The sequence below is a fragment of the Floccifex porci genome, assembly GCF_009696175.1.
GTDB classification, from domain to species: domain Bacteria; phylum Bacillota_I; class Bacilli_A; order Erysipelotrichales; family Erysipelotrichaceae; genus Floccifex; species Floccifex porci.
Genome location: NZ_VUMM01000004.1, coordinates 1 through 105352 on the forward strand (window position 1 = coordinate 1; position 105352 = coordinate 105352).

Genomic DNA, 105352 nt, shown 5'->3' on the forward strand with positions numbered 1-105352 from the left:
TACATGATGTGCAACGATTTATATAGCGACCGACGTAATGAATAATAAAAAACTCATCTATACAATTAAGTATAAATGAGTAAATTAGAATAAATATTAATGAGTCCAAACTTTTGGGTTCACTTCAAAACGTGCTCTTTTATTATTGAAAATATCTATAATAAAAGCAGTAGTTATTCTACTGCTTTTAAAGATTCAACCATTTCAACTTTTTTTAACTTCTTTCTCATAAATAGATTGATGATCATATTAAAGGCGATGGTCATAATAAAACTGATTATAAAACTGGATGGTTTTATCGTTCTACCAAACATAATGTCATCCATTTCTGCCAGATTCATAATTAAATGATGTAAACCAATTCCCAGAATCAATCCGGCAATAGCTCCAATAACTGTTAAAATTGTACTTTCACGATTCACATAAGCACTGACTTCATGAGGAAGGAAACCTAATACTTTAATTGTTGCGATTTCTCGAATACGCTCAGAAATATTTACATTGCTTAGATTATAGAGAACAACAAAGGCTAAAGCTGCTGCACATCCAACCAACAGTATAACGATCATTGTTAGACTGGAAACAATGGATTGAAAATTTTCTTCTAGACTGGAGTAGAAAGTGACACTTTTCACATTGTCTATTTTCATTAATGTATTTCCAAGTTTCTTTTCAAAGGTATCAGACTGATCCTTTGTTTTTAACAGACAAACATAGGAAGTAGCAGCCTTTGATTTCCAGGATCGATATGTCTTTCGAGATACAAATATATGGTGTCCCACATAATTTTCATATATACCTGTTATTTTACAGCTTAATTCTTTACCATCCGTATCTTTAAAATGAAGGGTATCTCCAACAGAAAGCCCAACTTTATCGGCTATTTTTTGTGATATGATGATAGAATCTTCTTTCATCTCTAAATTTTTATTTGAACGTGCATCCTTGAAGGTAATATACTTTCCAATCTTGTCAAAATCATCAAGAATATGAATGGTTGTACTCATATCTTTATCATCAATGTTAACCGTACCTGCCATCTGTTCTTCTTTTAAATACGACTGGATGCCATTTATTTTATCTATTTCTTTCGTTGAAGGGCCACTAAGCTTAATAGAAGCATTGTACTGGTAAATCACATTATATTGCTGATGAACAATATCCGAAATACTATCGTTAATTCCAAATCCAGCTACCAGTAAAGCGGAACATCCTGCTATTCCGATAATGGTCATATAGAAACGTTTTTTATATCGGAATAAATTACGAGCGGTTACCTTATGTAAAAAGGCTAGATGATTCCAGATAAAGGATATTTTCTCAAGGAAAATCTTTTTACCGGCTTTGGCAGCTTTAGGTCTCATTAATTGACTTGGAACTTCTTTTAATTCCGATTGGATGGAATAATAAGTCGCAAGTAAAGTAACACCTATCATTGAAACAGAAGCCAGTAAAATCAGACCCGGCTGAAATTTAAAACAGATTTTCTCAAGATTGTACATCATATTCCATGCACTGTAGATGACTTTTGGAAAAATATACATCCCAATCGAACAGCCCAGAATGGAACCAAGAATACCGGCACTTAATGCATAGAACATATATTTGCTGGCAATCTGTCTTTTTGAATAACCCAGTGCTTTCAGAGTACCGATTTCATTTCGCTGTTCATCCACCATACGTGTCATAGTGGTCATACAAACCAGAGCAGCAACCAGGAAGAAGAAGACAGGAAAGACTTTCGCAATTCCGTCCATACGATCGGCACAGGCACCATAATCGCGATAAGAATAATGAGAATTTCGATCCAGTACGATCCATTCTCCTTTTATTGAATCGATCTGTTCCTGATTTTTCTGGATTTCTTTTTCATACTTATCTTTTGTTTCTTCCAGCTCTTTTTTGCCATTTTCCAGTTCCTGTTTTGCCTGGTTCAGTTCACTTTGGGCCTGCTGAAGCTGTGCCAATCCACTTTCATATTGTGCCTGTCCACTTACCAGCTGATTATAAGAAGCATCCAGCTGGGCTTTGGCATCTAATAATAATTCTTTATTCTTTAACAATTCTTCTTTTTGTGCACTTCCCTGATGAATCTGCTCAATGGTCTGATCAATCAAAGCAATATTGGCATTGCATTCATCAATCTGGGCCTGAATACTTTCTTTTGTATAAGAAGATAACAGTTCAACCAGACTAGCCAGCTGTTCTCTTTGTGCAATAATCGCATCACTGGCCAGTCCATTTTCAATTAACCAGTCGATTGCCTGTAATGTGGTATTGTAGAAATCGATATAATCCAGTTGTTTATTTAAAGACTGAAGCTGACTGATGGCATTTTGAAGCTGTACTTTATTGGCTTCTAATGTTGGCAAAGAAGCTTCTCCCTGTTCAATTTGAGCCAAAGCATTTTCAACCTGTTCTAAATCGGAATAAACATGAGCATTTTCATTATATTTTGCCCATCCTGCATCCAATTGTGCTTTTGAATCCGCTAATGTTTTAGAAGAAGCATTGATTTGTGCCTGACCATCGTCAATCTGAGCCTGGGCATCGTTTAATTTTTTCTGAGCCGCATCCATTTCTTCATATAACTGATCTTTTGCTTCATTCAATTCATTCTGAAGTTTTTGAATACGAGCTTCAATTTGAACAGGGCCTAATTTTTCAATTTTTTTAAGTACCGGTTCAATTAAATCAAAATATTCATCACTATAGGTATTTAAGTCTTTACTTCCCTGAACGGATACATCGATTTCTGTATAATAATCCAGAAGGAAATCGGAATCCATAATATAAATGAAATTATTTACAGAACCAGAACCAATGGAAGAACTTCCTAGTTCATAAGATAAATAATTTGGGTTGTAACATGTACCTACAATTTTATAAGAATCATATTTAAGTGAATCTTTTATATTTTCATCTCCCTGTGAATACAAAGTAATCGTATCTCCGATTGAAAATCCACCATACAGTTCAGTCGTCGCACTATCAGCCTGTACAAGACATTCTTTTTCATTTTCAGGCATACGACCATCAATCAGTCGAATCTGGTTTAATTCCTGATCTTTTTGATAAGATAAAACTTTTATGACCAGTTCACTGGCTTCTTTCTGGCACAAAGCATCGATTGAATATCCAGCCTGAACTGATTGGACATTATCCAAATCTTCAATTTCTTTAATATCTTCATCATATAGTCCTAAAGTAGAATACACTTGTATATCCTGAACATGGTATTTATCGAAATACTGGTCTGCACTGTATTTCATATCGGGAGCACTGGCTTTAATACCAGCAAAAAAAGCAGTACCAATGGCAACAATCATCATTATCGATAAGAAACGACCGAAAGAATGTCGAATCTCCATTAAAATATTCTTTAAAAATGTTTTTGGCATTAATATTCGATCCGATCTACATCCATTGGATTTTCATTGATGGAAATACTATCAATTTTTCCACTCTTTACTTTAATAACTTTATCACCCATTGGACACAATGCTAAATTATGAGTGATTACGATGACTGTTTTCTGTTGCTCCTTACATGCTTTCTGTAATACTTTTAATACCTGTTTTCCAGTTTGATAATCTAATGCACCCGTTGGCTCATCGCAAAGCAGAAGCTTTGGATTTTTTGCTAAAGCTCTGGCAATGGCAACACGCTGCTGTTCTCCACCAGATAACTGAGAAGGAAAGTTATGAATTCTTTCACTTAAACCAACAGAGGCAATGGTTTTATCAATATCCAGTGTATTTTTACAGATTTGACAAGCCAGTTCCACATTTTCTCTTAGTGTTAAATTTTGAACAAGATTGTAAAACTGAAATACAAATCCAACATCATATCTTCTATATAATGTCAATTCTTTATCGTTATACTGACTGATTTCTTTTCCATCAACAATAATTTGTCCTTCTGTAACTTTATCCATTCCCCCCAGTAAGTTTAGAATCGTACTTTTACCAGCACCCGATTCTCCACAGATAATGACAAATTCTCCTTGAGAAATCGTAAAAGAAACACTATCCAGAGCATGAATCTGCACTTCTCCCATAGTATATGTTTTTCTTACATTTTTAAATTGTATAAAGTTCTCCATATCAATATTATATCCTAAAAATATATGTAATTCTATTTAAAAGAGTGTACAATAATTAAATGGAGGAATGATATGAAAATTAAAGTAATTGTAGATAGCGGGTCTTGTTTGAGTCAGCAGCAAGCCCAAAGAGCCGGACTAGAATTTCTTCCCCTTCAGGTAATGATTGAAGATAAAACGTATCTGGATGGAATTGATTTAATGACAGAGTCATTATATGACGATTTAGATAATGGATTTATGCCACAAACCAGTTTGCCACCACTGGCAATGATCAAAGATTTATTTGATCGACTGGAAAAAGAACAGGTCAGCGATGTGATTCTGATTACTTTATCCAGTGGATTGTCCAGCACCAATGCAACGATACAGGCAATTTCAAAGGAATATCAGATAAATGTTCATACTTTTGATATTTATTCTACATTGGCAGTGGAACAGTATCTGGCATTGAGTGCCATTCGTCTGGTAAAACAAGGTGTTGAAATCGATGAAATTATGAATCGTTTAAAAGAGAGCATGGAACATTCCAAAGGATATCTGATGCCAGAAAATTTAAATCATTTAGCTAAAGGAGGACGTTTATCTTCAGGAGCCGCCAAGCTGGCAGGAATGTTAAAGATCGTTCCTATTTTAGAAGTGTCAAAAGATACCCAGGGGAAAGTCGGAAAAGATGGAGAAAAAGTCAGAACGATGACAAAGGCCATTGGCAAAGTATGCAAATCTATGATCCAGGATATTAAAGATGGAGAATACGAAGTATATGTCCTGGATTCAAGGAGTGAAAAGTATGCACAGATGGCTGAAGATTTATTCAAAGATGAAGGCATTGAAGTGCATCGTATGTCTATAGGAGCTGTTATTGCTTCTCATACAGGAAATGGAGCCATTGGGATTCAATATATTAAGAAAGTGAAAGGACATTAATTATGAGAGTAGCATTTGTAACCGATACAGGAACAGGGAAAAGCTGTGAACAATGGGAAAAAGAAGGAATTTTTTGTCTTCCGCTGCAACTGGAATGTGAGGGTATTTCCTATGATGAATACCAGACAATTACCCATGAACAGGTGATTCAAAAATTACATGAAAAAAAGATATTCCGTACTTCTTTACCAAAATTAGGTTATATTCAGGATTTATTTGAAACATTAAAGGAACAAGGCTATGATACAATTTTTGCCATTCCCATCTGCAGAGGATTATCGGGTTGTTATGATGCACTGGAAATGATAGCCAATCAGCTGGATCTGACTTTTATAGGAGTGGATTGTTATGTGACGGCAGTAGTCCAGACTCGAATGATTCAGGTGGCAAAACAGATGATCGAACAAGGTCATTCTTTAGAAGAAACGAAAGAATCCGTTCAGACCATTGCGGATTCTGCGGATACGATTCTGATGTTTAAAGATTTGCAGCATATGAAAAGAGGAGGACGACTGACACCTGCTGCAGCTGCATTAGCAGGTCTGTTAAAAATTGTTCCAATCTGTCATATTAATAAAGAAACAGGCGGAAAAGTGGATACTTTGGATAAAGTACGTACATGGAAAAAAGCGCAGGATAAAGTAATAGATTATATCATAAAAAAAGGTATGGATGCTTCTTATACATTTATTATTGCTCATGTAGATTGTTTAGAAGAAGCTAAAGAATATAAAAAACGGATCGAAGAAAGAATTTCTGATGTTCAGATTCAGATTATTGATCTGGTAACTGCTGTGGGGATTCATACAGGATTGGGCTGTTTAGCTTTACAGGTGTTTAAAAATATAAAATAGAAAGAGAAATCTTTCTGTTTTTTTTGTGGAATTAGCGAGGAAACTCGGTCCTTCAGGGCCGAGATGAATCGCCTTTTTTTGGAAACTGTAATCCATTATCAAGTACTATATGATATAATATATAAATAGAAAGACACGTCAAAAGGCTTACATAACCAGAAAAGAAGGAGTCATCCCATGACAAAGATTAAGAGGGGCTTCCAAATCTGCCTGTATCCCAACGATGCTCAGAAACAGCAGATTGCTGTTTCGTTTGGCTGTTCAAGATGGCTTTGGAACAACTTGCTGGCGATGTAGAAAGAACGGCACGACAATGAGCCTTCTGCTCCATATCTGAGTGCATTTTCCATGAACTAGCTTATCAAACAGCTCAAGAGAGAATATCCATGGCTAAAAGATGCGGATTCAACCGCCCTGACTGGAACAACTGAGAATCTGCATAAGGCTTATACCCGTTTCTTTAAAGGACAGACCCGTTTTCCAAAGTTCAAGTCAAAGAAACATGAGCAAAGTTACATTTCCAAATGCGTCAACAATAACATTGTTATCATCACATCCGCATTCCAAAGCCGGGTTCCGTATACTTTAAAGCTTGAAAACTCCCTCATGGACGAATCTGTTCCATTACCATCAGACAGAAAGCATCAGGAAAATACGAAGCATCTGTTCTTTGCGAATATGAAGAAGTTGATCTTCCAAAGACAGGCAAATCAATCGGCATTGATGTCGGGCTCAAAGATTTTGCAATTCTTTCTGATGGCACGAAGATCAACATGCCTCGCTTTGACAAGGAATCCGAAAAACGTCTTCGTTATTGGCAAAGACTTGCTTCAAGAATGTTTCTGTGGGTTAAAGAGGCAATGAAAAAGAATAAGAATCTGCGGTTGACTGATTTCAGGAACTACCAGAAAGCAAGGCAGATGTGTGCAAAGATATACGAATATATTGCCAATCAGAGAAAAAACTATCTGTATAAGCTGAGTACATGGCTTGTAAAGACATATGATGTGATTGTGATTGAAGACCTGAAAGCCAAGGGAATGATGCACAATCATCATCTGTCAAGAGCCGTTGCGAATGTTTCCTGGAACATGTTTGTAAACATGCTTGCCTACAAATGTCTGTCTTATGGCAAGAAAATGATTCGTGTTAATCCGAAATACACAAGCCAGACATGCAATGTATGTGCAGCGTCAACAATCGCATGGGTTATAACGCATATGGATAGTTGAAGGTCAGAGAATGGAACTGTCCTGAGTGTGGCACTTACCTTGATCGAGACGTCAACGCTGCAATCAATATCAAAGAAACAGGTTTGGCTGTAGGCTTAGCCTGAATGGATACAAGAAAAGGCTTTGAACGAGCCATGGTAAACAGTTGAGCCTCTGGCTGTAAAGTATGCAGCTAAGTTTGACGTTCCCAGAAGCCCTGTCCCTTTAGGGACGGGTAGTTCACGGAGGGTTATGAAAGAATATATATATAAAAGAAAAAGTGTACGAAATTATAAAAAAGAAAGAGTAAAAGAATTGGATGTGATTGAATCGTTTCTTTCAGAAATTGTTCCATTGGATGCATCTATTCAAACGAAAATTAAAATTGTAGAAAAAGATCAGATACACACAATTTTACCTTTTAAAACATTAAATTGTATTGAAATTACTTCTGAAAAAACAATTCAGGGAAGAATGAATGCTGGATTTATGGGAGCACAACTGGAACTGTATCTATATTCATTGGGTCTGGGAGCCTGCTGGATGGGAATGGCTTCTTCTAAAGAAGAAAATTATTGTATATCATTATGTTTTGGATATCCAAATACATCTTCTTATCGTGAAGTATTGCAGTTTAAAAGAAAAGAATGGTCTGATTTTAGCGATCAGCTGGATGAAAACTTAAAACCAGCTTACTATGCGCCAAGCTCTATGAATTCCCAGCCTTGGTATTTTACCCATGAAACCAATAAAGTACATCTATGGTATATACCTAAATCCGGAATGTTTCATTCTTTAAAGTGTACACCGGATAAAAACAATCAGATTGATTTAGGTATCTGTTTAGCTTATTTATATGTAAGCCATAAAAATATGAAAATTTCAAAAGAAAAGAATAAAAAACATCTGAATTATTTATATATATGTACAATACAATTTAAGGAGGAAGAAAAATGAGTCAGAAATATAAAGGGATTTTATATATAATTATTTCCGCTTTCTTTTTTGCTCTAATGGGTGTATTTGTGAAATGTTCAGGAGATATTCCTTCAATTGAAAAAAGTTTTTTTCGAAATCTGATCGCCTGTCTTTTTGCACTTGTTTTACTGATTCGATCAAAGGAAAAGATCATCTATAAAAAAGAAAATCTTCCTTTATTAGTATTAAGAAGTACATTGGGTACCATTGGGATCTTATGTAATTTTTATGCCGTAGATCATCTGATCTTATCCGATGCATCTATGTTGAATAAATTATCTCCCTTTTTTGTAGTTTTATTTTCTTATCTGTTTTTAAAAGAAAAAGCATCCCTTTTTGAAATGGGATGTGTAACGATTGCTTTTGCGGGAAGTTTGTTTATTATTCGACCCTCTCTGGATTTTGTATCCATTTTACCAGCAATCATTGGACTGATAGGGGCCATTGGGGCAGGAAGTGCCTATACTTGTGTAAGAGCGTTATCTTTACGAAAAGAAAAAGGAACGAAGATTGTCTTTTTCTTTAGTGCTTTTTCCTGTCTGGTAACTCTTCCTTATCTGATATTTAATTATTATCCCATTTCTTTAAAACAATTTATCCTTTTACTATGTGCTGGACTTTGTGCAGCAGGGGGACAATTTTCAATTACCGCTGCCTATGCCAATGCTCCTGCAAAAGATATATCCGCTTTTGATTATTCACAGGTTTTATTTTCTACTCTGTTCAGCTATATGATTTTTCATCAGATTCCCACTTCTTCTTCATGGATCGGATATCTGATTATTATCACAACTGGTATTTTATTATTTTTAAAACAAAGAAAAAAATAAAGTGGTTCAAAACCACTTTATTCCATTTTTGATACTTTATTAAAAATGAAGAAACCAATTAGAAACAATACAGATATAGCCGCTACTCCAATATTCTGATGACCTGTAATCTGTGTAATGAAACCAATTAAGAAAGTTCCTAAGAAACTGGCTCCTTTTCCACAGACATCAAACAATCCAAAATATTCTCCACTGGAAGCATCTGGAATGATCTTGGCAAAATAGGAACGAGATAAAGATTGAATTCCTCCCTGGAAACATCCAACCGCAAATGCCAGTAACCAGAATTCCCATTGTTTATCCAGTTGAATCGCAAATACGGCAATACAGAAATAAGCCAGGATTGCGATTTTGATCAGTTTTTCACTTGATCCTTTTTTAGATAATTTTGCGAAAATCAGACTGGCAGGAAAGGCAACAATCTGTGTCATTAACAAAGCCAGTAATAAACCGGTTGTATCCAGTCCTAAACTGGTCCCATAAGCAGTGGACATATCAATAATGGTATAAACACCATCAATATAGAAAAAGAAAGCCAGTAAGAATAAAAAGATTTTTTTATCTTTTTTTGCATTCTTTAATGAATGATACAAACGCCCAAATGTCTGTTTCAGTACATGATCCTGTTTTTCAATATAAGATTTCTGTTTATAAGAAATGGCAATTGGAATGGTAAAAGCAATCCACCATACTGCATTTAAGATAAAAGCAATCATCATAGAAGTCGATATACTGAAACCAATTTTTTCTCCAATTAAAACCAATCCTAAGCTGATGATAAAAGGAACACAGCTTCCAATATATCCAAGTGCATATCCAATAGAAGAAACATTATCCATTCTTTCATCCGTTGTTACATCATTTAACATAGAATCATAGAATACTAAAGATAAGCTGTAAAAGACTTTGGCACATACAAATAACAACAGGAAGTATTTCCAGTTACCAGGAATCCAGAAAGCGGCCAATCCTAAAGCACCTAATAATGCGGAAATAAAGAAATACCGTTTTTTCTTATCTTTATAGTCGGCAAGTGTTCCAAAAATTGGACCTGCAAAAACAACAATGATGGTGGCAATGCTTGTGGCATAGGACCAGTAGGTTAAATAATCGCTTTCAGCGATTCCTGCAGCCGATGAGATAGAATTAAAATAAATAGGAATAATGGTTGTACATAATAATATAAATGCAGAATTTCCTATATCATACACGATCCATTTCAATTCCAGAGATGTGAGTTTATCTTTCATATTAAACCTCTTTTCTTACAGAATAATGATAACATGAAAACAATGTAAACATGTAAATATTTTGAGAATAAAAGTAAAATATATTCTTAATACTTGATTTTTTTGTAAAAAAGCGTTAAAAAGAATTATCAATAGGAGTTAAAAATGAAGTATAAAATCGGATTTGATATAGGAAGTACAACGATTAAAGCCGTTGTTTTAGATGAGTACAATCACATTTGTTATAAAAGTTATGAACGACATATGGCTCAGGTACGCCAGAAAGCACTGGATAAATTAAGAGAATTAAAGTGTTATACCAAAGAGCCTTTTCAGTTTGCCATTAGTGGGTCGGGAGCTTTGGGTTTATGTGAACAGGGAAATATTCCTTTTGTTCAGGAAGTATTTGCTTCGGCTCAAGGAGTGCATACTTTCTTTCCAGAAACCGATGTGGCTATTGAATTAGGTGGAGAAGATGCGAAAATTCTGTTTTTTAAAGGAAGCATTGAACAAAGAATGAATTCTACATGTGCTGGAGGAACAGGGGCCTTTATTGATCAGATGGCTTCTTTACTGGATATGGATCTATCTCAGATGAATGAAGCTTCTTTGCACTTTCATCGTTTATATCCAATTGCTTCTCGCTGTGGAGTGTTTGCGAAAACAGACATTCAGCCATTGATCAATCAGGGAGTGGATAAAGCTGATCTTTGCGCCAGTATTTTTCAGGCCGTTGTGGATCAGACCATTACTTCTTTAGCACAGGGAAGAAAAATTGAAGGAAATCTGTTATTTCTGGGAGGACCGCTTTATTTCTTAGAAGGATTAAGGAATCGATTTAAAGAAACTTTAAAGATGGAAGAGGATCAGATTACCTGTCCAGAAACAGCCATTCATTTTGTGGCTTTAGGAGCGGCATTATGTGCTAAAGAATCATTCACGTTTGAACAGCTGGAACAGAAATTACTGGATCTTGTGAATCAGCCCATCACTTTAGAAGAATCTTCCCCTTTATTTGAAAGTGAACAGGATTATGAAGATTTTATGAAAAGACATCGTTCTCATGATGTTCAACATGCTTCTTTAAAAGAATATAAAGGAAAAGCTTATTTAGGAATTGATTCAGGATCCACTACAACCAAACTGGTTTTATTAAGTGAGGATCATAAAATTCTATATGATTCGTATTCATCCAATAAAGGAAATCCGCTGGATGTTGTTTTAAAAGAATTGAAAACAATATATCAAATCAATCCGGACATCTGCATTGGGGGAAGCTATGCAACTGGATATGGAGAAGAACTGATGGTCCATGCCTTCCATCTGGATGGTGGAATCGTTGAAACAATGGCTCACTATACAGCGGCAAAAGCGTTTAATCCAGATGTGGATTATATACTGGATATTGGAGGACAGGACATTAAATGTTTTAAGATCCGAGATGGACATATTGATGACATTGTATTAAATGAAGCCTGTTCTTCAGGATGTGGTTCCTTTATTGAAACTTTTGCCAAATCACTGGGATATGATGCCAAAGAATTTGCGAAGATTGGATTGCAGGCAAAACATCCAGTTGATTTAGGAACTCGATGTACCGTATTTATGAATTCGGGAGTCAAGCAGGCACAGAAAAATGGAGCGAGCATGGCAGATATTTCTGCCGGATTGTGCCGTTCGGTTGTAAAAAACGCATTATATAAAGTCATCCGTGCTAAAAATAAAGAGAATATTGGTAAAAATATAGTGGTTCAGGGTGGAACGTTTCAGAATGATTCGGTTTTAAGAAGTTTTGAAATGGAACTTCAAAGAGAGGTTATTCGTCCAAGCATTGCTCATTTGATGGGGGCTTATGGAGCAGCTTTATATGCACAGGATCTGCATCCGGAAAACAGTTCTCTTTTAACATACGATCAGTGTTGTCAATTTACTCATGAATCTAAATCGATTGCCTGCCAGGGGTGTACAAATCATTGTTCTTTGACTGTAAATACTTTCTTTGATGGGACGGTATTAGTTGCAGGAAATAAATGTGACAAAATGATCAAAACAAAGAAAAACAATCTGAATTTACCCGATCTATATAAAGATAAAATGGAATTGATCCATCAATATATAGATAAATATAAACATGAAAAGAAAATAGGAATGCCTCTTGTATTAAATAATTACGATTTGCTGCCTTTTTGGTCTGCCTTTTTTGATGCTTTAGATTATGAAGTAATCTGGTCTAGTCCATCAACGAAAAAAATGTATCATCAGGGACAGCAATCTATTCCAAGCGATACAGCCTGTTTTCCAGCAAAAGTGGTCCATGGACACATTGAACAGTTAATTGGCAAAGTGGATACGATTTTCTATCCTTGTATGACATACAACATAAATGAAAAACAGTCCGACAATCATTATAACTGTCCATTGGTTGCGTATTATCCAGAAGTGATTGCAGGGAACATGGACTTAAAAAACACAAAAATTATTTATCCGTATTTAAGCTTTGATGATGTGAAAACATTTGTGAATGCACTGATTCTTCATTTTAAAAAAGCAGGTATTTCTTTTACCAGAAAACAGGTTTTACAGGCATTAGATAAAGGAAAGGAAGAATATTTACATTTTAAGGATCAGCTTGTTCAAAAACATATGCAGGCTGTAGCCTTTGCCAGAGACAATCACTATCCGATTATTGTATTATGCGGAAGACCGTATCATTTAGATCCGCTGATCAATCATCAGATGAATCAGCTGTTAACACAGTTAGGATTTGTTGTAGTGAGTGAAGAAAGCGTTCCAAGACTGCAAAGACAGAAAGTCAATGTATTAAACCAGTGGACATACCATGCCCGCTTATATCAGGCAGCGCGTTATGTCTGTGAGAACGAAGATATGAATTTAGTACAGCTTGTCAGCTTTGGATGTGGAATTGATGCCATTACAACCGATGAAGTAAGAGATATATTACGTAAAAAAGATAAATTCTATACACAAATCAAAATTGATGAAATTGATAATTTAGGAGCAGCTCGGATTCGGCTTCGTTCTTTAAAAGAAGCCATTGCACAAAAGGAGGGAAGATAAATGGCTTATGCGAAATTCAAAAAAGAAATGCGTGAAGATCATTTAATTTTAGCTCCCAATATGCTTCCTATTCATTTTAAATTATTGACACCTATATTAAAGATGAGTGGATACAATGTAAAAATTTTGACCAATGCTTCCGATTCCGTAAGAGAAGAAGGGTTAGCTCATGTTCATAATGATACGTGTTATCCGGCTTTACTGGTAATCGGTCAGCTGATCGATGCTTTGAAAAGTGGTCAATATGACTTAGATCATGTATGTCTGGCTATGACACAAACTGGTGGAGGATGTAGAGCCAGCAATTACATTTCTTTATTGCGAAAAGCTTTGGAGATGGAAGGATGGGAAGAAAGGATTCCCTGTCTTTCAATTAATTTTTCAGGATTGGAAGAAGACAGTGGACTGGAAATCACTCTTCCTATGATTTTGCATGTCATCTATGGCTTACTTTACGGAGATGCATTGATGTGGCTAAAAAATCAGGTGAAGCCATATGAATTGCATAAAGGAGATACCGATCAGGCTATAGATGAAATCGTTGATGAATTGATTCATTTATTTGAAAATGGAGGATATCAAAAATCAAAAGTCATTTATCAGAAAATGATTCGACGTTTAAAACAGGTTGAGCAAGATCGTTCTGTACAAAAAATCCGAGTGGGAATCGTAGGAGAAATTTATATGAAATATTCTCCTTTAGGAAATAACAATCTGGAAGATTATCTGATTGAAGAAGGTTTTGAACCGGTTCTTTCAGGGGTGATGGACTTTATGCTGTACTGTCTTGAAAATGGATTGATCGATTATGAATATTATCATATGCACAAGAATACAAGATGGATCTATTCCATTGGGAAAGATGTAATTATGCGTATGCAGAAAACATTTCGAAATGCGATTCGAAAAGATGGAACATTTTTAGAACCGGATGATTTTGAAGAAGTCATTCGTAATGGAAAACCATTTATCAATCCAGGTGTAAAAATGGGAGAAGGATGGCTTTTAACAAGTGAAGTCGTAACTTTGATCAAATCTGGAGTCAATAATGTGATCAGTGCTCAGCCTTTTGGCTGTTTGCCAAATCATATAGTGGCCAAAGGTATGGTTCATAAAATAAAAGAACAATATCCAAATGCCAATGTTGTAGCCATCGATTATGATCCAAGCGCTTCTAAAGTAAATCAGGAAAATCGAATCCGTCTGATGATGGCCAATGCGAAATTAATGAGTGAAATAAGCGAAAAGTAATATTTCACTCTTTACTTTTATAAAGGATTATGATAAATTTATTGAGCAAGTTTGCGCTTGCTCTCTGTTTCTTTTTATAAGAAACCAAAAGTCCAAAGGGAGGTGTACACATGAAAAAATATGAAATCATGTACATTGTTAAAGCATCTTTAGATGAAGCTCAATTTGAAAAAGTTAAAACTCGTTTACATTCAACTATTACAGATAACGGGGGAAGCATTGACTCATTTGATGATTGGGGAATCAAAGATTTTGCTTATGAAATCAATCACATGAAAAAAGGACACTATGTAGTTATTAATGCAACTGCAAATAACGAAGGAATTTTTGAATTTCAGCGTTTAGCTCGTATCAATAACGATGTTGTTCGTATTATGGTTGTAAAAACAGAAAGTGAAAAATAATTATGATTAACCGTGTCGTACTAGTAGGTCGTTTGACTCGAGATCCTGAATTAAGAAAAACACCTTCAGGAGCGAGTGTATGTTCTTATACTTTAGCGGTTAGCCGTAATCGTAGTGCTCAACCTGGACAGCCGGAAGCCGATTTTATCAGCTGTGTTACATGGAATCGTCAGGCCGAAACTATGGCTCAATATTTGCATAAAGGTTCTTTATTAGGTATTGAAGGTCGTATACAGACTCGCAGTTATGATAATCAGCAGGGTGTGCGTGTATATGTTACGGAAGTGATTACCGATTCAGTTCAATTTTTGGAACCTAAATCAGCCGGTAATTCACAGCCTCGCAATATGCAGAACGCAAATCCTTATGGTTCAGCCAGTTCTTATTCACAACCAGATTATGTAGATGATGCATTTGGCTCATTTGATTCGAATGATACACTGGATATCGCCAGTGATGATTTACCATTCTAGAAAGGATTATAACAATGGCATTTAAAAAACAACGCATGGGGCGTAAAAAAGTTTGTTACTTTACAAAAAATAAAATTAAAGAAATTGACTACAAAGATGTAGAATTATTAAAACGTTTTATTAATGCAAATGGAAAAATTATTCCTAGACGTGTAACAGGTACTCGTGCTAAATATCAAAGAATGTTAGCAACAGCTATCAAACGTGCTCGTCAAATGGCATTATTACCATATGTAGTTGACTAAGACTTCACTGAAGTCTTTTTTTTTTTGCCTTTTTGTGATATAAAAAAGGATATGAATACTAAAGAATTGACTCGTGGTGCAATGATGTGTGCTATATATGGCGCTTTATTGTTTATTAATCAGCAGACTGCTTTAAGCATTGAAACCATTGTTCCCTGGATTTTTGTTTTTCCAATTTTAATTTATACAGTAAATTCAAATATCAAGATGAGTGCCTTAGTTGCGATAGCTATGGGCTTGTTAACTGTATTTTTAGGAGGATTTACAACCTGGTTTTACAGCTGGACATCTATCTTTATGGGATGGATCTATGGAATTGGAGTTTCTAAAAAGTGGAGCAATGTATTGAATTTAGCCATAGCTATGATCATAAATATAATAAGTATGGCTCTGATTGTTCTGGTATGGACTCAATTATTTGGCATGGATCTGAGTGAAGATTTTGCACTGCTGCATAAATTTATACCTTCTATTGATTTTAGAGTGTTTGCCTGTCTGTTTATTGTTCTTATGGGAGGACTGCAGGCATTATGCATTCATACAATTGCCTTATTGATTTTTATAAAAATGCACATTGAAACAAGACCAATGAAACCAATATATAAAGTTTCAAGTCCTCATTGGGTGGCTTATGTTTCAATGTTTATATGGTATATCTATTTTTTTGGACAACATATGGTAGAATTAAATAAAATGATGATTGATATTATTCAGTTGGCATGGTTTGCGGATTATGCTCTGCTGGTATATTTTGGAATTGTTTATTTACTGGATGCCTGTGTAAGGAATCATAAACAGAAATTGTCTTTTTTTGTAATATTATTGGGTTTTTTTCCCCCTATTAATATAATATGGGTTATATTAGGTGAATTGGATTGTCTTTTACAATTAAGAGAAACAAAATCAGAGGTAAAAAATGAAGAAATTTGAAAAGTGGGCTAAGATTTTTATTCTGTCAGCCCTGTTTGCAGCAGCAATTATTTTATTTATGCTGTTTAAAAAACAATGGATCGAAGCAATTATGCTGATTGTAATCGTAATTTTAATGACCATTCCATTTGTGAATTTATGGAGAGATTTAAAAGAACATGGAATGAAAACGGAATTTGATATTTCCCGTGTTTTAGGAAAAGAAGCAAAAGATGCTTTAAGTTTTGGAAACATTGGAATGATTACTTATGATGTCGATTACGTTGTAACGTGGTGTTCGCCGTTTTTTGCAGAACGTGGCATGGATCTGGTTAATAAAAAAGTGACATCGTGGATTGAAAACATCCGCACTTTATTTGATGAAGAAGTAGATGTAGTGATTGGGAAATATAAAGATTCTGTATTTGAAATTACTCGTAAAGAAGACAATCGATTGCTTTATGTAAAAGATATTACCGAATTTTATGAACTGCGTCAGAAGTATATCAATCAGGATGTAGTTGTAGGTCTGATGCAGATGGATAATTATCTGGAATATCAGCAATACGAAAATGAAGAAATCATAGCCAATATCAATACGCATTTAAGAGCTCCTTTAGTATCATGGGCTAAAGAAAATGGGATGTTTATCCGACGTATTCGTTCGGATCGTTTTATTGTAATCTTAAATCAGGAAATTTTAAAGAAAGTTCGTGCCCAGAATTTCAGCATTCTACAAACGATACGAGATAAATCTATGGCATTGAACACATCAATAACATTGTCTCTGGCTTTTGCCTATGGAACCAGTGAATATCCAAAACTGGATGATATGCTAAACGAATTGATTGAGTTGTGTCAAAGTCGAGGAGGAGATCAGGTGGCCATTCGAAGAATGGGTGAACCGGTTCAGTATATTGGAGGAAATTCGGAAAGTGGATCGGCTCGATCAAAAGTCAGAGCTCGTATTATGTCTCAATCCATACAGCAGGCGATACTGGATTCAAAAGCGGTATTTATTGCCGGACATTATATGTCGGATTTTGATTGTATGGGAGCTGCTCTCAGTATTTCAAACTGGGCTACAGCTTTAAATAAAAATGCATATATCGTTTTAAAATCCATTCCAAGAGATGCCCAGCTTCAAATGACAATGGATCATTATTCACAGTCTTTAAACGAAAGACATATTTTTATTACTCCAGATCAGGCAATGGAGAGAATGAATTATAATGAAGACTTATTAATTTTGGTTGATCATGCCATTCCTTCTATCAGTTCAGCAAGTTCGTTTATTGAAAGCTGTAAACGAATCATTGTGATCGATCATCATAGAAGAAATGAATTTTTTGCCAAGAATACTATGTTAAGTTATGTAGAAAGTACAGCTAGTTCTTCATGTGAATTAATTGTGGAACTGTTACAGGACATTCCCAACCATATTCCTATTTATGAATCGGAAGCGACGATTATGTATTTAGGTATTCTGGTAGATACCAATCGCTTTAAAATGCATACCGATGCTCGTACATTTGAAGCATGCGGTGCACTGCGTGCCTGGGGAGCCAATGGTCAGGTTGCAGAAAAAGCTCTAAAAGAAGATTATTCTCATTTTATGCTGAAACAACAAATGATCTTACAGGCAAAACCGTATTTGAATCAGTTTATGATTACTTGCGGGGATACACGTATTATCGACCGTACGATTATGGCTCAGGTATCGGATGCACTTGTTCTGATCAAAGGAATCAAAGCTTCTTTTACAATTGCCTATACTTCAAAAGAACCAAATACAGTAAGTGTCAGTGCAAGAGGAGATGGAAGTACTAACGTTCAGAAGATCATGGAAAAAATGAATGGTGGAGGTCATTTCAGTGCGGCTGCTCTGGAAAGAAAGAACTGCACCGTTTCACAGATAAAAGAAGAATTATGTGATGTAATCAGGGAGGTATATGATGAAAGTAATATTGCTTAAAGATGTAAAAAAATTAGGAAATAAAGATCAGGTATTAGAAGTGAGCGATGGATATGCACGCAATTATCTGATTAAAAATAGATTGGCAGTTGCCTATACAAAAGGTTCAGAAAAAGTGCTTGAAAAACAGATGGAAGTAAAAGCACAGGAAGAAGAAAAATTAAAAGAAGAAGCGATTCAGTTATCGAAACAGCTGGAGTCCATCAAACTGGAGTTCAGCTTAAATACGGGGAAGGAAGGACAGGTATTTGGTTCCATTTCTTCTAAACAGATTGTTGAAAGTTTATCAAAAAAAGGAATTAAAGTGGATAAAAGAAAAATTAAAATGGAAGAATCCATTTGTTCATTGGGAACTACAAAAGTGAAAGTGGATCTGTATCATGGACTGGTATGGGGAGAAATCAAAGTTCACGTATCAAGTAAGGGGTAATTATGGCAAGAGAACTTCCAAACAGCCAGCCGATGGAGCAGGCTTTACTGGGTTCAATATTAATTTATCCAAGTGTCATGCAGGATTGTCAGGATATGGATCTGAGTGAGGATGAATTTTTCTTACCTTCACATCAGAAAATATTTCAGAGTATGTTAGAAATCTATCAGACCAGTAAAATTGTAGATTTAAATACACTGATCACAAGATTGAATGATAAAAACGATCTGGAAAGTGCAGGAGGGGCGGATTATATTATTCGTCTGGCGGATAGTGCCATTTCAGCAGCCAATACAAGAAATTATATTGAAACCATTAAGAATAAAGCCCAGCTGCGTCAGCTGATCTATACAGCTGATCGCATCAGTCAGGATTGTTATGAATCCAGTTTAGATATCGATACTTTACTGGATGATGCGGAACGATCCATAATGGATGTAACCCGTCATAGACGCGGAGAAGAATTTGAATCCAGCCAATTGATTGTTTCTCGAGTGATCGATGAATTGAAAGAACTTCGTCTGCACAAAGGGGTAACTGGAATTCAGACAGGGTTTACGGATTTAGATCGAATGACCAATGGGTTTCAAAGAGGAGATCTGATTATTCTGGCGGCTCGTCCAGCAATGGGAAAATCTGCTCTGGCTTTAAATTTTGCCAATCAGGCTGCTAAACGAAATGATGGAGCGGTTGCGATATTTTCTCTTGAAATGCCTTCTGATAGTCTTATGAAACGTTTAATGAGTTGTGAATCACAGGTTTTTTCAAATAAATTAAGAGATGGAAATTTAAATAACGAAGAAATGAATCGTTTAAATAATGCAGGGACTCGTTTGGGTGAAAGAAAAATATATATTGATGATACCAGCAGTATTAAAGTCAGTCAGATTTTTTCAAAATGTAGAAAACTAAAAGCAGAAAATGGTTCTTTATCTTTGATTGTGATTGATTATCTTCAGCTGATTACGGGTTCTCGTGCAGATTCCAGACAGCAGGAAGTGTCTGAAATTTCTCGTAATTTAAAAATTCTGGCAAAAGAGCTGGAATGTCCTGTAATTGCTTTATCGCAGTTATCTCGTAAAGTCGAAGAAAGATCCGATCATAAACCACAGTTATCAGATCTGCGTGAATCAGGTTCTATTGAACAGGATGCCGATATCGTAATGTTCTTGTATCGTGAAGCTTATTATGACAAAGATAAAGAAAAGCAGGAAGAAACTGAAGTTATCGATTTAAGCATTGCCAAGCACCGTAATGGAAGCATTGGGGAGATTCAGCTGGCTTTTGAAAAATCCATTTCCAGATTTACAAATTTAGCCAATTCTTCAGGAGATAACATTTATGAAGGTTGATTTAATCTGTAGTGGTTCTAAGGGAAACTGCTGTCTGATCCGTAATCAGGATACACAGATTGTAATCGATTGTGGTTCGACAAAAAAATATTTAATGGATCATTTTAAACTGGCGGGTGCAAAAATTAAAGATACCAATGCTTTACTGATTACGCATGCTCATTCCGATCATATTTCACAGATCAAACTTTTTGAAGGCTTACCTGTATACACCTATTGCGATCTGGATGTGGATCATAAAAGTATTCAGCCCTTTGAAGTCTTTTCGATTGGATCTTTTACAATAAGAGTTATTCCTGTATCTCATGATGCCTATCATACTGTTGGTTTTGTGATTCAAAGTGGAAATGAAAAGCTGGTCTATATTACAGATACAGGCTATATATCAAACAAAATTGCTCCCTATTTAAAAGGAGCTACTTATTATATATTTGAAAGCAATCACGATATGGATTGTCTGATGAAATCCAAGCGGCCATTGTTTTTAAAACAGAGAATTTCTTCGGACATTGGACATATGAACAATGTGGATGCCAGCCGCTGGCTGACTTCACTTGTCAGCAATCAGACAAAAGAAGTGGTACTGGCTCATATTTCCAGTGACTGTAATAAAACGGAACTGGCAAAACAGACACTTATTGATACATGTATAGAAAGAAATGTACCTGTAACTTTTCGTATCCAGGCAATGGAGCAAAGAAGCTGGTATTCGTTTGGTGAAAATTGATTTCTGTATTTAGATTTGATAAAATTCTTGCATATGAAAGCAAATAATTTTACAGGAGCCTTATTGGCCAGTTTACTTTTGTTTACCTTTATTGGGTATTTATTAGATCATCATTTTCATACAACACCTTTGTTTATATGTATAGGTATGGCATATGCGATATTTGGCTGTTTTTACTTATTGATGAAAAAGACGAGGGATCCAGAATGAATCGATTCCAGAAAAGAATTGAAACAATTTCTTTATTTGTCACCATTCCGGTTTCAATTACAGGGTGGATCCTATTTGATTTTAATGTCTTTGCTGGTATCTGGATTGGATGCATGTGTGCTTTGATTGGATTTCGTATGATTGTTAAAATGACAAAAAGTTTAAATCCAGATGAACAAAAGGCAAAGAAACAAGGGGTATTTTCTTATACGATGCGCTATTTTTTCTATGGAATGATTTTATTTATATGTGCATATAAGGGGATTCCCGTATTATCGGTTTTGGCTGGAATAATGTGTCATAAGGCATCATTATTAATATATACAGCAATAGAAAAGGAGGATGCATAATGGAAAATCAAATCAGTGAATTAGTCTTGCACATTGGCTCTTTTGATTTAGAGCTTCCGCAATCAATTTTAGTTTGGTTTGGTTTATGCATTGGGTTTACAATTTTCTTTATTGTGGCTGGAAAAAAGATCGAAAAAGCCGATCCATCAAAAGCCCCTAAAGGAATTGTATACATATCAGAGGAGTGTTATAACCTGGTAATGTGGATTGTAAAAGGAAACTTAAAAGAAACAACTATGCACTATTTACCTGTATTTGGAACACTGACTCTGATGATGGCAGCTTCCAATTTAATTGGTTTACTGGGTCTGCAGAATCCAACCAGCAATGTCAGCTTTAATGCAACATTAGCTGTTTGTGCATTTATTATGATTCAATACCATGGAATTAAAAAAGCGGGAGTTATAGCTCGACTAAAAGAGTTATGTGAGCCAATGTTTTTCTTGTTTCCATTAAATGTGATTGGTGAAATTGCCATTCCATTGTCTTTGACAATGCGTTTATTTGGAAATATTCTAGCGGGAACGATTATCACAATGCTTGTATACACTTTAATTAAGCTTTTATTGCCAGTTGGAGTGATTGGGTTGATCGCAACACCATTCTTACACGCATATTTTGATATCTTCTCAGGTTTAATTCAAACGTACATATTCTTTACGCTTGCTTCGTTCTTCTTAGGACAGCAGGTTGCAGGTGAAGAATAAAAAAAAGGAGGAAAAAATTATGTTTAATGAATTTTTCGTAAAAGGTATGGCATGTTTAGGAGCCGGTATCGCTATGATTGCTGGTCTTGGGCCTGGTATTGGACAGGGAATTGCTGCCAGTAAAGGTGCTGAAGGGGTTAGCCGTAATCCAGATGCAGCTTCAAAAATTCAATCAATCATGGTTTTAGGGATTGCCTTAGCTGAAACAACAGGTATTTATGCATTGGTTATTGCTATCCTTTTAATTTTCGTTAAAGGATAAAATGAGGATAATCGGTTATGATAAATTTTAATATTGATAACTATTTGCGTATTTCATTAACCGATGTTGTTTTAGTTCTGATTTCTACATGTTTGATTATTATTATCGCAAAACATTTTTTCTGGGATAAGCTGGTTGCTTTTATGCAGAAAAGACAGGCAATTATTCAGGAAAATATTGATGCTTCCAATCAATTGAAAATGGAAGCGTTAAATCAGAAAGAAGTTTACGATGCAAAATTAAAAGACGTTGGAAAAGAAGCTCATTCAATTCTTGAATCCGCAAAAGCACGTGCAGAAGAAGAAAAAGATGAAATTATTCAGAATGCACAGAATCAGGCGGAACATATTAAGCGAAAAGCACAGGAAGAAATTGAAAGAGATAAACGAAATGCGCAAAAAGAAATGCGAGAAGCAATTAGTGATGTAGCTATAGAAGCGGCTAAAAAACTGGTTGAAAAAGAAATGGATGAAAAAATTCAGAAACAGTTTGTTCAGGATTTTATTGACCAGGCAGGAGATAAAGAATGGTAGTGTCTTTTAAACCTTATAGCTTAGCTTTATATGAACTAGCTAAAGATAAGGATCAGGTTCCTTATTATATGGAACAATTAAAAAAACTTTCAGATATATGGAAAGAAAATGAAGATTTTTTAAAGGCGCTTCGTCATCCTAAAATTACTCGCAGGGAAAAGAAAGAATGGATTTCGCAATTATTTGAATCTGAATTGGACCCTTTGCTGTATCGATATTTACTGGTCATGGTTGAACACGATCAGATTGGATATATACCGGAAATATATGAGGCTTTTATAGAAGTTTATAAAGAAGATCAGAATATTGAAAGTGTACTGATTGAAAGTGCCTGTCCATTAAGTGAAGATCAGATTCGTCAGATTAAGACAGTAATTGAAAAGAAATTGAAAAAGAATATTGAAGTGAGAACCAATGTGGTTCCTGAATTGATTGCAGGAGTACGTGTTCGCACCAAAGATTTTGTATTGGACAATTCTATGTTGTCGCGCATTAGTAACTTAAAAGAAAAGTTAGAAAATGCCTATTAGAAAAGCAGGTGATACTATGAGTTTAAATCCAGCTGAAATCAGTAAATTGATCAAAGCACAAATTCAAAATATCGACCAGGATCTGGAAATGAATGAAACAGGAACGGTTTTAAGCATTGGTGATGGTATTTCAACTGTATATGGTTTGAAAAATGCTATGATGTCTGAATTGCTTTTATTCCCTCATGATGTTTATGGAATGGTCATGAACTTAGAAGACGATCATGTTGGGGTTGTATTAATGGGAGACAATCCAGATATTAAAGAAGGGGACATTGTAAAACGTACACAGAAAATTGTGGAAGTTCCAGTAGGAGATGAAATGATTGGACGTGTAATCAATGCCCTGGGACAGCCAATTGATGGAAAAGGACCAATTCATACAACAAAAACACGTCCTGTAGAACGTGTGGCTCCAGGAGTTATGACACGTAAAAGCGTTTCGGTTCCATTACAGACCGGATTGAAGATCATTGATTCAATGATTCCAATTGGTCGTGGTCAGCGTGAATTGATTATCGGGGATCGTCAGACAGGAAAAACAGCGATTGCTATCGATACAATTCTGAATCAGAAAGATACAGGAGTAAAATGTATCTATGTCGCAATTGGGCAAAAAGCCAGTACAGTTGCTCAAATTGTTGAAAAATTAAAACAGAACAATGCGATGTCTTATACAACGGTTGTTGTATCAACCGCTTCAGAAGCGGCTCCATTGCAGTATTTAGCTCCTTATGCAGGATGTGCAATTGGAGAAGAATGGATGGAAAATGGGGAAGATGTACTGATCGTTTATGATGATTTATCAAAACATGCCGTTGCGTATCGTACAATGTCCCTGTTGCTAAGACGTCCTCCTGGACGTGAAGCTTATCCTGGGGATGTATTCTATCTTCATTCTCGTTTACTGGAAAGAGCAGCTCGATTGAATGAAGACAATGGAAATGGATCTTTAACAGCACTGCCAATTATTGAAACACAGGCAGGTGATATTTCAGCTTATATTCCTACTAATGTAATTTCAATTACAGATGGACAGATTTTCTTAAAAAATGACATGTTTAATGAAGGAATCCGTCCAGCAGTAGACAGTGGGTTGAGTGTTAGCCGTGTAGGTTCTGCTGCACAAATTAAAGCTATGAAACAGGTGTCCGGTTCTTTAAAACTGGAATTGGCACAATATCGTGAAATGGCAGCTTTTGCTCAGTTTGGATCCGATCTGGATGCAACAACAAAAGGAATTCTGGATCATGGGGCACGTTTAACACAGCTTCTGATTCAAAAACAATATTCCCCTTTATCTGCAAGTGAACAGGTAATTGTATTGTTTGCAGCAAAAAATAAATATTTAAGACCGGTAGCGGTAGAAGATGTACAGAAATATGAAGAAGGACTGTTGTCTTTTATTCATAAAGAATATCCATATATAATCGACCAGATTGAAGAAAAACGAGCATTGGATACAGATTTAGAAAATCAGATTAGAGTGGCATTGGATGCCTATGCAATCGAATATAAGAAATTAGAGGGAACTCATGGCGCAGAATAGACAAGCCATTCAAGCTCGTATTCGATCCGTTGATTCCACAAAGAAAATCACAAAGGCGATGCAGCTGGTTGCCAGCAGTAAACTGAATCGACAGAAACAATTAATGGAAGAAAATCGTGTATATGCTTCAGCTTTACAGGAATTAATGACACTGGTTTTGTCTTCCATTGGAGATCAGTCTATTTATTTACATGAAAATGAAGGAAAACCATCTTATGTTTTTGTGATTACCAGTGATATGGGCCTTTGTGGAGGATATAATTCTAATGTTTTGAAAATGTTATCCCAGGAAGTTTCTAAAGAAGATCGTATTGTTATGATTGGAAATCGAGGAGTGAACTGGATTCGTTCGCGAAATTATAAATGTGAACAGGCTTTTGTGGATTTAAATGAAGACGATGATTATCTTGTATTATCTACACAAATGCAGAATGCTTTAGAATTATTTATAAAAAAAGAAATTTCAAGTATAAAGATTTTATACACTTATTTTAAAAATACATTGACATTTGTACCAACCTTAGAAACCATTTTACCAATTCAGAAACCTGAATCAAAAGTTGAGAAAAAATCACAGGCACAAATGATTTTTGAACCAGGAAAAGAAGAAATGTTAGCTTCTGTGGTTCCTATGATTTTAAAGTCAACGTTGTATTCTCGTTATCTGGAAAGTAAAACAAGTGAACAGGCTTCGCGTCGAATGGCAATGGAAAACGCAACCGACAATGCACAACAGTTGCGTGATGATCTCGAATTTGCATTTAATCAGGCTCGACAGGCAGCGATTACACAGGAAATTACTGAAATTGTCGGTGGATCCAATGCAATTTCTTAAGGAGGAAAAAGATGAGTCAAAATATAGGAAAAGTTGTACAGGTCATTGGACCGGTTGTAGATATTGCTTTTGCCCAGGATAGACTGCCTGACTTATTGACCGCCATTGAAATTAAACGTCCCGATCAGGAAGAATCTTTGATCGTTGAAGTGGCTCAGGGAATTGGAGCCGATCGTGTACGCTGTATTGCGATGGGACCAACAGATGGTCTGACACGAGGAATGGATGCTATTGATACAGGGGCTCCGATTCAGGCTCCTGTTGGAGATGCTGTATTGGGACGTATGTTTAATGTATTAGGACGACCTATTGATGGGTTAGGAGAAGTGAAAGATGTAAAATATTTACCAATTCACAGAAGTGCTCCTAAATTTGATGAACAAAGTACAGAAAGTGTTCCACTAGAAACAGGAATTAAAGTAATTGACCTTTTATGTCCCTATGTAAAAGGTGGAAAAATCGGTCTGTTTGGTGGAGCCGGTGTAGGAAAAACGGTATTGATTCAGGAATTGATCCATAATATTGCCAAAGAACATGGTGGGAAATCTGTTGTTGTTGGTGTAGGGGAAAGAACTCGTGAAGGAAACGACATGTACCATGAAATGAAAGACAGTGGTGTATTGGATAAAACCGTTTTAGTTTATGGTCAGATGAATGAATCCCCTGGTGCCCGTATGAGAGTGGGACTGACTGGATTGACTATGGCAGAAAATTTCCGTGATGAACAACACCAGGACGTATTGTTGTTTATTGACAATATTTTCCGTTTTACACAGGCAGGATCAGAAGTAAGTGCCTTATTAGGTCGAGTACCAAGTGCCGTTGGATATCAGCCAACATTGGCAACGGAAATGGGACAATTACAGGAACGTATCACATCCACAAAAGATGGATCCATCACATCGGTACAAGCCATTTATGTGCCTGCCGATGACTTGACAGACCCAGCTCCAGCAACGGCTTTTACGCATCTGGATGCTAAAACCGTATTAGATCGTGAAATTGCAGCATTGGGTATTTATCCAGCGGTAGATCCATTAGGATCCAGTTCACGTATTCTGGACCCACTTGTAGTAGGACAAAGACATTACGATGTAGCTCGTGGGGTTCAAAATTTACTGCAGAAATACAAAGACTTACAGGATATCATTGCCATTTTAGGTATGGATGAATTAAGTGATGAAGATAAAAAAGTTGTTAACCGTGCAAGACGTGTACGTAACTTCTTATCACAACCATTTAATGTTGCCGAAGTCTTCAGTGGAATTCCTGGACAATATGTACCATTGGAAGAAACAATCCGCAGTTTTGAAAAAATTCTTGCTGGTGAGTATGACGATCTTCCAGAACAGGCCTTCATGATGGTAGGTACAATTGAAGATGCTGTTAAGAAAGCGGAAATATTGGCTGGTGATCAATAATGATAGCTTTAAGGATCGTTACCCCTAAAGGAAATTATGCCAGTCTGAATGTAAAAAGCATTCACATTAAAAGTGTAGAAGGAGAAATGACCATTCTATCCAATCATATTCCAATTTTTGCTTCTATTGTTCCATGTGAACTGGTATTAGAATGTGAAGATGGAAATAAAAATGAATATGCATTGTCTGGTGGATTTTTCCATTTTGAAAACAATGAAGCACTTTTATTAACGGATGCGATTGAAGGAAAAGGAGAAATCGACTTGGAAAGAGCGAAAAAAGCTTATGAAAGAGCTCGAAAACGCCTTGAAAAGAAAGATTCCAATACAGATATGAAACGAGCTGAATTGGCTTTACAAAGAGCCATTATTCGAATTCACGTATCTGAGAACTAAGGAGCTGTAACGAAATGAAATAATTTCGTTACAGCTTTTTTCATGTAAATCAGTACAAAAATAAAAGAACGCACCGGGAATCGAACCCTCGGCGTTCAATGATATACTCTTTTTGTTCAGGGTAGTGTAAAAAGTTTATGAAAACTCATTCGTTATTTAGTGAGAAATCAGCTTTTTCATCACCGATAAGAATCAAACAGTTGAAACGAACTGTTTGAATAAATATATGCCGTGAAATTTTCGTTTACTGATGCTTAAAAAAGCACGACGAAAAGAACTTTCTGAGTGAAAGTTAAAAAAAGAATCCTAATGGTATTGATAACTTAGCTCGATCATATGGGTTTTACTACTGCAACAATAACTACACTAACGGTTCGTGGCACTTCAGAAAATGAATTAGCTACGTATTTTGGCAACAATGAATATGTTGTGAATATTGCACCAAAAGAAATTGAAATGGAAACACCAGAAATCACAAAGATAGAATTTGATAAAAATAATCAAGTGATTAATCAAAATGAATGGGCTGAAATAAAAATTTAATTTGGAAAGATGGAAAATATAAAGGTTGCTCATGCGATTTTTGAGAATGAAAAATGGTTATGTATCCTTTACATTCAGTCATGCATCGGATTATTTGGTAGTAATTGATAAGCAAACAGCTGTAAAACCAGAAGAACCAGATTCTACTGAATCGAACACATCACAAAAGAATGAAACTACAGAAAAAGATAAGAGCACTAAAAATGAAAGTACAAACACTGCTGCAATCTATAATGCACTATTCTATAAAGGATTGCTTGTAGTATCATTGGTAGCCGGTTTTGTTTTAGTGGTTGTAAAAAGAGAGAGCTGTTAATTTAGATTTTAAATAAGATCAAATTTTTATCAAGTATTGACAAAAATGAGATATAATCCCACTTAAGTAGACACACGAAAGAATAGAAACAATTCTCTCTTGATCTGCAGAGTGGGATTTTTATATAGGAAGAAAAAAATAGTAAAAGATAAAATTAAGATCGGTCTCAGGATAGTTTTAAGTGATTCTATGTTTTTTTGACATGAATTCTTCTTGGGTATTAAATTTTCTATAAACTTTGGTATAATAGATAAAAAGGTATGAAATTTATGGAAAAGAATTATAGTTATATTGATTTATCTTTAGCCTATTTTCAAAAGAAAGCTAAAATCTATAAAGATGGTGGATATAAAAAGGCAGTCTCTTTAAAAAGAAATATAGATGATTATGAGAACCATTTATTTACTTTTCTGATTGATATTAATTTCTGCTTACTTCCAGTTTATTTATGGGTTATAGAATTTCTGTTGATTTTAACAGGATTGATTCCACCAAGAATGTTTGATATTTTATTTTACATTATGTTTGTGTTATTGTTTATCACAAGTGTGATTCTTCTACCTGTAATAACTTCTCGAACACATGGAGTGACATTTGGTGGAGAAATTATGGGGATTCGTATTGTGAATCGACAAAATCGCATTGTCAATGGATTTCAATTGATTTTAAGACAAGCCATTGGGATGGGAATTCCACTTATGTTGTTTGGCTATTTATTTAAAACATGGGGAATCCTTGGATGGTGGCTGATCAATGGAATCGCATCTTTAATTTCTCCAAATCAGCAGACCATTATGGATATTGTGCTAGGGCTCCATTTAGTTTATGAATCGGAAACACATATTCGATTTGAGCCAGAATCACAAGAAAAAAATGAAGAAGAAATCTGTCCAGTGGATCTTCATATTCGTTCAAATTATAGTGATGATGGATATTATGATGTAGAAGAAATCTTTAAACAGGCAAAAGAGCTAGGATTGGATACGATTTCCATTACCGATCACAATTGTGCAAGGCAAAATGCAGCCGCTTTCCGGTTTGCGGATCTTTATAAGATTCAATACATTCCTGGAGTAGAACTGGATGCTCAGTATGGCGACATTCGTGTTCGTGTATTGGGTTATTATATCGACTGGGAACATGAAATCTTTGATGCACTGGAAAGAGCTTCTTTAAAAAGAGAAAAAGAAAATTCATTATTAAGAGTCAAAAAATTTGAAGAATTTTCAGGGGTTTCTATTGATGTCGATTCTCTGATTCAGAATTCTCGTTTTCAGACTATTACGGCAACCGATATAACGAATATGGTTTTTAACAATGAAAGAGTCCGGTCTTTATCTTTTGTAAAGAAATATATTGATTCGACAAACAGTACCAGTGAAGCAATGAAACAGTTCAAATACCATATTTTTGGAAAAGGTGGACCTTGTTACATAAAAGGGAACTATCCAAGACTGGAAGATGTAATTAAATCAATTCATATTTCAGGAGGAATCTGTGTTCTGGCAAGTTGGCATATGGATTATATTGACGATGAAACCATTCAGCAAATGATTGATAAAGGAATTGATGGAATTGAATGTTTCTCACCATGTGTGCAGCAGGAAACCATTTCTTCTTTGTTAAAGATCGCAAGAGAAAATAAATTATTGATAACGTGTGGTAGTGATTATCATGGACCAACAAAACAGGATCGTAAATTGGGGGTAACTCATTGTCCAGAAAAAGGGGTCCAGCTGGTAAGGATTTTGACAAAACACGCAAATTAAGGTTGAAAGAAGAAAACAGTTTATCGTATAATAAACAAGCGTAGAAAAGAAGAGTACCATTTTATATGGAAAGTAGAGAGCGAATGGCTGGTGAAAATTCGTTTCGATTGAAATGGGAAGATGGACTTGGAGCTTCTTTTTCGAATCATTAGAAAAAGACGTAGCTGGCGTTAACAGATTGAGACATACATTTGTATGTAAACTAAGGTGGTACCACGAAACTTTCGTCCTTGGATGAAAGTTTTTTATTTTATAGGAGGATAACATGGAAAATAAAGGACCTTATTATTTAACAACCGCAATTGCTTACGCATCCGGTAGACCTCATATTGGAAATACGTATGAAATTATTTTATCCGATGCGATTGCTCGTTTTAAAAGAGAACAGGGATATGATGTTTTCTTTCAGACAGGAACGGATGAACATGGAATTAAGATTGAAGAAAAGGCAAAAGATGCTGGAATTACTCCCAAACAGTATGTAGATGAGGCTGCTGCTAAAATCAAATCTAACTGGGATCTGATGAATACAAGCTATGATTATTTTATTCGTACAACGGATGCCTCTCATGAAAAACAGGTTCAGAAAATCTTTAAGAAATTATACAAGCAGGGTGATATCTATAAAGGATATTATGAAGGAATGTATTGTACACCTTGTGAAAGTTTCTGGACAGAATCTCAATTGATTGATGGTTGTTGTCCTGATTGTGGAAGACCTGTAAAACCGGCAAAAGAAGAAGCATATTTCTTTAATATGCAGAAATATGCCGATCGTTTAATGCAGTATATTGAAGATCATCCAGATTTTATTCAGCCAGAATCCAGAAAGAATGAAATGATCAACAATTTTATCAAACCAGGATTACAGGATCTATGTGTATCCCGAACTTCTTTTACATGGGGAATTCCTGTTGATTTTGATGATAAACACGTAGTTTATGTATGGATCGATGCCCTTTCCAACTATATAACTTCTTTAGGATACGATGCCGATGGAAACAGTTCCGAAATGTATAAAAAATATTGGCCTGCCACTCATATCATTGGAAAGGATATATTACGTTTTCATACCATTATCTGGCCTATTATTCTGATGGCACTGAATGAACCGCTTCCTGAAAAAGTATTTGCTCATCCTTGGTTACTGATTGGGGATGGAAAGATGTCTAAATCCAAAGGAAATGTTATTTATGCAGAAGATCTGGTGGAACATTTTGGTGTAGATGCCGTTCGTTATTATTGTCTGCATGAAATGCCATATGCGCAGGATGGAACGATTACATGGGAACTGGTAATGGAAAGAATCAATTCGGATCTGGCCAATATTCTGGGAAATTTAGTTCAGAGAACCATTTCTATGTCCAATAAATATTTTAATGGAGTCATCACAAATCCAGATGTAAAAGAAGAAGTGGATGAAGAATTAAAACAGATGGCTGTAGCAGCATTGGATAAAGTAACACAAAAAATGGATGAATTTAGAGTAGGAGATGCTTTAGATGAAATCTTTGCGGTCTTAAGACGTACAAATAAATACATTGATGAAACAATGCCATGGGCTCTGGCAAAAGAGGAAGAAAAACAGGATCGTCTGGCAACGGTTCTATATAACTTACTGGAATCCATTCGTATTTGTGCCATCTTATTAAAGAGCTTCTTACCAGAAACATCCAATAAGATTTTAGATATGATTGGAACACAACAAAGAGATTTTGATACTGTTACAACTTTTGGTCAGCTGGAAGTCAATGGAAAAGTATGTGAAAATCCAGCTCCATTGTTCGCTCGTATTGATGTAAAGAAATTCATGGATGAATTCAATAAGAAAAAAGAAGAACCAAAAGAAGAACCAAAAATTTCAATTGAAGACTTTTCAAAAGTGGAATTAAAAGCTGGTACGGTATTAAAATGTGAAAAACATCCAAAAGCCGATCGTTTACTGGTATTCCAGATTGATTTTGGAAACGAAGTCAGACAAATTGTATCGGGAATTGCGAAATTCTATAAACCAGAAGAATTAGTAGGAAAACAGATTGTAGCGGTAACCAATTTAGCTCCAACAACCATTCGTGGAGTGGAATCCAATGGAATGATCTTAAGCTGTGATGGTGGAAAAAAGAGCTTGTGTGTCATTTCTCCAGAAAAACAGATGAAAAATGGATCTAAAGTTTGTTAAAAAATGAATGAGAAACAAAGATTATATAAAAATCAGCTTCAATTAGCCGGCTTAGGAATTGTTATCTTTGTATTTGGATTGATTGAATCCAATAAACCATGTATTATTATAGGACTTTGTATTTTCCTGTATGGTTTATTAAGACTTTTATTTTTTAAAACATTATTTAAAAAAATAGATTCAAAATAAAAAGATAGATTATAGGATTCACCATTTAAAGGTGGATCCTAATTTTATTTTATACGATTCTTATAAAAGATTCTGATTGAGTCAGCTACGATTGGATTTAATCCATTTTTTTATATATGGATAGACAGTCTGTTTTATATTAAGTATAATGGTTCTACTCTATTTTCAAAGAAAATCTATTCTTTATTCTTTTCTTTATAATATCTATATTCTTTCCAATGTATTTTAATGATTTCTTAGATTTAAAAAAAAGGAAAATCGAATCCTTTCTGAAAGGAGGAACAATGATAGAACCAATTAAAATTAGAGGTTTGAAACAAAACAATTTAAAAAACATTTCACTTGATATTCCTAAAAATAAAATTGTTGTTTTTACTGGGGTATCCGGATCCGGTAAATCAAGCATTGTGTTTGATACCATTGCTGCAGAAAGTCAGCGACAGATGAACGAAACATACAGTGCCTGGATCAGAGGCCGATTGCCAAAGTATGAAAAACCGAATGTAGAATGGATAGATAACTTAAATCCATCTGTGATTATTGATCAGAGCCGGCTGGGTGGAAATGCGAGATCCACCGTAGGGACCATCAGCGATATGTATTCTCTTTTGCGTTTACTTTTTTCAAGAATCGGAACTCCTTATGTTGGACCTTCATCCTATTTTTCTTTCAATAATCCAAATGGAATGTGTCCTGCTTGTGCGGGTATTGGAAAAATTATGGATTTAGATATGAAAAATCTTATTAATGAGAACCATACCTATGATGAAGGTATTTTTAATCTTCCAGCATTTGGAGTGGGTAATTATTATTGGAAAGTATATCGAAGACCTGAATATTTTCGAATCAATGTCCCATGGAAAGATTTATCACAAGAGGAAAAAAATATTTTATTATATGGGAGTAAAATTAAGGATGGAAAGCGTCTGGATAAAAAACTTGAGGGAGTTTATAACCAGTTTAAACGGCTTGTTTTAATGAAAGGGCCTCAGGAACAGAGTGATCATACATTAAAGAAAATCGCGAAATATCTATATGAATGCCAATGTCCTGAATGCAAAGGAAAACGTTTAAATCAAACCACATTGTCTTGTAAAATCAACGGATATACAATCCATGATATGTGTGAAATGGAATTTTCAAGATTACGTGAAGAACTAGATAAGATAAAAGATGAAAGAGCGAAAAGTATAATTGACCAGCTCAAAGCATCTTTAAATCGAATGATAGACATTGGGTTACCCTATCTATTTATGAATCGAGAAAGTTCAACTCTTTCAGGAGGAGAGGCACAGCGATTAAAGCTTGTTAGATATATGGGCAGTTCACTTTGTGGGATGATTTATATATTTGATGAACCAAGCACAGGTATGCATCCTAGAGATGTATACAGAATGGTGCAATTATTAAAAAATCTAAGAGATAAAGGAAATACGGTACTTGTAGTGGAGCATGATAAAGATATTATTCGTATTGCGGATGAGGTTATTGATATCGGACCATTGGCAGGTAAAAATGGGGGACAAATTTTATTTCAGGGAAGCTATGAAAATTTACGAATCAGCGGGACTAAAACTGGAAATGCGCTTTCATCTGAAATTAAAATAAAAGAAAATGTACGTCAGCCAAAAGGCTTTCTTCCCATTCGAAACGCAAATATTCATAATCTGAAAAATGTGGATGTGGATATTCCTTTAGGGGTTATGTTAGTGGTTACAGGGGTTGCAGGAAGTGGAAAATCTTCATTAATTCGTGAAGTCTTCGCAAAGCAGTATGCCGATCAGGTGGTATTGATTGATCAGAGTGCTGTTAGCGCAACGGGACGGTCAACGGTATGCACTTTTCTTGGTTTTTTTGATGAAATCCGAAATGTGTTTGCCAGTCAGATGGGAGCTCCTAAAAGTTTATTTACTTTCAATGGGAAAGGTGCCTGTCCTCATTGTAAAGGTAGAGGAATGATTACGACCGAACTTGTGTTTATGGAACCTGTCACAACGGTTTGTGAATATTGTAATGGAACTCGTTATAGTGAAGAATCACTAAAGCATACGGTTCATGGAAAAACGATTGTGGATGTCCTTAATATGAGTGTTGAGGAAGCGTATCCGTTTTTTTCAGATAATAAAAAAATTTCGGGAATGCTTGAAGCACTGATTGAAGTTGGATTGTCGTATATTTCATTAGGACAGCCACTGTCTACATTTTCGGGTGGAGAACGACAGAGAGTAAAACTTGCGCAAAACATTAAGAAAAAAGGCAATATTTATATTTTAGATGAACCAACGACAGGACTTCATCCTGCGGATATTGAAAAAGTTGTTGACATTCTGGAAGGCTTTGTCCAACGTGGTAACACAGTGATTGTGATTGAGCATAATACAGATGTTATGAAACTTGCAGATTTTATTATTGATATAGGACCTGATGGTGGAACAAAGGGAGGAGAAGTCGTATTTACAGGAACACCAAAAGAAATGATTGAAAGTGGTAAGACTATAACCGCTGAGTATTTAAGAAAGTAAGAACCATTTAAATCTAAAAAAATTCCCTTAAGTAAATAAATCACTTAAGGGAATTTTTCTTAATGGTTTACATGAATATAGCCAATAAAAGGATTGGAACAAGAAACAGAATATAAAATCGTAGTATATCCGTTCCATCCACCGTGTACCGCTTGTCCATTGCCAACATATAAAGCGACATGTCCAGAATAAATACAAATATCTCCTGGAACTGGTGTATCTGTCCATTCTCCCAAAGAAGCATATTCATAAGGAGCACCGTGGAAATTAATTCCCACAGCTTTTAATGCATTTGTGACTAACATTGTACAGTCCTGGTTTACACCAATCTGTGCTAAGGCTGCATCTGCAATTTTCTGATAAAAGTTTGAATCACTGACTTTTACATCTACAGTCTTCTTTGTTTCATTTCCACTTTGATCACTGCAGGAAATCACAATGGAATATAAACCTTCTTTTGAATAATCAATATCACCTTCAATTGTATATTCTAAATCTGAATCACAGTTGTCTGATAATTGAATTTCTTCATCAAAATTGACAGGTTCATCTACATTGACTTCAAATGAATCTTTTACTTCAATAACTGGTGAAATGGTATCAAAATCCTTTTCATTAAAATCAATGGTTTCAATTGAATAGGAAGGGAACCCTAAATTGTTTAAATGAGAATTTAAACTTTTTTCATAAATTGTCGCATGACAGTTTACATCCTCTTCACTGACTTCAATTGTATATAGATCATTTTCAAAAATGTGTACATCGTTTTTCGTTGTAGAGTACGTTAAATTTGATAAATCCTGATTAAATGTCTGTTTTAAAACAGAAATCATTGTTTCTTGTCGTTTGCTTGTTATAGGTGCAGTTTCGTTGGCATGTATTGGACAAGTAAATAGGAAAAGAAATTGGCTTAATGCGATAGGCATTATTAAACCTTTTTTGTTCATAGTTTACCTCCTTGCATGTGCAAATTGTCTATAATTTGAGCACACAACGAGAGCATTCTAACAGTTTTCTGAAAAGATGTCAAATTTTCACATAATTCCACACATTTTATTTTCGAAATATTAGTGATAAAATAAGAATATGAAACGGTTTATACAGAATTTTTGTGAAGGATTTTATGACGGAATAAAGAATAAAGATGAAATCAGTTATCAGCAGATAGAAGATGTTTTTATGAAACTAATTCCTTCTCTTATTAAAAAAATTATACTGGTAATCATAGCTTTAATTGTATCCATTCCATTTCTAATAAAATTTCCATTTCAGAATAAATTTAATTTATGGATCTTAGAATTTTTATTATGGATCGTTTGGATCTATCAGTCACTGGATCTGGAATCTTTTAAAACTTTAATGAGAGAAGTAAAAAAATAGAATTGAATTCAAATGTAAAACATTTTATAATCAATTATATTTCAGGAGGAAAGAGAAATGAAGAAAAGTTTGTTTTCAACAAAAACAATGGTTGCTACTGCTTTAGGAGCTGCCTTGTTTATGGTTTTGTTCATGTTTGTAAAAGTGCCTAGTCCAGTTCCAGAAACAAATTTACAGATTGCGTATGGAATTTCAGCTTTCTTTGCAGCGGTTTATGGGCCTGTGGCAGGGTTTCTGATTGCCTTTATTGGACATGCATTATCAGATTTCTTATCTTATGGATCTCCATGGTGGTCATGGGTAGTGGCTTCCGGAATCAGTGCTTTGGTTTGTGGGTTGGCATATTTTAAAATCAATACAGAAGGAAAAGTATCCACAAAAGATTTACTGGTATTCAATGTATTTGCGATTTTAGGTTGTGCAATTGCATGGGTTGTAGTGGCTCCAGTACTGGATATTGTGATTTATGGAGAACCTGTAAATCTGGTATTTGTTCAAGGTGGAATTGCCTTTGTGATGGATGCAATCGTATCCTGTGTGATTGGTTCTATTTTATTACTGACATACAGTTCCACTCGTTCTTCAAAAGGAAGCTTAACAAAAGAATAAAATTGATGTCTGGTTTACAGACATCTTTTTTTTATCATATAATAAGAAATGCAGGGAGAGCGTTATGGAAGATATTATACGATTTAATCACTTTAGCTTTAAATATTATTCACAGGCAGAACCCACTCTTTATGACATTCAATTGAATATAAAAAAAGGAGAAAAAATATTGATTGTAGGTCCCAGTGGTTCGGGAAAAAGTACGTTAGCAAATTGCATCAATGGATTGATTCCCTTTGTTTATAAAGGAGACATTCAGGGAAGTGTTGAAATTGATGGATTGTGTATTGGAAATGGAAATGGAAAACAGGCAAAATCTTTGTTTGACGTTTCCAAAAAAGTAGGAACGGTTTTGCAGGATCCAGATGGACAATTTGTAGGACTGAATGTAGCGGAGGATATCGCGTTTGCTTTAGAAAATGATAATACACCATTAAAGGAAATGAAGGAACGCGTAGAAAAAATGGCTCAGATTGTTGATATGCAAAATTTCTTATCAAACAATCCATATGAATTAAGTGGTGGACAGAAACAAAGAGTGTCTTTAGCCGGAGTCATGGTGGATGATGTAGATATCTTGTTGTTTGATGAGCCACTGGCAAATTTAGATCCTAAAACAGGAAAAGTGGCTATTGAATTAATAGATGATCTGCATAAAGATGGAAAAACAATTATTATTGTGGAACATCGACTGGAAGATGTACTGCATCGCCATGTCGATCGCATTGTTGTTATTGAAGAAGGACATATTGTACAAGTGGGAACACCGGATGAAGTATTGTCATCGGATGTATTACAAAAATGTGGAATACGTGAACCATTGTATTGTACAGCCTGTAAATATGCCAATGTAAAGTTAACTCCTGAAATGCATCCAGAAAGTCTGGATTCATTAAATATGGATGCTGTTTCTTCCTCGCTTCATAATTGGTATGACCAGGTGAAACCTAAGGAAGAAACACAAAATAAAAAGGTTGTCATGAAAATAGACAATTTATGCTTTAGTTATGATGGAATCAAACCGATTTTATCCCATGTATCCGCAAATATCTATCAGGGAGAAATGGTCAGTATTATTGGTAAAAATGGAGCTGGGAAATCGACTTTGTCTAAGTGCATTGTTGGTTTTGAAAATCAGGATGAAGGTACGATTACCATTGAGGATTTAGATTTATCGAAGTTATCCATTAAAGAAAGAGCCGATCATGTAGGAATTGTATTACAGAATCCCAATCAGATGATTTCAAAAACGATGATTTATGATGAAATCGCATTGGGATTAAAGATTCGTGGTGTCAGTGAAGAAGAAATTGAAAAAAGAGTAACACATATTATGAAAATCTGTGGTCTTGCTCCATTTAAAAAATGGCCAATCAGTGCATTAAGCTTTGGTCAAAAGAAAAGAGTAACCATTGCTTCTATACTGGTATTGAATCCAAAAGTATTAATTTTAGATGAACCAACGGCAGGACAGGATTATTATCATTATTCTGAAATTATGAATTTTCTAAAAGAATTAAATGAACAGGGACAAACAATTGTATTGATTACTCATGATATGCATTTAATGCTGGAATATACACCTAGAGCTATTGTTTTATGCAATGGAGAAAAAATTGCCGATCAGAAAGCTTATGAAATCTTATGTAATGAACAGATTTGTGAAAAAGCCAATTTAAAAGAAACTTCTTTATTTACTTTAGCAAAAAAAGCAGAAATTGAAGATCCTGTACAGTTTGTAGAGAAATTCATTCAGTTTGAGAAAGAGAGAAAAGCTTATGAAAATTAAATTATTTTCCTATAATCAACTGGATACTTTTGTTCATAAACTTTCTGGACTAACAAAACTGGTTTGTTTCCTTTTATTAACAACGACAGTTATGTTAACTTATGACATTCGCATTATTTTAGCCATTTTAATTTTCTCTTATTTTTTAATGAATAAAGCACAAATAAAATTTAAACAGGTTAAAACAATGTTTATCTATGTAGGAATCTTTTTAATCACAAACTTTATTTTAACTTTTCTGTTTTCACCAACATATGGATGTGAAATTTATGGAACCAAACACGTATTATTTCCTATATTTGGAAGATATGAAGTTACTTTAGAACAGTTGTTTTATCAATGTACAAAATTTTTAAAATATTTATCCGTAATTCCATTGGGTATGATTTTCTTTTTAACCACAAATCCAAGTGAATTCGCATCCAGTTTAAATCATATAAAAGTGAATTATAAAGTATGTACATCGCTTTCTTTAACGCTTAGATATTTTCCAGATGTACAAAGAGATTATCATACAATTTCTTTAGCACAGCAGGCTAGAGGACTGGAAATGAGTTCAAAAGCGAAATTAATAAATCGAATTAAAAATGTGGTTACTATTCTGACTCCATTGATTTTTACAACAATGGATCGCATTGAATTGATTACCAATGCGATGGAATTAAGAGGATTTGGAAAAGGGAAGAAAAGAAGCTGGTATTCTTTTAAACCGTTGCAGACAAAAGACTGGATCAGTATGTTTATCTGTTTATTGATTTTCTTATTTATGTTGTATATACGTATCTTTGTGAATAAGAGTATGTTTTATAATCCATTTATATAAGGAGGAATAAAAATGATAGATTATAATAAACCAATGCTGGTATTTCAAACCGATTTTACATATAAAGAAGGTGCCGTTTGTGCTATGTATGGTGTGGTGAAAAGTGTAGACCGTACGTTGGAAATCATTGATGGAACCCATGAATTGCCTCAATACGATACATGGTCCGCTTCTTATCGTTTATATCAGTCTATGAAATTCTGGCCAGAAGGAACAATTTTTGTTTCTGTTGTGGATCCGGGAGTAGGAACCAGTCGAAAAGCCTGTGTTGCTCGTACAAAAGATGGATATTATATTGTGACACCCGATAATGGATCTTTAACACATATAAAAAAATATGTAGGAATTGAAGAAGTAAGAGAAATAGATGAAACCATCAATCGTTTACATGGAAAAGGAACAGAAGGGGTTGCGATATTCCATGGACGAGATTTATTTGGATATTGTGCCGCTCGTTTGGCTTCTGGAATGATTACTTATGAACAAGTTGGAAAAGAATATCCAGTGGATGAAATCGTATGCCATGAGATTTTAGAACCTAAAAAAATTGAAAAGGGAATGGAAGGAATATTTGAAATAAACGATCCAAACTTTGGAAATCTATGGACTAATATTTATCTGAAAGATTTTAAAAAAGCCGGATTTGAATATGGAGATTATGTAAACGTTACAATTTATCATAAAGAAAATGTTGTTTTTCAAGATAAAGTTTTGTTCCATAAATCCTTTGGAATGGCAAAACCAGGACAGCCAATTATCTACAACAATGAATTAATGAAAGTTGCCTTGGCAGTCAGTGTAGGAAACTTCTGTGAAACATATCATTGTTCTTTTGGATCGGATTGGAAGGTAGTGTTTGAACATGAATAAGACCATTGTATTACAATCTGATTTTGGATTGGTGGATGGAGCTGTCAGTGCCATGGAAGGGGTGGCACTTAGTGTTTGCGAAGATTTAAAAATACATCATTTAACACATGATATAACTCCTTACAATATTTTTGAAGCCAGTTATCGCCTGTTTCAAACCATTGAATACTGGCCAGAAAACGTTGTCTTTGTATCGGTTGTGGATCCGGGAGTGGGATCCAAAAGAAAAAGTGTTGTGGCTCATACAGTAAATGGACAATATATTGTTACACCGGACAATGGAACTTTGACTCATATTAAAAAATTTATTGGGATCGATCAGATTCGTGAAATATCCGAAGCCGTTAATCGAAGAAAAAATACCGAAGAAAGCTTTACTTTCCATGGACGAGATGTTTATGCCTATACTGCAGCAAGACTGGCAGCTGGAGTGATTTCCTTTGAAGAAGTAGGAGAAGAATTATCCGTTGATCGCATTGTAGAACTTCCGATTACACGCACACAGGTTAGTGAAAACAGTGTAAAAGGCAGCATCGATATATTAGATGTACGATTTGGTTCATTATGGACAAGTATTAAACGAGAAGAATTTTTCTTATTGAATCCAGAATATGGAAAACGTTATGAACTAACCATCTACAACAACGATATGCTGGTATATCAGAATCAGGTAATCTTCGGAAGAAGCTTTGCGGATGTACGAATAGGATCTCCAGTAATCTATATCAATTCCTTATATCGAGTAGGAATTGCGATCAATCAGGGATCCTTTGCCAAAGCCTACAATATTGGAGTGGGCGCTCAATGGAGCGTTGAGATTACCAGAATTGACTAGAAAAGAAGCATTTACATGCTTCTTTTTATTGTGTCTATAATTTGTTGTGCTTCCTGTTTTTCTTCAAAATAAGAACCACGTTCAAACTGAACCGGATGATCGGATATATACAAAGCTAAATGAGAACCATCTTTCATTTCAAATTGAATTCCAATATAAAATTTTGGAAGATCTAACCAGCCCATTTGAACTTTACCATCCAACACCAGATGTTTAAAAGGATCGGTTTTTCCTTTATAACGAGCATCTTCACAAACAATACTCATCTTCACAATATCAGAGATAGGATAAACTCCTTTTGTTCCTTCTAATATCGTGAAATTATTATTATCAATCACAATATTTTTCATAATCTTTGTCTCCTTTTTCTTAATCATACCATATTATGTCGTAAGGTTCACTTTCGATTATTTCTATTGTTATTTCGTCTGTAGGGTTTAAACTATATGGAGTTCCTGCATCAGATACTCTATATACTAATGTATAATTAACTTTATCACTGTACACCCCTTGAGCAGTTCTAGTAACTTGAACAACGTAAGTTGCAGAGCTACCTGAATATGTTTTACTAATTTGTCTTGGAACAACGGTACCGGTATTACCTAAAATTGTTGAAGTGATGGTTACTTGACTGAAAGATAAATCAGATATTGCATATATAACATCATTTGTATAACTGATTCCAGCCGTTGCACTAAAGGAATATCTTAAACTATTATTTGTATAATATGAACCACTTATTGATTTTGAAATTAATTTTCTTCCTGAAGCAGCAAATGTCATACATGTAGAAATGGCAATAATCAATGTCAATGCAGATAAAATGCCGAAAATACGATTCTTTTTTTTCATAATTGGTCTCCTTTTAAAAGTATCAAAGTAATAATATACAAACTACAATCAGGTCATTATATGATTTATTTTAAAGACTTGATTATCAAAAAATAAAGTAGAAAAATTATTTGAAGTAGACTATTACAATATTAAAATACCCATATTCATGATTTCTTAAATTTTTTTTGTATTATTAACCATTTTTTGATTTTTATTGTTCGTATATATCACCTTTCTTAAATATAGATAACGTTATCTTTAATTTCATTATATATCAATTGTAAAAAAATACAAGAGTTAATAATATAACATAACTTGTAAATAAATGTTTGCTTTGCTATAATTTTTAAGGAGGAGAAGCCGATGGAATATATACAGTTAACAAAAAGAGAAAATCAGGTTATGGATATTTTATGGAAAGAAAATCATGAGATGTCAGCAAATGAAATAGCACAAACTACAGAAGGATTAAGTATTTATACAGTTTCACAGGTTCTTCAGCATTTATTATCTATTGGATATGTTAAAGTATCGGGAATTGGGAAAAACAAAAAATCAATTGCTCGTTTATACAGTCCATGTATTTCTGAATCTGAATACATATCTTCTTTTATTAAGAAAGAAACATTTGAAGAACTGACACTTCATTTTATTCAAAATAACGATGACTTAGAATCTATTATAAAACTGGAAAAATTAATTGAACAAAAGAAAAAGGAATTGAATCAGAAAGTATGAATATAAGTATTTCTTCTTTATTTATTACTTTGTGTGTTTCTTTATTATTTATTCTATTTTTCAGTATGATATTAACACACAAGAAAAGTTATCGTTTATTTCGAGCTGATCTGTTATTCATACTGGCAATTGTGATCTGTTTAAGAATGATTTTTCCAGTTGAATTTCCATTCACAAAAACAATTCCTTTACCAGTCATTATGAATCCAATAATGGATTTTTTAAATTTTGAATTGTTTTCACAACAATTTAAAGTGGTGTATGTTTTATTATTCATATGGATAATTGGAATTGTGATAGGATGTATAAAATGGGCTGGAATATCATTTCTACAAAAATATAAAGAATAAAGTATTATGATTTTTATCATAAGAGTTCAGGTTATTATAGGCTTGTTTCAGTTTATTTTTTTTGACTAACATTTGATTAATTCTCCATACCGTTTCAATCGTATGTAGTACTTTTTAGGCACTGTTGGTGGTGTCAATATCCTTTAAAATAGAGGGGATTACGAGAGTTATGTGCTTTAATCGCGCTCTCCTCACCTCCACCAAGTGAAAAATAAAAGTGTCAAAAGGCTTTAAATAAAGCGTATTTGGCACTTTTTATTATGTTTTTTTTACACTTGACAACCTTTTTGGCAACCTTTACAGAAAAAATAGCTTTTTTCTGTATAATATTAATGGTAAGCTCTCAATGAATCGCCCCTGTCAAGTAGACAGCTTAAATGATTAAAAATCTTTGAAGGACTATAAATTCTAATATAAGAATGTACAGAAGGGGATGCAGACATTTTATGTTGATATTTATAGAGTATAAAAGTGCAAAAGGAATGAATGGTAAAAGCGTAATAGATTTGTTTAACCGCTATCGTGTGATAGATTATATTGATGATTATTATGAAGCATTGCATACCACGGGCTTCAATGAGAAATAATAAAGGAATGGACCCCACTTATTAAGAGTTCATTCCTTTATTTTTTGTAATATATTTACTACAGGAGAAATGATTTATGAAATTCGTTTTTCAATCTTACGTTTAATCAGGTTCCCTTCTTTTACATCTTCTTTATAAATATCAGTATTGAATCTGGTTGTCCTATCTGAAATATAAGCAGCTTTTATTATATGATCTTTTAAAACAATCTTTAATCCAACATAGAAACTTGGTTCTCCGAAAATGGTATAAAACGTTGTACCACCTAAAACCTGATGTACAAAAGGCTGAGTTTTTCCTCTGAATTTAGCATCTTCATTTAAAAGAGATACTTTTTCGATATCTTTGTAGTTCACAAAACCTTTATCACCAATTAGAATATTAATTCTATTATTATCATCATCAAATTCAATACATTTAAATTTATTCTGTTTCATGTATGTCACCTCCTTTATAAAATAATAAATAAATTATAGATAGTAAGTAGTTGATCCTGTAAATGTTTGTGAGTAAACAGCCGTGTAGTCAATATAACCGTAAATGGTTACACTACGTCCTCCATTTGTAATAGATGCGGAACATCTTGGATTTTTAGAATTTTGTGGTGCTCCTGGAGCACTGTAGTTGTAAACATTATATGCTCCAATAGAAGTGATTAAATTTGTACTTGAATTATAATACAATGTTAACGTTACGTACAATGTACAATTATACATTGGATCCGAGAAAATTCCTGTTCCTCTACAAATTACAGATACATTAATGGTTCTAGGAACATTCGTAGCACGCATTCCAGACCATGCACCATCATATACGACTTCTACACTGGCAACTTCTGTTGAAAGGCTTCCTAATTGATTTCCATTTTCATCAATAACATATGATTCATTTGTTTCACCTGATAAAGTATCGATAATTACCGCTTCCTCAATATTTGTGTTTTCTGTCGCCATGACAGGTGTAGCAGAAAATATAACAAATAGAGATGCAAATGTAAAAAATAAATTTTTAATCAAATTTTTCATATTTAAACATGTATGATACATTTGTACCTTGCGAATAAAGTATCATACGCTCCTTTCTCTTTCTGTTAAAATGAAATAGAACCTTATTCTATTTATTTAATTTAAGGCTTTGTCCTTTTAAAGGAGAGTATAGCCCAGGTCCTATTTTTTTGTTTATAGTTGGATAAGTCTATGTACTTTTATGTCTTGCAAGATTACGAGAATAGATCACCTTTGGCCAGGCAAGGTTCTAGAAAGGTGGTCTTTTTTATGACCCACTATATTGGTGTGGATATCGCTAAATTTGTCCACTACGCTTGTATCATTGATCATCTCGGTAAAGTACATCAAACTTCTTTTCCTTTTGATAATTCTGCTGATGGATTCCAGCTGTTCTTATCAAAATTTTCTTCTTATGATAAAGGCGATGTTGTCATCGGTTTTGAATCGACCGCTCATTATCATGAAAATCTCCTTTTCATTTATGTTAAAAATAGAATACAATCAATGGTATAACTGCATCGTACCCATATGTTTCAAATCTTTATTGCCCATATTTCCTTTCTTAAATTTAGATAACGCTATCTTTAATTTCATTATATATCAATTGTAAAAAATTACAAGAGTTAATAAATTACCTTGTAAAGAAATATTTGCTTTGTTATAATTTTCAAGGAGGAGAAGACGATGGAATATGTACAGTTAACAAAAAGAGAAAATCAGGTTATGGATATTTTATGGAAAGAAAATCATAAGATGTCAGCAAATGAAATAGCACAAACTACAGAAGGATTAAGTATTTATACAGTTTCACAGGTTCTTCAGCATTTATTATCCATTGGATATGTTAAAGTATCAGGAATTGGGAAAAACAAAAAATCAATTGCTCGTTTATACAGTCCATGTATTTCTGAATCTGAATACATATCTTCTTTTATTAAGAAAGAAACATTTGAAGAACTGACACTTCATTTTATTCAAAATAACGATGACTTAGAATCTATTATAAAACTGGAAAAATTAATTGAACAAAAGAAAAAGGAATTGAATCAGAAAGTATGAATATAAGTATTTCTTCTTTATTTATTACTTTGTGTGTTTCTTTATTATTTATTCTATTTTTCAGTCTGATATTAACACACAAGAAAAGTTATCGTTTATTCCGAGCCGATTTGTTATTCATACTGGCAATTGTGATCTGTTTAAGAATGATTTTTCCAGTTGAATTTCCATTCACAAAAACAATTCCTTTACCAGTCATTATGAATCCAATAATGGATTTTTTAAATTTTGAATTGTTTTCAGAAATTAAAGTAATGTATGTTCTATTTTTTATATGGATGACTGGAATAGGATTTGGCTTAATAAATCATATTAAAAATCTTATTGTTACAAACAAATTTAAAGATAGAATTATAAGAAAATCAAGATGTTTCAAAATGTCAGAACTTTTACAACAGAATGTGAGTCCGGATTATAATGTCTATATTTGTGATGCTGTATCGGCACCAATGGTAATTGGATTTAAAAAATGTATTTTTATCCCAGAGCAGGAATATTCACAAATCGAAATGGCTAACATTTTAAAACATGAAGCCCAGCATTTAAAACAGAATGATTTTATATTTAAACAGATTGTTAAGCTTCTTACTATTATTTACTGGTGGTTTCCACCTGTTTATCTGTTAAAAAAGAATATTGATCTGTATGTTGAAATACGAGTGGATGAAAAGACAACGGATTCATTGAATGAAAATGAGACAATGGAATATGTCCAAACTCTTATCAGTGTTCAAAAGAAAATAATGGAAGATCATTCAAAACTATCAAAAGTCATTTCCAGTAATATGATTGGAGAAAATCAGGACATTCTTTCGTATCGTGTGAACTATCTGTTGAATAAACCCATTCATAAAAAAACAAATAAAATTATACTATGCCTTTTGTTTTTATTGCCATTGGCAAGCAATTCCATTATTTTTGAAGCATATTTTGAACGATCTGAAGAATTAGAAGGAACTTATTCTTCTGAAGATTGTTATTTGATTAAACATAAAGATGGTACGTATTCTCTAAAATTTGGGAAAGAAGTGATGCCAATCGAAAATCCAACAGAATTCATTGAATCTGGAATGAAAATAGTAAAGGAGTGAAAAAATATGAAAAGAGTTTATGCAATCTGTTTAGCAATTGTTTGTTCTTTCTCTTGTATTCAACCAGTTTTTGCACAGGAAAATATCAGCCAGATTGAACCAAGATCTGACGTTATTGATTGGAGATATAAAATGGAAAATGGGAAACTTTACAAACGCTTATATAATTTTACAAAAGAACAATGGATAGGAGATTGGATTTATGTAGGAAATGTAAATTAAGGTTAAATATTTTATGCCTTGAACAGTTGATGATTTGCATTTTATATCAGCATATGAGTCTGATAAAGATATGCTTAACAATTTACAATCTATTTTTCTTTTAATCACCATTTTAGAATAGTACTATTTAGATTTCGTTTTGTTGTATAAAATTATTTTTTTGTATTTTATAGAATTTACATCTTTAATTAGCATATGATAGACGTGTTTTGTCAATTCGCTTTGATATCCTGTTTTATCTATTTACAGATAGTGGCTTTTTAATAGATTGTTTGTCATAAATAGCTATTCTATAGAATAAAAGTGTGGCTCATTTTAAAAATGAACCACATTTTTAATTATAATAAAAGATCGACAACGGTTTTAATAATATGTTCAAGAGTTTGACAACTATGAATAAATTGTTCCTGTTCGGTTTTGTTTAGTTCAAGTTCTAACATTTCCTGTACACCGTTTCGATTGATAACTGCAGGAACTCCATTATAGATTCCTTTATAACCATATTCTCCATTCTGATAACAGGAGATTGTTAAAATGCGATTTTCATCTTTAAATATTGTTTGAATCAACTGATTTAATGCTAAACCAATTCCATAATAAGTAGATTTTTTACGGTTGACAATTTCATATCCTGCTTGTTGTACATCATGATAAATTTCATCTAATTTTTCCTGTGTAATATTTCTTTCTTCACAGACTTTCAGTATTTTTTTGCTTCCTAAATAAGCATGTGTCCATGGAACAAAGCTAGTATCTCCATGTTCTCCCATTACATAAGCATGCATATTATGCGTTGAAATTTCTAAAAATTCACTTAAGAAATAACGAAGACGAGCTGTATCCAGCAATGTACCGGTCCCAATAACACGATGATATGGAAGTCCAGATACTTTTTGCGTAACATAGGTCATTACATCTACTGGATTGCAGGCAACTACAAAGATTCCATCAAATCCACTTTCCATAGTCTGGGATACAACACTTTTTACAATTTTTGTATCGGTAACGGTTAAATCAATTCGTGTTTCTCCGGGTTTTTGAGTGGCTCCTGCTGTGATGACAACAATATCTGCATCTTTACAGTCACTATAATCACCGGCTTTGATCTTCATTTTTTGTCTGGCATAAGGTAAACCATGGTTCAGATCCATTGCTTCTCCAATTGTCTTTTCTTTATTGACATCAATTAATACAAGTTCATCCACTCCACCAGATATTAACAAGCTATACGCAAAGCTCATTCCTACAAATCCACATCCAACTAAAACAACTTTCTTTTTTTCATTCATAATTATTTATCCTTTCTGTTTGTATGTAGTATAAAGATAAAAATTTAAAATGAAAAAGATACATTTTTCATTTTAAAATGAGAAACAAAACGATAATATTAAGGTTACTTTTTGCATTGATAAGTGTAAATTAAACTCTTTTATAAACGATTTGAATTTAATATACTGACACTAGAAAGGAAACAAGAAATGAGACTCAGTTCAATCTTAAATGATTTTATTCAGGCCGATGGATATTTAACAATTGAATTCTTTATAGATAAATATGATGTTTCAAAAAGAACGATTCAGAGTGATTTATCGTATTTGACAAAGATTTCAAATCAAAGAGGATACCAGTTAAATTTCAGAAGAGATTATGGTTACCTTCTTAAAATAACAGATTATGATAAATGGAATCAGTTTGTACAGACTTTACAGAATGATTTCAATTTAAATGCCAGTCAAAGAATTCAGGCAATTTCCTGTTATTTAATAATCAGCAAGGATTATCTGACAATGGAATATTTATCAGAAGAATTTAAAGTGTCTTTGGCAAGTATTAAAAAAGATATGAAACAGGTAGAAATCTGGTTATCGAATCATAATTTAATACTGGAAAGAAAAAGACACTATGGATTGATTGTGAATGGTACGGATTCAAATAAGCGAAAGGCTTTACTGGAAGTGTATCTATGTGACAATCCATATTTTGAACAGTATGTAAAAAAGACGGTTCATAATTTTGACAAAATATCTTCATTTGTGATTACGCAAATTGAAAAAGAAAATCTGATGATCAATTATTCAGAATTAAAAACAGTTATTTCTTCTTTGATCATTATTTCTTTTTATGCCCTGGTTAAACCACAGAATATGAATTCTTTTATAAAAACAAATGGAACATCCATTGAAAAGATTTCCATTCGAATCAAAGAAATGATTGAAGCGTATTATCAGGTGGAACTGGATGAATCCAGTTTTGAAGACATACTGGAGCTGTTAAAGAACAATGTTCGAGTAAAAGAAATTACACAGATATTTACTGATCAGCTTCAGAAAGATATAGAAGAATTCTTAATTGAAACCGACCAGATTCATCATACTGATTTTTCCAAAGATGAAACGTTTAAAAAATCATTGATTAAACATGTGTCTCTATTAATTGATCGACTTTCAAAAAAGATTTCATATAAAAATTCATTGATTAAAGAAATATGTGTACGATATCCTATGTTGTTTAATATTTCCATTCGTTTTTCAAATATGCTGAAAGAAAAATACAATGTGGAAGTAACCAATGATGAAGCAGGATTTATCGCAACTCATTTTGCGGCACATATGGAAAGAGAAAAACAGAATAAACTGGAAAGATTTAATCGTATAGCGGTTATCTGTTCTTCGGGTGGAGGAAGTGCTTATCTGATTAAACTTCAGATTGAGTCAATTTTTAAAAAGGCCAATGTAGAAGCTTTCAGTTTTACACAAATGGAAGAAGTTGAAAATTATGATCCGGACTTAATTTTTACCATTCTGCCATTACAGAAAGAATTCTCTGTTCCAGTAATTCATATTAAAGAATTATTAGATGAACTGGATTTAATACAGATTCGTCAGATGCTTCAATATGAAAATTGTGATTCCTTTATATTAGCGGATACAAAAGATACAATTTATTCTTTATTTCGTAAGGAATTTTTTGAATATTCCGATGCGAATGATTATATGAAATTGATCAAAGAAATGGCTTTAAAAATTGAAAATAGTGAATATGGACAGGAACATTATGCAGACTATGTACTGGAACGAGAGCAATATATGAATACCATTTATATGAATGGAATCAGTATTGCTCATCCAATCAATCTATGTTCAAAGAAGAATTTAGTATCGGTTACGATATTAAAGAATCCGATTCATTATGAGAATAAAGAAGTACGTATTGTTTTTATGGTTTGTTTAAGAAAAGAAGAGGATTATATCCATAAACAAATCACAGAAAAGTTATTTCAGTTTATGAATCATAAAAACCAGATTCAAAAAGTAATTAAACAACATACATTTGAAGATTTAATTGTAGCTTTAAAAGAAATGGATGGAGGATCCGTTTAATGAAAGAAATATTAAAAAGATTAAGCAATGCCGATGCGATTGCGGCTAGAGAAAAAGAAGTTCGTAAAATTCTAAGAGAAGAAATGAAATCGTATGCCGATGCGATTCAATACGATCATCTTGGTAGTATTTGTTTTGAAAAGAAAGGATGTTCTCAAAATCCAGTTACCATTGCTTTTATGGCACATATGGACGAAGTAGGCTTCTTCGTTCGACACATTTCCGATAATGGTTTTATTTATCTGATTGCGGTAGGTGGTGTACTTTCGAAAAGTAAAGAAATGCAGAAAGTGCGTATTACTTGTCAGAATCAGAAGAAAATCGATGGAATCTTAAACGTAACCAGAGATGAAAAAGGAAATGTAAAAGATATGTATGTGGATGTTGGTTGTGAGACAGGGGATGAAATACGGTCTTTAGGAATCCAGATTGGCGATATGGTCACCTTTGCCAGTGAATGTTTTGAAATGGCAAATGGAAACGTATTGTGTGGAAAAGCTATGGATGATCGAACAGGGTGTGCCGTTTTAAGCCAGGCTATAAAAAGGGTCCACGACAATCCTGGAGATTTATGGTTTATCGCAACCAGTTCTGAAGAAGTGGGATGCCGAGGAGGAAAGACGGCTTCAGAACAGGTAAAAGCGGATATTGTGATTGCAATAGATGTTGCCAACAATCCAGAGCTTGTAAAAAATTATACAAATCATCGATTATTGTCAAAAGGATGTATGATCCTTCATTACGATAAGACAATGATTCCCAATGAAAAATTCTTAAATTATGTAAAACAGATTGCCCGAGAAAATGATATTCCATTTCAGGAAGATATGTTTTCAAATGGAGGAACCGATTGTAACTTAGCCCATTTAAATGAAAATGGAAAAGTTGGATTGGTGATAGGAATCCCGCTTAGATATTGTCATGGATCGTATTCGATGGTTCATGAAAAGGATTTAAAAGCCGCGTTGGATCTTGTTTGTTTGCTGGCTGAAAAGATAGGAAATGAACAATATTCTTATTTTATTGATTATGAGAAGGAGTAACTATGACAGAAACGGAGCAAAAAATTCTGATGATGATTTCATCATCAGGAGAAAGTAAAGCGAAAGCGTTTGAAGCTTTAAATCAGGTGGCAGAAGGTCAATATGATAAAGCTAGAGCTTTATTAAAAGAAGCACAGGAAATTGATTTGGAAGCGCATAAAGTTCAGACACAATTGATTACAGCTGAAATGTCCGATTCAGAAGATAAACCAGAAATGAGTTTATTGATGGTCCATGCACAGGATCATTATATGACATCGCAATTGGCTCGTGATCTGATTGAAAAATTAATTGATGTTTTTGAAAAGAAAGAAGGGAAATAGTATGAAGATTTTATTATGTTGTGCAGGTGGGTTTTCCACAACTATGCTGATGGATAGTATGAAACGTGTTGTGAAAAACAGTAAAAAGCTAGATGAAAATACATTCACATTTAAAGCCATTCCTGTTGATTTACTTCAATCGGAAGTAGAAGATACAGATGCTTTGGTTATTGGACCACAAATTGCACATAAACTGGATGCCATTAAACCAATTATTGAACCTTATCATATTCCATATGTAATTGTTGATAAAGATACTTATGGAAAAATGGATGGGGCAACAGTAATGAAAATGGTATTTATTGCTCAGAAAAAAGCGCAAATGAATAAATAGTATTAGAGAAGAGAGGAAAAAATTATGTTTTCAGCATTTGAAAATTTCATGAATAAATATTTAACACCCATTGCGAATAAAATGGATAAAGAAGTTCATTTAAGTGCCGTTAAAAAAGCAATGGTTGCGATGACTCCATTATTGATTATTGGTAGTTTCTGTCTGATTCCAGAAGCCATTCCAAATATGATTGGAGAAAACAACATTGTTTCTCAATGGATCTTAAATAATCTGGATACCATTTATATTCCATATAATGTAGGTATGGCTCTTATGTCCTTATATGTTTCCGCTATTATTGGATATCATTTAGCCAATTCACATAAACTGGATGTTCCAGGATGTGTAAGCATGGCCATTATTGCGTATTTGATGATGGCTGTAGAATATACAGAAGATGGTGGAATTTCTCGTACATATTTAGGACCTAAAGGTCTGTTCGTTGCGATTTTTGCATCCTTAGTGGCAGTTGAATTGTATCGCTGGTGTAAAAAGAAAAACTTTACAATTAAAATGCCGGAATCTGTACCTGATTTTGTGTCTCGTTCTTTTGAAATGATTCCTATTTCTGTTATTGTTATTGGATTCTTTTTAATTATTCGTATTATTTGTATCAATGGACTGCATACAATGCCACCTCTAATCTTTACAAATATTTTAGCACCATTAGTTGGATCTATGGATAATCCATTTGCGGTTACATTCTTACAGATGTTACGTTGTTTACTGTTCTTCTTTGGAATTCACCCATCTGTATTATCTCCTGTAACAAGTCCAATTTCGACACAGTTCTTAGCAGAAAACATTGCGGCTGTACAAGCTGGAAAAGAAGCTATGCACTTCTTCTGTCCAGGACCTGAATCAGCATTTGGTAACTTTACAGGAACAGGGGTAACATTTGGACTGGTATTCTGGTGTTTATTATCTAAATCAAAAGCACAGAAACAGATTGGACGTGTGGCATTAATTCCAGCTTTATTTGGAATCAATGAACCAATCTTATTTGGGGCACCAATTGTATTAAACCCAATTTTCTTTATTCCATATGTAATCTGTGGTGGTATTATTGGAACCATTCCTTACTGGATGATGCATTTTGGATGGTTATCATGCTCAATCTTTACACCACCTTATGTAGGGGTATTCTTAGAAGGTTATTTAACAAATCTGGATCCAATGTCAATTGTTGCCAATGCGATTCAGCTGGTATTATCCATTTTAGTATGGTATCCATTCTTTAAGATTTATGAAAAACGTGAATTGGAACAGGAAGCTATGAATATGGCAGAATCAAATAGTGCCATTTCTGAGGAAGATGCAAAATTACTGGATGATTTAGATTTAGATTTCTAAAAGACAAGTGAAAGCTTGTCTTTCTTTAGGAGAAAAAGAATGGCAAAAAGATTAAACAAAATGTTTCAATTTATGCAGGATAGACAAGTCGATGCATTATTGATAAAAAGTAAAACAATGAAACGATATATCGATACGCTTACTGGTGGAGGGTGTAAAATCTTATTCACAAAAGAAAAAGGGTATCTTATACTGGATGGACGTTACTTAACGGAAGCAAAAGAAAAAGAATCGGATCTGGAAATACGATTATTAGGAATCGGACAAAGCTATTTAGAGGTTGTCAAAGAAATTTTAAAAGAGAATTGTTGTCAGTCTTTAGGAGTGGAAATGGATCAGATTTCTATATTTGAATATGAAAAGTTAAAGAAGATGGATATTTCCATTCATTTATATGATGAAGAAATTTCTTTGATTCGTGTTGTGAAGGATGAAGATGAAATCAGAACATTAAAAGAAGCCATTGAGATTACGGATACAATTTATAAAAATGTACTGGAACGAATTCATACTGGAATGAATGAATATGAAATCAGTGCTTTGCTACAGTACTTTTCCATTTCTTCTGGAGCTCAGCAAATGTCTTTTGATACCATTGTTGCCACTGGAGAAAGAACGGCTCTTCCTCATGGCAGACCTACAAGTCGATGTGTAAAGGAACATGAGCCGATTTTAATGGATTTTGGAATTCAGTATAAAAATTATCAGTCAGATATCACAAGAATCTGTTTTATTGGACAACCATACGATCCAATCGCAAAGATTTATGATACGGTTCTAAAAGCTAATTTAGCTGGAATTAAAGCCATTAAAGAAGGTGCCATTGCCTGTGATGTGGATAAAGCTGCTAGGGATGTAATCGATCAGGCTGGCTATAAAGATTATTTCAATCATGGATTGGGACATGGAATTGGAGTGGACAATGGAAGTGAGTATCCCATTTTAAATCCAAAATCAAAAACGATATTAAAAGAAAATATGGTGATGTCCTGTGAACCAGGTATTTATGTTCCAGGAATTGGAGGAATTCGTATTGAAGACGATGTATGGATTCATGATGGAATTGGAATTCCTTTAAATAAAACGACAAAAGAAATGATTATTCTGTGAGGAAAAAGTAATGAAATACAATTTTGATGAAATACACAATCGATTGGGAACCTATTGTACGCAATGGGATTTTATTGAAGATCGATTTGGAGAAAAAGAGCTGCTTCCTTTTTCGATATCCGATACAGATTTTAAAGCACCTGAACCTGTTATAGAAGCTTTACAGTCATTAATTCAGAAAGGGATATATGGATATACCCGATGGAATCATCATGACTTTAAAGGAAGCATTGCTTCTTTCTTTGAAAGAAGACACGATACAAAAATAGAAGAAGACTGGGTCGTTTATTCTCCTAGTGTTTTATATTCGATCAGTTTATTAATTCGTCTTCTGACAAAACCAGAAGATAAAATTGTAGTGTTTAGACCGATGTATGATTCTTTTTTCAGTGTAATCGAAGATAATAATCGAATTCGTATTGAATGTGAAATGACTGTGAATAAAGGTCGATTTGAAATTGATTTTGAATTGCTGGAAAAACAGTTAAAAGAAGCTTCTATGTTTTTATTGTGTTCTCCACACAATCCAACGGGAAGAATCTGGACAAAAGAAGAATTGGATCGAATGATTGCGTTATGTAAGAAATATGATGTACCAGTTGTATCGGATGAAATTCATATGGATGTTCAATTAAGAAATCGAAAACACATTCCGATCCTTAAATATTTAAATGAATTTGATTCATTATATCTGGTTTCTTCTTCCTCAAAAACATTTAATATACCAGGATTAATTGGTTCGTATTGTATTTTTCCAGACTCAGATATAAGAGAAAAATTTATACATCATACACGTAAAGTTGATTTCTTAAATTCTGTGAGTCTTCCTGGAATGATTGCGACCATGACAGCTTACAATCAATGTGATGATTACATTGACCAGTTAAATGATTATATTAAGGAAAATATGAAGTATGTTAAAGAATATTTAAATCTTCATCACCCTCAAATTCATTTTGAAATTCCGGATGCGACCTATCTTGCCTGGATCGACATTACAGAATTGCCTTATTCAGCCAGACAAGTTCAGGATGCCCTTGTAAAGGTTGGAAAAGTGGCCATTATGCAGGGAGAAACCTATGGAATGGATAAATATTTACGTTTAAACTGTGGCTGTCCAAGGGAAAAATTAATAGAAGGATTGCATCGTTTCACCAAAGGGATACAATCTTTAGAATAGAAAGCGAGAAATAGAATGGCAAAAAGAATACAAAGAAAAGATGCACCAACCACAAATCGACTGATGGCTTATGCGATTGACTGGGCCTTAGGAGGAATTGTTTCTGGACTTCCTGCCGTACTGATTTATGGATTTGTGACACAGAGCAATGAAATGTTTTCTGATTTATATGTTTTTGAAGCTTTAGGATACAGTAAATGGCTGGCTCTTTTTACAGGTCTATTGTGTCTGGTCTTCAGTTATCTTTATTATGTTGTCATTCCATATAAGAAATTTAAAGGACAGACAATTGGAAAGAAAATTATGAAAATTGAAATCGTATCTCAACAGGAAACACCTGTATCATTAAAACAATTATGGATACGTAATGCATGCATTCTTTTATTAGAATGTCCAATGTATGTGATTTCCAGATATTTTCTGCAGATGATTACTTTAATCATACGCTTTCAGGTGGAAAGTGTTTGGACCTTTGTTGGAATTGCTTTAACAATTGTTTCTTCTTTTATGGTGATTTATACAAAAGATCATCTGGCCATTCACGATCGCTTATCAAAAACTAAAGTTGTACAAAGTATGTAATACAAAATAGTCCACTTATTTCAAAATTGTAAGTGGACTATGTTTTTATTAAAAACGGTTTTGTTGAATCAATTCTGGTCTGGATACGATTGGATTGTTTCCTATTATAAAATCATATGTTACCCTTAAATTCTTTCTGGAATATTTGATTTATAAACCTTACTTTTATTATGCAGGAAAGAAAAGTATTTAATAAATCCAATCAATTTGTTTGATATGGCTGTTAGTTGCTAAGACAAATACGAATTGCTTCTGCCTCTTTTCGATCCTCTTTATATTGATCTGTACCAACTTGTGTTTTTTCTTTAGAGACATAAATAGCACAAATTGTTCCATCTTTCATTATTATTTTTAATCCTACAAATAAATATGGCTCAGAAAAGATACCAGCAGGTAATGGACCATTTGGAACCACTGCTAAAAAAGGTTCCTGTTTTCCTCTTTTACTTGCTTTTTCATTCAAAATCCATACTTTATCAATATCACAAAGATTATAAGAACCTGTTGTACCATCCAATATTGTAAAAGTATCTGAATCAAATGAAACACTTCTAAATGATTTCTTGATGTAATTCATAGTTGGTTTCCTTTTATTTTTTGATAACGTATCTTTAAAATTATTATATTATAAATACATAAAAATATAAATAGCAATAAAAAATAGTAATGCAAAATGATATGTTATGCTTGCAATATAAAAAGAAATTGCTATAATACATATACATTATCAAGAGATGAAGTAGAGGGTTAGCTCAATGACTTCACACCAACCTGTCAGCAGAAAAAGTTGGCAAGGTGGTTCAACTAACATAGATAAGAAGACATATTTCAAGTTACGTGCTTCTTATCGCACGTTTTTTTTATTGTAAGGAGGTTATAAACGTGAAAGATTTTATTTTTACAAGTGAAAGTATTACAGAAGGTCATCCAGATAAGGTTTGTGATAAAATTGCGGACTCAATTTTAGATGAGGCATTAAGACAAGATCCAGAAAGTAAAATGGCAGTGGAAGCGACCATTAAAGATGATTTTGTATTAATTTATGGAGAAGCCAATACAAAAGCTCATATTGACTATGAAAAAATCGCGAAAGATACGATTAAAAAAATTGGTTACACAGAAGATTATTCAGTCCTTGTAAAAGTCAATAAACAGTCTTCAGAAATTAACAGTGCAGTCATCAATCAGGAAAATGATGAAGTAGGAGCTGGAGATCAGGGGATTATGTTTGGGTATGCCTGTAACGAAACAAAGGAATTATTGCCTGCTCCTATTTATTATGCACATCAGCTGGCTTTACAGCTGACTCGTCTGAGAAAAAATGGTAATCCATATATTAGACCAGATGGAAAGACACAGGTATCTGTAGAATATAAAGACAACAAAGTGAAACGAATTGATACCATTGTAGTTTCCACTCAACATTCGGCTTCCATTTCACAGGAAGATTTAAGAAAATTAATTATGGAAGAAGTGATTTTACCAGTTATGGATCCAGAGTTGATCGATGAAAATACAAAATTTCTGATCAATCCTTCTGGAAGCTTTGTAGTAGGGGGTTCTTTTGGGGATTCTGGAACGACAGGAAGAAAAATTGTCTGTGATACATATGGAGGAATGGGACGTATAGGAGGAGGATGTTTCTCTTCAAAAGACCCATCAAAAGTTGATCGCAGTGCAGCTTATTATTGTCGTTACGTAGCTAAAAATGTTGTCGCAAATCATTTGGCTTCTCGCTGTGAAGTGCAGGCAGCTTATGCCATTGGTAAAAGCCACCCTGTTTCTTTATGTGTGGATACGTTTGGCACAGGTAAACAAAGTGATGAAGAATTACTGGAAATCATTAAAAGAAACTTTAATTTTGAAGTTGGAAATATCATTCGTGAACTGGATCTGAAGAAGCCAATTTATGAAAAAACTTCTTGTTATGGACACTTTGGAGATCCTCAGTTCAGCTGGGAAAAAATAAAAGAAATGAAGTAAATCATTTGTAGAAAATCAGGAATTCGATTATACTAACTTTATGATCTGGTTAGGAATCTGGATTCCTTTTTTAGGAACCGTTTTAGGAGCATCCTGTGTATATTTATTAAAAAAGTGCAGTCCGCTTATGACAAGATGCATGAGTGGAATTGCCGGTGGTGTTATGGTAGCTGCCTCTATCTGGAGCCTGATACTGCCATCGATTGAAGAATCTGTTTATTTAGGAAAATTTTCATTTGTTCCATGTCTGATGGGATTATGGCTGGGGGTAGTTCTGCTTCTGGTTCTGGATCGTGTGATTCCTCATATGCATATAAATCAGGAAGAAGAAGGTCCGGAAAGTCATTTATCGAAAACAACCAAACTGATGCTGGCTGTTACTTTGCATAACATTCCAGAAGGGATGGCTGTAGGTGTGGTTTTTGCCGGTGTCTTATCTGGACAGGTGGAAATGTCTTTATTGTCTTCTTTTGTACTGGCTGCTGGAATTGCGATTCAGAATTTTCCAGAAGGGGCAATCCTTTCTCTTCCACTGAAAAATCTGGGAATGTCCAGATATAAAGCTTTTGCATTAGGAGCCATTTCAGGAATTGTAGAACCCATTGCCAGTATTTTGACCATACTGTTTTCAAAATGGATTTTGGCTGGATTGCCATATTTTTTAAGTTTTGCTGCTGGGGCAATGCTTTATGTTGTTGTAGAAGAACTGGTGCCAGAAATGTCAGAAGGGGAACATTCAAACTGGCCAACCATTTGTTTTATGATTGGTTTTACATTAATGATGGTGCTGGATATAGCACTGGGATAAAAGTAGAAACCCTTGGGCGTTCTACTTTTTGTTTGAGGAAAGTGATATGAAAGATGTTGATTTAATAAAAGGAAGTATATGGAAATCCATTGTATTGTTTTCAATCCCTCTATTAATTGGAAACTTGTTTCAGCAATTGTATAATACTGTGGATTCCTATGTAGTTGGAAATTATATATCCTCTCATGCTTTGGCAGCAGTCGGACAATCCACTTCGATTATCAATATGCTGGTTGGATTGTTTATGGGATTGTCAACAGGAGCTGGGGTCATTATCAGTCAATATTATGGAAGTGAAAATTTTAAAGAATTGAAACAGGCTATCCATACATCTTTAGCCCTTACGTTTGTATTGTGCATTGTATTTACTCTTATTGGAATCGCAATGGCTCATCCCATTTTAGTATGGATTGGATCTCCCCAGGAAGTATTGCCGCTGGCAACGACTTATCTGCAGATTTATTTTGCCGGTGTTTCGTTTATGCTGATATATAATATGGGATCGGGTATTTTAAGAGCGCTGTCGGATTCAAAGAGTCCGTTGATTTATCTGATGTTTTCCAGTGTGGTAAATATTATACTGGATTTAGTATTTGTGCTTATACTGGACTTGGGAGTTGCAGGAGTTGCCATTGCGACAACCATTGCACAGTTTGTGTCCGCTATGCTTGTACTCTATAAATTAACCCATACAGAAGAAATATATAAAGTGGAATGGAAACAGATTCGATTTTCTGCTCCTATATTATCTCGTATTGTATCCATTGGATTTCCGGCAGCTATTCAGAATGCGATCGTTTCTTTTTCCAATGTACTGGTTCAATCTTATATATCTTCCTTTGGAGCTGCAGCGGTAGCTGGATATAGTACAACGGTAAAACTGGATGGGTTTTTACAACTTCCTATTCAGAGTTTCTCAATGGCCATCACCACATTTTCTGGTCAGAATTATGGAGCCGGTCTGTATAAAAGAGTGCGCAAAGGATTGATGGTTACATTGGCTTTGTGCTGTTTTATCATAGTATCGGGTTCTTTGATCATGTATACTCATAGTGAATTCCTGGTTTCTTTATTCACAAAGGATGCCAAAGCTATACGGGCTGGAATGACAATGATATCTGTTTTTGCTCCTGCTTATGTCACATTGCCATTCTGTCATGTGATTGCCGGTTCCCTAAGAGGAATGGGACAGGCAAAAGCACCTATGGTTTCTATGATCTTCTGTTTTGTTTTTTTGAGACAGCTGTATCTCTATATCGCAACCTCTTTTCATCCATCTCTGGTGACCGTTTTTTTAGGATGGCCTTTGACATGGATCATAAATGCGATGATTATGATTATTTATTACATTAAGTATTCAAAAAAGTTGAAAATGAAAGAGTTTGCATGAATATAATATAGAATATGTTATAATATTTAATACGAAAAGGAATTGATAAAATGAAAACTACATTAATTATTATGGCTGCTGGTATCGGTTCACGATTTGGTGGTGGCATTAAGCAATTAACGGAAATGGGAAAACATAAAGAACTGATCATTGATTATTCAATCTATGATGCGATGGAAGCTGGGTTCAATAAAGTTGTTTTCATCATTCGAAAAGACATTGAAAAAGAATTTAAAGAAAAAATTGGAAATCGTATTGAAAAATATATTGAAGTTCAATATGTTTATCAGAGTCTTCAGGATATTCCTGAAGGATATAATGTTCCAGAAGGACGAAGTAAGCCATGGGGAACTGGACAGGCAATTTTATGCTGTAAAGACGTTGTAAAAGAACCATTTGTGATCATCAATGCGGATGATTACTATGGAAAAGAAGCGTTTGTGAAACTTCATGATTTTCTGATTTCTAATAAATCAGAATCCGATTACTACAATATGGCAATGGCTGGATTTATTCTTAAAAATACATTGAGTGCAAATGGTACAGTAACTCGTGGTATCTGTATTGTAGATGAAAATGAATATCTGGCAGATATTTATGAAACAAGAGGGATCAAAGCTATAAAGGATCAGATTGTATGTGATAATTCTTATGTACAACAATGGATTACTATGGATCATAAAGCCAGTATGAATATGTGGGCAGGATATCCGGATTTTATTGAATATCTGGAATATGGATTCAAAGAATTTTTAAATCATTTATCAGAATACGATCTAAACACAAAAGAATTTTTATTACCAGAAATAGTGGGTCAATTGTTGAAAGAAAACAAGGCAAAAGTTAAAGTGTTAGAAACGCACGACAACTGGTTTGGGATTACTTATCTGGAAGATAAAGAACGTGTTCAGAATGAATTTGTTCAATTGATTGAAAAAGGGGTATATCCAGAAAAATTATGGAAATAAAAGGTCTAACGGTTAAGATTTCTTAACTGTCAGACCTTTTTTACATATATCTTTTATATCATTTCCAATATAGATCCAGCGGGCAAAAAATTCTCTTAGAATGTGTTTGATACGATGTTCAGGATAATAGATTCCAGAATAGTCTTTAAAATACTTTTTACAGATGGCACAGGCTCTTCCAATATGAGTCTGGGAAGAAATGACCAGTACAGAAGCATCTTTTATAATTTTATGAGTGTATTCAAAATTTTCAAATGTATTTTTTGACTGGGTTTCTAAAATATAAGGAATGGAAATTTTATCCTGTATATAGCGATTCATTTCTATGCTTTCTACATATTGATTCTTATTGGCTCCTCCACTAATGACCATAGTTTTGTAATAGCCTTTCTGATAGGCTTTAATTGCTAAATTACATCGTTTAATTTGAGATGTACATAAACTTCCATCTTTTCGATTGGGACAGCCTAAAACAATGGCATAGTCGTATACTTTCTTTCGTTTGGGAATGGGTGGAAAATAAACAAAATATACAATAATGAATCCTGAGACAATCAGACTAATAACGATCATAAATTATCATCCTATCTTCTATATTTGAAAATGTAGTATATAAAGCTTTTGATTTTCTTTCTACTTCCTGTAAAAATAAAGGCAGATCCTTAAATCTTGTATAGATGGGTTTCTCCTTTTTTTCTTTTAAAAGACTTTGACCAATGGAATCAAATCCTAAAACACGACAACCATAAAAGGAAGAAGGCATATCTTCTTTTCGAATCTGTAGAAGAATCATCATACAGGTTCTTTGGATCCGAGCTTTGGTATAGGTTTTAGAAATACAGGCATTTAAAAAATCGTTCCAGTTTTTATGATGACTGGCCTGAATGAAACGATATTCAATTCCTTCATTTACTAAATGAAATTGGGCCAATGATTCAGGAGAGCTCATTTGAAGAAAATATCGCAAATAAGGATAATAGGAATTCCAATTCTGTTCCAGGTGAAAGTATTCCTGAAAATCCTGATTTGTATAATAGGCATCCAGTCTTGTTTGTGTGGCACTTTTAAATGCTTCCTCTCTTTGAATAGAAATGGGCTGAATCTTAAATTCTTTGCAATGTTGAATATATTGATAACCTAATATGTCATTTGGCTTTAAAGACAGTTTCTGATTCTGATTGATATTTTTCTTTGGATCTATGGTTTCTTTTAATGAAATGGACTGAAGAGTATTTATATCATTGGATTCAGAACCAAAACAAAGACAATCGATATCTAAGACAGATAAAGACTGAATGGCATATCTGGCAAAATAATCAGCACTTTGACAGGCAAAACAGGCAGGCAGTTCCAGTACCAGATTGGCACCATATTTCAAAGCCAGTTTTGTTTTGTCATGGCGAGATAAAAAACTGGGCAATCCTCTTTGTGAATAAAAAGAAGATACAATGACAATTAAACAGTCGCATTGCGTGATTTCTTTTGACTTTTGGATATGATAGATATGTCCTTTATGAAAAGGATTGTATTCGGCAATAATTCCACATGTTTTCATGAGTTAATCATATCATAATTTTAAAAGTTTGAAAGATTTCAATTCAAATCATATTGACTTTAACTTTCGCTTTGTTTATAATATTCAATGCGACATGAGGTGAGGATCGTGAAATTTACTAAGAAAGATTTTCTAAACGCACAAAATCATACCATTACAATTGATGAATGGATTGCGATTGAGGAAAACGATCTCCTTCATCATACTCAAGTCAAGTCCATACCGGAGGTACACGTTACTGGTACTTTACAGTTTGATGGATCCACATTGGTATTCAGTGATCTGGATTTAAACGGAACATTAATTGTTTTAGATTCCATCACAGATGAAGACTTGGATGTGGCATTTGACACGAAGTCGCAAGAAACGTATTCATTTGTTCCTGTTAAACAAGAGGAATGCAATGAAGACATTATCGTGGTAAAAAAAGATACAATTGATATCAATCCGGAAGTGTTCCAGGCCATTCTATATGAAGCGCCTATGAGCTTAACAAGACTTCCAAGAAGTCAATATCCTAAAGGAGATGGATGGCAATTGTTATCGGATCAGGATGAAAGAAAACCATCTATTGATCCACGATGGGAAAAGTTAAATGAATTCAAACTGGATGAAGATGAAGATAACTAGGAGGTGCAAGCAATGGCTGTTCAACAAAGAAGAGGATCAAAAACTCGTAAAGCGAAACGTAGAACTCACTACAAATTAAGTAAACCAGCGTTAACTCGTTGCCCTAACTGTGGTGAATATAAACTTGCTCACAAAATGTGTGCTTGTGGTGAATACAACGGTAAACAAATTATTGCGAAATAGTTTTTGAAAGTAGGATAACCTACTTTTTTTTATGGAGGAAATATGGAAAATCGGTTATTGGGATGTATAGTGGGTGGAGCTATTGGAGATGCATTGGGATATGAAGTGGAATTCTGGCTTCAGAAAGAAATTGAAGAACAGTATGGAATTCTGGATCGTTATATCTTACATGAAGGAAAAGCATTAATTTCTGATGATACACAAATGACTTTATTCACGATGGAGGGGCTGATTCAGGAAGGTGAAGATATTCTGGATTCGATTTACAATGCTTATCTGGACTGGTTAAAAACACAACAGTATAAAACCATTCAAAAGGGAAGAAGTTCTTTATTGGAATTTCAGGAACTATATTCCCAAAGAGCTCCTGGATATACTTGTTTAAGTGTATTAGAGGCCAATGAAAGAGGAAGCATTTATCGTCCCATTAATCATTCAAAAGGATGCGGAGGAATTATGAGAGTGGCTCCTATCGCCTTTTTAAAAAAGGATATTCTTTTTAAAGATCAGCTGGCAGCTCAGGTTTCCGCTTTGACTCATGGGCATCCTCTGGGATATATTCCTTCGGCTTATCATGTACATATATTATCCAGATTATTAGAAGGATATACATTAGTGGATGCAATCAAAGATGCAAATCGCGTAATTCCATCTATATTTGAGGGAAGTGAGAAACTGATCCGATTAATAGAGGATGCCATTACTTTATCCAAAAATACATTATCGGATGTAAAGAATATTTCTTTACTGGGACAAGGATGGGTAGCTGAAGAAACATTGGCCATTGCTTTATATTGCTGTTTACGATATGAAAAGGATTTTAATAAAGCAATTGTTGCATCTGTTAATCATGATGGAGACAGCGATTCAACGGGATTGGTCACTGGAAATATTTCAGGTTTACTGACTGGCTATGATAAAATTGAAAAACAGTGGAAAGATTCTTTGGAGTGTATGGATATTATTTGTATGGAATGTAAAAAATTTATTGAAAAATTGAAATAATTGCTTGCATATAAAAGATGGACATGATATTATATGGAGGCGCTAATGAGTAGCGTTCCGATCTGAATAACTTGGAGAAGTACTCAAGTGGTTGAAGAGGTGCCCCTGCTAAGGGTATAGGTCGGGAAACTGGCGCGAGAGTTCAAATCTCTCCTTCTCCGCCATCTTTTATACAATTTATGGTCCAGTGGTGTAGTGGTTAACATGCCTCCCTGTCACGGAGGAGATCGTGGGTTCGAGTCCCATCTGGACCGCCATTCGTATAAAAGATTTAATTAATTATGGTCCAGTGGTGTAGTGGTTAACATGCCTCCCTGTCACGGAGGAGATCGTGGGTTCGAGTCCCATCTGGACCGCCATTATGCAGGTGTAGTTCAATGGTAGAACTTCAGCCTTCCAAGCTGACTACGTGAGTTCGATTCTCATCACCTGCTCCATTGTTTATAACTCACGAAAGTGAGTTTTTTTCTTATTACTTGAATTTATAATAGAATCTGATAAAATCTTGAAAAAAGGATAGTATTTATGGATGAATTTTTAAGAACAGAAATGTTAATTGGAAAAGATGGAATGGAAAAAATCAAAGACAGTCACGTTGCAATTTTTGGAATCGGTGGAGTGGGTGGCTATAGTGTAGAAGCATTGGCACGAAGCGGTATTTCTTCTTTTGATCTGATTGATAACGATACGATAAATGTTACCAATATTAACCGGCAGATCATCGCAACACATTCTTCTGTAGGTTTATATAAAGTGGATGTAATGAAAGAAAGAATTCTGGATATCAATCCACAGGCAAAAGTAAATACATATAAAGAATTTGTATCTCCTGATAATATTGATCAGTTTCCATTTGATGAATACGATTATGTGATTGATGCCATTGATACAATCAGTGCTAAAATCGCACTGGTACTGATCTGTCAGGAAAAAGAAATTCCGATTTTATCTTGTATGGGTGCGGGAAATAAAATGGATCCCACAAAATTTGAAGTCAGCGATCTATTTAAAACAAAAGTCTGTCCTCTGGCAAAAGTAATGCGCCATGAACTGAAAAAAAGAGGCGTAAAACATTTGAAAGTTGTTTATTCACAGGAACAGCCTATGACTTTAAAAAATGCTCCCGTAGATCCAAACAGTAAAAAAACAATTCCGGGAAGTACGGCTTTTGTACCTTCCGTTGCCGGTCTTGTGATTGCCTCAGAAGTAATAAAAGATTTGACAAAATAGAATTTTTAAAAAGATTCTATTTTTTTATTATATGAAAGTTAAAGAAATGAATATTGAACAAAGACCACGAGAAAAAGCATTGCGTTTTGGTTTGGAATCTTTAACCAATCTGGAATTAATTGCTTTAATTCTTCAAAGTGGCAACAAAAAAAGAGATGTCTTTGATATCGCAAAGGATGTATTAGAACTTTCGGAGGATCTAAATAAAATGTTCGAACTATCCGCTCAGTCATTAATGAAAATTCAAGGAATCAGTAAAGTGAAGGCTTTACAGCTGCTGGCTGGAATTGAGTTATCAAAGCGATCTTTAAGAACGAATGCCTATCATAAGTCCATTCGTGGACCACAAGATGGCTTATTATGGTTTCAGATGGAATATGGTACTTTAAAACAGGAACATTTTGTATGTCTGTATCTGGATGTGAAAGGGAAAATTATTACCCATTGTACATTGTTTAAAGGAACTTTAAATGAAAGTTCAGTTCATCCCAGAGACATATTTAAAAAAGCTTTTGAAGTGAATGCCTATTCGGTCATGGTATTGCACAATCATCCTTCTGGAGACCCTTCTCCTTCAAAAACAGATGAAAGATTGACACAGAACTTATTTGAAATATCCGAAATTATGGGAATTGTATTTTTAGATCATGTAATCGTAGGAAAAAATTCATATTATTCTTTCCGTCAGGAAAAACATCTGCATTGAAAGAAAGAAGAAATATCGTTATAATGAAAAGGAATTTGGGGGAAATTATGCGAAAATTCACAAGACTTCAAAAAATATTATCGATTTTGATCTGTATCAGCTTAATTTTTAGTTTCATAATGCTGTCCCTGCGACAGAATTCCTTATCCAATTTAGGTTACAGTGCCTGGACGTATATAAAATATGGTTTAATTGATTACCCATTGAAATCTTTGGGAAATGGAATCTCCGATTTTGCGAATCTGTGGCATGTATATGAAGATAACGAATATCTAAAAGAAGAATTGGCACAACAAAGAAGTTATAAAACTTTATATGAAGAAGAACGAAACAAAAATGAAGATTTAGAAAAGCTGCTGGATATAAAAAATTCATTGCCAGATGCATTAACGATTTCATGCAGTGTTGTTTCTCGTTCGGCTTCTTCCTGGAAGCAGACGGTAACAATTTCGGCAGGAAAAGTGCAGGGAGTAAAGCCCAATATGATTGTTATGACCAGTGAAGGAGCCATTGGACTGATTGAAGAAGTTCAAAGTGCTACCAGTACTGTCCGCTTATTAACCAGTGAAGATTTAGTGAATGATATTGCGATTAAGATTTCTCTGGAAGATGGAAGCAGCGTGGAAGGGGTTCTACAATCCTATGATGCCAAAAAAGGCGCTTATTGTGTTTCTTTATTTGACAACGATGCGACCGTATCGGCAGGACAAAGTGTGGCAACCAGTGGATCAGGAGGAAACTATCCATCGGGTCTATTTGTAGGAACGGTTGTTGATGTTTCAAAAAGCGATGATGCGATCATTTCAACGGTCTATGTATCCCCTGTATCCAATATGAAAAGTTTTGAATATGTACTGGTAATTGGAAATGAGGGCTGATATGAAAGCAAGATTTTATTGTGTCTTTCTGTTTTTAATGGCTTTAGTGGATGGAACTATTGTATTTCTTTTTCCAGTGGATTATCAGTATATTTCAATTTCTTTTGTCCCTCATTTATGCATAGCGGCTTTATTTTTAAGCGTCTGGAAAAGGGGATATATGGATCGTATGCTGATGGGATTTCTATTTGGAATTCTATACGATGTCTTTTTTTTGAATTGTTTTTCCTTTCATATATTTTTATATCCATTATTAACTTTTTTATGTGGTATATTTCAGGAAAAAATGGATGAAAACAATCGAATTTTACTCATTGTGACTTTGATTCTTGTATTTTTATATGATTTACTTCCATTTGGTTATCATAAGTTCACAAAAACATTGAGTGTTTCTTTAATAAGATGGTTTATTCATTTTGAACTGGCTACGATTCTGATTCACATTGTTCTGATTGCTGCATTGATTTATATATTTAATGTCTACGAACGATACGAAACGATACGTCGAATTCGTCAACAAAGACAGGAAAAGAAAAAATATCACAATTTACGATTATCCAGAAAATAGACTAGAGAAAATCTAGTCTATTTTTGTTATAATTAAAAAATGAAGGTGATAACATGAACAATTTATTATTAATAGATGGAAACTCTATGCTTTTTCGAGCTTATTATGCCACATTATATGGTAGGCCAATGTCCACAACCAATGGAATTCCAACCAATGCGGTATTCAGTTTTATCCTTATGCTGAATAAAGCCATTGAAACCATTCAGCCAGATTCAATACTGGTGGCTTTTGATGCAGGGAAAAGCACATTCAGACATAAACAATATGCCGAATATAAAGGAACCAGAAAACCTCTGGATGAAGAATTAAAAGTTCAATTTCCAATTGTCAGAGAATTTCTGGATACGTCAGGTATTTTACGGTATGAAGATGAAGGCTTTGAAGCTGATGATATTATTGGAAGTATGGCAAAGAAAAGTGAATCCATTGAAACAACAATTTTAACCAGTGATCGTGATCTGTTACAGTTAATTGATCCTACAACCAAAGTATTATTGATGAAAAAAGGATTAACAGATATGGAATTGATGGATGAAAGCCATTTTTATGAAAAATACGGTTTACAGCCCAAACAGATCATTGATTTAAAAGGATTAATGGGAGACAGTTCCGATAATATTCCTGGAGTTGCCGGTGTTGGAGAAAAAACGGCTACAAAACTATTACAGACTTATACAAGTCTGGAAAATGTATATGATAATATTGAGCAGGTTAAAGGAAAATTAAAAGAGAAACTGATAAAGGATAAAGAAAATGCCTTTTTATCAAAAGAACTGGCAACGATTTATCGGGATATGGATTTTCCATTTGAAATGAATGCTTTATCTTTTTCAGGTTATAAAGAACAGGTTAATGATTTTTATGAAAAATATGAAATGTTTTCCTTTATTCAAAAAAAGACAGATGAAAAGACAGAAGTAAAAGTGATTCATAAATGGATAGATAACGATCCTCTATTTTTACCGGTCTGTACAAATGATTCATATATTCATCAGAAATGTCTGGGTTTTATATCTTGTGACAAAGAAACCATTTATTTTGAATCCATCGAAGATGCATTAGAAGACAAAATATTTAAATCGTATTTAAAAAGAAAAGATCTAAGAACATGGGATGATAAAGAGACAATGCATTTGTGCCAGAAATATGGATTTGAAATTCCATGTTTTGAACAGGATCTGCATATCGCAGCTTTCCTGCTTCATTCCCAGGCTACTAATACCGATGATCTGCTGCAGACTTTAAAGTTTAAACTGCCAGAATCTTTACATGAATTAAGTAAAAAATCAAAAAATAAAGAAGCGTTTGAAATAAATCGATCATTGGCTTTTTATGGAGCTTTTGTGAAACAATTAAAGAATATTGAAGAAGATATTTATATACAGTTAAAAGAACAGAATTTATGGGAACTGTATCAGAATATTGAATTGCCTTTAATCCCTATTTTATTTGATATGGAAGAAGAAGGAATTTATGTAGATGAAAATACACTGGAAGAAATTGATCGAAAAGTGGATCAGAAAGTGGATGTACTGACAAAACAGATCTATGATTATGCAGGAATGGTCTTTAATATCAATTCTCCTAAACAGCTGGCTTCGGTTTTATATGATGAATTGAATTTACCAAGTGGTAAGAAAAGAAGTACATCTGCAGATGTACTTGAAAAACTGCAGGATCAGCATCCTATTGTTCCATGTTTATTAGAATATAGAAAATATGCAAAAATTAAATCTACTTATATTGATGGAATTTCAAAACATATACAGAATGATGGAAAAATTCATACTTGTTTTAATCAGACAATGACACAGACTGGAAGATTGTCCAGCAGCGATCCAAATCTTCAGAATATCAGTGTTCGTGATGAACAGGGAAAAGAAATACGAAAAGCTTTCATTGCCAGAGAAGGATATCAGCTTCTATCTGCCGATTATTCACAGATTGAATTAAGAATCCTGGCACATATGGCCAATGAAAAAAATATGATAGAAGCTTTTAATGAAGGAATTGACATTCATACACAGACTGCTACAAAAATTTTTATGGTTCAAAAAGAAGATGTAACCAGTTCAATGCGACGGATTGCCAAAACAGTGAATTTTGGAATCGTTTATGGTCAAACTGAATTTGGATTGTCTTCCCAGCTGAATATCAGCCGAAAAGAAGCTTCTGAATTTATGAAGACTTATTTTGCTTCTTTTCCATCGATTCATTCTTTTATGAATGAAGTGATTTCTTTCTGCCAGGAAAATGGTTATGTGAAAACTTTATTTAATCGAAGAAGAGAAATTCCAGAAATCAATGATAAAAACTTTATGACAAGAGAATTCGGAAAAAGAGCGGCTATGAATGCACCGATACAGGGAAGTGCAGCGGATCTGATTAAAATTGCGATGATAAAAGTAGTAGAAAGAATGAAAAAGGAAAAGGTAAAATCAAAACTTCTTTTACAGATTCATGATGAATTAATTTTTGAAGTACCTAAAGAAGAGATGGAAACAATGATTTCACTTGTAAAAGAAGAAATGGAAAATGTGCTTGAATTGAAAGTTCCACTGCAGGCCAGCATTTCCTGCGGGAAAACATGGTATGAGGCCAAATAATGCCAGAAGCACCAGAAGTACAAACGGTTCTTTCTACTTTAGAAACCCAGATTCAGAATTTAAAAATATTAAAAGTTGATGTATTTTATGAAAAAATTTTAGCGAATCCATCGATAAAAGAATTATTGGTGGGACAAAGTTTTCTCCAATTTCATAGAATTGGAAAATATCTGATCTTTACAACGGAATTGTATGATTTCATTGTTCATTTACGTATGGAAGGAAAATTTTATCTGTTAAATGAAATTCCTAAAGAAAAGAAACATATCCATGTAATCTTTTCTTTATCGGATGGAAGATTTCTATGTTATCATGATACAAGAAAATTTGGACGCATGGAATTGTATCCAAAACAGGAAGACAAATACAATTGTCCAGCTTTAAAAAAAGTAGGATGGGATGTACTGGATGAAAGATATACACCCATGTATCTCTATTCAAAAATTCATACATCGAAGCGATCTTTAAAAGCTGTATTACTGGATCAGTCCATACAGGCAGGAATTGGAAATATATATGCGGATGAAATCTGTTTTGCTTCAAGACTGGATCCAAGAACAAGGGCGTATCGACTATCAAAAAAGGATTGTCAGATACTTGTAAAAGAATCAAAGCGAATTCTTGCAGGGGCTATGAAATATGGTGGAACCACCATACGCTCTTATACATCGTCTTTAGGGGTAACAGGTTTGTTTCAGTTGAAACTTCATGTTCATACTAAAGAAGGATGTCCTTGTGATGTATGTTCAAATCCTGTTATAAAAACATTTGTCAACAATAGAGGAACGTATATATGCACACATTGTCAGAAAAGAAAATGATTGCGATAACCGGTTCGATGGGATCGGGTAAATCTGAAGTATCAAAATACGTATCGCAGCTTTATCCAGTCATCGACTGTGATAAGATCAATGCTCATTTGCTTGAAAAAGGAGAGAAAGGATATCATAAACTGATTCAGCTGGATTGGGTTGTTCTAGATGAAAATGGACAAATCGATAAAAAAGAAATGGCCAGATGTATGTTTTCAGATGCTGAAAAAAGGAAGGAAGCAGAATCCATTTTACATCCTTTAATTTTTGAAGAAATAAATATATGGAAAGAAAAACAAAATGCTTCTTATCTTTTTGTAGAAGTTCCTCTTTTATTTGAAATTCAGGCACAATCTTATTTTGATGAAATTTGGTGTGTCTATTGTGATTTAGATACCGCAATTCAAAGACTGATTGAATATCGTCATTTTACATATGATCAGGCAATGGCAAGAATTAAAAAGCAGTTGTCAGTGGACTATAAAAAGAAAAACAGTGATATTCTAATTGAAAACAATGGGAATAAAGAACAGCTTTATCATCAGATTGATATAATTTTAGGAAGGAGGTAGAAATGGAAAATAAAGTATTAATTCAGCTTACAGATTCACTTCAAATGAATTATAACCAGAGCTTAACCTTCTTATATTATCCTCTGATTGGAAAAGATTCCTATATTCTATATCAGTTTTTATTGAATTTAAATGAACAGTACTGGGACAAAAATCAGATTCTTGAATGTTGTTGTTTTCATGAAAATCAGTTTGAAAGAGCCAGAGAAAATTTAGAAGAATTCGGGTTGTTAAAAACCTATTTGAATGCGGATAAAAACAGCTGGATCTTTTGTTTATGTCCTCCTTTGAGCGTAAATGAATTCTTTTGTCATGAAAGCTATGCTCGTATATTTATTAATGAATGTGGTTCTAAGCGTTATGATGCTTTAAAGAGCTATTTTCATATCGATCCTGTAAACAGGAATGGATATATCGAAGTCACAAAACCATTTGATACCCAGAGACTGGTATTGTGGAATGATCAGAAAGAAGAAGTGTTTCAGCGAAATAAAAAGGATGAAAAAAGAGTATATTCATTTAATTTTGATGAATTTTTTCAGGGAATGGATCGCATATTCCCACTTCGATTACGTAATGAAGAAAATTTAAGTTTTATAGCACAACTGGCTTCTATTTATGGTATAGATGAAAAAGAAATGAAACGTATGGTTCAAAGAAGTGTGCATCCTTCTACTAAAGAATTTGATAAGGAAACGTTAAAAAAACTGGTATTTTCTTCTTCTAAGATACAGATGCCTCCATCTGATTCTTATAAAATGGCTCCGGTTCAGTTTTTAAAATATAAGCAGAATGGAACCCCGATATCTTCCAGTGACAAAAAGCTGGTGGAATCTTTATGTCTTGATTATTCTTTTCCAAATGAAGTGGTGAATGTATTAATTGAATATTGTCTGGAAAAGACAAATCAAAGCCTTACAAGAAACTATGTAGAGAAAGTAGCCAGCAGTTGGAGTCGTCTGCATATAGATACAAAAGAAAAAGCGTTGTCCCAAATTCAGAAAAAACCAGTGAATAAAAAAGTACCGGAATGGTATGAAAACACTACGCAGACAAAAGCAAGTGAAAAGTCTTTGCAGAAAGCTCTTTCGTTGCAGAAAAAATTGAAAGGAGATAAATCATGAATCAGGAATTGTATGAAAAACAATTAATTGAAAAGTTAAAAAAGAATCGACATGTTATTTCCTTTTTAAAGAAAAATCAGTTAAGCGAATCTTTTGTTGAAATGAATTCGGATTATTTTGCCAGCTGGCTGCAGACATTAAAGAAATGTGAAGGCTGCCAGGGGTTACCTTATTGTGCCCAGAAAATAAGAGGAAGAGTCAAGACTTTGTATATGGATGGAAAATTCTTAGAAGAAACATATATGCCTTGTCGATATATGAAAAAAGAAACCAGAGAGCTGAAACATTCTTTGAATTATCGATATTCTCATTTATCGAATGAAGAATATCGAATTGATTTAAACCAGATTCAGTTAAAAGATGAATCAGAAGAATATATTCATGCCTATACAAGTATATTAGAGTCCATTGAAATGAAAAAAGGAATTTATTTATATGGACAGCCAGGAGTAGGAAAAAGTTATCTATGTATTGGTTGTGCCAATTATTATGCGAAAAAAGGCAATGTGGTTTCTTTTGTGAAAGTGCCTCAACTGATACAGGATTGTAAAGAAGCCTTATCGGATTTTGATTATCAGGCTACCATTCTATCTCATTTAAAATTCAGTGAAATTTTATTTTTAGATGATATTGGATCGGAATCTATATCGCAATGGACAAGAGATTCGATTCTGTTTCCAGCATTAAATTATCGTATGGATCATAACTTAAAAACATATTTTACGTCCAATTATACAATGGAAGAATTAGAAAAACAGTATTATATAAAAGGAAAAGATGTGAATTTTGTATCCAGCGATCGTTTTATGGAAAGAATTCGTTCTTTGAGTCAGGCTGTGCCTCTATTGGGAAAAAGCCGTCGATAATGCTTTAAAATTTTATAGATTTGTATTAAAATAATATCGGAAAGCAATTCTAAAGGAGGATAATTAAAATGTTAGTTTCTGCTACTGAAATGATCAACAAAGCTCATGAAGGTCATTATGCGATTCCACAATACAACATTAATAACATGGAATGGATCATCGCAATCTTAAAAGGATGCCAGGCAACAAATTCTCCAGTTATCTTAGGTGTTTCTGAAGGTGCTGGAAAATATATGCAAGGGTATAAAAACGTTGTGGGAATGGTTAAAAACATCCATGACAAATTAGGGATTACAGTTCCTGTAGCTATTCACTTAGACCATGGTTCATACCAGGGAGCTATCGACTGTATCGAAGCTGGATTCACATCTGTAATGTTTGATGGATCTCACTTTGATTTTGATGAAAACGTAGCTAAATCAAAAGAAATCATCGCATTAGCTCATTCAAAAGGAATCTCTGTTGAATGTGAAGTTGGTGGAATCGGTGGTGAAGAAGATGGTGTCGTTTCATCTGGTGAATTAGCCGATCCAGAAGAATGTGGTGCAGTTGCTGGTTTAGGAGTAGACTTCTTAGCTGCTGGTATTGGAAATATTCATGGTAAATACCCTGCAAACTGGGCTGGATTAAGCTTTGATCAATTAGAAAAAATCCAGGCTAGTACAAATGGTAAACCATTAGTATTACATGGTGGATCTGGAATTCCTGTAGAACAAGTTAAAAAAGCAATTTCTTTAGGTGTATCTAAAGTAAATGTTAACACTGAATTACAGTTAGAATTTGCTGCTGCAACTCGTAAATACATCGAAGAAGGAAAAGACCAGATTGGTAAAGGATACGATCCTCGTAAATTATTAAAAGCTGGTACAGATGCTATCCAGGCTAAAGTAGAAGACATGAATAAAAACTACTTTGGATGTGCAGATAAAGCTTAATAATTCTTTTAGGTGACAGAAATGTCACCTTTTTTATTTTAAAGTTGGAAAAATGAAATGAATAGTGTAAAATTGAAATGCCTTAGGGGAGGTTTTTATGGAAAAAGTAATAAAGATCGAAGGAGGACATCGTTTAAATGGAACGGTGCGTATCAGTGGATCGAAAAACGCAACGGTTGCATTGATTCCAGCCTGTGTATTAGCCAATAATCCCGTTACTATTTATGGTGTTCCAAATATTTCGGACGTTCATTCCTTACAGATTTTGCTGGAAGAATTAAATGTGAAAGTAGAGAAAAAAGGGGACGATACTTTATACATTGATCCAACAAATATTCAGAATATTCCAATGGTATCCAATGCCGTTTCAAAATTAAGAGCCAGTTATTATTTTATGGGGGCATTACTTGGTCGCTTTGGACATGCAGAAATTAAAATGCCAGGTGGCTGTTATCTGGGACCAAGACCTATTGATCTGCATTTAAAAGGATTTGAGTCTTTAGGAGCCACAATCAATTATGAAAATGGATGTTATATATTGGATGCCAAAGAATTAACAGGAACCAATATATTTTTAGATATATCCAGTGTAGGAGCAACAATCAATATTATGATGGCTGCGGTTTATGCAAAAGGTCGAACAACCATTGAAAATGCGGCTCGTGAACCAGAAATTATTGATATTGCAACCTTATTAAATAAAATGGGAGCTCGTATTCATGGTATGGGAACCAGCACTTTAGTCATTGATGGTGTAAAAGAATTAGGTGGATGTTTTTATGAAATTATACCAGATCGCATTGAAGCAGCGACTTACATTATTATTGCAGCAGCAATGGCAGATGATATGATTATAGAAAATATCATTCCACAACATTTAGAAGCTGTCATTATGAAGTTAAAGCAAGTGGGTATTGATATGAAAGTGGGTACGGATTTTATTGAAGTTTTTAAAACAGATAAGCCTTTAAAACCAACAGAAATCCTGACCAAACCATATCCAGGATTTGCCACAGACGTTCAGCAGCCTTTTACTGCTTTACTGACTCAGGCAGAAGGGAATTCAACTGTTACAGAAACGATTTATAAAGAACGCTTTAAACATTGTAAAGAATTAAATAAAATGGGTGCAGATATTGATGTGATGACGCCTAGCTGCTTTATCAATGGAAAAACAAAATTACATGGAGCTAAAGTTACATCAACTGATTTAAGATGTGGAGCTGGATTGGTAGTTGCTGCATTGATGGCAGAAGGAATAACAGAAATTCATGATGTTTATCATATTGATCGAGGATATGATAATTTAGATGGAAAGCTTGTCAATTTAGGAGCAAAATTATGGAGAGAAGAAGTAGAATAAACTGCTTCTTTTTTATTTTGTGTGCTAAAATAGAAATATGATACGAGTTGCCTTTTTAGAATATGAAAGAGAAGTAAAAGATATTGTTTATTTAATGTCTAAAACATTTGTAGAGAATGACTGGACATTTCGAACCTATACAAAAGCTTCTGATTTAATGAAAGGATTAAAAAATGAATCTTATCAGATTTTTGTCTTTGATGAGATTTTTAAAACACCAAGAATTGAAAGTGTTTTTGTTCATGACAATCCAAATTCTCTATTTATATTTGTGGTTGAAAATAAATATCGTTATCTTAAAGAAGATCAGAGAGGTCGAGTTTTATACATTGAAAGAGATCGAATTCAGGAACAGTATGAAGAAATACAGGATTCCATTTTAAAACAAAGTATACAGACCGATCTGTATCGATTAACATACAATGGAGTAGATGTTAATCTTCTATATGAAGAAATCTATTATCTGGAAAAAATAGATAAAATGGTTTATTTTCATACAAAAAAAGGAGAATTTCATCAAAGAATCAATATGAGCCAGCTGGAAACACTATTTTCTCCTTATGGTTTTTTAAGAGTTCATGTATCTTTTTTAGTCAATGAAAAACACATATCTTCCTGGTATAAAGATGAAGTGGAATTGACAACAGGAAAAAGAATTCCTTTATCCAGACAGCAGAAAAGAAAAATTAGTGCAAATAAAAAATGAAGAAAACGTCTTCATTTTTTTTGTGGTTTTTGTCAGGTGAATTATGTGATACAATAAAAAAAAGTGAGGTTACTTGTATGACTAGAATTTTAGCTACAGATTATGATGGAACATTAAAATATGCACAGAAAGTAATGCCAGAAGATTTACAGGCTATCCAAAGATGGAAAGAAGCTGGAAATCTATTTGTGATTGTGACAGGACGATCCATGGAATCCATTAAAAGACAAAGTGATTTATATCAGTTACCAGTTGATTATTTTGTCACAAATAATGGGGGTATGGTTTTTGATTCAAAAGGAAAAGAACTGTATGGTTCTCATTTAGATACAGTTACAAGTCTGGATTTAATGTATATTGCCAAAGAAATAGAAGGAGTCTGTTCTTATGTTGTCAATGATGGATATTATCGCCATCGAATTATTGTAAATCCAGAATTAGAAGAAAAGCGTTATCTGGATCTGGATCCAGATATTTCGGAAGAAGAAATTATGGATTCTGGTAAATATGCACAGATCGTCATTTCTATGGTTGAGACAAGCCTGGCTGTTTCTTTAGCGGAACAGATCAATTCAAATTTTGGTGATATTGTCGTTGCGTATGCGAATAATTTTGTGGTTGATATCGTACCAAAAGGAACGTCAAAAGCGTTAGGTTTAGATTTTGTATGTGAATTTGAAGACATCAATGAAAAAGATGTATATACAATAGGAGATTCTTATAATGATATTCCTTTAATGGAATATGGATTGAATGGAGCCTGTATGTCTACGGCTTTAGAAGATGTAAAAGAACATGCATTAAAAGAATACGATTCCATTCATGATATGATTATGGATATATTATAGAAAGGAATGAGTCTATGAGCTTTACAATTACAGAATTAAAATTTGTTTTACAGCTCATCATAGACATTCTGTTTGTATGGTTTTTAATTTATTCTCTACTTCGTATTTTAAGTAATAACAATCGTACAATACAAATTGTTAAAGGGGCTTTGATTGTATTATTAATAAAGGGGATTTCTGCTTTCTTTAATCTGAGTGCTGTTGGATATATTATTGATATCTTTCTGAATTGGGGAGTTGTTCTTGTGATTGTGATTTTCCACCCGGAAATTCGTGAAATACTTGAAAAAGTTGGGAAAACTGGAACAAGAAGTGTTCATTTGTCTTCTCTTCAATATGAAGAAATGATTGATAATATTGTCGATGCCTGTGATATCATGTCCAGAAAGAAAACAGGAGCGCTGATCACAATACAACAGAATCAGGATTTACAGGAATATGTACAATCTGGAATTATGATGGGTTCAGAAGTATCCAGTGAATTGTTGTGTACAATCTTTCAGTATGGTACACCCATGCATGATGGAGCGGTAATCATTCAGGGAAATAAAATTGCCTGTGCAGCGGCTTATTTTCCTCCAACCACACGGGACCTGCCAAGCAAATATGGGGCCAGACATAGAGCGGCTGTGGGAATCAGTGAAATATCAGATTCCATTACCATTATTGTCAGTGAGGAAACAGGAAATATATCTGTGGCAATGAATGGATATTTAACACTTTATTCATCCAGTGCATTAAAAAATTTTCTGATGAGTACTTTAGTTTTAGAAGATTCTAAGAGTACACCGAATTTTATAAATTCGATGATTCAGACCGCAAATAATTTAACTTCTCGATCAAAGAAAAAAGAAAAAATTACGGATGAAAGAATAAAACCAATAAAAATCATTGATAATTATTCAAAGGGGGCCGATGATAATGGAAAATAAGCCCAACCATTTTTATGAAGTCATTCGATCTATCTTTTCTCCTGTATTTCGAAAATTTTCGAAACTGATCGATCGAATTTTATTTAATAATAAAGGGATGATTATTGTATCTTTATTGTTGTCGATAATGATTTGTATAACAATCGATTATGATTCGATTCGAGTAAAGCTGTTTAATGATTTAACGACATCGGTAACGATATCGGATGTACAGGTAAATGTAAAAGCCGATGAAGATAACTATGAAATTAGTGGAGTACCAGGAACAGTCAGTGTATCCTTAACAGGAAATTCGACAGACATTCAGGTGTTTCGACAACAGAAAGGGGTTATCGTAACCTGTGATTTAAGTAAATGTAAACAGGGGAAGAATCTTGTGAATTTAACGGTGGATTCATTACCATCAAACATTAGTGCAAAAGTTTCTCCTGAAACAATTGAAGTAAATCTAAATCCAAAAGTAACGGCTACATTCAGTTTGTCTTGTGAATTACTGGTTGGAACCGGACAAAAAGTAACGGATTTTGAAACACCAGTTTTAAGTAAAAAACAGGTGACAATCAAAGCCAGTCAGGAAACATTAGAGTCTATTCGTGTTGTTAAGGCACTAGTGGATGCCACGGGACAATATGATGACTTTGTCACAAAAGCTAAGCTGGTGGCATATGATATAAATGGAAATGTAATCAATGTGGATTTTGGGGATGAAGAAATTGAAGCCAGTGTTACATTGGCTAAGGAGGAATAAAGAATGGGAAAATATTTTGGAACAGATGGATTTCGTGGAGAAGCTAATGTCACATTAACTGCCGATCATGCTTATAAAATTGGACGTTTTTTAGGATGGTATTATTCAAAAAAGAAAAATGGAGAAGCAAAAGTTGTCATTGGAAAAGACACCAGACGTTCTTCTTATATGTTTGAATACAGTCTGATTGCTGGATTAACAGCTTCAGGAGCGGATGCATATATGCTTCATGTTACGACAACTCCAAGTGTGGCTTATATTGCCCGTGTAGATGATTTTGATTGTGGTATTATGATTTCTGCTTCTCATAATCCATATTATGACAATGGGATCAAACTGATTAATTCCGATGGAGAAAAAATGGATGAAACGACGATTTCCTATATAGAAGATTATCTGGATGGAAAAGTTGAATTATTTGGTGAAACATGGACAGAAATACCTTTCGCAACAAAAGAAAAGATTGGTCGTACAGTGGATTATGTTTCAGGAAGAAATCGTTATATTGGGTATTTAATTTCATTGGGTTTATATTCATTTAAAGGAGTAAAAGTTGGTTTGGATTGTGCCAATGGAAGCAGCTGGCAAATCGCAAAATCGGTTTTTGATGCATTGGGTGCAAAAACGTATGTCATTAATGCACAGCCAAATGGATGCAATATCAATGAAAATGCAGGTTCAACACATATAGAAAATCTGCAGAAATTTGTTGTTGAAAATGGATTGGATGTAGGTTTTGCCTATGATGGGGATGCCGATCGCTGTTTATGTGTGGATGAAAAAGGAAATGTTGTGACTGGAGATCATATTTTATATATTTATGGCAAATATATGCATGAAAGAGGAAAACTGGTTACCAATACAGTGGTCACAACGGTTATGTCAAACTTTGGTTTATATAAAGCATTTGATAAAGCTGGAATTGATTATGCGAAAACCGCTGTTGGTGATAAATATGTTTATGAATATATGAAAGAAAATGGATGCCGAATTGGTGGAGAACAGTCTGGGCATATTATCTTTATTAAATATGCTTCTACAGGGGATGGTATACTAACTTCCTTAAAATTGATGGAAGTTATGATGGCTAAAAAGATGCCAATGAGCAAATTATATGAAGGTTTAAAAATCTATCCACAATTACTGGTAAATATTCGTGTAAAAGATAAAACCAAAGCACAGAATGATATAGATGTACAGAATGCAGTAAAAGAAGTGGAACAGGCTTTAGGAGATTCAGGACGAATTCTTGTACGTGAATCCGGAACAGAACCACTGGTTCGTGTCATGGTAGAAGCAGAAACTCATGAAGAATGTGAAAAATATGTATATAAGGTTATTGATGTTATTAAGGAAAAAGGGCATGAAGTCACTCTTTAAAAAGAGGAGGATGTTATGAAACGTGTTATATGTGTTGTAGAAGATGAAAAAGATATAAACAACCTGGTTGCTCAATATTTAAGAAAAGAAGGATATGAAGTTCGTTCCTATTATACTTATGAACAAGCTAGTATTCATGTACAGGATGATGATGTTCATTTATGGATACTGGATATTATGTTAGATGACAAGTCAGGTTTTGACCTTCTGGAAGAAATTCGTTTACAGGGACCTAACATTCCGATTATTTTCATGTCTGCTCGTGATAAAGAATTTGATCGAATCATTGGGTTGGAAAAAGGTTGTGATGATTATATCACAAAGCCATTTTCTCCAAAAGAAATGGTGTTGCGTGTGAATAATATTATTCGACGTGCGTATAAAGATGAAAACAATCGAATCAGTATAGATGGATATGAATTGGATGAGGAACAAAGAAAGATTTATTCAGACAATGTTGAAATTGAGTTGACCACAAAGGAATTTGATCTATTAATGATGTTTATAAAAAACAAAGGAATTGCTTTCTCAAGAGATAAGATTTTAGAAAATGTATGGGATGAGAATTATTTTGGATCCGATCGTGTAGTGGATGATACATTGCGTCGATTAAGAAAAAAATTGCCTAAACTGAACATTCATACAATTTATGGATATGGATACCGATTAGGATAAAATATGAAAAAAATAAAAGATACATTTCATAAATTATCGCTGACAAAGCAGTTTGTATCCATTATATTTCTTTGTTTAATAGCTTTCCTGATATTCTTTTTCGCCATACTGAGAACAGGAATCAACAATACCATTGAAACCCAGATGTTTTCTATGTTACAGAACAATCAAAGACCTATTGTGAATTTATTAGAAAACGAAGGAAATGTAAATGAAGAATTGTATGCATATCTTTCTAAAAATTCTACACAGGTGGACTGTCTGATTTCAGATGGAGTTCTTCATATTTTTGGAGGAAGAGAAGATAAAATTGGCAATAATGAATTGTATAAATATCTGATTGTTGAATCCGGTCAATTGTCAAGAAGTAATAATGTAAAACATGGTATTGTTCGTATCAATGATATGGAATATTACTACAGTCTTGTATATTGTAAAAACAGTGATTATGTAGTCGCAAGTTATATGGATAATACATATCCATCTTCTTTTCGATCTATATTAGTCGATTCAACTGTATATCTGATTATTTTAGCTTTTATTTTAGTTTTTATGGTTATTTTAATCTGGGTATTTTCTATTATTCAGCCATTGGGACAAATTAAGGAATATATCAAGCAGATCAATATGGGAAAAGAAGTGGATCTGAATATCAATCGTGGAGATGAAATTGGTCAGGTGGCCAATGCGATTACACTTATGAAAGATGAATTGACAAAGCAGGAAAAAGCGAAAGAAGAAATGATTCATAATATATCTCATGATCTGAAAACACCAATCGCAACAATAAAATCTTATGGAGAATCCATTAAAGATGGTATCTATCCATATGGAGATCTGGAATCCAGTGTAGATGTAATCATTGATAATGCCAATCGTCTGGAAAAGAAAGTCTATAATTTATTATATTTAAATCGAATTGAATATTTATTGACATCGGATTCTGAAGGTGTTGTCACAAATATGAAGGAAGTTGTGGAAGAAGTGGTATTAAATTCTGCTGTTATTCGTCCGGAAATTGAAGTGATTACCGATATTGAAGAAGTATTTTTTGATGGTCTACTGGAAGCATGGAGAGTATGTATCGAAAATATTATGGATAATGCGTTCCGCTATGCGAAGTCTTATATAAAAATTGAAGTAAGAGAAGATGATTTAAAAATATTAAATGATGGACCAAAAATGAGTGAGGAGCGTATTCAGACTTTATTTCATCCATTTGAAAAAGGTGAAAAGGGAAAGTTTGGCTTAGGTTTATCCATTGTTTCAAAAGTTACGAAGACAAACAACTACAATGTAGAAGGATACAATACAGAGGATGGAGTTTGTTTTAGAATTTATCGAAAACCGGTCGAAGAAAAGAAAAAAACAAATTCATCATGGAAAAAAATAGAAAGAATAAAGGAGACAAACTATGAAGATGTCAAGAAAAAATGAAGAATTTAGAATTGACATTTAAGCATGACAAAAAACTAGTTGGCTAGCCTTTTAAAAAAAATATGAATTAGTCTAATATAAATTCTTTGTCTGGATTCGAAAGTACAAAGAAAATATAGTTCACTAATTTTCTGGAACAGTGTCCTAAAGCATTATAATGAGATTTTCCTTCACTTTTCTTTTTAAGGTAATAGGACTTCATTGTATTTGAATTTTTCCTTACATTATTGGTAGACCTTATCAGGGTATATCTTAAGAGCTTATTGTCTTTTTTGGACATTCTGGTTCTGGATTCCTTGAATTGACCTGACTGTCTGATCTTTGGATCAAGATCAGCCATAGCCATAATTTTATTTGGACTATCAAAACGTGATATATTTTCAATGGTAGCTAAAAGATAAGCGGTCTGGATATAACCAAAACCAGGAATCTTCATAAGGGGAGAGTCGGTCTCCTTCATGATTAAAATAATCTGCTTATCAATATCTGATAGCTGCTTTTAAAACAGTTCGATTTGATAGACAATATCTTTGATTTAAGTAGAAATAGCCACTGAATGGAAACCTACGCCAGATGAAGCTAAAGATTTGATTTGTAGGACCTTGTCTTTTGTCATGAAGTGATAGTTTTCGGTCAGAAGGTTATAGAGTCTATCGATGTGGGCTGTTTTTATTTGATAGGCCGTGTTATAGAACTTTAAAAAGTTCAGGAATCCTTTAGAATAAAGGGTATTTTTGATAAAAGGCTTTAATTCAGGAAACGTTCTGTCTAAAAGAGAAATGAACCGGATTTTTTCGGTAGAAAGCTTTTGTTTCAGGTCTTCTCTTTGAATACAGAAATATTTTAATTCACTGACATTGAAGGAGGATTGTTTTCTTTGTGATGATTAAAAGCTAGAAAAGTGGCGATGGTGAAGGCATCTGTACTATCTGTTTTAACATCACGGATGTTTAATGATCTGAAGCGCTTGGTAAGAATTGGATTGATAAGTTCACAATGAAAACCAAGACCGGATAGAAAATTAAAAAGATTTTCATGATAATGAGCGGTCGATTCAAAACCGATGACAACATCGCCTTTATCATAAGAAGAAAATTTTGATAAGAACAGCTGGAATCTATCAGCAGAATTATCAAAAGGAAAAGAAGTTTGATGTACTTCACCGAGATGATCAATGATACAAGCGTAGTGGACAAATTTAGCGATATCCACACCAATATAGTAGGTCATAAAAAAGACCACCTTTCTAGAACCTTGCCTGGTCACAGGTGATCTATTCTCGTAATCTTGCAAGACATAAAAGTACATAGACTTATCCAACTATAAACAAACAAATAGGACCTGGGCTATACTCTCCTTTAAAAGGACAAAGCCTTAAATTAAATAAATAGAATAAGGTTCTATTTCATTTTAACAGAAAGAGAAAGGAGCGTATGATACTTTATTCGCAAGGTACAAATGTATCATACGAGAATAAAGCATGAAAGTAGGTACCGTTGGAACTGGATTTATTGTGGATCGCATGATAAGTGCTATGAAAGATTCAGGCATAGAAGTGATTGCTTGTTATTCAAGAAGCTTAGAAAAAGCGAAAGAGTTTTGTGAAAAACATCAGATGAAACGCTATTATTCAAATTTAGAAGAACTATTAAAAGATGAAGAAGTGGATACCATTTATGTGGCCTCTCCTAATTCTTTACATTATTCTCAATCAAAGATGGCTTTACAGGCAAAAAAACATGTCATAAATGAAAAACCATTCTGTCCTAGTCTAAAAGAAAGTGAAGATCTGTTTAAAACAGCTAAAGAGAATGGCGTTTATATTTTTGAAGCCATCACCAATCAGTTTCTTCCCAATTATCAGATTCTAAAAGAAAATCTATATCGAGTGGGAGATATAAAACTGGTTCAATGTAATTATTCACAATATTCTTCAAGATATGATAAATATAAAAATCATGAACAAACAAATGCTTTTGATCCTCATTTTAATGGTGGAGCTTTAATGGATATCGGGGTTTACTGTCTTCATTTTGTGACAGGATTATTTGGTAAACCTGAAAAAACAATGTATTATGCCAATAAAGGATACAATGGAATTGATACTAGTGGTATTTTAATTCTTCAATATCCTGAATTTGTGGCAACATGTGCAGGAGCCAAAGACAGTTCCAGTGATATATTTGCTTATATTCAGGGTGATAAAGGCTGTTTGAGAGTAAAAGGAGTAAGCATTGGAATATTGCCAAATGTAGATTTTATTCCTCCAAAAGGAGAGCCTTTACTGAATAAAAACAATTCTTCTTCTTTAAATTTAGGAATTGAACAAGAAATGCACATGATTTATGAATGTAAAGAATTTGTACGTATCATCAATGAAAAAGATGAAAGTACATATAATAAATTATGTGATCATACAAATTTGGTTGTTCAGATTTTAGAACAGTCCATTCAACAAACGCTTTAGATATTTCGGGATTTTAAATAATCCTGTGGATGAGCTCTAAACGATTTGTGGGTAGGCTTTAACAAATTGTGTTGATAGCTTTAAATAATTGTGTGGATGAGCTTTAAAATATAGTGTGATATTGTGATAAGAAAGACGGTTTTGAGCCGTCCTGTCACAAATCACACTTTTTTATTTTTTTTATATTTTATAACTATCTTTTTTGTTTAAACAATACATGATTCTATTTCTTGCTCTTTTTGAATTCGTGTATCCATATGCGTTATAGATTAAACGTTCGATCTGATTGTTCCTTGATTCTATGAAGCTGTTGTTGATTCTTCTGCTGTTTATAATCGTAAACGAATTGATAATTTCTTTGTTCCAGTTTATAAGTAGATTATAGAATTCATGATATTCTTCAATTCCTGAGTCTCCAAATTCCAAAATCAAATCTGCCAGGCCTTTTTCTGCTTCTTTAAGTGAAGTGTTTCTGTTAAAGAAAATATATTTTTCTTTTAGTTCATAAGCCGTTTTTAAGTCAGGAAATCTGTCGAATAGAATAGTAAGGATATCTCTGTAATTTAAATAACGCTTGAATCTTTTGTTGTATTTGGCTTTGTTGTCCAGGTCAAAACCACTCTTAAAGATATTTTTGAATTTGGTCAGCAGATACTGAATGTCTTCGTCCTGTGTTTCTCTTCTGCATCTTAAACGTACTTGATTAAAACCTTCGGTGAGATGTTTTAGAACATGAAATGGATCCGCACATACGATGGCTTTTGGAAAATAGATATGGGCAATATCTCTGTAGTTATCGTACAAATCTATTGAAACATACTTTACGTTATGCAATTCAGACTTATGTGTGTACTTATTCAATGTCTGAGTTCTTATTACGGATAGGTAATTGGCAATATAGGCTTTTTTTCTATCAGGTAATACATCAACAATCTCACCGGTAATAAAATCCATAAATATGCACATATAAAGAGAATCGTAATTTGACTGAGGAAAGAAGTGTTCATCGATAGAGAGCACTTCGGGAAGTGGTTTTCTTTTGATGTCTACATGTTTATCGAAAATCTGAATAACTTTTTTCACTGAAATATTGTATCTGGCAGCTACAGCAGAATATGTATTGGCTATAGATTTAAGATCTTTTAATACGTTTATTTTTGTTTCCAGAGTAACAGATTCTCCTGTATTGATAAAAGGGTTCTTTTCACTAAAAGAAGAACTGCAATCTTTGCATAGATACCGGCGACGCTTGTAAAAGATTATACATTTTCGATTAACCAGGGTTGAATGAATAAGTTTTCTCTTGGTAAAACCATTACCAACAATATGACAAGAATCACAATAGGGGCACCTAAGGTTAGATACTGGTTTCAACTTCACGAAGAAATTCAGTGAGTGATCAGAATTTTTGATAGAATCAATAGATTCAATTTGATCGTAATTGATATTTAATATATCTGTGATAAACTTTTGATTGGATATTATAAAAATCCCTCCTAGCATTATGATTTGTGATAATTTCATTCTATACTAGGAGGGATATTTTTATGAATATATCCACACAAATATTTAAAGGATAACCACACAAATTGTGAAAGCTAATTTCAAGCTTCAAAATGCCAGATTTGTCCACACAAATCTTTAAAGCCCGTCCACAACACAAAATTATTTATAGTGCTGATATTTCTATAGCGTTTTTTTATGGTTCGATCTTATTTATATTCGTTTATTTGTTTGTAAACCTGTTTTTATTGAAAGAGAATGAAAGATTCGGATGTATTTATTAGGGAAATATTATCTATTTATGAACCCTTGATATATATAAAAAGAAATGAGTTTAAAAAAAGATTGTGCTAGAATAAAAGTAACGGAGGATACAACTTATGTTAAAAGATAAAGATAATAGACCTTATGTGCCATGGGATGTAATGGATTCTTTTATGACACAGGCATTTATGAAGTATGGGTTACCTGAAGAAGATGCAAAATTATGTACGGATGTATTACTGGAAAGCGATCGAAGAGGAATTGAAAGCCATGGATGCAATCGATTTAAGCCGATTTATCTAGATCGAATCAAAAATGGAATTTTAAATCCAATCACAAAAATTGATGTCATTAAGGAGACATGTACAACGGCTGTTTTAGATGCCAATGATGGAATGGGAATGGTTGCATCAAAAAAAGCCATGGAAATGTGCATAGAAAAAGCTAAAAAATATGGAATGGGAATGGTTGCGGTTCGTAATTCTTCTCATTTTGGTATTGCTGGATACTGGGCAGGAATGGCGGAAAAAGAAGGTATGATCGGAATTTGTGGAACCAATGCCAGACCTTCCATTGCTCCTACTTTTGGTGTTGAAAATATGCTGGGAACCAATCCTTTGACTTTTGCGATGCCAAGTGATGAAGAATTTCCATTTGTACTGGATTGTGCAACATCCGTTATTCAGAACGGTAAAATTGAATATTATGCAAGAATTGATCACGATACTCCAGAAGGTCTGGTAATTTCTCGAGAAGGGGAAATACTGACGGATTCGAAACAGATTATTAAAGACATTCGTTCTGAAAAAGCGGCATTGGCTCCACTTGGTGGTTTTGGAGAAGACATGGGTGGTTATAAAGGATATGGATACGCAACGGTTGTAGAAATTCTAAGTGCTGCATTACAGGCAGGAATTTTCTTAAAGGCATTAGAAGGAAAAAATGAAGATGGAAGTATCCGACCATATCATTTAGGTCATTTCTTTATGGCAATAGATACCGAAGCTTTCATGGGATTAGAATCTTTTAAAAAGACAACTGGTGATATTTTAAGAGAACTTAGAAATTCTAAGAAAGATCCAAAACACAGCCGTATTTATACAGCTGGTGAAAAAGAATGGGATGTATGGCAGGAAAGAAAAGACAAAGGAGTGCCATTAACAAAAGCGGTACAGGACGAATTTATACAGATTCGAAATGAGTGCCAGTTAGACATTAAATTCCCATTTGAATAAGGAGACAATATGTATAAGTACTATTCAAAAATAAATCAAATCCCAAAAGGACATGCTTCAATGAATATCACAAAAGGATGTGTTATATGTGAAGGAGGGGCTTTTCGAGCGGTTTATGGAGAAGGTGTACTGGATGCATTGATGGAAAATGATATTAATATGGAGTGTACAATAGGTGTATCGGCAGGAGCTTTGAATGGCTATAATTATGTAGCGGGTCAAATTGGAAGAAGTGCAAGATTTAATTTATATCATCGTTTTGATCCTAACTATATAGGAGGGCCCAAAACACTTATTCACAATAAAGGAATTATAGGCTTTGATTATGCATTTGGACCCAATCGCATAGAACCTTTTGATCAGATTTTCTTTGATCGTCCTTCCAGACGATTTGTAGCTGTAGCTACAAACTGTTTGACTGGAGAATCGTGTTATTTTGAAAAAGGAAAATGTGAAGACATTGAAAAAGCCATACAGGCTTCGGCTTCTTTACCTTTTGTATCTTCTATGGTAGAAATACAGGGTATTCCTTGTTTAGATGGAGGTATTTCCAATCATATTCCCATTCAATGGGCTTTAAATGAGGGATATTTAAAAATAATAGTAATTCGAACACAGCATAAAGTATATCGTAAAGAAGATAATGAAAAAATGGATTCCATGATTGATCTGAGATATTCAAAATATCCTGAATTAAGAAAATCGTTAAAAAATATGAATAAAGAATACAACTATACTTGTGATTTCATTGATCAATTGGAAAAAGAAGGAAAAATATTTGTATTTTCTCCTTCTATAAACGACCCGGTTTCCAGATTAGAGGCCGATGTTGAAAAACTGGGAGACTGGTATTTTTTAGGATATAACGATACAAATCGAAGAATGAAAGAATGTAAAGAATATTTAGAAAAATAAAAGAAGAATCAAATCGATTCTTCTTTTTAGACTCTTTCATGAACAATAATAAATCCATGATGGATTAAATCATCTTTGATTTTTTCTATATGATCGTGATTTCTTGTTTCTACTGTTACTTTTAAGAAACAGGAAGTAATTGCCATTTCAGGATCGCCATTGTCATAATCAATGGCAACAACATTTCCGCCATTATCGGAAATGATTTTGGATACACCTAACAATTGACCTGGTTTATCGGTTAAAGCAATTGTAAAGCTTGTTTTACGTCCACTTAATAATAAACCACGTGTCATGACACGATCGATGATATTGATATCAATGTTTCCTCCAGAAACAATACAGACAACATTTTTTCCTTTAATTGGTAATTTATTGAACATAGCTGCAGCTACTGAAACGGCTCCTGCTCCTTCAGCTACAATTCTCTGTTTTTCCATTAAAGAAAGAATAGCCGCTGCAATTTCGTCTTCACTGACCGTTACAATATCATCTACATACTGTTTTACAATTTCAAATGTATTATTTCCTGGATGCTTAACCGCAATTCCATCCGCAAATGTATTGACATGGTCCAATGCGATATTTTTTCCCTGTTTGAACGATTCATACATGCTGGCTGCATTGGCTGCCTGTACTCCATATATCTTAATGCTTGGCTTCAGATTTTTGGCCGCAAAGGCAACTCCACTGATTAATCCTCCACCGCCAATAGGAACCACAATGGCATCTACGCTATCCATCTGATCCAAGATTTCCAGTCCAATGGTTCCCTGTCCAGCAATAACATCTTCATCGTCATATGGATGAATGAAAGTAAGATTTTTTTCTTTACACTGGCGAATGGCTTCTTCATAAGAATCATCATAGACACCTTCTACAAGACATACATTGGCTCCATAACTTTTTGTGGCTTCTACTTTTGATAGTGGCGAACTGTCTGGCATACATATCGTACAGGGAATCTGTGCTTTTTGTGCTGATAAAGCCACACCTTGAGCATGATTTCCTGCGGAACTGGCAATGATTCCATGTTGTTTCTCTTCTTCTGTCAATTTACTGATTTTATAAAAAGAACCACGAATTTTAAAACTACCTGTTAATTGTAGATTTTCTGGTTTTAAATATATGTGATTTTCAGATCCTAAATTGTCGGCTGGTATAATATTCGTTTTATGAACAATCTTTTTTAAAACATTTTTCGCATCATAAATTTTATCAATTGTTAACATAATTCATCCTCCCATTAAAAACGTGCTATAATTATAACACGACTTTGGAGGGATGCATCATGGATTTAAAACAATTTCAAATGGAATTAGAAACTTTAACCTTATTTCATCGTATTTTAGAAGATGAAATTGTGGATTTATTGATTCAAACGATAGATGATTCCACTTATTATTGTCGATTATGTTCAAAAATTTATGATCAGGGAGCCAATTTATCTGATTATATTTATAAAATGGTTATGAACGATGAAAATATCTATGTTCTGAATAAAGCAAAAAATAAAACAATTGTTCCATCCATTGAAAACAGTTTAAAAAGAGAATTAAAGATACTTCAGAAACTATGTGATTTAAAAAGTAAAGAAGTTCATATTCAATCGGATATCGAATATCCTGAATGGGAGAATACATCTTATTCTTTAGAAAAAGATTATTATCAAAGAATTGAAGAGCTTCCTAAAAAAGGATATGGTATTTTTGCGAAATATTTTGTATTTGGGATTGATGAACAAGGATTATATCCAATTAGACATCCAGATACACAATCGTTAAAAGAAATGACAGGGTATCAGCAACAAAGAAATGTACTGATCAAAAATACATTGGCTCTGCTGCAGGGAATGAAAGCCAATAACGCATTGTTGTATGGAGATGCGGGAACAGGAAAAAGTTCAACCATTAAAGCCATTGTGAATGAATATCATACAGAAGGATTAAGACTGATTGAAGTAAAAAAGAAACAGATAGCTCAATTGCCATCGATTATTGAAATGTTAGCGGATAATCCTTTAAAATTTATTATTTTTATTGATGATCTAAGTTTTTCAAGCAATGACGATGATTACATTGCTTTAAAAAATATATTGGAAGGATCGACTACTTCCAATAAAATGAACGTTGTGATTTATGCAACGAGCAATCGTAGACATTTTATGAAAGAAACATTCTCAGATCGAGAAGGGGATGAAATGCATCGAAATGATACCATTCAGGAAACGATGTCTTTAGCTGCTCGTTTTGGTTTAACGATTACATTCCAGAAACCAGGTTCAAATTTGTATATGGAAATTGTTAAACAGTATGCCAAAGAATATGAATTGAATTTAGATGAACACGAATTAAAAATAAAAGCGGAAGCGTTTGCGATTCGAAACAATGGACGTTCTGCCAGAACGGCTAAACAGTTTGTGGAATATGAAAAAATTAATCAGAGTATATTGGATTAGGTGATTTATGGAAAAAATGAGTTTAGCACAAAGTACCGCAAAACGTTTAAAAAATGAAATTGTGAATGAAAAGAAATATAGACCGGGACAAAAACTTCCTAATGAAAATATATTATCAAATCAGTATGGAATTTCACGCTCGACATTAAGAGAAGCTATACGAATTCTTGTATCGGAAGGGATTTTAGAAGTACAAAGAGGAAATGGAACGTTTGTGCTTTCCCAATTAAATCAGAAGACAACCAGTTCTTTTCAAACCAGTTCCGATATAAAAGTAACGTTAAAAGATTTATATGAAACACGTTTAATTTTTGAGCCAGAAGCTGCCAGTTTAGCTTGTAAAAGAGCCAGTGATCAAGAGATTCAGGAAATTTTACGATTGGGAAATATATGCCAGGAAGCCATTTTAAAATGTCCTACAAGTAAAGAAAGAGTGGCTTCGGAAGCGGCTTTTCATGGGGCAATCATTAAAGCCTGTCACAATGAGTTCTTAATACATTTTTTACCGATTATTAATGAAACTATTGAAAAAACATTTGAATTAAAAATTAATCTGGAAGTGATTGCAGAAGATGCATATAAAGATCATATAATGATTATGAATTTTTTGGAAAAAAGGGATGCAGTGGCTTTAAAGAGTGCGGTTATGATACATTTACATCATGCTGCCTGGCATGAAGAATTATTTTAAAATATAGTTGACAATTTGAATAGAGTTGTTTATACTTGTCATACAAGTAAGCAAATAGTTGTTAGACAACTAACAGGAGGAAATATAATGGCTGAAGCAAGAATTTTTTATGAATCAGATTGTAATCTGGGATATTTAGATGGAAAAACAATCGCAATTATTGGTTATGGATCACAGGGACATGCTCATGCATTAAACTTAAAAGAATCTGGATGCAATGTAATTGTTGGTTTATATGAAGGATCTAAATCCTGGGCAAAAGCAGAAAAACAGGGATTAGAAGTTTATACAGCAGCTGAGGCAGCTAAAAAAGCCGATATCATCATGATTCTGATCAATGATGAAAAACAGGCAGATATGTACAAAAATGATATTGAACCAAACTTAGAAGAAGGAAACATGTTAATGTTTGCTCATGGTTTCAATATTCATTTTGGTTGCATTGTTCCACCTAAGAATGTTGACGTGGCTATGATTGCTCCTAAAGCACCTGGTCATACAGTTCGTTCAGAATACCAGGAAGGAAAAGGAACACCTTGTTTAATTGCAGTTGAACAAGACGCAACTGGAAAAGCATGGGATATCGCATTGGCTTATGGTGCTGGAATCGGTGGAGCTCGTGCTGGTTTATTGGAAACAACTTTCCGCACTGAAACAGAAACAGACTTATTTGGTGAACAGGCTGTATTATGTGGTGGTGTATGTGCATTAATGCAGGCTGGTTTTGAAACATTAGTAGAAGCTGGATACGATCCACGTAATGCATATTTTGAATGTGTTCATGAAATGAAATTGATCGTTGACTTAATTTATCAGTCTGGATTTGCAGGAATGAGATATTCTATTTCAAATACAGCTGAATATGGTGACTATATTACTGGACCAAAGATCATTACAGAAGAAACAAAGAAGGCAATGAAGAAAATTTTATCCGATATTCAGGATGGAACATTCGCAAAAGAATTCTTGCTGGATATGTCGCCAGCTGGTCGTCAGGTTCATTTCAAAGCTATGCGTAAACTGGCTTCTGAACATCCAAGTGAAAAAGTCGGAGCTGAAATTCGTAAATTATACAGCTGGAATAACGAAGACGATAAATTAATCAATAACTAATTGGACATCTATTGATGTCCTTTTTTTTATTGATATAATAGTAAAAAAGGAGATTTTTTATGGGATTAATTAAAACAACGATCCAATCGGTAAAAGGAGTCTTATCGGATCAGTATAAGGAATATTTTTATTGTGATGCTCTTCCAAATAATGTGCTGGTTCGTAAAGGGTGTCCAAAATATAATAAAGGGAAAGAAAACATCATTTCAAATGGTTCAATTGTATCCATTGCTGATGGTCAATGTATGATCATTGTGGATAATGGAAAAATAATGGAAGTATGTGCACAGCCAGGTGAGTATATTTATGATATTTCCAGTGAACCATCTATTTTTTCAGGGGATCTATCCGAAACAATTGACCAATCCATTCAGACAATTGGAAAACGAATTGCTTTTGCGGGACATACAGCACACGATCAAAGAGTTTATTATTTTAATACACGTGAAATTGTAGGGAATAAATATGGTACACCAATGCCAATTCCATTCCGAATTGTAGATGAAAAAATAAATTTTGAATTTACTACTTCAATTCGATGTTATGGAGAATTCTCATATCGAATCGTAGATCCAGTATTATTCTATACAAATGTATGTGGAAATATTTCACAGGATTATACCAGAGAAAATATAGATGGACAGATTAAATCTGAAGTATTGACGGCTTTACAGCCTGCTTTTGGTAAGATTTCTTCTTTGGGAATTCGTTATGATGAACTGATGCTGCATACAATGGAAATAGCCGACTCTTTAAATGAAGTGTTAAGTAAAAAATTAAAAGGATTAAGAGGAATCTCTATTGTATCTTTTGGAATCTCAAGTATGTCCATTCCTGAAGAAGATGAAAAACAGATTAAAAATGCACAGACATCTCTTGCGTATGGTACCAATGCACAGATGATGGCCGGTCGAATGGGAATGGCCAGTGCCAATGCACTAGAAAAAGCAGCTGAAAATGAAAACGGTTCTATGATGGGATTTATGTCAATGAATGCTGCCACTCAGGCTTCTGGAAACTTTAATTCTTTTTATCAGCAGGCACAAAATAGTATTCAATCAAAAGAAGAATGGACATGTTCTTGTGGACAGGGTCACAATACGGGTAAATTCTGTATGAATTGTGGAGCTTCTAAACCGGTTCAACAAGGATGGACCTGTCCAAATTGTAAAACGGTAAATTTAGGAAAATTCTGTGTAGAATGTGGAACAAAGAAACCAGCAGGTGCGTTGCAGTATCGATGTGATAAATGTGGATGGATGCCAGAAGATCCGACAAATCCTCCAAAATTCTGTCCGGAATGTGGAGATCCATTTGGAGATGAAGATATAATCAAATGAAAAAAAAGCTTTTAAATTTAAGTTTATTTCCGATTGGAGCAGGAGTCATTTTATATATCACAGGAATGATTTTAAATATAGACAGTTCTATTCCTTATATCCTGTCCATTGCCTGTATTTTACTATCTATTGTGGTATTACGAATTCGTACATCAGCTAAAGAATAAAAAAAGATGGTTTTTGTACCATCTTTTTATTTTAATATAGCTCCTTTATCGGCACCCTGAACTAATCTTTGATAACGAGACAACCATCCTGTTTTAAATTTTGGTTCAAATGGGGGCTGATTTTTACGTCTATTTTCAAATTCTTCATCACTGATATGAGCATGAATGGAATAATTGGCAATGTCAATTGTGATTAAATCACCTTCCTGAATCAAACCGATGTTTCCTCCAGCAGCAGCTTCAGGAGAAACGTGTCCAATGGAAGCTCCACGACTGGCTCCAGAGAAACGTCCATCTGTAATTAAAGCAACCGATTTATCCAGTTTCATTCCAGCTAATGCAGAAGTTGGATTTAACATCTCTCGCATTCCTGGACCGCCTTTAGGACCTTCATAAGTGATGACTACAACATCTCCTGGTTGAATACCACCTTTATAGATACAATCGATGGCTTGTTCTTCACTCGTGAATACACGAGCTGGACCTGTATGTTTCATCATACTTGGATCTACAGCACTTCTTTTAACAACACATCCATTTTGAGCAATATTTCCAAATAGAATCGCAATACCACCAGTTGGAGAATATGGATCTTCCACTGGACGAATGGTATTTGGATCTTTATTATAAGCGTGTTCAATATTTTCTTTAATTGTTTTTCCATTTGCGGTAATTAAAGATGTATCGATCAGACCTAGTTTATTCAGTTCATGATAAACGGCCTGTAATCCACCGGCAGCATTTAAATCATGCATATGAGTTGGACCAGCAGGGGCTAAATGACAAAGGTTAGGAACCTTTTCTGAAAATTCGTTAAATGTATGCAGATCCAATGGACATCCAGCTTCATTTGAAATAGCTAATAAATGAAGTACAGAATTGGATGAACATCCTAAAGCCATATCGCAAGTCAATGCGTTGCGAATGGATTTTTCATTTATAATATCTTTAATACAGATGTTTTTTTCAACCAGATTCATAATCGCCATACCTGCGTGTTTTGCCAGCTGCAAACGATTGGCATGAACGGCAGGAATGGTACCATTTCCAGGAAGAGCAATTCCTAAAGCTTCACATAAGCAGTTCATAGAATTGGCTGTATACATACCTGAACAGCTTCCACATCCTGGACAAGTCTGTTCTTCAAATTCTTTTAATTTTTCATCATTGATCAGATTGGCTTTACGAGCTCCAACTGCTTCAAACATTTTCGAAAGAGAAGTATCCACACCATCTACACAACCAGACATCATAGGTCCACCGGAACAGACAACTGTTGGAAGGTTTAAACGAAGAGCTCCCATGACCATTCCAGGAACAATTTTGTCACAGTTTGGAATTAATACTAGACCATCAAAGGCATGAGCCTGCGCCATTGTTTCAACGGAATCGGCAATTAATTCACGAGAAGGTAAAGAATATTTCATTCCTACATGTCCCATGGCAATCCCGTCACAGACTCCAATACTTGGAACCATGATCGGAGTTCCTCCTGCCATACGTACCCCAGCTTTAACGGCTTCTTCAATTTTATCTAAGTGAAAGTGACCAGGAACAATGTCACTATGAGCACTGACCACTCCGATTAATGGTCGGTCCAATTCTTCTTTTGTATATCCCATTGCGTAAAATAAAGAACGCATAGGAGCTTTTTCTACACCTTCTGTAACCGCAACGCTTTTCAATTTTTTCATAAATTTCCTCCTTTAATCGATACTGGAAACATCGGTAACATCCGCATCACGAGAAATACCTGTAACACCTGTACGACAGACTTCGACAATATCATAGCAGTTTAACATGTTTAAGAATCCATCTAATTTTTCAGTTGCCCCTGTTAATTCAATGATCATACATGTTTTTGATAATGATATGATGCGTCCACGATAAATATCTACAATTTCTTTAATTAAGCTTCGATTGGTTTTATCACAGGCAACTTTTACCAGTAACAATTCTCTAAATAAACTATTGTCTTTTTCCAAAAGGAAAATATCTTTTACCACTTCCAGTTTACGGGTTTGAGTGATGATTTGAGCTAAACTTTGTTCATTCCCATTAAAAACAACAGTGATACGGCTAATTTCTGGATCGTTTGTAGTAGATACTGTCAAAGAATCAATATTAAATCCACGACGTCCAAATAAAGAAGCCACTCTTGTTAATACATTTGCCTGATTTTCTACAAAAATACTAATTACTTCACGTCTTTTCATATTGCCTCCTATTTAATAATCATATCAGATACCGTTCCACCATTTGGAATCATAGGTAGTACGCGTTCTTCTTTTAATATATTGCAGGCAATCCATACAGGACCGTTGATTTTTAATGCTTTTGAGAATGCTTCTTTAAATTCATCCAATGTATTGACTTCAAAGCCAGTTGCACCAAATCCTTCTGCCAGTTTAGGATAATTTGTTTTTCTTCCTGGTGTTGTATTGGAATAACGTTTTCCATAGAAAGCGGTCTGCCACTGGTAAACCATACCTAAAACTTTGTTGTCAAAAATAATAGTAATGATTGGCAGTTCGTTTGAAACCGCTGTACAGCATTCATTTAAATTCATATGGAAAGAACCATCTCCTGTAAAATGAATGACACGTTTTTCTGGTTGACCAAACTGAGCTCCAATGGCAGCTCCATAACCATATCCCATTGTACCTAATCCACCGCTGGTTAAAAAGTTTTCACTCTTTATATGGTGAACATATTGAGCAGCCCACATCTGATGTTGACCAACATCGGTAACGTAAATTGTTTCTTTATCTGTTATAGTACAGGTTGCTTCAATAATATCTCGAGGACGTAATTTTGCTCCCTGTAATTCTATGTCGACCCACTTATGAGCTTTATGACATTCATCAATCCAATCTTTATGTTTAGTTTTATCAATTAAAGGCAATAAAGAAGAAAGTACTTCTTTGATGTCTCCAATCACCTGATAATTGATCAAAACATTTTTGTTGATTTCGGATTCATCAATATCAATCTGAATGATACCTGCATGTTTTGCGAATTTTCTAGGATTTAAAGCAACTCGATCGCTAAAACGTGTTCCTAGAGCAATAACCAGATCGGCATTATCGATGGCAATGTTTGCCTGCATGGAACCATGCATTCCAATCAATCCTAGATTTTTCGGATTGTCATAGCGAACAGCACCTGCTCCCATTAATGTATAAGTTGCAGGACAATCGTATTTTTCAATCAGTTCATTTAATTCTTTCTGTGCATGAGAAGCATTAACTCCACCACCGTAATAAATAACAGGACGTTTTGCCTCATTCATAATCTGTGCAATTTCCTGAAGCTGACTGTCCGATGCAGTTGGACTTTTTGTCAATGGAAATGGTTTCTGTTTCTTATATTCATATAAATTATTAGGATCGGTCACATCTTTGGTGATATCAATTAAAACCGGACCTTTACGCCCTTCATTGGCAATTCGAAAAGCATTTCGAATGGCATCGGCTAAATCTTCAATTTTATTTACAAAATAATTATGTTTGGTAATAGGTAAAGTCACACCTGTGATGCTGACTTCCTGAAACGCATCACGACCAATCGCATTGCTTGAGACATTGCAGGTGATGGCAATCATAGGAATGCTGTCTAACATAGCTGTGGCAATTCCAGTAACAAGATTGGTTGCACCAGGGCCACTTGTCGCAAAAACAACACCCGTTTTTCCTGTGGCACGAGCATATCCATCTGCAGCATGTGAAGCTCCTTGTTCATGAGCCGTTAATACATGATGAATCTTATCCTGATATTTATATAATTCGTCATATACATTTAGAGCGGCTCCACCTGGATACCCAAACACAGTATCTACGCCATGTTCCAGCAATACTTCCATGATGATTTGAGAACCACTTAATTTCATATTATTCACTCCATTCTACGTACTTTTTAGTATATCGTATTTATAAAAAAAAATGTAGATAATTTTATCATTTTACAAAAATTTTCAGAAAAAAATTGAAAATGAAAATTAAAATGATATACTATTACTACTAGCAACGATTTGGAGTAGTAATAGATGAAAAACTTATAGAGAGTGAATGCAAGGTGAAAATTCACAGTTGGAAATCTATGAACTTGCCAGGGAGCTGATCGATAAGCGATTCGTAATACAGGCGTTAACTTTTTAAAGAGGGCTTACTAAGACAGTAAGAACTAAGGTGGTACCGCGTATATTTACGTCCTTAGAAATAAGGACGTTTTTTTTATGGATTGGAGATGATGGTATGGATTTATCGGACTTATATAATAATCATAAAACAAAAAAAAGCATAGAAGGAGATATTTAGAATATGATGAATTATAACAAATACCATAGAGGATATTATATGCCTCCTGAAGAATCACTAGAGTGGACAAAAAAAGAATTTATTGATCATGCACCAATCTGGTGCAGTGTGGATATGCGTGATGGAAATCAGGCGTTGGTCACTCCGATGAATCTGGAAGAAAAACTTCAATTCTGGAAAGTATTGATTGATGTTGGGTTTAAGGAAATCGAAGTTGGATTTCCAGCTGCTTCTGAAACTGAACATGAATTTTTAAGAACTCTGATTGAAAATAATATGATTCCCGAGGATGTAACCGTACAGGTATTAACACAGGCGCGTCCTCACATTATTCAAAAAACTTTTGATTCCTTAAAAGGATGTAAGAATGCGATCGTACATTTTTACAATTCCACTTCTTTTGCTCAAAGACAGCAGGTTTTTAAAAAGTCAAAAGAAGAAATTATGAAAATCGCAACCGATGGTGCAAAATTAGTAAAAAAATTGACCGAAGAAAGTGGAGAAGATTATCGTTTTGAATATTCTCCTGAAAGTTTTACAGGAACGGAAGTGGATTACGCTCTGGAAGTTGTCAATGCGGTAATTGACATCATTGATCCTACTCCTGAAAAGAAACTGATCATTAATCTTCCAGTTACTGTAGAAATGTCATTGCCTCATGTATATGCTTCACAGATTGAATATATGTCAAAACATATGCATAAAAGAGATTGCATTGTTTTATCTCTTCATCCTCATAACGATAGAGGAACTGGAGTTGCCGATACCGAACTAGCATTGCTGGCTGGAGCCGATCGAGTTGAAGGAACTCTGTTTGGAAATGGAGAACGTACAGGAAATGTGGATATTGTCACATTGGCAATGAATATGTATACCCATGGTGTGGATCCAAAACTTCATTTTGATGATATGCCCCATATTGTAGATGTTTATGAAAGAGTGACACGTATGAATGTATACGAAAGACAGCCTTATGCTGGAAAGCTGGTATTTGCAGCCTTCTCTGGATCGCATCAGGATGCCATTGCCAAAGGAATGAAATTCAGAGAAGATCGACACAGTGAAGACTGGACGGTTCCATATCTTCCAATTGATCCAACTGATGTGGGTCGTGTATATGAAGCAGATGTCATCCGCATCAATTCGCAAAGTGGAAAAGGTGGAATTGCCTATATTATGCAGCACAATTATGGATATGAGCTTCCAGCTGTATTTAGAGAACAGTTCTCTTATTATATTAAAGATATTTCCGATCATGAACATAAAGAATTGAAACCAGAAGAAATTTTTGGAATTTTTGAAAGAGATTTCCTGAATTTAAATACACCAATTCAATTGAATGATTATCATTTTATACGTTTAAATAATAATATGTATCAGGCAACTTTAAGTATTCATTTTAAAGGAGAAGAAATGGATATCGTTGGAAGAGGAAATGGACGATTGGATGCGGTTGCCAATGCGATGAGAAAATATTGTCATTTAACATTTGATATTAAAGATTATAGAGAAAGTTCTTTAAATCAGGGTTCAAATTCAAAAGCGGTATCGTATATTCAATTAAAAGACTGTGTAAATGAAGATCGATTTGGTGTTGGAGTGGATGATGATATCATTGCTTCAAGTATTCGTGCATTATTCAGTGCTTTAAATCGAGCAATCATTCATAAGGAGGATGTATTATGTCAATGACAATGACACAGAAAATACTGGCATCTCATGCTGGATTAGAAGAAGTAAAAGCAGGACAGCTGATTGAAGCAGATTTAGATTTAGTAATGGCCAATGATATAACTGGCCCAATGGCTTTACCAATCTTTTCGCAAATGGCTGATACAGTATTTGATAAAGACAAAGTGGTTTTAGTACCGGATCACTTTACTCCTAATAAGGATATTAAAAGTGCTGAAAATTCAAAAGCAATTCGTGACTTTTCTTTTAATCAATGTTTGACGAACCATATGGAACAGGGAAAATGTGGTGTAGAACATGCGATCCTGCCAGAAAAAGGATTGGTTGTAGCAGGTATGGCAGTGATTGGTGCTGACAGTCATACATGTACATATGGAGCTTTAGGTGCTTTTTCAACAGGTGTAGGAACAACCGATATCGCAAGAGGAATGGCCACAGGAAAAGCCTGGTTTAAAGTTCCTAGTGCCATTCAGTTTCATTTAACTGGAAAATTGAATCCGTATGTCAGTGGAAAAGATGTTATTTTATATATAATTCATAAAATTGGTGTAGATGGTGCCTTATATAAATCAATGGAATTTACTGGAGAAGGTGTTAAGGAATTGTCTATGGATGATCGTTTTACCATTTGTAACATGGCCATTGAAGCCGGAGCTAAAAATGGTATCTTTCCAGTAGATGAACAGACTATTGTCTATATGAAAGAACATTCAGTAAAACCTTATGAAATTTATGAAGCTGACAAAGATGCAGAATATGAACAGACCATTGAAATCAATTTAAGTGAAATCCGTCCAATGGTCGCATTCCCTCATTTACCAGGAAACGGGCATACCATTGATGAAATTGAAAAAGAAGAACCAATCTATATCGATCAGGTTGTCATTGGTTCCTGTACAAATGGAAGAATGTCCGATTTAAGAAAAGCAGCAGCAATACTAAAAGGTAAAAAAGTTGCGAATCGTGTGCGTGCTATGGTTGTTCCTGCAACTCAGAAAATATTCATGCAGTGTATTAAAGAAGGATTGCTGGAAATATTTGTTGAAGCAGGTTGTGCTGTCAATACTCCAAGCTGTGGTCCTTGTATGGGTGGACATATGGGTGTTATGGCAAAAGGAGAAAAATGTGTTTCCACAACCAATCGTAATTTCGTAGGACGAATGGGAGATACACAGTCTTTAATTTATCTGGCTTCCCCAGAAACTGCGGCTGCCAGTGCGATTGCCGGATACATTGCCAATCCGGAAAAATTTGGAGGATAATATATGAAAGCAAAAGGAACGGTTTTAAAATACGGAGATAATGTGGATACAGACGTTATTATACCTGCACGTTATTTGAATTCATTTGATGCCAAAGAATTGGCAAGTCATGCGATGGTGGATATAGATCCTACGTTTGTACAAAGAGTAAAACCAGGAGATATCATGGTAGCCGGTAAAAATTTTGGTTGTGGTTCTTCAAGAGAACACGCTCCTTTGTGTTTAAAAACAGCAGGAGTCAGTTGTGTCATTGCGAAAAGCTTTGCCCGTATTTTTTATCGCAATGCGATCAATATTGGGTTTGCAATTTTAGAATGTGAAGAAGCAGCTGATGATATTGAAGAAGGAAATCAGGTCGAAATTGATTTTGATTCTGGTATTATCACAAATATCACAAAGAATAGACAGTACCAGGCTCAACCATTTCCGCCATTTCTTCAGAAGATGATTGCTGAAAATGGATTGGTAAATTATGTAAATCATCAGAAGGAGAATTAAGATGCAAAAGAAAATTGGTGTAATCTGGGGAGACTGTTCTTCTGTTGAAATTGTAGAACAGGCAGTAAATGTTTTAAAAACAATTGAAAAGAAGTACAGTCATTCTTTTGAATATATAGATATAGCCATGGGTGGACAGGCCATTGATTTGTATGGCGATCCACTTCCATCACATGAACTGGATAAATGTTTATCGTGTGATAGCGTTTTATTAGGTGCAATAGGTGGTCCGAAATGGGAAGGTCTTCCTGGAGAAAAAAGACCAGAAAAAGGATTATTAAGATTAAGAGCTGGTATGGGATTGTATTCAAACAACCGTCCTGCAAAAATCTGGCCACAGTTGGCAGATGCTTCTCCTTTAAAAAAGGAAATTGTGGATAAAGGAATTGATTTTATTATCGTTCGTGAATTAATTGGTGGAGTTTATTTTGGAAATCATGAAACACATGAAGAAAATGGAGAATTAAAAGCCATTGATTCTATGCCTTATTCAGAACATGAAATCAGAAGAATTGGCAAAATCGGTTTTGAAACGGCAATGAAACGTAATAAAAAATTATGTATGGTGGATAAAGCCAATGTACTGGATACATCTCGTTTATGGCGTAAAGTTATGGATGAATTAAAAAAAGAATATCCAGAAGTGGAATATTCTGTTATGTTTGTTGACAATTGCGCTATGCAGATCTGTAAAAATCCAAGCCAGTTTGATGTCATTGTTACAGAAAATATGTTTGGTGATATTTTATCCGATGAAGCCAGTGAAATTACAGGAAGCATCGGCATGATTCCTTCTTCTTCGTTAGGAGATGGAACGCGCGGCTTATATGAACCAATTCATGGATCGGCTCCAGATATTGCAGGAAAAGACATTGTCAATCCAATTGCCTGCATACTAAGTGCAGCAATGATGCTTCAATATAGTTTTGATTTAAAAGAGGAAGCTAAAGACATTGAAAAAGCTGTAAATGCAGTATTAAATCAAGGCTATCGTACCCAGGATATGATGTCTGAGAATATGAAATTAGTGGGTTGTAAACAAATGGGACAACTCATTGTGAATGAAATTGAAAAAGGATAGAATGGTGATATAATCCCACTGAAGTAGACACACGAAATAATTAAAATTATCCCATCGATGTGAAACTACAAAGGTGGGATTTTTTATATGGGAAGAAAAGCTAAATATACAAAAGAACAAAAGGTACAGGCTTGTGAAGATTATTTAAATAAAAGAAAATCTGCAGAACAAATAAGGATTGAATTGAACATGGCTGAATACGGAGCCATCTTAGTTCTAAAATGGGTGAAAAGCTATCGTGTGAATGGACATTCAATTTTTGATCATAAGAGTACAAACAATAAGTATTCTAAAGAGTTTAAGGAGATGGTTGTTCAAGAATATCTTCAAGGTCATGGATCCTCCATGGATTTGGCTGCTAAGTATGGAATACCTAAATGTAGTACTGTTTTAAATTGGGTAAACAAGTATAATAGTCATAGAGAACTTAAGGATTACAATCCTAAGCCGGGGGTCTATATGGCTGATACTTTAAAAGTAAGCAAAGAAAAGAAAATCGAAATCATTAAATACTGTATAGATCATAATCATGATTATAAAGGTACAGCTGAATTTTATGGTGGAAATTACGCCCAGATCTATAACTGGGTCAAAAAATATGAATCCAAGGGTGAAGACGCTCTAGAAGATAGACGTGGTAAACGTAAGGCAG

At 34.1% G+C, this 105352-nt stretch carries 111 protein-coding genes, 4 tRNA genes, 1 riboswitch and 2 other annotated features; of the genes, 95 read left to right on the top strand and 20 right to left on the bottom strand.

The window, feature by feature from the left end:
• Positions 1 to 173: 173 nt before the first annotated feature.
• Together FYJ50_RS03365 and FYJ50_RS03370 are read right to left on the bottom strand one after the other, a co-directional pair.
• Positions 174 to 3401, bottom strand: coding sequence for an ABC transporter permease (locus FYJ50_RS03365; RefSeq protein ID WP_154459619.1), 3228 nt, complete (start codon positions 3399 to 3401; stop codon positions 174 to 176).
• Complete coding sequence (locus FYJ50_RS03370) at positions 3401 to 4105, bottom strand: ABC transporter ATP-binding protein (RefSeq protein ID WP_154459620.1); 705 nt, start codon at positions 4103 to 4105, stop codon at positions 3401 to 3403. The genes FYJ50_RS03365 and FYJ50_RS03370 overlap by 1 nt, the downstream gene beginning before the upstream one ends.
• 72 nt (positions 4106 to 4177) lie before the next feature.
• Here FYJ50_RS03370 and FYJ50_RS03375 point away from each other — a divergent pair, with 72 nt between their 5' ends.
• From FYJ50_RS03375 to FYJ50_RS03395, 7 genes are all read left to right on the top strand, one after another.
• A complete protein-coding gene (locus FYJ50_RS03375; protein ID WP_154459621.1) occupies positions 4178 to 5032 on the top strand; it encodes a DegV family protein in 855 nt (284 codons plus the stop codon).
• Positions 5033 to 5034: 2 nt separating this feature from the next.
• The gene (locus FYJ50_RS03380; RefSeq protein ID WP_154459622.1) at positions 5035 to 5886 is read left to right on the top strand and encodes a DegV family protein; all 852 of its coding nucleotides are present in this window, start codon (positions 5035 to 5037) and stop codon (positions 5884 to 5886) included.
• Positions 5887 to 6063: 177 nt separating this feature from the next.
• A complete protein-coding gene (locus FYJ50_RS10875) occupies positions 6064 to 6183 on the top strand; it encodes a helix-turn-helix domain-containing protein (protein ID WP_205946404.1) in 120 nt (39 codons plus the stop codon).
• Between the two features lie 332 nt (positions 6184 to 6515).
• Positions 6516 to 7118 carry an RNA-guided endonuclease InsQ/TnpB family protein gene (locus FYJ50_RS10515; RefSeq protein WP_338082993.1) on the top strand — a complete coding sequence of 201 codons (603 nt, stop codon included), beginning with the start codon at positions 6516 to 6518 and terminating at the stop codon, positions 7116 to 7118.
• Positions 7115 to 7222, top strand: coding sequence for a zinc ribbon domain-containing protein (locus FYJ50_RS10880; RefSeq protein WP_205946405.1), 108 nt, complete (start codon positions 7115 to 7117; stop codon positions 7220 to 7222). The genes FYJ50_RS10515 and FYJ50_RS10880 overlap by 4 nt, the downstream gene beginning before the upstream one ends.
• A 127-nt stretch (positions 7223 to 7349) precedes the next feature.
• Positions 7350 to 8054: a nitroreductase family protein gene (locus tag FYJ50_RS03390; protein WP_154459623.1), complete on the top strand. Its 705-nt coding sequence runs from the start codon at positions 7350 to 7352 to the stop codon at positions 8052 to 8054.
• Positions 8051 to 8905: a DMT family transporter gene (locus FYJ50_RS03395; protein WP_154459624.1), complete on the top strand. Its 855-nt coding sequence runs from the start codon at positions 8051 to 8053 to the stop codon at positions 8903 to 8905. Before FYJ50_RS03390 ends, FYJ50_RS03395 begins: the two co-directional genes overlap by 4 nt.
• A 17-nt stretch (positions 8906 to 8922) precedes the next feature.
• On the opposite strand, the gene FYJ50_RS03400 is transcribed toward FYJ50_RS03395, so the two are convergent.
• Positions 8923 to 10155, bottom strand: a complete 1233-nt coding sequence (locus tag FYJ50_RS03400) for an MFS transporter (protein WP_154459625.1) — start codon at positions 10153 to 10155, stop codon at positions 8923 to 8925.
• Between the two features lie 144 nt (positions 10156 to 10299).
• On the opposite strand from FYJ50_RS03400, the gene FYJ50_RS03405 reads away from it, so the two are divergent.
• From FYJ50_RS03405 to FYJ50_RS03530, 26 genes are all read left to right on the top strand, one after another.
• Entirely contained in the window at positions 10300 to 13212 is a 2913-nt protein-coding gene (locus FYJ50_RS03405; protein ID WP_154459626.1) for an acyl-CoA dehydratase activase, read from the top strand.
• A complete protein-coding gene (locus FYJ50_RS10820; RefSeq protein WP_338082657.1) occupies positions 13213 to 14463 on the top strand; it encodes a 2-hydroxyglutaryl-CoA dehydratase in 1251 nt (416 codons plus the stop codon).
• Between the two features lie 110 nt (positions 14464 to 14573).
• Positions 14574 to 14867 (top strand): 30S ribosomal protein S6, encoded by a 294-nt coding sequence (gene rpsF, locus FYJ50_RS03415; RefSeq protein WP_154459627.1) that lies wholly within the window; start codon positions 14574 to 14576, stop codon positions 14865 to 14867.
• A 2-nt stretch (positions 14868 to 14869) separates the two neighbouring features.
• Complete coding sequence (gene ssb / locus FYJ50_RS03420; RefSeq protein ID WP_154459628.1) at positions 14870 to 15340, top strand: single-stranded DNA-binding protein; 471 nt, start codon at positions 14870 to 14872, stop codon at positions 15338 to 15340.
• Positions 15341 to 15354: 14 nt separating this feature from the next.
• On the top strand, positions 15355 to 15585 hold the full coding sequence (rpsR, locus tag FYJ50_RS03425; protein WP_003864783.1) for a 30S ribosomal protein S18: 231 nt from the start codon (positions 15355 to 15357) through the stop codon (positions 15583 to 15585).
• A gap of 51 nt (positions 15586 to 15636) precedes the next feature.
• A complete protein-coding gene (locus FYJ50_RS03430; protein WP_154459629.1) occupies positions 15637 to 16515 on the top strand; it encodes a YybS family protein in 879 nt (292 codons plus the stop codon).
• Positions 16502 to 18469, top strand: coding sequence for a GGDEF domain-containing protein (locus tag FYJ50_RS03435; protein WP_154459630.1), 1968 nt, complete (start codon positions 16502 to 16504; stop codon positions 18467 to 18469). The genes FYJ50_RS03430 and FYJ50_RS03435 overlap by 14 nt, the downstream gene beginning before the upstream one ends.
• Positions 18450 to 18899 (top strand): 50S ribosomal protein L9, encoded by a 450-nt coding sequence (gene rplI, locus FYJ50_RS03440; RefSeq protein WP_154459631.1) that lies wholly within the window; start codon positions 18450 to 18452, stop codon positions 18897 to 18899. Before FYJ50_RS03435 ends, rplI begins: the two co-directional genes overlap by 20 nt.
• Before the next feature lie 2 nt (positions 18900 to 18901).
• The gene (gene dnaB, locus FYJ50_RS03445) at positions 18902 to 20251 is read left to right on the top strand and encodes a replicative DNA helicase (protein ID WP_154459632.1); all 1350 of its coding nucleotides are present in this window, start codon (positions 18902 to 18904) and stop codon (positions 20249 to 20251) included.
• On the top strand, positions 20241 to 20978 hold the full coding sequence (locus tag FYJ50_RS03450) for an MBL fold metallo-hydrolase (RefSeq protein WP_154459633.1): 738 nt from the start codon (positions 20241 to 20243) through the stop codon (positions 20976 to 20978). Before dnaB ends, FYJ50_RS03450 begins: the two co-directional genes overlap by 11 nt.
• Positions 20979 to 21011: 33 nt before the next feature.
• A complete protein-coding gene (locus FYJ50_RS03455) occupies positions 21012 to 21188 on the top strand; it encodes an AtpZ/AtpI family protein (protein WP_154459634.1) in 177 nt (58 codons plus the stop codon).
• Complete coding sequence (locus FYJ50_RS03460) at positions 21185 to 21538, top strand: ATP synthase subunit I (protein ID WP_205946406.1); 354 nt, start codon at positions 21185 to 21187, stop codon at positions 21536 to 21538. The genes FYJ50_RS03455 and FYJ50_RS03460 overlap by 4 nt, the downstream gene beginning before the upstream one ends.
• Positions 21538 to 22245 carry a F0F1 ATP synthase subunit A gene (gene atpB, locus FYJ50_RS03465; protein WP_154459636.1) on the top strand — a complete coding sequence of 236 codons (708 nt, stop codon included), beginning with the start codon at positions 21538 to 21540 and terminating at the stop codon, positions 22243 to 22245. The genes FYJ50_RS03460 and atpB overlap by 1 nt, the downstream gene beginning before the upstream one ends.
• Positions 22246 to 22264: 19 nt before the next feature.
• The gene (gene atpE, locus FYJ50_RS03470) at positions 22265 to 22507 is read left to right on the top strand and encodes an ATP synthase F0 subunit C (protein ID WP_154459637.1); all 243 of its coding nucleotides are present in this window, start codon (positions 22265 to 22267) and stop codon (positions 22505 to 22507) included.
• 17 nt (positions 22508 to 22524) lie between these two features.
• Positions 22525 to 23040, top strand: a complete 516-nt coding sequence (gene atpF, locus FYJ50_RS03475) for a F0F1 ATP synthase subunit B (RefSeq protein WP_154459638.1) — start codon at positions 22525 to 22527, stop codon at positions 23038 to 23040.
• Complete coding sequence (gene atpH, locus FYJ50_RS03480; protein WP_154459639.1) at positions 23034 to 23570, top strand: ATP synthase F1 subunit delta; 537 nt, start codon at positions 23034 to 23036, stop codon at positions 23568 to 23570. The genes atpF and atpH overlap by 7 nt, the downstream gene beginning before the upstream one ends.
• 16 nt (positions 23571 to 23586) lie before the next feature.
• Positions 23587 to 25119, top strand: a complete 1533-nt coding sequence (gene atpA / locus FYJ50_RS03485) for a F0F1 ATP synthase subunit alpha (RefSeq protein ID WP_154459640.1) — start codon at positions 23587 to 23589, stop codon at positions 25117 to 25119.
• Positions 25106 to 25954 carry an ATP synthase F1 subunit gamma gene (atpG, locus tag FYJ50_RS03490; protein ID WP_154459641.1) on the top strand — a complete coding sequence of 283 codons (849 nt, stop codon included), beginning with the start codon at positions 25106 to 25108 and terminating at the stop codon, positions 25952 to 25954. The genes atpA and atpG overlap by 14 nt, the downstream gene beginning before the upstream one ends.
• An 11-nt stretch (positions 25955 to 25965) precedes the next feature.
• Positions 25966 to 27375: a F0F1 ATP synthase subunit beta gene (gene atpD / locus FYJ50_RS03495; RefSeq protein WP_154459642.1), complete on the top strand. Its 1410-nt coding sequence runs from the start codon at positions 25966 to 25968 to the stop codon at positions 27373 to 27375.
• Positions 27375 to 27770, top strand: coding sequence for an ATP synthase F1 subunit epsilon (gene atpC, locus FYJ50_RS03500; RefSeq protein WP_154459643.1), 396 nt, complete (start codon positions 27375 to 27377; stop codon positions 27768 to 27770). The genes atpD and atpC overlap by 1 nt, the downstream gene beginning before the upstream one ends.
• Positions 27771 to 28106: 336 nt before the next feature.
• A complete protein-coding gene (locus FYJ50_RS03505) occupies positions 28107 to 28313 on the top strand; it encodes a hypothetical protein (RefSeq protein ID WP_154459644.1) in 207 nt (68 codons plus the stop codon).
• Positions 28314 to 28344: 31 nt separating this feature from the next.
• Positions 28345 to 28629: a hypothetical protein gene (locus FYJ50_RS03510; protein ID WP_154459645.1), complete on the top strand. Its 285-nt coding sequence runs from the start codon at positions 28345 to 28347 to the stop codon at positions 28627 to 28629.
• Between the two features lie 260 nt (positions 28630 to 28889).
• Positions 28890 to 30398, top strand: a complete 1509-nt coding sequence (locus FYJ50_RS03515; RefSeq protein ID WP_235900916.1) for a PHP domain-containing protein — start codon at positions 28890 to 28892, stop codon at positions 30396 to 30398.
• A gap of 32 nt (positions 30399 to 30430) precedes the next feature.
• Positions 30431 to 30633 (top strand) — a binding site (T-box leader).
• A gap of 30 nt (positions 30634 to 30663) precedes the next feature.
• Positions 30664 to 32577 carry a methionine--tRNA ligase gene (gene metG / locus FYJ50_RS03520; RefSeq protein ID WP_154459647.1) on the top strand — a complete coding sequence of 638 codons (1914 nt, stop codon included), beginning with the start codon at positions 30664 to 30666 and terminating at the stop codon, positions 32575 to 32577.
• Positions 32578 to 32580: 3 nt separating this feature from the next.
• Positions 32581 to 32766, top strand: a complete 186-nt coding sequence (locus tag FYJ50_RS03525) for a hypothetical protein (protein WP_154459648.1) — start codon at positions 32581 to 32583, stop codon at positions 32764 to 32766.
• A gap of 284 nt (positions 32767 to 33050) precedes the next feature.
• The gene (locus FYJ50_RS03530) at positions 33051 to 35288 is read left to right on the top strand and encodes an ATP-binding cassette domain-containing protein (RefSeq protein ID WP_154459649.1); all 2238 of its coding nucleotides are present in this window, start codon (positions 33051 to 33053) and stop codon (positions 35286 to 35288) included.
• A 59-nt stretch (positions 35289 to 35347) separates the two neighbouring features.
• Here FYJ50_RS03530 and FYJ50_RS03535 read toward each other — a convergent pair whose 3' ends face one another.
• Positions 35348 to 36235, bottom strand: a complete 888-nt coding sequence (locus tag FYJ50_RS03535; protein ID WP_154459650.1) for an NlpC/P60 family protein — start codon at positions 36233 to 36235, stop codon at positions 35348 to 35350.
• 139 nt (positions 36236 to 36374) lie between these two features.
• Between FYJ50_RS03535 and FYJ50_RS03540 the strand changes: the two genes are divergently transcribed.
• The 6 genes from FYJ50_RS03540 to FYJ50_RS03565 all read left to right on the top strand — a co-directional run bounded on the left by FYJ50_RS03540 (position 36375) and on the right by FYJ50_RS03565 (position 41594).
• The gene (locus FYJ50_RS03540; RefSeq protein ID WP_154459651.1) at positions 36375 to 36668 is read left to right on the top strand and encodes a hypothetical protein; all 294 of its coding nucleotides are present in this window, start codon (positions 36375 to 36377) and stop codon (positions 36666 to 36668) included.
• Positions 36669 to 36725: 57 nt separating this feature from the next.
• Positions 36726 to 37277, top strand: coding sequence for an ECF-type riboflavin transporter substrate-binding protein (locus FYJ50_RS03545; RefSeq protein ID WP_154459652.1), 552 nt, complete (start codon positions 36726 to 36728; stop codon positions 37275 to 37277).
• 64 nt (positions 37278 to 37341) lie between these two features.
• Positions 37342 to 39066: an ABC transporter ATP-binding protein gene (locus FYJ50_RS03550; protein WP_154459653.1), complete on the top strand. Its 1725-nt coding sequence runs from the start codon at positions 37342 to 37344 to the stop codon at positions 39064 to 39066.
• The gene (locus FYJ50_RS03555) at positions 39056 to 39889 is read left to right on the top strand and encodes an energy-coupling factor transporter transmembrane component T family protein (protein ID WP_154459654.1); all 834 of its coding nucleotides are present in this window, start codon (positions 39056 to 39058) and stop codon (positions 39887 to 39889) included. Before FYJ50_RS03550 ends, FYJ50_RS03555 begins: the two co-directional genes overlap by 11 nt.
• 12 nt (positions 39890 to 39901) lie before the next feature.
• Complete coding sequence (locus FYJ50_RS03560; RefSeq protein WP_154459655.1) at positions 39902 to 40759, top strand: SAM hydrolase/SAM-dependent halogenase family protein; 858 nt, start codon at positions 39902 to 39904, stop codon at positions 40757 to 40759.
• Positions 40752 to 41594, top strand: a complete 843-nt coding sequence (locus tag FYJ50_RS03565; RefSeq protein WP_154459656.1) for an SAM hydrolase/SAM-dependent halogenase family protein — start codon at positions 40752 to 40754, stop codon at positions 41592 to 41594. Before FYJ50_RS03560 ends, FYJ50_RS03565 begins: the two co-directional genes overlap by 8 nt.
• Positions 41595 to 41605: 11 nt before the next feature.
• On the opposite strand, the gene FYJ50_RS03570 is transcribed toward FYJ50_RS03565, so the two are convergent.
• Both FYJ50_RS03570 and FYJ50_RS03575 read right to left on the bottom strand, forming a co-directional pair.
• Complete coding sequence (locus tag FYJ50_RS03570) at positions 41606 to 41944, bottom strand: hypothetical protein (protein WP_154459657.1); 339 nt, start codon at positions 41942 to 41944, stop codon at positions 41606 to 41608.
• A 19-nt stretch (positions 41945 to 41963) separates the two neighbouring features.
• On the bottom strand, positions 41964 to 42446 hold the full coding sequence (locus FYJ50_RS03575; RefSeq protein ID WP_154459658.1) for a hypothetical protein: 483 nt from the start codon (positions 42444 to 42446) through the stop codon (positions 41964 to 41966).
• Between the two features lie 345 nt (positions 42447 to 42791).
• Here FYJ50_RS03575 and FYJ50_RS03580 point away from each other — a divergent pair, with 345 nt between their 5' ends.
• The gene (locus FYJ50_RS03580) at positions 42792 to 43166 is read left to right on the top strand and encodes a BlaI/MecI/CopY family transcriptional regulator (protein ID WP_154459659.1); all 375 of its coding nucleotides are present in this window, start codon (positions 42792 to 42794) and stop codon (positions 43164 to 43166) included.
• A gap of 88 nt (positions 43167 to 43254) precedes the next feature.
• Here the strand turns inward: FYJ50_RS03580 and FYJ50_RS03585 are convergent, their stop codons facing one another.
• A complete protein-coding gene (locus FYJ50_RS03585; RefSeq protein ID WP_154459660.1) occupies positions 43255 to 43443 on the bottom strand; it encodes a hypothetical protein in 189 nt (62 codons plus the stop codon).
• A 519-nt stretch (positions 43444 to 43962) separates the two neighbouring features.
• Between FYJ50_RS03585 and FYJ50_RS10885 the strand changes: the two genes are divergently transcribed.
• Positions 43963 to 44103, top strand: coding sequence for a DUF3791 domain-containing protein (locus tag FYJ50_RS10885; protein WP_154459723.1), 141 nt, complete (start codon positions 43963 to 43965; stop codon positions 44101 to 44103).
• Between the two features lie 74 nt (positions 44104 to 44177).
• On the opposite strand, the gene FYJ50_RS03595 is transcribed toward FYJ50_RS10885, so the two are convergent.
• Together FYJ50_RS03595 and FYJ50_RS03600 are read right to left on the bottom strand one after the other, a co-directional pair.
• Positions 44178 to 44540, bottom strand: a complete 363-nt coding sequence (locus FYJ50_RS03595; protein ID WP_154459258.1) for a hypothetical protein — start codon at positions 44538 to 44540, stop codon at positions 44178 to 44180.
• A gap of 33 nt (positions 44541 to 44573) precedes the next feature.
• Complete coding sequence (locus FYJ50_RS03600; RefSeq protein WP_154459661.1) at positions 44574 to 45056, bottom strand: hypothetical protein; 483 nt, start codon at positions 45054 to 45056, stop codon at positions 44574 to 44576.
• A 321-nt stretch (positions 45057 to 45377) separates the two neighbouring features.
• Between FYJ50_RS03600 and FYJ50_RS03605 the strand changes: the two genes are divergently transcribed.
• The 4 genes from FYJ50_RS03605 to FYJ50_RS03620 all read left to right on the top strand — a co-directional run bounded on the left by FYJ50_RS03605 (position 45378) and on the right by FYJ50_RS03620 (position 47482).
• Positions 45378 to 45623: an IS110 family transposase gene (locus tag FYJ50_RS03605; RefSeq protein WP_205946408.1), complete on the top strand. Its 246-nt coding sequence runs from the start codon at positions 45378 to 45380 to the stop codon at positions 45621 to 45623.
• A gap of 171 nt (positions 45624 to 45794) precedes the next feature.
• Positions 45795 to 46169, top strand: a complete 375-nt coding sequence (locus tag FYJ50_RS03610) for a BlaI/MecI/CopY family transcriptional regulator (RefSeq protein WP_154459663.1) — start codon at positions 45795 to 45797, stop codon at positions 46167 to 46169.
• Positions 46166 to 47260, top strand: coding sequence for a M56 family metallopeptidase (locus FYJ50_RS03615; protein WP_154459664.1), 1095 nt, complete (start codon positions 46166 to 46168; stop codon positions 47258 to 47260). Before FYJ50_RS03610 ends, FYJ50_RS03615 begins: the two co-directional genes overlap by 4 nt.
• A gap of 6 nt (positions 47261 to 47266) precedes the next feature.
• Complete coding sequence (locus FYJ50_RS03620) at positions 47267 to 47482, top strand: hypothetical protein (protein ID WP_154459665.1); 216 nt, start codon at positions 47267 to 47269, stop codon at positions 47480 to 47482.
• Positions 47483 to 47820: 338 nt separating this feature from the next.
• Here FYJ50_RS03620 and FYJ50_RS03625 read toward each other — a convergent pair whose 3' ends face one another.
• A complete protein-coding gene (locus FYJ50_RS03625) occupies positions 47821 to 48771 on the bottom strand; it encodes an L-lactate dehydrogenase (RefSeq protein ID WP_154459666.1) in 951 nt (316 codons plus the stop codon).
• A 189-nt stretch (positions 48772 to 48960) separates the two neighbouring features.
• Between FYJ50_RS03625 and FYJ50_RS03630 the strand changes: the two genes are divergently transcribed.
• From FYJ50_RS03630 to FYJ50_RS03665, 8 genes are read left to right on the top strand one after another with little or no spacing between them, the layout of a single operon-like run.
• Entirely contained in the window at positions 48961 to 50862 is a 1902-nt protein-coding gene (locus tag FYJ50_RS03630) for a BglG family transcription antiterminator (protein ID WP_154459667.1), read from the top strand.
• A complete protein-coding gene (gene ypdE / locus FYJ50_RS03635; protein WP_154459668.1) occupies positions 50862 to 51905 on the top strand; it encodes an aminopeptidase in 1044 nt (347 codons plus the stop codon). The genes FYJ50_RS03630 and ypdE overlap by 1 nt, the downstream gene beginning before the upstream one ends.
• A gap of 2 nt (positions 51906 to 51907) precedes the next feature.
• A complete protein-coding gene (locus FYJ50_RS03640; RefSeq protein ID WP_154459669.1) occupies positions 51908 to 52228 on the top strand; it encodes a PTS lactose/cellobiose transporter subunit IIA in 321 nt (106 codons plus the stop codon).
• A gap of 1 nt (position 52229) precedes the next feature.
• Positions 52230 to 52562: a PTS sugar transporter subunit IIB gene (locus FYJ50_RS03645; protein ID WP_154459670.1), complete on the top strand. Its 333-nt coding sequence runs from the start codon at positions 52230 to 52232 to the stop codon at positions 52560 to 52562.
• 24 nt (positions 52563 to 52586) lie between these two features.
• A complete protein-coding gene (locus FYJ50_RS03650) occupies positions 52587 to 53915 on the top strand; it encodes a PTS sugar transporter subunit IIC (RefSeq protein ID WP_154459671.1) in 1329 nt (442 codons plus the stop codon).
• 39 nt (positions 53916 to 53954) lie between these two features.
• Positions 53955 to 55025, top strand: coding sequence for an aminopeptidase P family protein (locus FYJ50_RS03655; RefSeq protein WP_154459672.1), 1071 nt, complete (start codon positions 53955 to 53957; stop codon positions 55023 to 55025).
• Positions 55026 to 55035: 10 nt separating this feature from the next.
• Positions 55036 to 56205 (top strand): MalY/PatB family protein, encoded by a 1170-nt coding sequence (locus FYJ50_RS03660; protein WP_154459673.1) that lies wholly within the window; start codon positions 55036 to 55038, stop codon positions 56203 to 56205.
• A gap of 15 nt (positions 56206 to 56220) precedes the next feature.
• Complete coding sequence (locus tag FYJ50_RS03665; RefSeq protein WP_154459674.1) at positions 56221 to 56787, top strand: RDD family protein; 567 nt, start codon at positions 56221 to 56223, stop codon at positions 56785 to 56787.
• A gap of 223 nt (positions 56788 to 57010) precedes the next feature.
• Here FYJ50_RS03665 and FYJ50_RS03670 read toward each other — a convergent pair whose 3' ends face one another.
• Entirely contained in the window at positions 57011 to 57364 is a 354-nt protein-coding gene (locus FYJ50_RS03670; RefSeq protein ID WP_154459675.1) for a hypothetical protein, read from the bottom strand.
• Positions 57365 to 57506: 142 nt separating this feature from the next.
• Positions 57507 to 57633, top strand: a riboswitch (SAM-I-IV-variant riboswitch).
• 36 nt (positions 57634 to 57669) lie between these two features.
• Between FYJ50_RS03670 and metK the strand changes: the two genes are divergently transcribed.
• Genes metK through FYJ50_RS03690 form a run of 4 tightly spaced genes read left to right on the top strand, consistent with a single transcriptional unit; the run spans position 57670 to position 61936 of the window.
• Positions 57670 to 58770: a methionine adenosyltransferase gene (metK, locus tag FYJ50_RS03675; RefSeq protein ID WP_338082992.1), complete on the top strand. Its 1101-nt coding sequence runs from the start codon at positions 57670 to 57672 to the stop codon at positions 58768 to 58770.
• Positions 58771 to 58810: 40 nt separating this feature from the next.
• Positions 58811 to 59578, top strand: coding sequence for a ZIP family metal transporter (locus tag FYJ50_RS03680; protein WP_154459676.1), 768 nt, complete (start codon positions 58811 to 58813; stop codon positions 59576 to 59578).
• A gap of 46 nt (positions 59579 to 59624) precedes the next feature.
• A complete protein-coding gene (locus FYJ50_RS03685) occupies positions 59625 to 60968 on the top strand; it encodes an MATE family efflux transporter (RefSeq protein WP_154459677.1) in 1344 nt (447 codons plus the stop codon).
• 50 nt (positions 60969 to 61018) lie between these two features.
• Positions 61019 to 61936, top strand: coding sequence for a nucleotidyltransferase family protein (locus FYJ50_RS03690; RefSeq protein ID WP_154459678.1), 918 nt, complete (start codon positions 61019 to 61021; stop codon positions 61934 to 61936).
• 12 nt (positions 61937 to 61948) lie between these two features.
• Here the strand turns inward: FYJ50_RS03690 and FYJ50_RS03695 are convergent, their stop codons facing one another.
• Both FYJ50_RS03695 and FYJ50_RS03700 read right to left on the bottom strand, forming a co-directional pair.
• Complete coding sequence (locus tag FYJ50_RS03695) at positions 61949 to 62509, bottom strand: YdcF family protein (RefSeq protein WP_154459679.1); 561 nt, start codon at positions 62507 to 62509, stop codon at positions 61949 to 61951.
• Positions 62496 to 63491 carry a nucleotidyltransferase family protein gene (locus FYJ50_RS03700; protein WP_154459680.1) on the bottom strand — a complete coding sequence of 332 codons (996 nt, stop codon included), beginning with the start codon at positions 63489 to 63491 and terminating at the stop codon, positions 62496 to 62498. Before FYJ50_RS03700 ends, FYJ50_RS03695 begins: the two co-directional genes overlap by 14 nt.
• A 108-nt stretch (positions 63492 to 63599) precedes the next feature.
• Here FYJ50_RS03700 and FYJ50_RS03705 point away from each other — a divergent pair, with 108 nt between their 5' ends.
• From FYJ50_RS03705 to FYJ50_RS03825, 25 genes are all read left to right on the top strand, one after another.
• Positions 63600 to 64121 (top strand): YceD family protein, encoded by a 522-nt coding sequence (locus FYJ50_RS03705; protein ID WP_205946409.1) that lies wholly within the window; start codon positions 63600 to 63602, stop codon positions 64119 to 64121.
• A gap of 12 nt (positions 64122 to 64133) precedes the next feature.
• Positions 64134 to 64304 (top strand): 50S ribosomal protein L32, encoded by a 171-nt coding sequence (rpmF, locus tag FYJ50_RS03710; RefSeq protein WP_154459682.1) that lies wholly within the window; start codon positions 64134 to 64136, stop codon positions 64302 to 64304.
• Positions 64305 to 64346: 42 nt separating this feature from the next.
• Positions 64347 to 65309, top strand: a complete 963-nt coding sequence (locus FYJ50_RS03715) for an ADP-ribosylglycohydrolase family protein (RefSeq protein ID WP_154459683.1) — start codon at positions 64347 to 64349, stop codon at positions 65307 to 65309.
• Between the two features lie 73 nt (positions 65310 to 65382).
• A tRNA-Ser gene (locus tag FYJ50_RS03720) sits at positions 65383 to 65473 on the top strand.
• Positions 65474 to 65490: 17 nt separating this feature from the next.
• Positions 65491 to 65566 (top strand) — tRNA-Asp (locus FYJ50_RS03725).
• 26 nt (positions 65567 to 65592) lie between these two features.
• Positions 65593 to 65668, top strand: a tRNA-Asp gene (locus FYJ50_RS03730).
• A 4-nt stretch (positions 65669 to 65672) separates the two neighbouring features.
• A tRNA-Gly gene (locus FYJ50_RS03735) sits at positions 65673 to 65746 on the top strand.
• 88 nt (positions 65747 to 65834) lie between these two features.
• Positions 65835 to 66539: a tRNA threonylcarbamoyladenosine dehydratase gene (locus FYJ50_RS03740; RefSeq protein WP_154459684.1), complete on the top strand. Its 705-nt coding sequence runs from the start codon at positions 65835 to 65837 to the stop codon at positions 66537 to 66539.
• Positions 66540 to 66570: 31 nt separating this feature from the next.
• Complete coding sequence (radC, locus tag FYJ50_RS03745; RefSeq protein ID WP_154459685.1) at positions 66571 to 67245, top strand: RadC family protein; 675 nt, start codon at positions 66571 to 66573, stop codon at positions 67243 to 67245.
• Between the two features lie 47 nt (positions 67246 to 67292).
• The gene (gene mreC, locus FYJ50_RS03750; protein ID WP_154459686.1) at positions 67293 to 68123 is read left to right on the top strand and encodes a rod shape-determining protein MreC; all 831 of its coding nucleotides are present in this window, start codon (positions 67293 to 67295) and stop codon (positions 68121 to 68123) included.
• 1 nt (position 68124) lies between these two features.
• Positions 68125 to 68691 carry a rod shape-determining protein MreD gene (mreD, locus tag FYJ50_RS03755; protein ID WP_205946410.1) on the top strand — a complete coding sequence of 189 codons (567 nt, stop codon included), beginning with the start codon at positions 68125 to 68127 and terminating at the stop codon, positions 68689 to 68691.
• 53 nt (positions 68692 to 68744) lie between these two features.
• The gene (gene polA / locus FYJ50_RS03760; RefSeq protein ID WP_154459688.1) at positions 68745 to 71300 is read left to right on the top strand and encodes a DNA polymerase I; all 2556 of its coding nucleotides are present in this window, start codon (positions 68745 to 68747) and stop codon (positions 71298 to 71300) included.
• Positions 71300 to 72121, top strand: coding sequence for a DNA-formamidopyrimidine glycosylase (gene mutM / locus FYJ50_RS03765; RefSeq protein WP_154459689.1), 822 nt, complete (start codon positions 71300 to 71302; stop codon positions 72119 to 72121). Before polA ends, mutM begins: the two co-directional genes overlap by 1 nt.
• Entirely contained in the window at positions 72094 to 72684 is a 591-nt protein-coding gene (gene coaE / locus FYJ50_RS03770) for a dephospho-CoA kinase (RefSeq protein WP_154459690.1), read from the top strand. Before mutM ends, coaE begins: the two co-directional genes overlap by 28 nt.
• Before the next feature lie 2 nt (positions 72685 to 72686).
• Positions 72687 to 73808, top strand: coding sequence for a DnaD domain protein (locus FYJ50_RS03775; protein ID WP_154459691.1), 1122 nt, complete (start codon positions 72687 to 72689; stop codon positions 73806 to 73808).
• Positions 73805 to 74674 carry an ATP-binding protein gene (locus FYJ50_RS03780; protein ID WP_154459692.1) on the top strand — a complete coding sequence of 290 codons (870 nt, stop codon included), beginning with the start codon at positions 73805 to 73807 and terminating at the stop codon, positions 74672 to 74674. The genes FYJ50_RS03775 and FYJ50_RS03780 overlap by 4 nt, the downstream gene beginning before the upstream one ends.
• A gap of 68 nt (positions 74675 to 74742) precedes the next feature.
• A complete protein-coding gene (gene fba / locus FYJ50_RS03785; protein WP_154459693.1) occupies positions 74743 to 75609 on the top strand; it encodes a class II fructose-1,6-bisphosphate aldolase in 867 nt (288 codons plus the stop codon).
• Positions 75610 to 75706: 97 nt separating this feature from the next.
• Positions 75707 to 76972: a UDP-N-acetylglucosamine 1-carboxyvinyltransferase gene (locus FYJ50_RS03790; protein ID WP_154459694.1), complete on the top strand. Its 1266-nt coding sequence runs from the start codon at positions 75707 to 75709 to the stop codon at positions 76970 to 76972.
• A gap of 37 nt (positions 76973 to 77009) precedes the next feature.
• Entirely contained in the window at positions 77010 to 77678 is a 669-nt protein-coding gene (locus tag FYJ50_RS03795; protein WP_154459695.1) for a LytR/AlgR family response regulator transcription factor, read from the top strand.
• A 77-nt stretch (positions 77679 to 77755) separates the two neighbouring features.
• Positions 77756 to 78526: an HAD-IIB family hydrolase gene (locus FYJ50_RS03800; RefSeq protein ID WP_235900919.1), complete on the top strand. Its 771-nt coding sequence runs from the start codon at positions 77756 to 77758 to the stop codon at positions 78524 to 78526.
• 14 nt (positions 78527 to 78540) lie between these two features.
• Positions 78541 to 79458, top strand: a complete 918-nt coding sequence (gene cdaA / locus FYJ50_RS03805) for a diadenylate cyclase CdaA (RefSeq protein WP_154459697.1) — start codon at positions 78541 to 78543, stop codon at positions 79456 to 79458.
• A complete protein-coding gene (locus tag FYJ50_RS03810) occupies positions 79448 to 80206 on the top strand; it encodes a CdaR family protein (RefSeq protein WP_235900920.1) in 759 nt (252 codons plus the stop codon). Before cdaA ends, FYJ50_RS03810 begins: the two co-directional genes overlap by 11 nt.
• A 3-nt stretch (positions 80207 to 80209) precedes the next feature.
• The gene (gene glmM / locus FYJ50_RS03815) at positions 80210 to 81586 is read left to right on the top strand and encodes a phosphoglucosamine mutase (protein ID WP_154459699.1); all 1377 of its coding nucleotides are present in this window, start codon (positions 80210 to 80212) and stop codon (positions 81584 to 81586) included.
• A gap of 15 nt (positions 81587 to 81601) precedes the next feature.
• Positions 81602 to 82261 (top strand): response regulator transcription factor, encoded by a 660-nt coding sequence (locus FYJ50_RS03820; protein ID WP_154459700.1) that lies wholly within the window; start codon positions 81602 to 81604, stop codon positions 82259 to 82261.
• A gap of 3 nt (positions 82262 to 82264) precedes the next feature.
• Positions 82265 to 83698 carry a HAMP domain-containing sensor histidine kinase gene (locus tag FYJ50_RS03825; RefSeq protein WP_154459701.1) on the top strand — a complete coding sequence of 478 codons (1434 nt, stop codon included), beginning with the start codon at positions 82265 to 82267 and terminating at the stop codon, positions 83696 to 83698.
• A 67-nt stretch (positions 83699 to 83765) separates the two neighbouring features.
• Here the strand turns inward: FYJ50_RS03825 and FYJ50_RS03830 are convergent, their stop codons facing one another.
• Positions 83766 to 84134, bottom strand: a complete 369-nt coding sequence (locus FYJ50_RS03830) for a transposase (protein ID WP_205946411.1) — start codon at positions 84132 to 84134, stop codon at positions 83766 to 83768.
• Positions 84135 to 84541: 407 nt separating this feature from the next.
• The gene (locus FYJ50_RS03835; protein ID WP_205946412.1) at positions 84542 to 84928 is read right to left on the bottom strand and encodes an IS110 family transposase; all 387 of its coding nucleotides are present in this window, start codon (positions 84926 to 84928) and stop codon (positions 84542 to 84544) included.
• Between the two features lie 250 nt (positions 84929 to 85178).
• Between FYJ50_RS03835 and FYJ50_RS03840 the strand changes: the two genes are divergently transcribed.
• Positions 85179 to 86165 (top strand): Gfo/Idh/MocA family protein, encoded by a 987-nt coding sequence (locus tag FYJ50_RS03840; RefSeq protein ID WP_154459704.1) that lies wholly within the window; start codon positions 85179 to 85181, stop codon positions 86163 to 86165.
• A gap of 180 nt (positions 86166 to 86345) precedes the next feature.
• Here the strand turns inward: FYJ50_RS03840 and FYJ50_RS03845 are convergent, their stop codons facing one another.
• The gene (locus FYJ50_RS03845; RefSeq protein ID WP_154459705.1) at positions 86346 to 87689 is read right to left on the bottom strand and encodes an ISL3 family transposase; all 1344 of its coding nucleotides are present in this window, start codon (positions 87687 to 87689) and stop codon (positions 86346 to 86348) included.
• 359 nt (positions 87690 to 88048) lie between these two features.
• Here FYJ50_RS03845 and FYJ50_RS03850 point away from each other — a divergent pair, with 359 nt between their 5' ends.
• Positions 88049 to 89167: an Ldh family oxidoreductase gene (locus FYJ50_RS03850; protein WP_154459706.1), complete on the top strand. Its 1119-nt coding sequence runs from the start codon at positions 88049 to 88051 to the stop codon at positions 89165 to 89167.
• A 9-nt stretch (positions 89168 to 89176) separates the two neighbouring features.
• Positions 89177 to 90082, top strand: a complete 906-nt coding sequence (locus FYJ50_RS03855; protein ID WP_154459707.1) for a patatin-like phospholipase family protein — start codon at positions 89177 to 89179, stop codon at positions 90080 to 90082.
• A 26-nt stretch (positions 90083 to 90108) separates the two neighbouring features.
• Here FYJ50_RS03855 and ilvA read toward each other — a convergent pair whose 3' ends face one another.
• On the bottom strand, positions 90109 to 91314 hold the full coding sequence (gene ilvA / locus FYJ50_RS03860; RefSeq protein ID WP_154459708.1) for a threonine ammonia-lyase: 1206 nt from the start codon (positions 91312 to 91314) through the stop codon (positions 90109 to 90111).
• Between the two features lie 59 nt (positions 91315 to 91373).
• Here ilvA and FYJ50_RS03865 point away from each other — a divergent pair, with 59 nt between their 5' ends.
• The 5 genes from FYJ50_RS03865 to FYJ50_RS03885 all read left to right on the top strand — a co-directional run bounded on the left by FYJ50_RS03865 (position 91374) and on the right by FYJ50_RS03885 (position 95851).
• Positions 91374 to 92540: an ATP-binding protein gene (locus tag FYJ50_RS03865; protein ID WP_154459709.1), complete on the top strand. Its 1167-nt coding sequence runs from the start codon at positions 91374 to 91376 to the stop codon at positions 92538 to 92540.
• A gap of 7 nt (positions 92541 to 92547) precedes the next feature.
• Positions 92548 to 93231, top strand: a complete 684-nt coding sequence (locus FYJ50_RS03870; protein WP_154459710.1) for a FadR/GntR family transcriptional regulator — start codon at positions 92548 to 92550, stop codon at positions 93229 to 93231.
• A gap of 87 nt (positions 93232 to 93318) precedes the next feature.
• Entirely contained in the window at positions 93319 to 94344 is a 1026-nt protein-coding gene (gene ilvC / locus FYJ50_RS03875; RefSeq protein WP_154459711.1) for a ketol-acid reductoisomerase, read from the top strand.
• Positions 94345 to 94403: 59 nt separating this feature from the next.
• On the top strand, positions 94404 to 95684 hold the full coding sequence (locus tag FYJ50_RS03880) for an SPFH domain-containing protein (protein WP_154459712.1): 1281 nt from the start codon (positions 94404 to 94406) through the stop codon (positions 95682 to 95684).
• Positions 95681 to 95851, top strand: a complete 171-nt coding sequence (locus tag FYJ50_RS03885; protein ID WP_154459713.1) for a hypothetical protein — start codon at positions 95681 to 95683, stop codon at positions 95849 to 95851. The genes FYJ50_RS03880 and FYJ50_RS03885 overlap by 4 nt, the downstream gene beginning before the upstream one ends.
• A gap of 26 nt (positions 95852 to 95877) precedes the next feature.
• Here the strand turns inward: FYJ50_RS03885 and ilvD are convergent, their stop codons facing one another.
• The 3 genes from ilvD to ilvB are packed head-to-tail and all read right to left on the bottom strand — an operon-like array spanning position 95878 to position 99740.
• The gene (gene ilvD, locus FYJ50_RS03890; RefSeq protein ID WP_154459714.1) at positions 95878 to 97545 is read right to left on the bottom strand and encodes a dihydroxy-acid dehydratase; all 1668 of its coding nucleotides are present in this window, start codon (positions 97543 to 97545) and stop codon (positions 95878 to 95880) included.
• Between the two features lie 12 nt (positions 97546 to 97557).
• Positions 97558 to 98067 (bottom strand): acetolactate synthase small subunit, encoded by a 510-nt coding sequence (ilvN, locus tag FYJ50_RS03895; RefSeq protein ID WP_154459715.1) that lies wholly within the window; start codon positions 98065 to 98067, stop codon positions 97558 to 97560.
• A gap of 8 nt (positions 98068 to 98075) precedes the next feature.
• Positions 98076 to 99740: a biosynthetic-type acetolactate synthase large subunit gene (gene ilvB, locus FYJ50_RS03900; RefSeq protein ID WP_154459716.1), complete on the bottom strand. Its 1665-nt coding sequence runs from the start codon at positions 99738 to 99740 to the stop codon at positions 98076 to 98078.
• Positions 99741 to 99867: 127 nt separating this feature from the next.
• Positions 99868 to 100067: a binding site (T-box leader), on the top strand.
• A 103-nt stretch (positions 100068 to 100170) separates the two neighbouring features.
• On the opposite strand from ilvB, the gene FYJ50_RS03905 reads away from it, so the two are divergent.
• From FYJ50_RS03905 to FYJ50_RS03925, 5 genes are all read left to right on the top strand, one after another.
• A complete protein-coding gene (locus tag FYJ50_RS03905; RefSeq protein ID WP_154459717.1) occupies positions 100171 to 101859 on the top strand; it encodes a 2-isopropylmalate synthase in 1689 nt (562 codons plus the stop codon).
• On the top strand, positions 101850 to 103121 hold the full coding sequence (gene leuC / locus FYJ50_RS03910; RefSeq protein ID WP_154459718.1) for a 3-isopropylmalate dehydratase large subunit: 1272 nt from the start codon (positions 101850 to 101852) through the stop codon (positions 103119 to 103121). Before FYJ50_RS03905 ends, leuC begins: the two co-directional genes overlap by 10 nt.
• 3 nt (positions 103122 to 103124) lie before the next feature.
• On the top strand, positions 103125 to 103619 hold the full coding sequence (leuD, locus tag FYJ50_RS03915) for a 3-isopropylmalate dehydratase small subunit (protein ID WP_154459719.1): 495 nt from the start codon (positions 103125 to 103127) through the stop codon (positions 103617 to 103619).
• 1 nt (position 103620) lies between these two features.
• A complete protein-coding gene (gene leuB / locus FYJ50_RS03920; protein WP_154459720.1) occupies positions 103621 to 104700 on the top strand; it encodes a 3-isopropylmalate dehydrogenase in 1080 nt (359 codons plus the stop codon).
• Between the two features lie 87 nt (positions 104701 to 104787).
• Positions 104788 to 105352 (top strand): helix-turn-helix domain-containing protein (locus tag FYJ50_RS03925; RefSeq protein WP_154459721.1); only part of this gene is annotated, 565 nt, incomplete at its 3' end.

Excerpts from the sequence above, each read along its gene's own strand:
- FYJ50_RS03800 (WP_235900919.1), top strand. The coding sequence starts at position 77,756 with ATGACTAGAATTTTAGCTACAGATTATGATGGAACATTAAAATATGCA.
- FYJ50_RS03530 (WP_154459649.1), top strand. The coding sequence starts at position 33,051 with ATGATAGAACCAATTAAAATTAGAGGTTTGAAACAAAACAATTTAAAA.
- atpG (WP_154459641.1), top strand. The coding sequence starts at position 25,106 with ATGGCGCAGAATAGACAAGCCATTCAAGCTCGTATTCGATCCGTTGAT.
- FYJ50_RS03780 (WP_154459692.1), top strand. The coding sequence starts at position 73,805 with ATGAATCAGGAATTGTATGAAAAACAATTAATTGAAAAGTTAAAAAAG.
- FYJ50_RS03455 (WP_154459634.1), top strand. The coding sequence starts at position 21,012 with ATGAAAGCAAATAATTTTACAGGAGCCTTATTGGCCAGTTTACTTTTG.
- FYJ50_RS03740 (WP_154459684.1), top strand. The coding sequence starts at position 65,835 with ATGGATGAATTTTTAAGAACAGAAATGTTAATTGGAAAAGATGGAATG.
- FYJ50_RS03885 (WP_154459713.1), top strand. The coding sequence starts at position 95,681 with ATGAAAAAAAAGCTTTTAAATTTAAGTTTATTTCCGATTGGAGCAGGA.
- FYJ50_RS03365 (WP_154459619.1), bottom strand. The coding sequence starts at position 3,401 with ATGCCAAAAACATTTTTAAAGAATATTTTAATGGAGATTCGACATTCT.
- mreD (WP_205946410.1), top strand. The coding sequence starts at position 68,125 with ATGAAAGCAAGATTTTATTGTGTCTTTCTGTTTTTAATGGCTTTAGTG.
- FYJ50_RS03395 (WP_154459624.1), top strand. The coding sequence starts at position 8,051 with ATGAGTCAGAAATATAAAGGGATTTTATATATAATTATTTCCGCTTTC.
- atpC (WP_154459643.1), top strand. The coding sequence starts at position 27,375 with ATGATAGCTTTAAGGATCGTTACCCCTAAAGGAAATTATGCCAGTCTG.
- ilvB (WP_154459716.1), bottom strand. The coding sequence starts at position 99,740 with ATGAAATTAAGTGGTTCTCAAATCATCATGGAAGTATTGCTGGAACAT.
- FYJ50_RS03850 (WP_154459706.1), top strand. The coding sequence starts at position 88,049 with ATGTTAAAAGATAAAGATAATAGACCTTATGTGCCATGGGATGTAATG.
- ypdE (WP_154459668.1), top strand. The coding sequence starts at position 50,862 with ATGAAAGAAATATTAAAAAGATTAAGCAATGCCGATGCGATTGCGGCT.
- leuB (WP_154459720.1), top strand. The coding sequence starts at position 103,621 with ATGCAAAAGAAAATTGGTGTAATCTGGGGAGACTGTTCTTCTGTTGAA.
- metG (WP_154459647.1), top strand. The coding sequence starts at position 30,664 with ATGGAAAATAAAGGACCTTATTATTTAACAACCGCAATTGCTTACGCA.
- leuC (WP_154459718.1), top strand. The coding sequence starts at position 101,850 with ATGTCAATGACAATGACACAGAAAATACTGGCATCTCATGCTGGATTA.
- FYJ50_RS03575 (WP_154459658.1), bottom strand. The coding sequence starts at position 42,446 with ATGAAAAAAAAGAATCGTATTTTCGGCATTTTATCTGCATTGACATTG.
- rpsF (WP_154459627.1), top strand. The coding sequence starts at position 14,574 with ATGAAAAAATATGAAATCATGTACATTGTTAAAGCATCTTTAGATGAA.
- FYJ50_RS03905 (WP_154459717.1), top strand. The coding sequence starts at position 100,171 with ATGATGAATTATAACAAATACCATAGAGGATATTATATGCCTCCTGAA.
- FYJ50_RS03565 (WP_154459656.1), top strand. The coding sequence starts at position 40,752 with ATGAATAAGACCATTGTATTACAATCTGATTTTGGATTGGTGGATGGA.
- FYJ50_RS03535 (WP_154459650.1), bottom strand. The coding sequence starts at position 36,235 with ATGAACAAAAAAGGTTTAATAATGCCTATCGCATTAAGCCAATTTCTT.
- FYJ50_RS03870 (WP_154459710.1), top strand. The coding sequence starts at position 92,548 with ATGGAAAAAATGAGTTTAGCACAAAGTACCGCAAAACGTTTAAAAAAT.
- FYJ50_RS03620 (WP_154459665.1), top strand. The coding sequence starts at position 47,267 with ATGAAAAGAGTTTATGCAATCTGTTTAGCAATTGTTTGTTCTTTCTCT.
- dnaB (WP_154459632.1), top strand. The coding sequence starts at position 18,902 with ATGGCAAGAGAACTTCCAAACAGCCAGCCGATGGAGCAGGCTTTACTG.
- rplI (WP_154459631.1), top strand. The coding sequence starts at position 18,450 with ATGAAAGTAATATTGCTTAAAGATGTAAAAAAATTAGGAAATAAAGAT.
- FYJ50_RS03825 (WP_154459701.1), top strand. The coding sequence starts at position 82,265 with ATGAAAAAAATAAAAGATACATTTCATAAATTATCGCTGACAAAGCAG.
- FYJ50_RS03525 (WP_154459648.1), top strand. The coding sequence starts at position 32,581 with ATGAATGAGAAACAAAGATTATATAAAAATCAGCTTCAATTAGCCGGC.
- FYJ50_RS03540 (WP_154459651.1), top strand. The coding sequence starts at position 36,375 with ATGAAACGGTTTATACAGAATTTTTGTGAAGGATTTTATGACGGAATA.
- FYJ50_RS03400 (WP_154459625.1), bottom strand. The coding sequence starts at position 10,155 with ATGAAAGATAAACTCACATCTCTGGAATTGAAATGGATCGTGTATGAT.
- FYJ50_RS03570 (WP_154459657.1), bottom strand. The coding sequence starts at position 41,944 with ATGAAAAATATTGTGATTGATAATAATAATTTCACGATATTAGAAGGA.
- radC (WP_154459685.1), top strand. The coding sequence starts at position 66,571 with ATGAAAGTTAAAGAAATGAATATTGAACAAAGACCACGAGAAAAAGCA.
- mreC (WP_154459686.1), top strand. The coding sequence starts at position 67,293 with ATGCGAAAATTCACAAGACTTCAAAAAATATTATCGATTTTGATCTGT.
- FYJ50_RS03625 (WP_154459666.1), bottom strand. The coding sequence starts at position 48,771 with ATGAATGAAAAAAAGAAAGTTGTTTTAGTTGGATGTGGATTTGTAGGA.
- FYJ50_RS03685 (WP_154459677.1), top strand. The coding sequence starts at position 59,625 with ATGAAAGATGTTGATTTAATAAAAGGAAGTATATGGAAATCCATTGTA.
- FYJ50_RS03790 (WP_154459694.1), top strand. The coding sequence starts at position 75,707 with ATGGAAAAAGTAATAAAGATCGAAGGAGGACATCGTTTAAATGGAACG.
- FYJ50_RS03855 (WP_154459707.1), top strand. The coding sequence starts at position 89,177 with ATGTATAAGTACTATTCAAAAATAAATCAAATCCCAAAAGGACATGCT.
- FYJ50_RS03690 (WP_154459678.1), top strand. The coding sequence starts at position 61,019 with ATGAAAACTACATTAATTATTATGGCTGCTGGTATCGGTTCACGATTT.
- atpD (WP_154459642.1), top strand. The coding sequence starts at position 25,966 with ATGAGTCAAAATATAGGAAAAGTTGTACAGGTCATTGGACCGGTTGTA.
- FYJ50_RS03545 (WP_154459652.1), top strand. The coding sequence starts at position 36,726 with ATGAAGAAAAGTTTGTTTTCAACAAAAACAATGGTTGCTACTGCTTTA.
- FYJ50_RS03615 (WP_154459664.1), top strand. The coding sequence starts at position 46,166 with ATGAATATAAGTATTTCTTCTTTATTTATTACTTTGTGTGTTTCTTTA.
- FYJ50_RS03605 (WP_205946408.1), top strand. The coding sequence starts at position 45,378 with ATGACCCACTATATTGGTGTGGATATCGCTAAATTTGTCCACTACGCT.
- FYJ50_RS03370 (WP_154459620.1), bottom strand. The coding sequence starts at position 4,105 with ATGGAGAACTTTATACAATTTAAAAATGTAAGAAAAACATATACTATG.
- FYJ50_RS03450 (WP_154459633.1), top strand. The coding sequence starts at position 20,241 with ATGAAGGTTGATTTAATCTGTAGTGGTTCTAAGGGAAACTGCTGTCTG.
- FYJ50_RS03680 (WP_154459676.1), top strand. The coding sequence starts at position 58,811 with ATGATCTGGTTAGGAATCTGGATTCCTTTTTTAGGAACCGTTTTAGGA.
- FYJ50_RS03715 (WP_154459683.1), top strand. The coding sequence starts at position 64,347 with ATGGAAAATCGGTTATTGGGATGTATAGTGGGTGGAGCTATTGGAGAT.
- mutM (WP_154459689.1), top strand. The coding sequence starts at position 71,300 with ATGCCAGAAGCACCAGAAGTACAAACGGTTCTTTCTACTTTAGAAACC.
- ilvC (WP_154459711.1), top strand. The coding sequence starts at position 93,319 with ATGGCTGAAGCAAGAATTTTTTATGAATCAGATTGTAATCTGGGATAT.
- FYJ50_RS03820 (WP_154459700.1), top strand. The coding sequence starts at position 81,602 with ATGAAACGTGTTATATGTGTTGTAGAAGATGAAAAAGATATAAACAAC.
- FYJ50_RS03505 (WP_154459644.1), top strand. The coding sequence starts at position 28,107 with ATGGGTTTTACTACTGCAACAATAACTACACTAACGGTTCGTGGCACT.
- FYJ50_RS10820 (WP_338082657.1), top strand. The coding sequence starts at position 13,213 with ATGGCTTATGCGAAATTCAAAAAAGAAATGCGTGAAGATCATTTAATT.
- FYJ50_RS03460 (WP_205946406.1), top strand. The coding sequence starts at position 21,185 with ATGAATCGATTCCAGAAAAGAATTGAAACAATTTCTTTATTTGTCACC.
- FYJ50_RS03405 (WP_154459626.1), top strand. The coding sequence starts at position 10,300 with ATGAAGTATAAAATCGGATTTGATATAGGAAGTACAACGATTAAAGCC.
- ilvA (WP_154459708.1), bottom strand. The coding sequence starts at position 91,314 with ATGTTAACAATTGATAAAATTTATGATGCGAAAAATGTTTTAAAAAAG.
- FYJ50_RS03665 (WP_154459674.1), top strand. The coding sequence starts at position 56,221 with ATGGCAAAAAGAATACAAAGAAAAGATGCACCAACCACAAATCGACTG.
- FYJ50_RS03695 (WP_154459679.1), bottom strand. The coding sequence starts at position 62,509 with ATGATCGTTATTAGTCTGATTGTCTCAGGATTCATTATTGTATATTTT.
- glmM (WP_154459699.1), top strand. The coding sequence starts at position 80,210 with ATGGGAAAATATTTTGGAACAGATGGATTTCGTGGAGAAGCTAATGTC.
- FYJ50_RS03640 (WP_154459669.1), top strand. The coding sequence starts at position 51,908 with ATGACAGAAACGGAGCAAAAAATTCTGATGATGATTTCATCATCAGGA.
- FYJ50_RS03560 (WP_154459655.1), top strand. The coding sequence starts at position 39,902 with ATGATAGATTATAATAAACCAATGCTGGTATTTCAAACCGATTTTACA.
- ilvD (WP_154459714.1), bottom strand. The coding sequence starts at position 97,545 with ATGAAAAAATTGAAAAGCGTTGCGGTTACAGAAGGTGTAGAAAAAGCT.
- FYJ50_RS03650 (WP_154459671.1), top strand. The coding sequence starts at position 52,587 with ATGTTTTCAGCATTTGAAAATTTCATGAATAAATATTTAACACCCATT.
- FYJ50_RS03580 (WP_154459659.1), top strand. The coding sequence starts at position 42,792 with ATGGAATATATACAGTTAACAAAAAGAGAAAATCAGGTTATGGATATT.
- FYJ50_RS03845 (WP_154459705.1), bottom strand. The coding sequence starts at position 87,689 with ATGAAATTATCACAAATCATAATGCTAGGAGGGATTTTTATAATATCC.
- FYJ50_RS10875 (WP_205946404.1), top strand. The coding sequence starts at position 6,064 with ATGACAAAGATTAAGAGGGGCTTCCAAATCTGCCTGTATCCCAACGAT.
- FYJ50_RS03655 (WP_154459672.1), top strand. The coding sequence starts at position 53,955 with ATGGCAAAAAGATTAAACAAAATGTTTCAATTTATGCAGGATAGACAA.
- FYJ50_RS03600 (WP_154459661.1), bottom strand. The coding sequence starts at position 45,056 with ATGGCGACAGAAAACACAAATATTGAGGAAGCGGTAATTATCGATACT.
- FYJ50_RS03660 (WP_154459673.1), top strand. The coding sequence starts at position 55,036 with ATGAAATACAATTTTGATGAAATACACAATCGATTGGGAACCTATTGT.
- FYJ50_RS03795 (WP_154459695.1), top strand. The coding sequence starts at position 77,010 with ATGATACGAGTTGCCTTTTTAGAATATGAAAGAGAAGTAAAAGATATT.
- FYJ50_RS03435 (WP_154459630.1), top strand. The coding sequence starts at position 16,502 with ATGAAGAAATTTGAAAAGTGGGCTAAGATTTTTATTCTGTCAGCCCTG.
- FYJ50_RS03835 (WP_205946412.1), bottom strand. The coding sequence starts at position 84,928 with ATGACCTACTATATTGGTGTGGATATCGCTAAATTTGTCCACTACGCT.
- FYJ50_RS03390 (WP_154459623.1), top strand. The coding sequence starts at position 7,350 with ATGAAAGAATATATATATAAAAGAAAAAGTGTACGAAATTATAAAAAA.
- FYJ50_RS03430 (WP_154459629.1), top strand. The coding sequence starts at position 15,637 with ATGAATACTAAAGAATTGACTCGTGGTGCAATGATGTGTGCTATATAT.
- FYJ50_RS03670 (WP_154459675.1), bottom strand. The coding sequence starts at position 57,364 with ATGAATTACATCAAGAAATCATTTAGAAGTGTTTCATTTGATTCAGAT.
- atpB (WP_154459636.1), top strand. The coding sequence starts at position 21,538 with ATGGAAAATCAAATCAGTGAATTAGTCTTGCACATTGGCTCTTTTGAT.
- FYJ50_RS03585 (WP_154459660.1), bottom strand. The coding sequence starts at position 43,443 with ATGAATAATAAAACATACACCACTTTAAATTGTTGTGAAAACAATTCA.
- FYJ50_RS03630 (WP_154459667.1), top strand. The coding sequence starts at position 48,961 with ATGAGACTCAGTTCAATCTTAAATGATTTTATTCAGGCCGATGGATAT.
- FYJ50_RS03775 (WP_154459691.1), top strand. The coding sequence starts at position 72,687 with ATGGAAAATAAAGTATTAATTCAGCTTACAGATTCACTTCAAATGAAT.
- FYJ50_RS03830 (WP_205946411.1), bottom strand. The coding sequence starts at position 84,134 with ATGAAGATTCCTGGTTTTGGTTATATCCAGACCGCTTATCTTTTAGCT.
- leuD (WP_154459719.1), top strand. The coding sequence starts at position 103,125 with ATGAAAGCAAAAGGAACGGTTTTAAAATACGGAGATAATGTGGATACA.
- FYJ50_RS03810 (WP_235900920.1), top strand. The coding sequence starts at position 79,448 with ATGGAAAATAAGCCCAACCATTTTTATGAAGTCATTCGATCTATCTTT.
- rpsR (WP_003864783.1), top strand. The coding sequence starts at position 15,355 with ATGGCATTTAAAAAACAACGCATGGGGCGTAAAAAAGTTTGTTACTTT.
- FYJ50_RS03380 (WP_154459622.1), top strand. The coding sequence starts at position 5,035 with ATGAGAGTAGCATTTGTAACCGATACAGGAACAGGGAAAAGCTGTGAA.
- FYJ50_RS03700 (WP_154459680.1), bottom strand. The coding sequence starts at position 63,491 with ATGAAAACATGTGGAATTATTGCCGAATACAATCCTTTTCATAAAGGA.
- FYJ50_RS03880 (WP_154459712.1), top strand. The coding sequence starts at position 94,404 with ATGGGATTAATTAAAACAACGATCCAATCGGTAAAAGGAGTCTTATCG.
- FYJ50_RS03515 (WP_235900916.1), top strand. The coding sequence starts at position 28,890 with ATGAAATTTATGGAAAAGAATTATAGTTATATTGATTTATCTTTAGCC.
- FYJ50_RS03555 (WP_154459654.1), top strand. The coding sequence starts at position 39,056 with ATGAAAATTAAATTATTTTCCTATAATCAACTGGATACTTTTGTTCAT.
- atpE (WP_154459637.1), top strand. The coding sequence starts at position 22,265 with ATGTTTAATGAATTTTTCGTAAAAGGTATGGCATGTTTAGGAGCCGGT.
- cdaA (WP_154459697.1), top strand. The coding sequence starts at position 78,541 with ATGAGCTTTACAATTACAGAATTAAAATTTGTTTTACAGCTCATCATA.
- FYJ50_RS10885 (WP_154459723.1), top strand. The coding sequence starts at position 43,963 with ATGTTGATATTTATAGAGTATAAAAGTGCAAAAGGAATGAATGGTAAA.
- FYJ50_RS03645 (WP_154459670.1), top strand. The coding sequence starts at position 52,230 with ATGAAGATTTTATTATGTTGTGCAGGTGGGTTTTCCACAACTATGCTG.
- FYJ50_RS03550 (WP_154459653.1), top strand. The coding sequence starts at position 37,342 with ATGGAAGATATTATACGATTTAATCACTTTAGCTTTAAATATTATTCA.
- coaE (WP_154459690.1), top strand. The coding sequence starts at position 72,094 with ATGCACACATTGTCAGAAAAGAAAATGATTGCGATAACCGGTTCGATG.
- FYJ50_RS03510 (WP_154459645.1), top strand. The coding sequence starts at position 28,345 with ATGCGATTTTTGAGAATGAAAAATGGTTATGTATCCTTTACATTCAGT.
- rpmF (WP_154459682.1), top strand. The coding sequence starts at position 64,134 with ATGGCTGTTCAACAAAGAAGAGGATCAAAAACTCGTAAAGCGAAACGT.
- fba (WP_154459693.1), top strand. The coding sequence starts at position 74,743 with ATGTTAGTTTCTGCTACTGAAATGATCAACAAAGCTCATGAAGGTCAT.
- ssb (WP_154459628.1), top strand. The coding sequence starts at position 14,870 with ATGATTAACCGTGTCGTACTAGTAGGTCGTTTGACTCGAGATCCTGAA.
- FYJ50_RS03840 (WP_154459704.1), top strand. The coding sequence starts at position 85,179 with ATGAAAGTAGGTACCGTTGGAACTGGATTTATTGTGGATCGCATGATA.
- atpA (WP_154459640.1), top strand. The coding sequence starts at position 23,587 with ATGAGTTTAAATCCAGCTGAAATCAGTAAATTGATCAAAGCACAAATT.
- FYJ50_RS03595 (WP_154459258.1), bottom strand. The coding sequence starts at position 44,540 with ATGAAACAGAATAAATTTAAATGTATTGAATTTGATGATGATAATAAT.
- ilvN (WP_154459715.1), bottom strand. The coding sequence starts at position 98,067 with ATGAAAAGACGTGAAGTAATTAGTATTTTTGTAGAAAATCAGGCAAAT.
- atpH (WP_154459639.1), top strand. The coding sequence starts at position 23,034 with ATGGTAGTGTCTTTTAAACCTTATAGCTTAGCTTTATATGAACTAGCT.
- FYJ50_RS03865 (WP_154459709.1), top strand. The coding sequence starts at position 91,374 with ATGGATTTAAAACAATTTCAAATGGAATTAGAAACTTTAACCTTATTT.
- FYJ50_RS03610 (WP_154459663.1), top strand. The coding sequence starts at position 45,795 with ATGGAATATGTACAGTTAACAAAAAGAGAAAATCAGGTTATGGATATT.
- FYJ50_RS03375 (WP_154459621.1), top strand. The coding sequence starts at position 4,178 with ATGAAAATTAAAGTAATTGTAGATAGCGGGTCTTGTTTGAGTCAGCAG.
- atpF (WP_154459638.1), top strand. The coding sequence starts at position 22,525 with ATGATAAATTTTAATATTGATAACTATTTGCGTATTTCATTAACCGAT.
- polA (WP_154459688.1), top strand. The coding sequence starts at position 68,745 with ATGAACAATTTATTATTAATAGATGGAAACTCTATGCTTTTTCGAGCT.